Genomic DNA, 115,343 nt, shown 5'->3' with positions numbered 1-115,343 from the left:
TTGTCGCTGCGTGTGCTGTTATACCGGAAGTTTCAAAGTAAAACAGGCACCGCCCAGACGCGTTGAATCACTGACCTCGAGCTGGCCCTGGTGCCAATCGGCAATCCGCTGAGCAAGTGCCAGGCCCAGGCCAAATCCACGGTGAGTATGGTCGTCAGCATGCGCCCGGACAAAAGGCTTAAAAATATGTGCCTGCTGTGTACTAGGTACGCCCGAGCCATCATCATGCACTGCCAATGTGCAGAACCCTGGGCTGTGATTAAGTGTGACCACAATCTGGCCGTTTCCGTATTTGCTGGCGTTTTCCAGCAGGTTACTCAACAAGGTAGTCAGGTAAAATGGATCACCGATAACCTGTACGGCGTGTTCAGGTAAAGCCAGCTTGAGCGTTATATCCATGTCGTGCCAGGTGCGTGATACCTGTTTGACCAGTTGGCCAAGATCCAGCGGACGACGCTGTAGTTCTGCGATGCTTTGATCCATCCTTGCGTAGCTTAAGAGCTGATCGATCAGCGCGGACATGGTATCCAGATCGCGGTTGATCCTGGCTTCATAGTGACGCCGTTTGTCAGGGTCGGTGCTTTCCTCCAGGGTATCCATGCCGAGGCGGATCCGCGCCAGCGGTGTACGTAGTTCGTGTGACATGGCACCGCTGAGTAGTTTGACGTCCTGTACCAGGTATTCTATGCGTTCAGCCATGTGGTTAAAGTCCCGTTCCAGATCACGCAAATACATCACAGATCCAACCTGTAAGCGTTGTGACAGGTCGCCGGCACCGAAACGCTGGGCCGCCCGGCGTAGTTTGAGCAGCCGCAGTAGAAAGGGCAGCAGCCAGATCAGGATCAGCGTCATCATCGCGGTATAAAACAGCCCTGTCAGCCACCAGGCCAGATCACTGCGCGACGTGACTTGATCGCTGCGGATGACCAACAAGTCTGTTGAGTTTGGCAAACGTTGCAGAAACAGTCTTTGTTGATCGGTTTCCAGCTGGATCTGTTCATTGGCTTGTAATTTGGTTTGCAGCGCAGCCGGAAGCGGGAACGCTGATGTCGGGACAATTTGAGGTTGCAGGAGCGACTGAGCAGGCCAGTTTGATAGCAAGGCATGGGGTGAATCTGTGGCAGCAACCAACGCATGTATGTCCCGGGCCAGCTGCGCCAGTTGCGTCTGAGGCGTGTGTTGCTGCTGAGCTGGAGTGAACGTTTGATAGAGATGGTCAAACAGCCAGCTGGTGGCGATGGAAATAGCCACGACGGCCAGCAGGAGTGAGAGGGCAAAATGACGCATCACCAGGCTTCCCGAACCAACTGATAGCCCTGTCCCCAGACCGTTTTGATGCGAAACGGCGCAACCGGGTTGTCACCGAGTTTTTTGCGCAACCGCGAGATGCGCAGATCGATGGAGCGATCAAATCCATCGTATTCAAAACCACGCAGAGACTGGGTAAGGAAATCCCGGGTAACCAGCTCGCCGGCTGATTTTGCCAGCAGCCAGAGTAAATCAAACTCTTTGGACGACACATCAATGGCCTCGCCCTGTAAGGTGACGGTGCGTGCGCTTCTGTCCACTAACAGGCCTTGAATCTCGATACGCTCTGTATTGCCAGCGGGATCTTGTGCAACATTGGTTGGACTATGGCGGCGCAGTAATGCACGGATCCGCGCGAGCAATACCCGTGCTCGCACCGGTTTGGTGAGGTAGTCATCTGCGCCCATTTCCAGTCCCAGTACTTCGTCCATATCCTCATCCCGTGCGGTCAGCATCAGGATAGGCCCGGGGTACTGGGGTCTGACTTGTTTACAGACGTCCAGCCCATCCAGCCCGGGCAGCATGCCATCGAGGATCACCAGATCTGGGTTCAAACTCAGGATCTGCTGCGGGGCCTCATCGCCGCGATGGCACAGGCTGACGGTAAAGGATTTTTCCGCCAGGTAGTCACAGATCCAGTGTGCCAGTTCATGGTCATCTTCAATGAGTAACAGGTGTGTATTTGGTATTGTCGTCATCAGAACATTCGCCATCTTACGCGTGTATTTTTACTTTTGTTATAAACCCAGGCATAGGTTAACTGGGCACTGGCCAGTGTTTTTTGCTGCGTATCTTGCAGGAAGAAATGCACATTTTGATTGAATTGAAGGTTCATCGTTATTGTGCCTTTCGCAGTGGTCTGCCAACATTTTAGTGGCTGTTCACGGTTGGAATGTGTCACACAGTAGTTGCCCGGCGAGTTCGCCTGCCAGTGGATGATCAGCTCGCTGTGACAGTATTCACCTTGGTGCAAAGCGACACATTGTTGCGGACTGAGTGTCAGTGTTACGGGGGCGTTGGCAACAGCCTGGTTGTGGAAAAGTGTTATGCCGGTAAGGGCTAAGGTAGAGATAAATTTACGCATGCTCGGCCCCTTAAAACACATAGCTGACAGACAGGCCCAATCCCAGCGCATTGCGGCTGCGATTGTCACCCCGTGCGAGATTGCTCTGTATGAGGGGGCTATCGGCAATGGCACTGGGAGTGTGGTAGTAACGTAAAGAGGCATCAAAAAGCCAGTTTTCGGTGAGTGGGTAGGTGGCGCCGAGGTGCAAGCTGTGGGATAAGCCGCTACTGGCTATGTACTCAGGTAATCCTTCGATCCGGTTATTATTGTTATTCTCTGTGTTGTTGACGCCATAATAGTAGTTCAGCATATCACCCGGCAGATAATTCACCCGATAAGCACTGAACAGGTGCCAGTTTTTTATCGTCCAGTGTTTGCTTATCTGTGAACTCACATAAGCGCCCCGGTCGTCACTCAGCTCAGGGGCGACAATTAACTGAAATCGCAGCCCTGACCAGATCCCACGAAAGCGAACACCCAGATAATTGGTCTGGTTTTTTGTAAAGCGCAGCTCGGAGCCGTCTTGTTGAATGTACTTGGTATCGGCATCTGAGCGTGCAGATGAAGCCAGAAAATCCACATCCCAATGCGTGTTGCGATATAAGTTGTAGCCTACGCTGGTGTTGCCGAGAATATTATTGGGGCCGCCCGGGACTTCTACAAACAGCCCGTTATCCCATTCATAGGCGCCATTCACAAAATATCCCAGGCCCGCACTGGCATCGCCAAATGGGCTTTGTCCGGCAAAAGCACCAACACCAAGTGCGAGAAAGCCTTTGCTGTCCGGGTGTTGTTCCTTGGGGGATTCAGCTGCCAGTAGCGTTTGACTGTTCAGCCCGACAAGTAGCAGGCAGCTTGTCAGGGTACGTGTCATTACCTTGTTCATTGTTATTATTCCTGAGGTCACATTTGATACCAACAGCTTAACGAGTGGCTGAGCGCTAAGCCGTAACAGTCACCACCAAAATGTATCAAAGTGTAGCGCAGGTTATATAGAATTTAGGGACACACGTCCAGCCCTCTACATTATCATTCTGGATTTTAATGCACACAGCGTGCTGATACTTGCATCTTCAGCCTGAGTGTATCGCTGCCAGACAAACTCTATGCCTGGGCCACCTATTCAGGCATCACCTTGTTAAAATGTCGGGTCTGTAAGGTCAATCTTAACGCGAGCCCCGGCGTCATTTGGTGGGCTGTTATCTGACCTTGTTGTGCTTTGACTAACTGAGCGACCAGGGCCAGACCAATCCCTGTTCCCTGTGTTGTGCGGGTCAGCTCATCTCCACCGCGATAAAACAGCTCAAACAGTTTATCGCATTGCTGTTGCGACACGCCCGGGCCGTAATCACGGATCTCCAGGAGCAGCTTGTCGTGACTTTGCTCTGCGTGTCGAAAGGTAATATCGAGTTGTCTGCGCGCGGGATCACAGATGCCTTCGGCGGTAAAAAACTTGACGGTGTTTTCAACAATGTTTATCACCACCTGGGCAAAGGCATCCTGATCCACTAAAACGTCAACTTCCTCTGATAGCGGCGCTTCAATCACCATATTTAGATGGAAGTCCTGTTTTTCCAGGAGGGTAGAGGTTTTGGAGCGAATAATATCGGCCAGCATGGCAACCGGGGCATAGTCCGGTTTAACCTGAGGCAGGCCATGGTGATCTTCCTGATTCAGCCGTGTAAGCAACAGTATGTTGTCAATCAGGCGGCTCAGGCGCTCGCTCTCACCGTGAATAAAGCCATAATAATCCTGCTGAGCATCTGTGGAAACCACGGCACCAGTACGCAGCATTTCGGCATACATGCGGATGGCGGTGAGCGGTGTTTTGAGCTCATGACTGACCGAAGACACAAAGTTCATTCTTTGTTCTGCCAGCGCAAGCTGTCTGACACTCAGCCGGTAAAATCCGTAACAGGCGCTCAAAATGATAAGTATGAGTAACAGAGAGAATAGTGCGCTGTAAAACAGGGTCGGACTCATGGGCAAGGCATGGGTGGTAAAGTGCAGTGTATAGTTGTTAAATGGCCAGCGCAGGGCACTGCTATACAAGGGCTGTGCTCGCAGCTCTGCGGGAATGTCGGCCTCTGCCAGCCTGCGTACATTTGACTGGTCATGAGGCAGTAAGAAGTGCAGCTGCTCTGGCTGCGCGGTCATAGCGTTATACAATTTGTTGGAGCTGTTTGACCTATCTGCAACCAGCGTGAGTAGGATTGGGGTATCAAACTGACTTTGGCTCAGATATTCGCCAACAAGACTGAGTAAATAGGGGTCACGCCTGACCAGGTAACCTTGTAACTTACGCTCTGTACCGACTTTAGGCAGTCGATAGAAGATAAAGTAGCCGGGCACATCAAACCAGATCTGATACAAGCCATTTTCCTTGCTCAGCCCTGTCGCCAGCTTAGTTTGTAGCGCTGTTGATTTGGCCAGCGTCTGGTAAATGAACTTTGCCCGGTCGTAGCGTTGTTGTAGCTCGACAGAGCTTTGCTGTTGTTCTGATGTGGGATTCGAGAGGTCTTCAGCAGAAAGGGGCTCCGGCCAGATTGGGCTATTGAACTGGCCTTGCGCATTAAACTGAAAATAACCGACCAGTCCCTGAATAGGGCGGGTCGCCGTTGGTCTGGCCGGATCCAGATGTGACAAAACAGAAGGTATTTGCAGCGTTTCTTCGGTGAGTGGGTTATAGACTGGCTGATAATAATCAAATGCCTCGACAGGCAGTGAACTGGACAGTAAGCGGCGTTTAAACATCTGGCGGTCAATTTGGGTTATCAGGCTACGGGCCTGTTCCTGATACTCGCTCAACTGATTCTGTTTAAGTTGTGCAAAGCCGAAGTAGAGCAAAATACTAAGCGGTATTAACAGGCACAATAAGAAGGCACAGGCCTGCCAACGCAGCTGCTGCTTGCGTTGTGCATAGGTCATAAGGTGTTTGTCTTTAAACCACATGGTGATGCCGTTATTGGATATACAGTTGATAACCTTCACCGCGATGGGTGACCAGGTGGCGCGGAGATTTCGGGTCTTGCTCTATTTTTTTTCGCAGTTTGGCGATGTGAATATCCACAGTACGCGTATCTATGTCCCCCACGGTTTTGTAGCCCCAGACCTGGTGTAATAGCTCATCACGGCTGACAGGCTTATTCTGGCGCAGCAGATAACTCAGTAAGCTGACCTCACGACGCGTGTATTTAACGTCCTGTTGGTATGATGTGCCGGTCAGTGATTGTGGGTTGATGCTGACGTCTTTGCTCAGAACCAGCTCTCCGTCATGCTGGTTCCAGCCCGAGCGACGTACCAGTGCGTTGACACGCAATACCAGTTCCGAGGTTGAAAAGGGTTTGGCTACATAATCATCGGCCCCCAGGCTCAGACCATTGATAATGTCCTGCTCGGTGCTTTTTGCGGTGAGCATTATGATGGGCTGAGTCGGTGCGGTTTTTCTGAGTGCTTCACAGACTGCAAAGCCGTTCATTGATGGCAGCATGACGTCTAATAAAATGCAGGCATAATCGCCCTGTTGGGCACGCTTAAGGCCTTGCGCCCCGTCTATTTCACTGTCAACTTCATAGCCATGAAAAACAAACAGGTCGGTCAGGCCACGTAAGATGGCCGGCTCATCTTCTACGATCAGTAGGGTAGGTTTCATCTTGTTATTATTTCCCTGTTTTGTGCTGGCCAGTTTAGCGTAAAGCTAGCGGGCCCGCCGCGAAAGTGCACGTAAACTTTTGTAAAACCTGCGCTGTTTTCTTTTACATAGTCAGTCTGTTTGGACGCCCTCCCGCACTCTAAAGTAGAGCTCATAGCCCTGTTTGAGGAAGCATCATGGACATAGTGAGAACCAATAAAAGCCCCCTGTGGAGTCGCAAAGCCAAAGTTATGAGCGTGATGGGATTGATTGTCGTGAGCAGTCTGACCCTGTTTTTTAACCACCATACTAGCGCGTCCAATCTGGTAGATAAAGCCCCCTTGCTGATCGATACAGTGCGCCGGGGCGAGTTAAAAGTGACGGTGCGTGGCAGTGGCGTACTGGTGCCGGCGCAGATCCGTTGGATCACGACGCCGGTCGATGGTCGAGTCGAGCAAGTGTTTAAAAAAGCCGGCGCTGAAGTAAAACAGGGCGATGTGTTACTGCAGCTGAGCAATCCGGAACTGGAAGAAGCGCTGGCACAGGCACGCTGGGAGCTGCAGGCATTAGAAGCACAAACTCATGCCGAACAAGTTGCACTGGAGTCGACTTTACTGGACCAGGAAATTGCCGTTGTAGACGAAAAACTCAGTCTGGAGCGCGCTCAGCTGACTTTAGCGGCACAAGAAAAGCTGCTGGCGCAGGGGATAGTGGCGGTCTCTAAGATTGATTTTGAAGAGGTCAAGATCAATGTTGCTCAGTACCGCCAGCGTTTTGCGCTGGAACAGCAAAGGCTGCAAAAACGACGTGTAAATCTGGCGGCACAACTGCGCGCCGGTGATGCGAGACTCAATAGCCTGCGCAAACGGGTCGCGCGGATTGAGCAGCAGGTCACTGGCCTGACTGTGGTTGCGACAATGGACAGCATAGTGCAGGCCATGCCGCTGGAGCCGGGGCAGCAGATTGGGGCGGGCAGTAATCTGGCTATGTTGGCCAGAAATGATCAGTTCTTTGCCGAGTTACGCATTCCTGAAAGCCAGATCAAAGACGTGCAGCTCGGCCAGACGGTGACTCTGGATACCCGTGCCAGTCAGATCACAGGCACGGTGCAGCGTATTGATCCTGTGGTCAGTGACAGTGCGGTGTTGGTGGAGGTATCGCTCAGCGGGGAGCTGCCGAAAGAGGTACGCCCGGCGCTGAGTGTCGACGGGGTGATTGAGATCGCCACGATTGAGGACACCCTGTATGTGAAGCGGCCGGTTATGGCCAGTGGCTTTAGTCAGGCCAGCCTCTACTTGTTGGAGAACTCTGGAGAGCAGGCCTTTCGCCGACCACTGACATTTGGCCACATGTCCAGTCAGTTCATTGAAATTGAACATGGCGCCGCTGAGGGCGAGCGGGTGATCCTCTCTGATACCTCACACTGGCAACACGCCGAAGTACGTTTCAAGCAGTCATTTGCTTCTTTGCAGTAATCACACTTTTAACGGAGTACACAGTATGTCACATCAACAACACAGCAGCGACCGTCTGGTGGAGCTGAGTCAGTTAAACAAAGTATTTGTCAGTGATGATGTCGAAACCTGGGCACTGAGCAACATTAATCTTACTATCTCAAAAGGGGAATACCTGGCTATTACTGGTCCATCTGGTTGTGGTAAATCGACCTTACTCGCCCAGCTGGGCTTGCTGGATACGCCGAGCAATGGCACATACTGGTTGGCCGGACACAATACCGCCCAAATCGATAAACATGAGCGAGCTCGGATCCGTAATAAGGAAATCGGCTTTATTTTTCAGGCGTTTAATTTAATCAGTGAGCTGAGTGTGGCTGACAATGTCGCCCTGCCGCTGAGTTATCGAGCGGATCTCAGTCGCGCAGAGCAGCATGAACGGGTCACTGCGGCGCTGGAGCAGGTTGAAATGAGCCATCGAGCCAGCCATTACCCTGCTCAGCTGTCTGGGGGACAACAGCAGCGTGTCGCCATTGCCCGCGCTATTGCCGGCCAACCAGCCATTATTCTGGCTGATGAGCCCACAGGTAACCTTGACTCTAATAATGCCCGGATAGTGATGACGCTGCTTGACACGCTCAATCACAATGGCGCAACCATTTGCATGGTGACGCATGATATGTCGTCGGCTTTGCGTACCGGGCGGATCATTGAAATGAAGGATGGTACCATCGTGTCTGACAGTCCGGCTAAAGCGTCCACAGCCATTGCGGTTTGAATTGCACTTGTTGAGAGGAATGCCTTATGTCTGCCTGGATAGATATTCGATATGCAGCCCGGCTACTGCTTAAAAAGCCGTTATTCACCCTGACCACCACGGCGATTGTGACCGTGGGCCTGGCCCTGACTTTATATACCTTTACTCTGATGCAGCAGCTTGTCTTTAAGCCACTGACGCTAGGCCAGGATATGCCCCTGGTTGCGATTGCCGGTGAGTTTAAAGCCGCTCATGGGACGCGTCAGCGGGTTGATCCCTATCATCTTAATCAGGTCCAGGCCGACAGCATGTTGTTACAGAATATGAGCCTGTATGAGTCGGCTGTGCGCACTGTGGGCAGGCAGGGCAATGAAGCCATCTCCCATAAAGTGCACCTGACCTATGCGCAGTGGAATTTGTTTGAAGTCGCCGGTGTGCAGCCTCTGCTCGGTCGTAGTTTTAGCCCAGCTGATCAGCAAGATGGGGCGCAATCCGTGGTGGTACTGAGTCATGATATCTGGCAGCAGGTGTTTGACGGCGATGAAACTATCATAGGCCGGATGATCCAGGTAGAAGCAATCCCCAAGCAGGTGATCGGTGTGATGCCACCCGGGTTTGCCTTTCCAGCTCGGGCACAGGTGTGGCAAATCATGACGCAGACTCGCCTTGAGCCAGCTAACCCATCAAACCGGGGCGCTTTGCAGGCGGTTGCCCGGCTGAAGCCCGATGTGACTTTGACGCAGTTCCAGCACGAACTGGCCACGCTGTTACAGCGTCAACTACAGGCTTTACCGCAGGAATTTGCCTGGCGTGCGGATGTGGCAGGGGGATATCTCCAGGCGATCCCGTTCAAACTCAGCGTTGATGTGTTGTATCAACATTACGCGATTTTAGTGGCGATGATCCTGGTGGTGCTGCTGATCTTAATGCTGACCTGTATCAATGTGGGTAACCTGTTACTGGCCCGGGTGAATGAACAGATCCGGGATGTGGCAATTCGGGTTGCGCTCGGCGTGCCACAGCATCGCCTGGTGTTACAAATGATGTGGGAAAGTACTCTGATTTGCTGTCTGGGTGGGTTGCTGGCGTTGGGGCTGGCACACTGGGGAATTGCCCTGACCAATCTGGCCTTTGAAGAGATATTTGCCATGAGTGGCGCACGGCCTTTCTGGTGGACGCTTAGTATCTCATCCGACGAGGTCTGGATGCTGATACTCGCTGTGGTGATGATGATAGTGATCACCGGGTTGATCCCGGCGTGGCGTGCTTTGCAAGGCGATATTAATGGTATTTTACGTGATGGTACACGCGGTGCGGTGAGTAAACGAGCCGGGCGGGTCAATCAGGCACTGGTTGTCGCTGAGATTGCTTTATCTTGTGTGGTGTTGGCCATTGCAGCCATGTTATTGGGCAGCAGTCTGGCGGCACAGCAGGCTGATTATGGTGTGCAAACTGAGCAGCGTTTAACGGCATCGGTGCGCCTGGCCTGGGGCAGCTATCGCTGGAACGGTGGTGCACCTGAGGCAAGGAAAAAGCGCAATGATTTTTACTATGGGCTCAAAGCAAAGTTAGAGCAACATCCTCAGATCAACAGCGTGGCGTATTTTAGCAGTCTGCCGGGTACCGGAGGCGGGACCTCTCACTTTGAAATTCAGGGACGGGCGGAACCTGTGTTCAGTGACAATCCAATGTGGAATTTTGAGTTGGTTAGTCGGGATGCCTGGCGTACCGTGGGTATGCAGCTGCTTGAAGGGCGTGATTTTAACCTGAGCGACCTGGCTGTGGATAGTCGTGAATTGCGTGAACAAGGCTCTGTGGTGATCATTAATGCTGCCATGGCACGCGAGTTGTTTCCTGAGGGGAATGCTCTGGGCCAGCGCGTGAGAACACTCAATGGTGAAGGCTGGCACACCGAATGGCGCACCATTGTGGGGGTGGTGTCTGACAGTGTTCACGGTCCGACAACGGATGCAACCAGTGCCCGGCATACCGGCTATGGGCTGATGGACCTAAGGCCCTGGCGAATGAACCTGGTGATGCACTACCGTGGCGAGCAATCACAGGCTATTGCCGCATTGCGTCAGGCCATTATTGATTTAGATGCCGATGCAACGGTACATGATATTCAAAGTTATCAAAGCCTTATTAAGCAGCCGCTATTGCTGATGGCAGCACTCAATCAGATATTTTTGGTTGGCGGGCTGGTGGCGTTGTTTTTAGCGGCCAGTGGTATTTATGCGATGGCAGCCAATAGTATTGCTTTACGCAGTCAGGAGATTGCCACGCGCCGTGCGCTCGGCGTACCGGAAGGGCAAGTCGTGCTTTTGTTTGTCAGGCAGGCACTGTGGCAGTTGGCAGTGGGCTTAACACTGGGGATAGGCGCGGCATTGTGGCTAAGCGCGCAGCTTGCCGGGGCCATGAACATTGACCCGAACAGTTATGTTTGGGCGCTGCTCGGGATACCCGCGTTTATTGTGATGCTGGTGTTACTGGCAACCTTGCTGCCAGTTTCCCGGCAGCTCCAGGCGCCCCCCGCTGAGGCACTCAGGCAGAGTTAGAGAGGCGCACAGGTGGACATGCCTGACTGGATACGGCACAGTACAGTTTTACTTTTTTCGTAATAAAAACGTATGCTTGCTAATTACATTCAGCGTGTGCACCATGTCGCGATTATTTGCTCAGATTATGCCGTATCAAAAGCGTTTTATACTGATGTGATAGGGTGTCGGGTCATTGCAGAGAATTATCAACCCGGGCGTGAGAGCTATAAGCTGGATTTGGCACTGCCTGATGGCACCCAGATTGAGCTGTTTCACTTTGCCTCGGCACCAGCACGGCCGAGTTACCCTGAAGCACAAGGGTTGCGCCATCTTGCTTTGTCCGTCACTAACATAGAAGCTGCGCGTCATGCTCTCGTCGAGCAAGGGGTGAATTGTGAGCCCATTCGCCTTGACCCGTATACCCAACAACGCTTTTGCTTTTTTGCTGACCCGGATGGGTTACCATTGGAGTTGTATGAGGTGTCGGACGCCGCAGATACCCTTGAGTGATATGTCCTTGTTCTGATTTGTTCCTTTTATTAATCCATGTGATACCATCTTAGCCTCGTCATATCAGGAAGTAATAATATGAAAAAGCAAAGGTTATTCATTGGGTTATGTTTAGTCACATTGGCTGGTTGCCAGGTATCCCAGCCTGCGCCCTAAGAGCAAGACAAAGCGCCCGAGGAGCGGCAGGCATACAATGGGGCTGAGGGGTTGGCTCAGGCACAGCGGGATCAGGTTTATCTGATGGATAAAGAGCTCAGGGATAAGTGTAATAACGCTAAGGTCGATCTGGCGGTGGCCAAAGGCGAAAAAAACGGTCCTGAAATTGCCAGACAAACTGACATCATTAAACAAACTTGCCGACAGTAACAGACATAAAAAGGCCGCAGTTTACTGCGGCCCTTGTCGTTACCAAATCTGGATTTGATTAAGCAAACCAGATCACTGGAACGAGGTTACTCGAACCAGATTACTGGAAACTCACACTCACTTCGTTTGAGCAGATATCACTTGACTGACAGATTTTGTAAGTGAAGCCGCTGACCGCCGGATCACGACCGAAATCTCGGAACTGACCTGAGTTATTTACTGTGCGTAATAGAGCACCATCGCGGTAGACATCAACCTGCTCAGCGCTACTGCCAGACCAGGAGAGTGATACCCGATAGAAGCCCAGGCGTGACTTATTAGTACGCACGACTTCCAGCGCAATATCATCTGAGCTTACGGTGACTTCCTGCGTGGTACTGTTGCTGTTACCTTCACTGTCAGTGACTGTGAGGGTCGCTGAGTAAGTGCCTGATGCTGTGTAGATATGAGTTGGGTTTGCATCTGCGCTGCTATTGCCATCACCGAAGTCCCACTGCCAGCTGACGATGTCATTGTTGGCATCGGTGCTGCTGTCAGTAAAGGCGACGCTCAGGCCATTTTTCTCAAAGCTGAAACCTGCCACAGGTGGCTGTGCAGACACCTCACCCAGACCGGTCAGTGTCAGCGTCCAGCTGTTCAGTGTGCCGGTATCTACACCGGCGTTATCCGATACATTCAGTGTCCAGTCACCACGTGCAGCTTCACCGTTGAAGGCCGCAGAATTGAAGGTCTCAACCAGGTTATCAGCGCTACCACCGGCACGGTTGTGTAATGTCACTGAAGTACCCGCTGGAGAAGTCAGGGTCACCAGCAGATCGCCGATATAAGTGTGAGTGATATCCACCAGGGTGTTGCTGTCGAAAATGGTGATGTCGTCAGCAACCGTGATGACTGAGCTGATGCCTGTGGCGTCGTTGTCAGGAATATCAACTGCGGTTGTATTGTCATAGCTGAAGTCGCTCAGGCCTTGCGGCAATACAGACAGGTTAACAGATTTGCTGTCTGACAAATCGCCAGAGGTAGCGTTAACGGTGAAGCTGTAGTTGCCCCATTGAGTATCTGCAGTGGTAGGCACTGTTAGTGTCACTGTGTTACCCGGAGTGACAGTGCTTTGTGATAACACGGCACCAGGTAGCGGGCTATCCAGGGTCAGTGCAATGTCGCCCTGCCAGTCGGCCACTGAAGTGAAGCTGAATTCATAGCTGGCAGTTTCACCTGCGGTGATCTCCTGGGCACCTGGCGTGACGCCCATTCTGAAGCCGGGTGCCGGATCTGCATCGATCAGGGCCTGATGTGCGTTCAGACGCGTACCGGCTACTGTTTTGCCATCCAGTGCTGCATTGGCATCACCGCTTTGCATCAGCAGGTTTTTCAGAGAAATTGCATCCAGTGTCGGGTCAATCGATAGAACTAACGCGGCAACGCCGGCAACATGGGGGGTCGCCATTGACGTACCAGAGAAGCTGCTGTAGCCGCCGCCTGGTACAGTTGACAGAATAGCGCTACCAGGTGCACCCATGTCTACAGAAGCCAGGCCCCACTGTGAGAACGATGACATTGTGTCGTTGTCCGTGGTTGAAGCAATTGAGAAAACACTGTCATGCTCATAGCTTGATGGGTAGTGTGGATTGCTGTCGTTGTCAACTGCACCGTTACCAGCTGCTGCGACAAACAGGATATCGGCATTTTCACTGGCGGTAATGGCATCTGCTAATGTCTGACTGAAACCGCCACCACCCCAGCTGTTATTCAGAACGCGGACGTTATGACCTGCTTGCTTCAGTGATACCATGTAATCAATACATTCGATGGCATCTGAGGTTGACCCACTGCCCGAAGAGTTGAGGAACTTACAGCCAACGATTGAGACTTCCTGGTTTACCCCGACGACGCCGGTGGCATCGTTACCTGTAGCGCCTATGGTACCTGACACGTGTGTACCATGGCCCTGATCATCCATCGGATCGCCAGAACCTGTAATGGCATTCACACCGTAAATGTCATCAATGTAGCCATTGTTGTCGTTATCGATGCCGTCTCCCGGAATTTCTCCCGGGTTTTGCCACATGTTCGCCACCAGATCCGGGTGCGTATAGTCAACGCCTGTGTCGATAACCCCAACGATCACGTCACGTGAACCAATGCTGATATCCCAGGCTTCAGGGGCATCGATGTCGGCATCTTCAACACCGCCAGTTTGACCTGTGTTATGCAGGCCCCAAAGCTCGTCAAAGCGTGCATCATCCGGAATGCCCAGTGCTTTCACCTGATAATCAGGCTCAACGTATTCTACTGCTGGGTGCTTCGCCAGCTTAGCAATGGCTTCTTTGCTACCGATCCCATCCAGTTTGAAGTTCGCCAGGCGGCCCGCCAAAACGTGCTTGTAACGATCATCGACTTCATCGGCGTTGTTGTCTGAGATACGGGCTTTTACCAGGTTACGGGCTTGTGCTCTCAATGCGCTGGACGCATCCTGTTTGAAGACCACCATCACGCTGTTGTCATTGGTTTTTTCTGTTGCTGTGATTTGTACTGCAGCTTGTGCTGCGCCACTGAAAACTGGCAGTAATGCCATTGTTAAGGCAGAAAGTTTTAATTTCATCATTTGTCCTAGATATTTAGTTGAGTTATTGACCATGAGGCCATGGTGTGTGCTCGACTAAGTGGCATGATGTGTGATCCGCCAAGCCTTCAGGCTGGCGGTCGATAACTCGGTTTGGCAACTCAGGTCACGCTAAAACAGCCTGAATTAGGGATGCAATTTTAAAATGAGTTTACGTCGTTAAAATCCAACTTTTTTATAGGTAGGATGGGTTGTGCTTAGAATTAACCATACTTTTTTGTGATATTCTTGGCCTGTGGTTAACGATTCTGTAACTCATACTATTTTGTGAGATTACCGAGTATTAATATCGGTAAATCAATGTTTTTGCCTTTAACTTTATGAATTTTATGAAGTTATAAGATTCCAAATTATTTCTAATTTCCCTGATCGATACGAGACTCTAGAGTGACTACACGAGTCCGAAAAAATAACGTGCAAAACTGTCCAGCCAGAAGCAGGACTGCGGACTCAGGCTTTGATGGCTAAGCGAGTATGAACGTGACCCTGATTGATGACAGCGGCCCCATTGGGCTTTGGTTATAACAAGGGAAGCGGAAGATAACCCGGTTTAAACACAGTACCGCGTCTGCGTATAGGTCAGGAGTTGGCAACCTCCACTAAGGCGATACGCATATATAAAGACAATCACGCGGTGCGAGTTGAAGGAAATCATTGCGAAAACGATTAATAACTCTAAGGAGAACCAGGTGAAATTTTCAAAATCACTGACCTGCTGTGCAATTGCACTGGCTTTATCTGGTGCCAGCGTGGCACAGGCAGCTGACGCAGAAGCAAAAGCGGCTTCAACGTCTGAGTTGTCACAGTTAATCCAAATTGACAACACGGGAAACACACTTACGGTAACTCAGCGCTCTAATAGCGGCGCGGGTAATGTACTAACCAGTTCACAGCAAGGCGAGTCCAATGTCAGTGACTTGTCAGTTGCCGGAGATAGCAATACCACCACAGTTGCACAGGCGGGCACAGGTAATCTGACCAAAGCAACCGTCGTGGGCGATGGCAATACGCAGGAATATAGTCAGGATGGCGAGAGCAATGGCGCACTGACGGAGCTCAACGGTAATGACAATAACTTAAACATCACTCAGCGCGGTGTAGGCTACCTTGGTATCAACAATGAAGTGACGAATACCATTAATGGTGATGGCAACCACATTCATGTTGAGCAAAGCAGTGGTGGTCATTGGTTCTACAATACTGACATGGAGGGTAACAATAACCAGGTTGTTGCTTCTCAGCTGGGCTCCTGGGGTGAAGTGAATATTGACCGCGTACAGGGCGATCAGAATAGCATTGAGGTCGATCAAAATGGTGTCTATAACGAGCTGAATCTGACTCTGCTGCAGGGTAATGACAATGACCTGGCACTTTCTCAGGAAGGGAACTACAACAAGTTTACTATTGATGTGCTGACAGGCAACGATAACGAGCTGCGAGTTGAGCAAAGCGCGGGCAATAGTAATCGGGTTGATATGGCTGAACTGCAGGGTGAAAGCAATCGGGTTGACCTGGAGCAGGAAGGCAATGATAACCGCATGACGTCCACTCTGTTCAGCGGTGACAGCAACTATGTCACTGTGGCACAGCTGGGAGATAACAATCAGACTACGTTCGACGTAGTTGGCAATGATAACGACTTCGATGCGCAGCAGCGTGGTAACGACAACCAAGCTTATTTGGGTGCCGTGGGTGATGACAATGAGTACAGCACTTTGCAGCTGGGTGACAATAATGAACTACACATTGCGAAATTTAACAGCAATGGGAGTGAAGTCGGCGTTATCCAAAATGGTGATAATAACGAGGTTGTGCTGCAGTCATCGCATCCAGATAACACTCTGAGTAGTAACAATAACATGCTGAATGTTGCGCAAACAGGCGACAGTAACGGTGTATCCGTGACACTGGCCTCTGTGGCGGAAAGTGGGCTGAATCAGCTCGATTTGGTACAAAGTGGTGAGCTGAATGCCATCGACCTGATGCTTGAAGGCAGTGGCAATGACATCGCCATTGAACAAACCGGTGGTGCGAACTTCGTTGCTGGTGTTGGCTCAGGGGCGTTCGTGGTTAATGGCAGTGACAACAACATCCAGATTAATCAGGACGGCTTTGGCAACCTGGTTGAAGGCGGTGTGAGTGGTAATGGCCAGACTGTGAATATTACTCAGGTCGGTGACTATAACGTCGCGACTGTGACTCAGCAGTAATCAAAGTGGCCGCAAAGCCAGGTGGTTTTGTGGCCAACGTTGTCGTTATGAAACATACACTATTTATTTTCGGTATTTTGCTTTTGAGCGTGATACCACATAGTCAAGGCGCCGATGAGGAGGTCGAGCTGGGAGGACTGGTTATTGACCAGAGTATCAGCCGTTTTGGCTATCAATTTTATTTCGATTTTTCGCAGTTGTGGCGTGACGTACCCGCAACAGCAGGTGTAAATATCACCATTAAAGAAACCGTGTTGCCGCGCGCAGGTACGCGGTTACAGGTATTTATGAACAACCAGCTGGTCTATGCCACAGCGATGGGACGTCGCGGCGGGCCGTTAAAAGAGCGCGTCGAGGCAGCGTTATTTGCCATTATGGATGCCATGGCCAGCGCACAGCATCAACAACACTCTCCAGATTTAGCAACAAGCGGGTGGTAACAATGAAAACAACAATACTAGGTTGCTTGGGGGCACTATGCAGTTTGTCGCTGCATGCGACTGAATTGGTTTATAAGCCCATTAATCCGTCGTTTGGCGGCAACCCTCTCAATGCCAACATGCTATTAAATAAGGCACAGGCACAAAATAAACACCGTGCGCCAGTGATTGAAAAGTCTTACGGCGACCGATTCCAGGAGTCGCTGGAGCGAACTTACCTGAATCGCATGGTCAGGGAAATTACTTCCACGGCTTTTGGTGATGAAGTTGAAGACAGTATTTTCGATAAAGACTCAACGTTTATGAGTGGGGATTATGAAATTCAGGTGATCACCAGTACACCGGATTCCATCACAGTACAGATCACCAACACACTGACGGGTGACATTACAACACTGGAAGTGCCGAGGTTTGGTTGATGAAGTACCTGAGTATTACCTGTTTTATGCTACTGTTGAGTGCCTGTAGCAGTATCCCTGTATTGCCACCGCCTATGGCGAAAGCACAGCCGCTGGCAGCCACTGAGGTCTTCAGCGAGTTAAAAGCATTGCCAACGCCACGCGGCCCAATCCCGGTTTCTGTGTATTCATTTAGAGACCAGACCGGACAATATAAACCCCAGGAAAACGTCAGCTCATTTTCGACAGCAGTGACCCAAGGGGCCAACTCAATTCTGATGCAGGCGCTGCATGAAACGGATTGGTTCATTCCCATTGAACGTGAGGGACTGCAAAACCTGCTGACCGAGCGTAAGATCACCCGGGCGGCAATGCAGGACCAGGAAAATGCAAACAGCCTGCCACCACTGACGCATGCCAAGCTGATCTTTGAGGGGGGGATTATTAGTTATGATGCCAATATCAAAACCGGCGGTATGGGGATGGAGTACTTTGGGATTGGCGCATCTGAGCTATATCGCGAAGACACCATTAGCATTTACCTGCGCGCGGTGGATGTGCGTACGGGCCAGGTTTTGTTGTCGGTTGCGACCAGCAAAAAAGTGCTGTCAAAGGAAATGCGAGCAGGGTTCTTTCGTTATGTCAGCTATAAACGTCTGGCCGAAGCGGAAGCCGGATACAGTGAAAATGAGCCCATGCATATTTGTGTGACTCAGGCGATTGAAAAAGCCCTGACGTTGTTAGTGCATCAGGGCCTCGAAAAAGGTGTGTGGGCTGCTAAACCTGAGCAGCAGGCGGGTTAATTGGCCAGTCCACCGAAGGGGATGTGCTGCTGTGCCCAGTTGGCCAGCTCAATCCGATTGCGCGAGTTGGTCTTTTTAAACGCGCTGTAAATATGGGTTTTGACGGTATGACTACTGATATTCAGAGAATCAGCAATATCGTCGTTTTTGGCCCCATCAGCGAGTAATCTGATCACCGACTTTTCGCGTTTAGTGAGTGAGGCCAGCGTGATGTCTCTTTGCTCGTCTGATAGCCCCGGCAGTGCCTGCGGCAGGCGCTGCATCAGCGCGCTGAAGGCCAGCGAAATGGCCCCTCTGCCAAACCACAACTCGCCGCCCAGTACACGCTGAATGCCTTTGAACTGGCTTTCCGGCGAAGCGCCCTGATAGAGCACACCTTTGACATTGGCAAGCAGTGCGGTTTGTTCATCCAGGGTATCCGGGCAGGCATTAAATAATAAGACGCTGTGATGTTGTGCTAAAGCCCTGAGCTGCGCGCTGAGTAAATCGCGGCATTCGCGATGGCTGACATCGACCAGAAACAGCTGGTAGTGCGCTCTGTGCTCAGTGATTGGCAGGCGGGTATCGACCTTGATATTGTTACCGCAAGCCTCAAGCATTTTGACAAACATGAGGAAATCCTGACTTAGCGTGTTGGTCTTTTGGTCTGTCAGGACGAACAGAGCACCACGCGTTTGATTGTCTGAATACATCATTATATCGATTGTCCTTTTGTTGTTCCGTTAACCTAAATATACATATTTTTTACAAGATGTTTAGTACTTATTTTCAATTTTTGGAACTGACCGGATCTGTATGTCGTATTGGAACATTCCATTTGTCACAGTCAAAGCAACGAGTGTGTGAGCGACTCTTATCTAAAGATGAAAGAAGCCATATTGAGTGTGTATTTGGTCGGGATGGCATGATGGGCAGGTGATCAGGCGACTATCCTGACCACCTTTCGAGGCGCAGGTTTATCGGTAGAGTGCACGCCAGGCACAGGTACGATAGCCATTACGCTCAAAGTAAAAACGGTTGCAATTGTCGTCGTAATTGTAGTTGCCAACATCGACCCGATAACCACTGATATAGGCGTTATGCAAAGAAATGAAGCGCCCGTTATATAACAGGGAAAAGTGTAAATGGGGTCCGCTGGACTGACCGCCCTGACACAGTGCTGTGTTGTAGTCATTGGCATATCGACCTAGCCAGGCTCCGGCATTGATCACATCACCGGTTTGATACTGAAGCGCATCCATGTGGTAATACTGTGTGGCATAGCCACTGGGGTGCGTAATCCGGATGTTACAGCGTGAATAACGTGTCACAGTACCCCCATGCGCTGCCTGAACCCAGGGAGTATTTGACCCCCAGCCACCAGAGTCATTGTTGAAATCCAGCGATGAGTAGGGGTAGCCCGAGCCGGTATTGGAATGAGCACCGCCACTGTACCAGGCATAGCCTGACGGCCAGGGGAAATTAAGATAAAAATTATTACTGATGGTGGCGGATGCAACATCCGGCGTTGCTAAGCGAGCTGCGGGATTGAGTAACGCATCGCCAAAGTAGGATTGGTACCGTCCGGCCACCTGAGCAAGGGCTTTAGCATCATCCAGCACCGCACTCAATGCAAAGGTGGCGGGTGTGACTGTGAGCGCCTGACTGTGGACTTGGTCAGACACTGTATGCTGCACCCGATTGCGTTGCTGACCTTGCCACTGTTCGTAAGCATAGAAGTGCTGTGACAGTGTATGGGTGAGTGCTTCCAGTTGTGCTGAAAATCCGGATTGCGTCACCAACATACCGAAGGGTCTTTCAAATGCTTCAGGTGTCGGTGCGGAGAGCAGCTGACTGTGCTGTTCCATCAACGCGAGCAATAGCTTGGGGTTGATACTGGCATGACCCGCCCAGTGCAACAGGGTTTCCAGTTGGTCCTGTAAATGTGGTGCATGGGTTGCCAGCGTGCTTTCCCAGTCTGTTTGCTGGAGTGTATTGCTGAACAGGAATTGCTGCGTGTCTATGTTGAGCAGGGGCGTGAGCGCATGTTTCATCAGTGGGTTTCCGCTGATCTGAAAGGCTGTTTCGTCATGATGCTGACCTTGCGCATGCACAGATATGTGGGCCAGTCCGGCCGCTAGTACCGCGTATTGTAGTGTTTTCATGTTGTATCCTTATTAAGGTGAGTGCACAGTCAGGTATATCCTTTTGTTTAATAAATGTACAATTTGAGTTTTTGCTCTGTAATTCGCTTTTGTTTCTTATTGTTTACATTTTTATTTCATTTATAGGGAGGTGGACTGGTTGCTGACAAGTATCATTGTCGTTGTGGTAATAGAGCACCAGATGTTGACCCACTACATGAGTGGTTATTAGCTTTGTAGCAGAGTTCAGGCAGGCAAGTGTTGAGCAAGTAAAAAATAGCATCCGAGGCTTGGCGTGATAAATGGTTTTATCCGCCCAATTTAATAAACTCAGCACCCTTGTTTAATACCGTGACATAAGTCTCCTGAGGCTGTGTGGCCAACAGAAGTGTATGTCAGCTTGATCACCTTGTGCTAAAACGATCTCCATTATTCCTCTGGCTGTTTAAGTGTTATCAATAAATGTGTACCGCCCTGTGCGTTGTCGATACACGTAATTTGCCCGTTGTGCAGATTGATTATCTTTTTACACAGAGACAGACTAACCCCGCTGCCATTAAGGCTGTCGCCATTATGACTGTTGCCGTTGGGGCTGTGGTTGGAAGTAAAGGTTTGTTGACTGAGCTGCTGCGGTATGCCGATGCCATTATCCTGATAGTGTAGGATGATAGTTTCACCTTCGTGCTCAGCACTGATCCGCACGCTGGGGGTGTGATTGTCATCACAAAACTGAATGCTGTTGGCAATTAAATTTTGCCAGACCTGAATAAACAAAGTGTCATCGACTTGCAGCTCGCAATCCGGTGTGTCACACATAATTTGTGCGTGACTTGCTGCAATATTATTACTCAGCTGGTCACAGGCTTTTGCGATCAGGCTGTTGAGGGAAACCCGAGTAAGTGTTAACTGATGTTCATGCAGTCGGGATAGTGTGAGTAGTTCCGGTATCACGGTACGCATGCGCTCGGTTGTATCTAGGATCTGGCCTACTTCTAAAGCGGCCTTGTCGTTTGTTTTCAGAGTCTGTGCCAAATGCTGGGATAAACTGTCACAAAGCACAGCAATTTTACTCAGTGGTTCGTGCACATCGCGCGAAACAATAGATGCAAAATATGCCAGGTCAGCTTGAGACTCTTGTAATTCACTCTGTAAATTGGTTTGCTCCGTGATATCTACAAAAGTACCCAACATGAGCTCAGGTTCACCCTGTTCATCGCGGGTGACTATGGTGTCTAGTGAATAGCACCAAACCCAGTGACCTTGTTTGTGCATAAAGCGATAGGTGAGCGGGATTAAGTCTCCATTCTGGCTGGCGCTGACTTCTTTCATGTGTGCATCTAGCAGTGCGTGTTCTTGCGGGTGAAACAGGTTCATGAAGTGACAATTTTCCAGCTCCTGCAAGGTATAGCCAAGCAGGTGTGTGTATCTGCGATTAATTTTCACATTGGCCTGCTGCTTCAAATCATACAAGTATAAACCGCATACGGCGGAGTCTATGATGCGCTGCAAAAATTGCTGGCTTTCCTGCAGCTCGGTTTCGGCGTATTTGCGTGCTGTGATGTCAATGGCGGTGCCAACCAGCTTAGTAACTTTTCCCTCGCTGTTGAGCAGCGGGTAAAGTGTTGTCTGATACCAGAGCTCCTGGTCATGGGTAGGTAACATCTCAATATATTCCAGTGGCTTTTTGAGCTCGCAACAGGTCTGATAGTTATCCTGAATGTGATCAAGGATCTGATCATCAAACATTTTACCGCGCAGTTCTGACAGGCGCTTGAACTGAATGCCTTCAAGCTTAATGGAGGCCCGCTGACAGGCGGTCGGGTTAAACTCTAAAAAGGTAAAGTCGCCATCCGATTCGACCTGTAACAGCCAAATGGCCTGGCTGGCACCATTATAAATGGCGTTTAAAATGTTGGTTTTTTCACTGATCTGGCGTTCCAGTATTTTGCTGGACTCGATGTTGCGCAGTGCACCGGACATTAACAGAGGTTTGCCTTGCTCATCAAACTGGCTGTTGCCCACGGCAAGAAACCAGCTAAATTCGCCATGTTCGTTGCGGCCCTGGTATTCCACCTGATATTGCTCTTTGCTTTGGAAATGCTGTTCAATGGCCTGTTCCACTCGTAAACGATGCTCCGGGTGAATATGCTCATACCAATCTTCATAGCTTGGGTGTTCGATATTGGCTTTACCTATCATGGCCATCAGTCTGGGCGAGTAACTGACCTCGCCGGTAACCACATTCCATTCCCAGATACCATCGGCGGTGGCATTGACAGCCCGACGCATTTTTTTATCAGATTCTTTGAGTGCCCGCTCGGTACTTTTCAGGGTACTCAGGTTATTAAACAGCGCCAGCACCACACTTTGTTCTTCAAACTGTGCTTTAACGAGTTTCATTTCCATCGGAATAGCGGGTTTTTTTTCCACTTTGATGTGGCACAAAGTCGCCAGCTCAGCTGTGTCAGCATTACTTAACTTGTGGGCCAATGTGTCTATGGTGGTAAAGGGGTCGCTGAACTCGATTAATTCGCTCAGGGACTGCCCGTTTGGCTGATTGTCTTTGAGGCCTAAGGTCTTGAGGAAGTGGGGGTTACACTGCGTGATCCTAAATGTGTCATCGAGTACGACAATACTTGCGGGCAGGGTATTGAGAATAAAATGGGTCAACTCGTGCTCAGCCAGCTTGGAGTCCAGCCGGTACTTTTCCTGAGTGACTTTATCGAGCTTACGGGACACGCCCTGAAGTTGATTCGGGGTAGGAATGGCAACTGCACTGGGGATCAGGCGAAACATGTACACGGCGGTGGTGATAGAGACTAGCGCAGTGGCCATTTTGGCGAGGGCATGCATGCCATATGCGCCTTGCCAGACGGTATAAATGCCTATCAAATGGGTCAGTCCACACAGCAGGATAAAGCTTGAAAACAACACAAACAGCCAGTGCCCGCCAACATCCGGCCGCTTTTTGGCAAAAATCATGATTGCGATGGGGATTGAGAAGTAAGCGGTGGCAATCAGTAAATCGGAGATGACATTACCCCATAGCAAATGAGGTTGCCACAAGTAACAATGCCCGTGTGGCATGTAGGCATCATGAAAAAAAGATTCAAAGCTGTTGGTTTCCATGTGAGTCGTCCTTACTTGGAGCGTATTACGGCGATGTGGGAAAGCTCGGTTGGGGCAAAGTGGCAACCACTGGCTTGGCAAATAAATAACCTTGCATCAGGTAAACGCCTAAATCGCACAGGCACCTATAATCGTCTTCGGTTTCAACGCCTTCTACTACTAAGTCGATATTCAACCGGCGCGCCATCAGGCACACACCGTCTACAATGGCCTGCTTAACCGGGTCCTTTGCTATCCCATTGATCAGCGCAATATCGAGCTTGATGATATCGGGCTGAAAACGATGCAGTACTTCAATGCCAGCGTAACCGGCACCAAAATCGTCCAGCGCAACTTTAAAGCCATTTTTATTGTAGGTATTAGCAATGTCGATGAGTTTGTCAGGATCGGTCAGATGCTCCTGCTCCGAGACTTCGAAAATAATGCGCTCTTTGGCCAGATTGAATTGGTCGGCGGCTTCGAGCGTTTTACGTAAGCAGGTTTGGGGGTCGTAAATGGCGTTGGGTAAAAAGTTGATAGACAGTTTGGCGGTGTCGCTGAGTTTGGCCATCATCTCAATGGCGGTTGTGCGGCACAGTTGATCGAAATAATATTTACTGTCTTCCGTTACCTGGGATAGCACTTGCCCGGCTGATTGTCCCTGTGTCCCTCTGACCAAGGCTTCATAGGCGTAAACTTGTCGGCTGCGCAGGTCCACGATTGGTTGCATCGCCATGGTAATATCCATGTGATAATCGGTATGGCAACGACATGTTTTGCAGCCAGGCATAAAAGCTCCCTGTTTAAGAGTCGGATATCTAAGCAAGTCTGGCACAGCCCTTGGGTTTTGCAATCGAACTGTACTCGATTAACCACAATGTAATACGATGGACATGGCTGTTTGAGTTTACTGTCTGCGAGTAATAACAGGGGGTTGGGAAAAGAAAAAGCGCCGTCGGGCGCTTTTTCTGGGTTCAGTTCTGACCGGTAAGCTTAAGGTACTTCTCGGCCAGGGTATCGAGGCTTTCGCGATGTGCAGGGTCGGGCTTAATACAATCTATCGGGCAGACGCTCACACAGGTTGGCTGGTCATAGTGCCCAACACATTCGGTACATTTTTCCGGGTCTATCTGGTAGATTTTTTCACCCATATAAATGGCCTGGTTAGGACATTCCGGGTCACACATATCGCAGTTAATACATTTACTGTTGATCAGTAACGCCATTGTTCACGCTCCGTTTTGACCAGCTCAGGCTTTTTTAAACGGGTTACGGGTGTCTTCCTGGGCACCCAGATTACGCATCAAAATGGCATGATTGAGGTCAATGTCTTCAGGCAGTGGAATTTTAACTATGTGGCCAGAGCCCTTGGCATCGCTGATCAGCTCGCCTTTTTTGTTTTCCATGTGCTCCAGAGTAAAGCTGATATTGCCCTGGGGCGTCATGAGCTCCAGGCTGTGACCGGTACAGAATTTGTTTTTGACGTCAATTTCCACCAGGCCATTGTCGTGACGGCCCAAAATCTCACCAACAAACTGCTGTTGATCCGACACGGAGTGGCCATAGTCGTAGTTTTGGTATTCCTGGTGCGCATGGCGTTTCAGGAAGCCTTCGGTATAACCCCGGTGTGCCAGATTTTCCAGTGTACGCATCAATGAAGGATCGAAAGGTTTGCCAGCGACGGCATCGTCAATGGCACGACGATACACCTGCGCGGTTCTGGCAACATAGTAAAAAGATTTAGTACGGCCCTCTATTTTCAGACTGTGCACCCCCATCTTGGTCAGCTGGTCAACATATTGTACGGCACGTAGATCCTTGGAGTTCATGATATAAGTGCCATGCTCATCTTCAAATGCTGGCATATATTCTCCCGGACGACCTTGCTCTTCGAGCATAAACACCTGATCAGTGGGCTGTCCGTCTCCCAGGGTTGGGATTACCTGATGAGGGTCAATTTTATGCACTACATCGCCCGTTGCCGTTTCTTGTCCAGGCTTAACATCGTAACTCCAGCGACAGGCATTGGTACAGGTGCCCTGGTTTGGGTCGCGTTTATTGATGTAGCCTGACAGCAGACAGCGCCCGGAGTAAGCCATGCACAGTGCACCATGTACGAACACTTCTAATTCGGTATTCGGGCACAAAGTGCGGATTTCGGCAATTTCTTCCAGTGACAGTTCCCGTGACAGGATCACGCGCTCGATCCCTTGTTTTGCCCAGAATTGTACGGCGGCATAGTTAACAGCGTTGGCCTGAACGGACAAATGGATGGGCATGTCGGGCCATTTTTCACGTACCAGCATAATGAGTCCGGGATCTGACATGATCAGTGCATCCGGTTGCATGGCAATGACGGGCTCAATATCACGCAGGTAGGTTTTCACCTTGCCGTTATGCGGGGCAATGTTAGACACCACATACAGCTTTTTATTTTGCTGGTGGGCTTCGTTGATGCCAATTTCGAGATTGGCCAGATCGAATTCATTGTTACGCACGCGCAGGCTATAGCGTGGCTGGCCGGCATAAACGGCATCGGCACCATACGCAAAAGCGTAACGCATATTCTTTAAACTACCTGCGGGTGAAAGGAGCTCAGGTACAAACATCTCAAACCTCATACATTGAACTGATTACGGGTCAGCTGTTGGGGTAAATCAATCGCCAGTTTTGCCTGTACTTCAAAGTAGTACAAGTACTTGGACAATTGGGTTAAATCAAAAAGCGGCGCAGTATAGGGCAAGGTTTGTCAGAATGATTTGACCTGGATCAGGTTTTCCCGGATCTGCGGGATAGCTGAATCAGATGCTGTAATGGCAGGTTGCGTTTCACACAAAATCAAAGCGGGACGGAAATAGTAGGTTTTTACATCTAAAACGCGTATAATTCGCGCCCGTATAAATTCATTAATTTCATTTTGGAGCAAAAAAGATGGCTTTAGAGCGTACTTTTTCAATCGTTAAGCCTGATGCGGTAGCTAAAAACCACATCGGTGCAATCTACAACCGTTTCGAGTCTGCTGGTCTGAAGATCGTTGCAGCTAAAATGATCCACCTTTCTCAAGAGAAAGCGGAAGGTTTCTACGCTGAGCACAAAGAGCGTCCTTTCTTCGGTGCTTTGGTTGAGTTCATGACATCTGGTCCTGTAATGGTTCAGGTACTTGAAGGTGAAGATGCAATCCGTAAAAACCGCGAAATCATGGGTGCTACTAACCCAGCTGAAGCGCTAGCGGGTACGCTACGTGCTGATTACGCTGACAGCATCGACGAAAATGCGGTACACGGTTCAGACGCTCCAGAGTCTGCTGCACGTGAAATCGCTTACTTCTTCACTGAAGAAGAGCTGTGCGCACGTACTCGTTAATTCGGGCACTGTGACATGAAAGAAGGGCCTTAGCGCCCTTTTTTCGTCCCTGATGTATTTTACTAAGCCTGAATGCAACATGCAGCGGGCTTAGCAAAGTATTCAGATTTGAAAGCGTTGGTTGAATTTTGTACAATTTGGCGCTTTATTAAATTTGCACTGGCCGTCATCTGATCTGGGGTTGTTTCATGACTACGACTGAGAAAAAAATTAACTTACTTGATTTAAATCGCGAGGGGATGCGCGAATTGTTTGCATCATACGGTGAAAAACCGTTTCGCGCCGATCAGGTCATGAAATGGATTTACCACTTCGGCATCGATAACTTCGATGACATGAGCAACATTAACAAAAAGCTGCGCGCCAAATTGCAGGCAGAATGTGAGATCCGTGCACCTGAGATCTCGGTACGCCAGCAAGCCAGCGATGGCACCATTAAGTACGCGCTTGTACTGGATGGCGGACAGGAAGTGGAGACTGTGTGGATCCCGGAAAAAGACCGTGCCACTTTGTGTGTGTCGTCTCAGGTTGGCTGTGCACTAGAGTGTACCTTCTGCTCAACGGCACAGCAGGGTTTTAACCGTAACCTCAAGGTCAGTGAGATCATTGGCCAGGTGTGGCGGGTGGCCAAAGACATCGGTTTGCACGATGGCGACAGTACTAAGCGCCCGATCACCAATGTAGTGATGATGGGCATGGGTGAACCGCTGCTCAACATCAACAATGTAGTGCCTGCCATGGAACTGATGATGGATGACTGGGCATTTGGTTTGTCTAAGCGTCGTGTCACTCTGAGTACATCGGGTGTGGTACCAGCGCTGGATATTCTGAAAGAAAAAATTGATGTGGCGTTGGCGATTTCTCTGCATGCGCCAAATAACCCGCTGCGCGATGAGTTGGTGCCGATCAATAAAAAGTATCCAATTGAAGAGTTTCTGGCGGCCTGTCGTCGTTACATTGATGGTTCGAAAGCCAATAAAGACGTTACCATTGAGTACGTTATGTTGCAGGGCGTGAACGACAGCACAGATCATGCCCATGAATTAGTTCAGGTGTTAAAAGGCACTCCATCTAAAATTAACCTGATCCCATTCAACCCGTTCCCGGGCAATGAGTATGGGCGTTCTAGTAACAGCCGAATCGACCGTTTCTCTAAGGTACTTCAGGCAGCCGGCTTAACCTGTATTGTCCGCCGCACTCGTGGTGATGATATCGATGCCGCTTGTGGTCAGCTGGTTGGTGATGTGGTCGACAGAACCAAGCGTCTTGCGAAGAAAAAGCAGCTGGAAGACAACGCCATAGCTGTGAAGGTTGGCTAAAAAAAGGGTGAAACTCGAACGCATTCGGGTAATATATGGGCATAGATCAACAGCGCTCTGGTGAGCTATGCCTGCGGCCTTGCGCCAATTGTGACTTGTCAATGCGCGCTTTTAACTAAAGTGTTTAGTTCAGCTATGTTTTCATTGGTAAAAAGCTTCTCCTTTGAGGTCTCAAAGCGTGCTCAGATTGCCCGTACCGGGTTGCTGTTGATACTGGGCATGACACTCAGTGGTTGTGTGACCGAAACGCGTTATGCCAACAGCGATAAGCCGGTTGTGCAGAGTAAGGCGAGCCGTGAAGATGCTGCTAAAACGCGTATCTCACTGGCGCTACAATATCTGGCGAATGGCAATAATACCCAAGCCAAGTTTAATCTCGAACGGGCGCTGACATTGGCACCGCAATTGCCCGAAGCTCACTACTCACTGGCCTATTATTACGAGCAGGTAGGGGAGAATGCGCGCGCCGAGCAAGCCTATCAGAAAGCCCTGATACTTGCCCCCAAAGATCCAAACACGCTCAATAATTACGGTACTTTCCTGTGTCGTATCGGCAAATATGATGCAGCGACTGAGCAGCTGCTCAAAGCCATTGACATACCGAGCTATATCCGTGTTGCGCAAAGTTACGAAAACCTCGCGATGTGTGCATTGCGTCAGGATAATTTCGAGCTGGCGCTGGAGTATCTGGGTAGTGCTGAAAAACACAATGGGCAGCGTCCGTCGACTTTGCTATTGATGGCCGGCTTACACTATGCGAAAAGTGAGCTGCATCGCGCAGAGGAAATACTGAAAGTGTATGGCGATCGTGGGTTTGTCTCTGCGCGTGGGTTATTGCTGTCTCATTTACTGGAAGTGCGCAAAGGCCATTTGCAACAAGCAGAAGAAACCGCTACCTTGCTGTTACAAACTTATCCGGATTCTCCTCAGGCGGCATTGGTGCTCCAGCAACGCCTTAAAGACAGCGAGTTTGAGCGCCTGAAAGAGCAGTATCGTCAGGCTCAGTTGACAAAAATTACCCATAAGTCGCCAACGCATTTGGTGGCGGAACCCAAAATCAAGGTACGTCGTAAAGTCGAACAGGCCAGCCCTCGGCCTCAGCAACTTGCGCTTGCGTCAGTTGCCCCTGAACCGACTCAGCAACTGGCTCCGACACCAGCCCGTTCGTTGCGTAAACAGCAGTTCACTCAGAATTCACCCGCGCGGGATACAGTAACGGCTCAGAGGGTACCTGATAAGGCTGCAGACACAGTTAATTTAGTGGCATCAGATACAAGAGGGCAGGTGGTATTTTATGAGCCCGATCCGACTGATATTGCCTTTTCAGCGCCTTCTGCACGCTCCAGGGACTCGGCCGTATTAAACGATAAGCCCGCAGATAGCTGGCTTGCGCAACTTCCCGCAGAGCCTGTGACAGAGAATCTACAAGGCCGTGCTGTTGGTGGTCTGCTGAATACTGATCTGATGCTCCCTAGCATTCCTCAGCACATCATCAGATTGGGGGAGAATCTCTTTAGTGTCTCAGTGAAGTATAACCTGAAGTTAGAAAAGCTGATGGCGTGGAATAATTTACGTGAGTCGGACCAGCTGTCGATTGGTCAGGTGGTGTATTTGAACGATCCGAAGATCGTACACACCATAGGCCAGGGGCAGTCACTGTTCGACATTGCAATAGAATATAATCTCCAGATTGACGACCTGATGCGGTGGAATAAATTGACCCCGGATATTGTCTTACAACCAGGACGGCATCTCTTAATCGTGGATCCAGACAACTATACCTTATGAACGAAGCAGAATTAGACACAGAAAATAGCAGCGATTTACTGTCGCTTGGACAAACGTTGGCCAAAGCCAGACATGACAGAGGCGTTAGCTATGAAGAGATCACCACACGGCTGAAGCTCAGTGAAACTCAGATCAACAAATTAGAGCAGGATGACTATCAGAATTTGGGCCCGGAAACTTTTGTACGGGGCTACATCAAAAGTTACTGTCATTTACTGGGCCTGGATGCGCAGGAAACACTGAAGTTGTACCAGTCTCCAGTTGTACCTGAGCAAAAAGGCAAAATGAAGAGCTTCTCTCGCCGCACGGAGAAAGAAGCGCATGACAACCGTCTGATGTGGTTCAGTTATGCGGTCTTAATTCTGGTCGTGGGCAGCTCAGCGATTTGGTTCTGGCAAAACAGCAGTTCACAGAGCGAAATCACACCGGGCGATGCGCGTGACATACCTCAGGCCAATGTTGTTTCAGGTGATGGGCAAAATAACGAGCAAAGTGCAGGGCAAACCGTGGCAGATGAGCCTGACACAGTGGGCCCTGATAACCAACTCGAAATAACCATTGAGGCCGAAAAACCGACCCAGGATATGACCTCTGAACCTGCGTCAGAGTCACCCGAGATGGCTACGCAATCAGAGTCAGAAGCGAGGCCAATTGCACAAAACAATGAAGTTGCTGAGGTGCAAGCTGCGCCCGCAACCAACCCTCAGCCAGAGCTTGTTCAGAACACCATTGTGATGGTGTTTAAAGAAGACAGCTGGGTAGAGATCTTCGATGCCAGTCAGGAGCGAGTTGCCTTTGGTGTTAAGAAAGCCGGGTATACCATGACCGTCAGTGGACAGGCCCCGTTTTCCGTCGTTCTGGGCAAACACCAGGCCGTGAGCATCACGCTTGATGGCGCTGCGGTGGATATTTCCGGCCTGCCGCGTAATCGTTTAGCCAAATTTAATTTACCGTTAGCAGAGTAATCGTCATGTTTTCAGAATCACCGATCAAACGTAGAAAATCTACGCGTATTAATGTGGGAAATGTGCCCATCGGGGACGGCGCACCTATCGCCGTACAGTCGATGACCAACACCAATACCCTGGACGTGGATGCCACTGTGGCTCAGATCCGGGCGATTGCTGATGCCGGCGCGGACATCGTGCGGGTGTCTGTTCCAACCATGGAAGCCGCAGAAGCGTTTAAGAGCATCAAAGAACAGTCCGAGATACCGCTGGTAGCCGACATTCATTTTGATTATCGTATCGCCCTGAAAGTGGCTGAATATGGTGTAGATTGCTTGCGTATCAACCCAGGCAACATCGGCAATGAAGAGCGTATTCGTGCGGTAGTTGATGCTGCACGTGAAAAGAACATCCCGATCCGTATCGGAGTGAATGGGGGCTCGCTGGAGCGTGATCTGCAGGAGAAATATGGCGAACCTACGCCAGAAGCCCTGCTTGAGTCAGCGATGCGTCATGTTGAGATCTTACAGAGACTCGATTTTGATCAGTTTAAAGTCTCGGTGAAAGCGTCGGACGTTTTCTTAGCGGTTGGGGCATATCGCCTGTTAGCCAAAGAAATTGATCAACCACTGCACCTGGGGATCACCGAAGCCGGAGGGATGCGTGCCGGTTCGGTTAAATCAGCCGTTGGCTTGGGTATGCTACTGGCAGAGGGCATTGGTGATACGCTGCGGGTATCCCTGGCTGCCGATCCTGTTCAGGAAGTCAAAGTGGGCTTTGATATTCTTAAGTCGCTGCGTATTCGTTCGCGCGGGATTAACTTTATCGCCTGTCCAAGCTGCTCTCGTCAGGAGTTTGATGTGGTCAACACAATGAATCAACTGGAAGAGCGCCTGGAAGACATCACAACCCCAATTTCGGTTTCTGTGATTGGTTGTGTGGTAAATGGTCCAGGTGAAGCTTTGGTGAGCGATCTGGGTCTGGCTGGGGCAAACCGCCGTTCGGGCTTATACATCAATGGTGAGCGTCAAAAATTGCGTATCGACAACGATCACATCGTTGAACAGCTGGAAGAGCAGGTACGCAGCTATGTTGAAAAACAACAAAGTGAACCCAAAATCGACGTCAAGATAGTCGAGTAAGCGTGGCAGACCCGGTAAACTAAGCGTTTACGTTTTAGCCGAGCTGGGTATAATAGCGGGTTTATCAGATCTGGCTAAGTCATTGGGCTTGGCCAGCCGTTTCGTGTAAAAAATTAGATTACTAGGATTTTCAGTGGCAAAACAAATTCAGGCAATTCGAGGTATGAACGATTGTCTGCCGGGTGATACGCAAGTCTGGCAGAAGGTAGAATCTATCTTACGTGACACAGTGGCATCTTTTGGATACCAGGAGATCCGCTTTCCTATCGTGGAATCCACCGAGTTATTCAAGCGCTCAATTGGTGAAGTCACCGACATCGTTGAAAAAGAAATGTATACCTTCGAAGATCGTAATGGCGATCTCCTGACCTTGCGTCCTGAAGGCACCGCGGTTTGTGTGCGGGCCGGTAACCAGAATGGCTTACTGTATAACCAGGAGCAGCGTTTGTGGTACATGGGACCTATGTTTCGTCACGAGCGTCCGCAAAAGGGCCGTTACCGCCAGTTCCATCAGTTTGGGGTAGAAACCTTTGGTGTGGCAAGTGCCGATATGGACGCCGAAGTGATCCTGATGACGGCGCGCCTGTGGCAGCAGTTTGGTATCAGTGAATTTGTTCGCCTGGAACTCAACTCTCTGGGCTCAAACGAAGCGCGCGCAACCTATCGTGATGCCTTGATTGCGTTTCTTGAACAGCACGAAGCGGATCTGGATGAAGATTCAAAGCGCCGCATGCATAGCAATCCGTTACGTGTGTTGGACAGCAAAAACCCAGACGTGCAGGCCATTTTGGTTAACGCGCCAAAACTGTCTGAATATCTGGACGAAGAGTCGCGTGAACATTTTGCAAATTTATGTGAACGTTTAGACGCTGCTGGCGTCGAATACCAGGTTAATGAAAAACTGGTACGCGGCCTGGATTATTATAACCGCACCGTATTCGAATGGGTAACGGACAGCTTAGGCGCCCAAGGTACTGTGTGTGCCGGTGGGCGTTATGATGGGTTGGTAGAGCAGGTTGGTGGTAAAGCGACGCCGGCTGTAGGCTTTGCTATGGGTATGGAGCGTCTTGTACTGATGTTACAAGAGCTCGAGCGTATTGGCACATTACGCCGTAATGCCGATGTGTTCGTTGCAGCGATGGGCGAACAAGCTGGCATTCAGGCGCCGGTCATTGCGCAACAACTACGCAGTGAAATCCCGGGCTTGCGCGTATTGGTCAATGCCGGTGGCGGCAACTTCAAAAAACAACTGAAACGTGCGGATAAGAGCGATGCACAAGTTGCCCTGATTTTTGGCGAAGATGAATTGGCCGAAGGTAAGGTGACAGTTAAGTATCTCCGTGAACACAAAGAACAAGTTACCCTGACACTGGCAGAGGCAAAAAGCCTGTTGTCGGCGTTAGTGGATTAAGCGCCCTGGCGCAGTAAAGTCAGGCCAGTTATCTAAAAAGGGACTGGCTTTACGCTATTAATAAAGAGGTCAGAATGGAAATTTATTCAACAGAAGAACAACAAGCCGAAGCAATAAAACGATTTTTCCGTGAAAATGGAACATCTTTGATCATTGGCGCAGTGCTGGGCCTGGGTGGTCTGTATGGTTGGAAAGCATATAACCAGCATCAAATTGACACCGCAGAAGCAGGTTCTGAAGCCTATAACCAGTTGGTTGATAGTGGTGACGTTCTGACCAAAAGCGATGACTTTTTAGCAACGAATGGTGAGTCGAGCTATGCGGTACTGGCTGCGTTTGTGGCGGCAAAAGAAGCCGTTGAACAAGGCAAACTGGAGGTTGCACAAGAGAAGCTGAGCTTCGCTGCAGACACAGTTAAATCACCAGAATTAAAAGCGACCGCTTATCTGCGTCTGGCTCGAGTACAGGCTGCTCGTGAAGATTATAGTGCGGCGCTGGCAACGCTTGGCAACCCGATGCCAGAGAGCTTTGCTGCTCAGGTAGCCGAGGTGAAAGGTGATGTACTGCTAGCGCAAGGTAAGAAAGAGGCTGCGCGTGATGAGTATCAAAAAGCAGTGACTGCCGGTGGCAGTGATAATAACCCACTGCTACAAATCAAACTGGACGATCTGGCTAGCACAGCAGCACTGTAAGGAGTCGCCATGAAGAAGTTGACTATGGCCTCATTGGCGCTATGTATGGCGTCATTGCTGGGATGCTCCTCAAGTGATGATGAAGAGGAACTGGTGTTACCTGAAATTGTAAACCAGTTTGAAACCGACGTTGTCTGGCAGGAATCTATTGGCGATGGCGTTGAGCATTATTTCTCGCGTCTGACACCCACCTTTTATCAAAGTACGGTTTACGTAGCAGAACGAAATGGTCTGGTTGCAGCGCTAGATAGCAGCAGCGGCGATACGCTGTGGGAAGTTGATACGCGTGAAAACCCGGCTTTTTGGCCGTGGGAAGACGATGACACAGCTAAGCTTTCAGGTGGTATTTTGCAGGCCTACGGTAAGCTGTATATTGGCTCTGAGCATGGTGAAGTGATTGCTTTAGACCGTGAAACCGGTGAAGTCGTTTGGCGTAAGGCGGTGCCGGGAGAGGCGCTTTCTACCCCAGCTGCCGGAGATGGTTTGGTTTACGTTAACCTTGGCTCAGGAAAACTTCTGGCGTTACACCCGGATACTGGCGAGGAGCGCTGGCAGTTTGAACAAGAAGTGCCGGCTCTGACATTACGTGGTCTGAGTTCACCTACGTCAGCAAATGGTGGCGTGTTGGTTGGTGAAGAAAGCGGCAAGTTATCGGTGCTGATTGCTGAGAATGGTTTCATGGCCTGGAGTACGGACATTGCTCTGGCAAAAGGTGCTTCTGAGTTTGAGCGCCTGGTTGACGTGGACACTAAGCCTGTGGTCGTTGGTAGTACCGTGTATACCATCGCCTACAATGGTAAACTGGCCGCATTGGACGTGCGTAACGGCAATGTGCTTTGGGATCGTGAGTACAGCAGTTACCGTGACCTCAGTATTGAGCTGAATACCATTTATTTGGTAGATAGCGAAGGCGTACTCTATGCTCTAGATAGAGAGTCGGGCATTGAGCGTTGGAGCCAGTCAGCGTTACGTGGTTGGTATCTGACGACGCCAGCAGTGGCTGGTAATTATCTGGTGGTGGGTGATCAGGAAGGTAATCTGCATTGGCTGGATAAACAAACAGGTCAACTGGTTTCTCGTGAAGAGTTTGATAGTTCAGGTTTTTTTGTCGAGCCTATTGTAGTCGATGATACCTTGATCTTGTACACCCGCGATGGTGAAGTCAGTGCGGTAAAGATTCCGTAACCACCATATGCTGAATGAATAGAAGTAAGGCTTCGCGGTGCGAAGCCTTTTGTTGTTTTTAAAAGAGGTAGTCTATGCTTCCTGTGATCGCTCTCGTCGGGCGACCCAATGTGGGGAAATCCACTTTATTTAACCGTCTGACCCGCACGCGTGATGCGTTAGTGGCGGACTTTCCGGGCCTGACACGTGACCGTAAATATGGCCAGGCAAATTATGATGGCTATGAGTTTATCGTGGTCGATACCGGCGGTATTGATGGCAGTGAAGAAGGCATCGAAACGGAAATGGCAGAGCAGTCTTTGCTGGCTATTGAAGAGGCTGATGTGGTGCTGTTTCTGGTCGACGCCCGTGCAGGTATGACTGCTGCGGACCAGGCCATTGCACAACATTTGCGTAAGCAGCAGAAGAAAAGCTTTGTCGTGGCCAATAAAACAGACGGCATCGACGCAGACTCTAACTGTGCTGAGTTTTACCAGTTAGCGCTGGGTGAGGTGTATCACATTGCTGCTGCACACGGCCGTGGTGTTACACAGCTACTCGAAGCGACTTTGGGTCCGGTGATTGCAGAGCTGGCCTTAGAGGAAGATGAAATTGAGCAGGACGATGAGCTGCTGACTGAGCTTTACCTGGAAGGGGAAGAAGCGCCGGAAGAGGGTAAAACGGGTTTTGAAGACAAACCCATAAAACTGGCGATCATCGGCCGCCCCAATGTGGGTAAGTCAACACTAACTAATCGTATCCTCGGTGAGGAGCGTGTAATTGTGTACGATATGCCGGGCACGACGCGTGACTCAATCTATATCCCGATGACCCGCAATGAGCGTGACTATGTGCTGATAGATACCGCAGGTGTCCGTAAGCGCAAGAAAGTGAGCGATGTGGTCGAAAAGTTTTCAGTGATTAAAACGCTAAAAGCCATTGAAGATGCCAATGTCATTCTGTTAGTGATCGACGCACGAGATGGTATCTCAGATCAGGACCTCAGTCTGCTGGGCTTTGCCCTGAATGCGGGGCGTTCTTTGGTGATCGCAGTGAATAAATGGGATGGTCTGGATGACTACGTGAAAGAGCGCATTAAGTCTGAACTGGATCGTCGCCTTGGCTTTATTGATTTTGCCCGTCTGCACTTCATTTCGGCGCTGCATGGCACCGGGGTTGGCCACCTGTTTGAATCTGTTGAAGAAGCCTATGAATCGGCAACCAAGCGTGTTAGTACAGCTATGCTGAGACGTATCATGGATATGGCGCAGGCCGATCACCAGCCTCCTTTGGTACGTGGTCGCCGGGTTAAGCTGAAATATGCCCATGCCGGTGGTTATAACCCGCCGCGTATTGTGATCCATGGTAACCAGGTGCATGACTTACCTGACAGTTATAAGCGCTATCTGATGAATTACTATCGTAAGGCGCTAAATATCATGGGAACGCCGATTAAAATCGAGTTCCGTGAAGGGGATAACCCGTACTCTGGCCGCACCAACAAAATGACCCTGTCGCAGAAGCGAAAACTCAGGGCATTTACGAAAGAACAAAAGAATAAGCAGTAATTGCTTGATAAGAGGGCGCCTACGGCGCCTTTTTTATTGCTCGTCTCAACTCTGCCCGGATCCTAAATCGGTTTACGCTGAACGAAAAATATGCTTTATTTATATTTATTTAGCTTGAAATTTAGCCATGCAGTTTCTGAAAACCGTGATCTACGTCGACAGTGTTGAAGAGGTACTGGATTTTTACTATCAGGCCTTTGGGCTCAGTGCCTGTGGTCTCAGCGAGGACGGAGACTATGGAGAACTGGACACCGGACAGGTGTTACTCGCTTTTGCTACGCACCCGGTTGCACAGGCGCAATTTAAACAAAGCTACATTCGCAGCCAACCTAAGCAGCCAGCGCTGGGCTTTGAGTTAACTTTGGGGTGTGACAATGTCGCAAAGAGCTATGATAAAGCCGTGGCAGCGGGCGCAGAGCCGTTGTCACCGCCGACTTTAAAGGGGGAGCACACACAGGCGTATGTGCGCTCAATTGAAGGCACCTTAGTGGCGCTGATCAGCGTAGCATAAAGTGCTTATTCTGACAGAGCACGGGCCAGACCAACCGGCTCGATCTCTGTACACACGTTGTCATCATTCCAGTTAAGACCCAGCAGGGCGTTATCGTCGCGTAAATCTTCAATCCATTCGTCAAGCAACTCATCCAGCGCGATGGCAATGGGTTTAAAGTCTGCCCACTCGTCACGGCACTGTGCCTGAGCGTTCTCTTCATTATCCCATAGTAGCAATACGTCCGACTCTTCAAACTGATTTGAGTCAACCACAACCAGGCCGCCGTCATCTGAGCCTAGTGCCCAAACTTGCTCTTGCTCTTTCGCTGTCACGACAAAATTGACTACTTCCGATTCTAATTCGATGTCACTCATGGTGTATTTCCATAGTTATCGAGCTTATACCAATTTCACTTAATATCTGTTCAATTTAAAGGAGCAAATACGACGCTAACGGCGTTAAAAATTTCTCATTTAGAACCTTGACCTAAGGTACGAGTTCGCAAATTTTTGCCTTGTTATCGACCCTATTTTCTCGCCTCAAAATAGAACCCTTAATTAAGCAAATTGGTATTATGCTCTGGGATCTGTAAGACGTGCCTCATCTTGAGGCTGCCATTGGTCATAAAACTGCTCCAGAGCGGTGTACGGCGTTAAGTCGAACAAGTTTCTGAAGCGGATCCAATCCAGCAGGCAGTATAAACTGATCTGAAGATACTCGCAGTTTAAAAATACAGTTTCATGACAGCTTTGATCCAGTACGCGCAAGGTTTCAGCTATTCGCCCGCGCTGCAGGTTAAAAAACAGCTTGTCATCCTGAGTATCAAATTCTGAACGCTGGCAAAGCAATAGCTCTACCAGTGAATCGTTGCAGGCATTGATGATAGTGAGCAGGTTTTCCTGTGCCCAATTGAGATGAGGCAAAGAAAACTTTTGTTGCAGGTAACGGGCAATGACGTTGGAATCCAGGACCGCCTGATCATCAGCAAGCAGAAACGGCAGTTTACGTGCCGGATTGTGCTGGTGAAGGATAGCCCTGCCTTCCTCACTAAAGATGTCCAGTTTGCGATAGTCCAGGGTAATGTCGTGGCGAAGACAATAAATGCGGATGCGCCTGACATACGGAGATGTATCCGAGCCATATAAGATCATCACTCAATCCTTATGTTGTGGTTAGATGCGCAATGACTATAGCATTACTTAAAGCAATCCACATTAATACATAACCACTTGGAGAGATTATACCAATTTCACTTAATACCTGGTCTATTTGAAGGAGCAAATAGGACGCTAACAGCGTTAAAAATTTCTCATTTAGAACCTTATACCTAAGACATAGGTTCACAAATTTTTGCCTCGCCTACATGGATGTAGGTGCCTCAGCGATAGCAGGACGCGAGAGCGGTGTTATCGACCCTATTTTCTCGCCTCAAAATAGATCACTTAATTAAGCAAATTGGTATTAAATCTGCTGATAACAGTGTTAAATATTCCTCATTTAGAACAATTAAATAGCGAACTTTTTACCTCGTTATCGCCGAGATTTACTCGTCTCAAGAATGATGTGGGTTGGTATTAAAAATAGGTAGGAACGGGGCTGGATAGATCCGAGAGGTCATAGGCAAAGCTACCGACAGAGACATACTGCCAGTAGCAAACGTGGTTTAATCGACCCGGCTGGTGACTTCAAGCAGGTGATAACCAAACTGCGTCTGAACCGGTCCCTGCACCTCATTGAGTGGTGCCGAAAATACCACTTTGTCGAACTCAGGTACCATCATGCCAGGTCCGAACTCACCCAGCTCACCCCCATCCTGTCCAGACGGGCAACTGGAATATTGTTTTGCGATCTCGGCAAAGTCTTCACCTGCTGCAATACGTTGCTTAAGTTCAAGGCATTGAGCTTCGTTATCGACTAATATGTGTCTTGCGCTGGCTAGTGTCATTATCTCTCCATGGATGGGTTAATTATTGCTCATACATTATTCTAATATACTTAGATTTAAAGCGCATTATTTAAGATCAAGTTCTTTTTCGATGGCCGCTATCATAGGCTCTGACATCGGTTTGGTGCGGCTATTGAACTGCTGGATTGTTTTGCGATCAGCCGAGATTAGATATTTGTAGAAATTCCACATGGGCGCACCGCTTTGTTCGCCTAAGTGTTGAAACACCGGGTTGGCATCGTCGCCGCGCACGGCACCTGTTGCCATCATAGTAAAGGTGACGCCGTAGTTGATAAAGCAGACCTCAGCCGTATCTTTTTCGTCGTTTTCTTCCTGAAAGAAGTCGTCAGACGGAAACCCTAGTACCACCAGACCTTTGTCGGCATAAGCTTTGTGCAGTTTTTCCAGGCCATCGAACTGACCTGTAAACCCACAGTTACTGGCGGTATTGACGACTAATAATGGTTTCCCCTCAAAAGCGCATAAGTCGACGGTGTCTTTTGATCTGAGTTTTCTGAATTCATAGCCGGTAAAATCATCACAGGCCTTACTTTTGGTGAAATCTGGTGTCTCGCTGGCATACGCGCCGTTGCTGGCAAGCAGTGCCATGGATATCAATAGTGGTTTTATCATCGGGGGCTCCCTGAAACGGTTTTAAACTCAATGCCTGAGTATACGTGGCACGAACGTGGTCAGTTCACAGTGTAACCGCTGCGCGTTGCGATTCAACCTGCGTGCATTTCGGATTAGCGATTTTTGACTAAACTGAATGCTAGCGGTTACAACAAGTAACGCCGTAAATTGGTTTACCACAGCAGGATTTAGTTATGGAAAACAACAAGGTATTAATTATCGATAGCAGCAGTGTGCTGGCTATGAGACTGAAGGTATTATTTGAATTATTGGGCTGTGAGGTGGTGCATTTACATTTTCAGATGTTGCACAAGGTTCAGGATTTCTTTGCGTATCATGTTGTCGCCATTGCCCATGGACTGCCGGATAGCACCTTTGATGCCTTGTCTGCGTTAAAAGATCACGACCGTCTAATCTTGCTCGCGCCAAAGCCAGAAAACTCTGAGCATGTTGATGCATTCAGCCGCTTAAATCGAATGCTGTGTAATGCCATCGTGATCTACCCATTTTTTGGCAATAAAGAAATCACGGGTTTGCTTGAACGGGTGCTTGAAACGGGTGATCATGACCGACTTGAACTACCGAAAATCCTTCTGGTGGATCATCGAGAAGACCGTCTGAGGCGTTTGACGGCCAGCCTGCGTGGCGCGCAACTGACAGTCGTAACTGCACACTGCATTACTGAGGCAATGCAACAGGCAACCACCCATGATATTGACTTATTGATTTGTGATTTCAACCTGGCGCAGGGGAGTGGTCTGGATGTCTTCAAGAAGGTACGACAGATCCACCGTGATGCACGCTGCTTGTTGATGACCTCGCGGCAAAATCAGGTGGATATGATGGAAGCCATCCGTCAGGGCGTTGAAGATGTATTAACTAAACCCATTGATGAGGGGGCGTTGTTGCAGTCGCTGCACAAACTCTGGCAAAGCGAGTTGTTACGTCGCCATAACCAAGAGTTGGTTGAACGGTTGCAGGATACGGTCGACGCCCTCATTGAGCGAGATAGTTTATTACGGGTGATTTATAAGCACACACCCGATCCCATCATGTTGTTTAATCTCGATGGTTTTGTGATTGAGGCCAATGATGGTTGCACTTCTTTACTGCGACTACCGGGAGATCAGCTTCAACAACATTCCATTTTTGACCTGTTTGAACCTGCCTCTGTCACCGCATTAAAAGAAGCCATCAATAATGGTGGTGTATTGCGGCATTTTAATTGTGAGCTGGTGTTACCGCAAAAAGATGGGCCAAGCATTCCCTTGATGGGGACATTTATTGAGATTGACCATCACGGTGAAATTGCCTTGGCCGCGATTTTTAAGAACGTTGCCCAATTGAAACGCAAACAGCAACTACTTGAGGAGGCCAAAGAAGTACTGGAGGTAGAGGTTCAGGCGCGCACGGCACAACTCCAGGCGGCTAAAGAAGCCGCGGAAGCGGCGAATATCAGCAAATCTGAGTTTCTTGCTAATATGTCTCACGAACTCCGAACCCCCATGCACTCCATTTTGAGTTTCGCGCGCTTTGGGATTGATAAGTTGGCATGTGGTGAGGTACCGGTGAACAAGTTGGAGAAATACCTGTCACGGATCGAGACCAGTGGCGAACGCCTGTTGTTACTGCTGAACAATCTGCTCGACTTGTCTAAATTGGATGCTGGTCGTTTTCCCTTTAACCCTGCACCGCACAATCTGCTCACTTTAATACACACCGCAAAAGAAGATGTGTCGGGTCTGGCGATGGCGCGGCATATTCACATCGAGCTTCAAGTACAAGAAGATAACATTGTGCTGTGTTGTGATGCTGAGCAGCTGACCCAGGTGATGAGAAACTTGTTGGGTAACGCGCTGAAGTTCAGCCCTGAGCATAGCGAAGTGACCGTCACGGTTACGCTTAACGCGGGATATGTCCATATTTTGGTGCGGGACAAGGGCGTTGGCATACCTGAAGATGAACTGGAGCATATATTCGATAAGTTTGCCCAAAGCAGTAAAACTAACAGTGGGGCTGGCGGAACCGGATTGGGGTTGGCCATTTGCAAAGAATTTGTATTGCTGCATAAAGGTTGTATTTATGCCGAAAACAACCCGGAACAGGGCGCTTGTATTCATATTGAGCTGCCAATTTAGAGGGATCACTAGCGCCATGGGTGATCACTGTCTATAACTAAATTAAAGCTGTCATTGCGGGGACATTTCTCACGTTTGAAGGTGTGTTTGCAGATGATGGTGCTTTGGCAACGGAAAAGGAACTGAGAAATGGCATTGCAACGAATCCTGGCGGTGGATGACGAACCTTTCAACCTCGAAATTATCGAAGAAATACTTGAAGACCTCGACTTTGAATTACTGACTGTAACCAGTGGGCAGGAATGCCTGGATGTTATTGAGGATTTCGCGCCTCAGGTCGTATTGCTGGATGTCAGCATGCCGCAGATGAATGGGTATGAGGTATGCAAGAAGATCAAAGCCAATCTGGAAACGCAGAACATCATTGTGATGTTTGTGTCGGCACGAGGATCGGTTGAAGAGCGCATGGAAGGCTACGCAGTTGGTGCGGAGGATTACATCGTTAAGCCGTTTGGCCACAGTGAATTAAAAGCCAAGCTGCTTAATTTAGGGCAGATGTTGCTGGAGCGTGATATCCTGGAGCAGCAGGTCGAAGACGCAACTTCCACGGCGTTCAATGCCATGGCGACCAGCAGTGAAATGGGATTTATCGTCAGTTACATTGAACAGATCGGTGTCATTGATGACATTCAGGCGTTAGCAAAGGCTCTGATCCAGTGTCTCAGTAATTTAGGGTTAAGCTGCAATATTGAGTTTCGGGTCGATGAGCAGCGCCATCATTTTGCCACTGCGGGACTGTGTTCCCCAATTGTACTGGAGTTGTTTGAAATATTGCGTTCGAAGGGCCGTTTGCATGAGTTTACCAGCCGGATCCTGGTGAACTACAATCTGGTGAGTGTGCTGATCCTGAATATGCCCTCAGAAGACGCGGACAAACACGGCCGGCTCAGAGATCATATTTGTTTTATCGCCAGTGTGACTGAACAGCAATTGCTGGCAATTCTGACCCGTAAGCAGTTGCTGTCTCAGCAAGCGGAGCTCAATGATGCTATTTCTATGATCCACAGTAAGTTCACCGGATTGTTGGCTTTGCTCAACAATAACCGCTCTCAGAATGAATCCATCTTTCGCCGTCTACAGGAGGTGTTTGAGCAGCGGATCCCAACCATGGGGTTGGATGAGGATCAGGAAGTATTCATTTATCAGCATGTCGACGAAGCCATTCAGGGTTCAATTGCCAGGGAAGAAGCGATTATGCAGGTGCGCGAAGCGTTTACTGAAATTGAAAGCGATTTGTCATTACTCAGCTCTGCAGGAAAGCATGCTGAATAGCTGAATACGTGTTGTCACCGCAATCTTTGAGGTGTAATCGCGGTTAAAAACACTGCAGGAGGCCAATGTTGATTCACATGATTAAGCGTCCCGAGGCAGGCCTTTTTCGATGATCCGGATCAGCCGGGCGTTTTTACGCTGTTGCTCGGTGCGTTTGATGCGCTGTTGTGCCAGGGCCCAAGTTATATGCTCTTTGACAAGATCTGAGGCCGACTCCAGGCGTGCTTCAAGTACCTCGATTATCTGTTCGTCAGGTTCTGCATTGCCTAATCCAACGGCTAAGTTCCGTAGCCAGCGTTCATGGCCAATACGGCGAATGGGGCTGCCTTCAGTGTTTTTTAGAAAAGTTGCTTCGTCCCACTGAAAAAGTGTCAGCAGCTCCCGATCTTTGAGTTGCTGACGGGGATGAAAATCCTGCTCATCGGTAAGCTGGCCGTAGCGGTTCCACGGGCACACCAGCTGACAGTCGTCACAGCCGTATACCCGGTTGCCCAACAGTGGGCGGTATTGTTCGGGGATCGGGCCCTGTAATTCTATTGTCAGGTAAGAAATACATTTGCGGGCATCTACTACATAAGGTTCTACAATGGCTCCGGTCGGGCAAAGTGTGATACAGGCGTTGCACTTGCCACAGCCTTCTTCCTGAGGATTGTTATCAACTGGCAGGGGCAAATCCACAAACAGCTCACCAAGAAAAAACCACGAGCCGGCTTGTTTGTGGATCAGCAAGCTGTTTTTGCCACGCCAGCCGAGTCCGGCTTTTTCTGCCAACTGTCGCTCCAGCACTGGCGCTGAATCGACAAAGGGACGAAAGCCAAACTGACCGACGTCCTGTTCAATGCGCTGGCCGAGTTTCTTTAATCGGTTGCGGATCACTTTGTGATAGTCCCGGCCCAGTGCATAACGACTGATGTAGGCGGTTTGTTTATTGTTGAGCGCGCGGGCGAAACTGGCATCGGGTGGCAGGTAGTTCATTTTCACCGAGATCACCCTTTGAGTGCCTGGCACAAGCTCTGCAGGGCGGGCACGCTTCATACCATGTGCTGCCATGTATTCCATCTCGCCATGATAGCCATTATCAAGCCAACGCTGTAGCTGCGCTTCATGCTCGCTGAGGTCTATGTTGGTAATGCCGACTTCAGCAAAGCCAAGTTCTTTGCCCCAAAGCTTAATTTTTTGTGCAAGTTCAGTATAGTTAATATCAACAGAAGAATGAGTAGTGGTTGTCACGGAATGTCTATATCACAAGCAAAATACCTGACTAATTTACCACAAGTTGCCTATACGGCCCAAGCGGTACAAACGAATGAAGCCGAAGCCGCGCGTCTTGCGGGCACCACATTAAGTGCCTTGATGCAGCGCGCGGGGGCTGCCTTATTTGATTACGTCAGTAGCCTGGCACCGAGTGGCCCAATTTTAATTCTCACGGGCAAGGGCAATAACGGGGGCGACGGTTATGTTCTTGCGCGTTTGTGTCATCAGGCAGGTATGAGGGCTGAAGTGCTGGCCTTGTTCGATCCGCAGCAACTTCAGGGTGATGCTTACGAGGCGTACCGGGATTATCTGAGCAGTGGCGGTGTTGTGCTGGATAGCATGCAACCAGGCAGTGCGCCGGGTTTAATCGTCGATGCTGTCTTTGGCAGTGGCTTTCGTGGTCAGTTGCCCGAGAACGTTGCTGCGGTATTTCGACGCTTTGCTCAGAGCTCGGCACATCGGCTTGCCGTTGATATCCCCAGCGGTGTCAATGGCTCAACTAGCGAAGTTGCCTGTGATGCCTTTATTGCTGATGCCACGATGACTTTCATTGCGTTAAAGCAAGGGCTATTAAGTGGTTCAGCCAAGCGCCATACCGGCAGTGTGTATCTGGCACCGTTAGGGGTCGGTCAAGAGTTTGCTCAATTGGTATGTCCCTCAAGCCATTACTTTAGTGCAGAAACGTTACTGGCAAAGCGCCCTGTGCGGCCCATTGATACGTATAAAAACCGCTGTGGTCACGTTTTGTTGATTGGCGGCGGTCCGGGGATGGCTGGTGCGATACGTTTGGCTGCCGAAGCCTGTTTACGCGCTGGCGCAGGTCTGGTGAGTGTGGCAACACACCCGGACAATCAGGCCATGGTCCTGCAAGGCCGTTATGAACTTATGGTGCATGGTGTTGCAAACGCCCAAGAGTTGACGCCTTTACTGGACAAGGCCGATACGCTGGTGATTGGCCCAGGGTTAGGTCAGTCAGAATGGGCACAGGCGCTATTCGAGGCTGTACGCTCGTGTGAGCAACATGTTGTTGTCGACGCCGATGGGCTGAATTTACTGGCGAGCCAGCCTATGCAGTGGCAAAATGCGATTTTGACCCCGCATTGGGGAGAGGCGATGAGACTCAGCACTGCCGTTACAACAGACGCTAAAACCCTTAGTCGCTTCGATATGAGTAATGCGCTTGCTCAGCATTATCTGGCCTGTGTGGTACTCAAGGGGCCTGGGACTTTGGTTCAGCAGGCAAAGCGAATAAATATCAATCGCTCGGGGTGTGCAGCCATGGCCAGTGCTGGGATGGGCGATGTATTATCTGGTATAATTGCGGCTTTGTTAGCGCAGGGCCTGAGTAAATTTGATGCGGCTATGTTAGCGGTGTATATTCATGGTCTTGCGGCTGAAAAAGCGGCACATGACGGCGCGCATGGGTTGCTGGCAAGCGATTTATTTGTCCATATTAGAGGTATTATCGGATGAGTGTCGATATGACATTAGAAATTGATCTGGCTGATGAAGCCGCAACCATTGCCCTGGGAAGCCAGCTGGCCACATTGATTGATTCGGGGGCGGTATTCTATTTGCATGGTGATTTGGGCGCCGGCAAAACAACACTGACACGTGGTATTGTGCAGGGGTTGGGCCATCAGGGGAATGTAAAAAGCCCGACCTATACCTTAGTTGAACCGTATGAGTTGGGTGAGGTCAGTATTTATCACTTTGACTTGTATCGTTTGGGGGATCCTGAAGAGCTTGAGTTTATGGGGATCCGGGATTATTTTGCACCGCACGCTGTGTGCATTGTTGAGTGGCCTGAAAAAGGCGCAGGCGTGATCCCAACAGCAGATATGGACATTGATTTGGCCTATCATGGTGCAGGGCGCCGTGCGGTATTAAGGCCACATACAGAACGAGGAAAGCAGCTTGCTGAAGCTATAAGTCGATATGCGTAGTGCGATAATAAGAATTAGCTTTACCCTGTTTGCGCTGAGCGTGTTATTACTCGCCAGCGCTGCGCAGGCAAAAAACAAAATCAACGGTGTGCGTGTCTGGCCTTCACCCGAAAGCACGCGCGTTGTGTTTGATTTGTCTGAAAAACCAGAATACAGCTACTTTATGCTGAAAAACCCGCTACGACTGGTGATCGATCTGGAAAATACCAGTAAGCTCAAGCAACTGCCTACCTTGCCTAAAGAACACAAGATTGTTCAAAAACTTCGCTACAGTCAGGCAAAGAGTCGCAACAGTACCCGAGTGGTGATGGAGTTAAGCCGGGCTGCCAAACCCGTCATTTTTGCGCTTGCGCCTACCGGACCGTATAAAGATCGTCTGGTGGTGGACCTGTATGGTCAGCAAAAGAGCCTTTATGCCAGTAAATCCACGCAAAGTAAGAAGCGTGAGCTGGCGAAAGACAGAGATATCATTATAGCCATTGATGCCGGGCATGGTGGGGAAGACCCCGGTTCCATTGGGCCTGCTGGCACCTATGAAAAAAACGTTACATTGCCAATCGCCAAACGACTTGCTCGCCTGATCGATAAGGAGCCGGGCATGCAGGCGCGTCTGACCCGCACGGGTGATTATTATATTAAGCTGAACACACGTACTGCACGGGCCAGAGAGCGCCAGGCAGACTTTTTTGTGTCTATTCACGCCGATGCGTTTTCACGTCCAGAGCCGAGAGGTGCGTCGGTATGGATCCTATCGTTACGCCGCGCCAATTCTGAAGTGGGTAAATGGCTGGAAGACAAAGAAAAGCACTCTCAGTTGTTAGGGGGAGCGGCGGATGTGATTAAAGACACTGCCAACGAAAAGTACCTGGCGAAAGCACTGCTAGATATGTCGATGGATCATTCGATGAAAACCGGTTTTAAGGTGGCCGAGGAGGTCGTTGGTGAGCTGAAGAAGGTTACTAAGTTACATAAAAAACGCCCTCAGGCGGCAAATTTTGGGGTGCTGAAGTCACCGGATATACCCTCAATTTTGGTCGAAACCGGATTTATTTCCAACCCACAGGAAGAAAAGCAGCTCAAAACCAGCTATCACCAGCAACGCCTTGCAAACGCGATATTTAAGTCAATTAAGCGTTACTATCAGCAAAATCCGCCAGACAACACCTTGTTTGCAAGCCTGAAAAACAATAAGCCGCTGCGCCATAAGGTACAACGGGGAGAATCACTGAGTGTGCTGGCCGCGCGTTATGGCACAACGGTGTCAGCGCTTAAAAAGGCAAATCGCTTGACTAAGAATACCTTGTATATAGGTCAGGTACTGACCATTCCGAAGGCGTAAACTGTGAGCATTGAAATTTTACCAGCCAGGCTGGCCAACCAGATAGCTGCGGGTGAGGTGGTTGAGCGTCCCGCGTCAGTGGTCAAAGAGCTGGTTGAAAACAGCATTGATGCCGGTGCGACACGCATTCAGATAGACATAGAGCGTGGCGGCCATAAACTGATCCGGATCCGGGATAATGGTGCTGGAATCGTCAAAGATGAATTGACTTTGGCGTTGTCCCGTCACGCAACCAGTAAGCTGAAAACTCTGGACGACCTGGAGTGTATTGCTTCACTGGGGTTTCGTGGTGAAGCCCTCGCTTCAATCAGCTCGGTATCGCGGCTAACTCTGAGCTCCAAGCCAGCAGAGCAGGAAACGGCTTGGCAGGCATTTGCCGAGGGTCGTGATATGACGGTTCAGATCCAACCAACAGCACACCCCAATGGCACCACTATTGAAGTGAAGGATCTGTTCTTTAATACGCCGGCGAGGCGTAAGTTTTTGCGTACTGAAAAAACTGAATTCAGCCATATTGATGAGCTGATCAAACGCATTGCATTGAGTCGCTTTGACCTGGCTTTGACGCTCACTCATAACCAGAAAGTGATCAGACAGTTTCGTGCCCGGCCTGATCCATACAGCGTAGAGCGAGTTGCTCAGGTTGCCGGTAAAATCTTTGCACAACAAGCAAGTTTTGTTGAGTCTGGCCATGATGGCCTGAAGTTGTATGGCTGGGTCCTGCCAGTGGGCAGCAGTAATCAAACTCAGTACACTTACGTGAATGGCCGCATGATGCGAGATAAGCTCATTTTGCATGCTATTCGACAAGCGTTTGAAGAAACCGCTGGGGCCGTTGATACACCCGGGTTTGTGATTTATCTGGAGTTGGATCCCACTCAGGTTGATGTCAATGTACATCCGGCTAAGCATGAAGTGCGCTTTCATCAGGCCCGGCTGATCCACGACTTTATCGTACAGGCTGTGAAACAGGTGGTGCTCAGTGAGTCCCCGGAATTACCTTTACCGGTGGCCGAGCCTCAGCTGGCGACCAACGTTATAAATGACGCACAAGAACCCCTCAGCCCGCCGGTGTCTGAACAGTTTACTTTACAGGATACGCGTCAACACCAGGCATATCGCTCGCCGTTACAGAGTGACTATGGATCGGTGCAAGATAGCGCTCGGGCTCCTGTTTCAGGAGCTGGCTCCGCAGCGTTTACGGCCAACCCTGGTTATCGTAGTGGTGCGAAAAGCAGCAACAGTTCAGGCTCTGCTAAGTCCCGGCAAGTTAATGTAAACGAGCTATATCAGGGGATGGCTACGGTTGCTGATATGCCGCAGCTGGCACCTGTGGTAGACGAGCAGATAAAACCACAGCGCACAGAAGTAACCCGTTTTCTTGTCTTGGCTGAAGGAGCCGTGCTTTTTACTCAGGAAGGTGAGCTCAGGCTGGGGCACTGTCGAGATGGTCTGATTGAGGCCTGGCAGGCGCAAATTGAGCAAGATGGTACCTTACAGGGCAAAGCCTTGTTGTTGCCGGTGCGCGTTAACCTCAGTGCGGAGGAAATTGCGAGCGTGGTAGCGCAGGAATCCTGGCTGACATTATTGGGCTTTGCTATTCAGGCACATGAGCGTTATGTGATGATTAAAAAGCTGCCGCTAAGTTTATACAGCCTGGACGTGCCACAGTGCCTTGAAAAGGTACTGAGTGTTTGCGCAATGAAGGAGCAGACACTGGATGCCTGGTTAAACTGGCTACAAGTAACCACCCCCGCAGGATATTTTTATTCGCAACACTTTGCGGCAGTGGCAGAAAAAATCATAAAAAATGGCAGAAGCTGTGCTCAAATTGAGGCAAAAGCGGTTACAATAGATCAAAGCAAGTTATCAAGCTTGTCCCAACAAGAACAGTGAGTTCTTGTCCTGTCTGCAACCGCTGAACGGTTGCAGCACCAACAGCAGTAGAGAAACAGCGTGCAAGCAAAACCCGTTATTACCTTGATGGGGCCAACCGCCGCCGGTAAAACCGCGTTGGCCATTGAGCTCTGTCAACAATTAAACAGTGAGATTATCAGTGTGGACTCTGCACTGGTCTATAAAGGTATGGACATAGGTACTGCGAAGCCTGATGCTGCTGAGCAGGCCATGGCGCCGCATCACCTGATCGATATACTGGATCCGGCTGAGAGTTATTCTGTTGCAGATTTTCGACGTGATGCCATTGCCTGTATCGATCGTCTGCACCAGCAAGGTAAAGTGCCTGTGTTGGTTGGTGGTACTATGATGTACTTTAAAGGGCTGATCGAGGGGTTGTCACCCTTACCGGAAGCCTGTCCAAAAGTGCGCGAAACACTGGAACAAGAGGCAAACGCACAGGGCTGGCCTGCTTTACACGCGCAGCTGACGGAGATAGACCCACAAGCGGCGAGCAAAATCAGTGAAAACGACTCACAGCGGATTAATAGAGCGCTGGAAGTCTATCGTCTGACAGGCAAAACGATGACGGAATTGCAAAAAGCCAAACAAGCGCCTTTGCCTTATCAGTTTCACCAGTTTGCAATTGCTCCGAAGGATCGTAAGATACTGCACGAAAGGATAGAAAAAAGATTTAAAATAATGCTGGATCAGGGCTTTAAAAACGAAGTTTTGGCCTTATATCAGCGAGATGATTTGCATCCAGATTTGCCTTCCATTCGTTGTGTGGGGTATCGGCAGATGTGGGAGCATTTGGCTGGTGAGTGCGATTATGAAGAAATGCTCTTCAAAGGGATCGCAGCAACCAGGCAGTTAGCGAAGCGCCAATTAACCTGGTTACGTAGTTGGCCAGATGTCACCTGGCTTGAAACCGACGGGCAAGAAAACTTGCAACGTGTATTAAGTTCGCTAAGCTAATAGAGGTTGGGGCAATCTTTTTATTCAGATTACTTCAACTATCTCAACATAATAACACCTAGAACGAAGGATAAGAACATGGCAAAAGGCCAATCGTTACAAGACCCATTTTTGAATGTCTTACGTCGTGAGCGCATTCCCGTTTCCATCTTTTTAGTTAACGGTATCAAATTACAAGGCAAGATCCAGTCCTTTGATCAGTTCGTCATCTTGCTTGAAAACACTGTAAATCAAATGGTTTACAAACATGCCATTTCCACTGTGGTGCCTGCTCGTGCTGTAAATTTCCAGAACACTCAAGGTAATGACAGTGCAGATCATGGCGAAGATGGTAACTTTTAATCGTTTTTAGTCGATAGTAGGAGCGTAATGCTTGTTTGACCGTTATGAAGCCGGCGAACAGGCAGTCTTAGTACATATAGAGTTTCCGAATGAAGGAGATCGAGAAGATCTTCGCGAGCTGGAAATGCTAGTGTCTTCTGCTGGTGTTAGTTGTTTGACGGTTGTGCAAGGCAGCCGTCAGGCGCCTCACCCGAAATTATTTGTCGGGACGGGGAAAGCAGAAGAAATCGCTGAGATTGTCAGAACTCACAATGCAGATGTCATCATCTTTAATCATCAACTCAGTCCCTCTCAAGAGCGCAACTTAGAGCGTGTCTGCCGTTGTCGTGTATTAGATAGAACGACCTTAATTTTAGATATTTTTGCTCAACGTGCACGTACCCACGAAGGTAAATTGCAGGTTGAATTGGCGCAGCTACGGCATATTTCAACTCGCCTGATCCGCGGCTGGACTCACCTTGAAAGACAAAAAGGCGGGATAGGCTTGCGTGGGCCGGGTGAAACTCAGCTGGAAACTGACCGACGGTTACTCAGAGAGCGGATTAAAAGTATCCGTAAACGACTCGAAAAGGTAGCAACAGTGCGCGAGCAAGGGCGTCGTGCCCGCAGTCGTAATGAAATTCCGACGGTGTCGCTGGTTGGCTATACCAACGCGGGAAAGTCGACCTTATTTAACCATGTGACACATGCAGATGTGTATGCGGCTGATCAGCTCTTTGCGACTTTGGATCCAACACTAAGAAAGCTAGAGATAGCGGATGTTGGGCCGGTGATCTTTGCCGATACAGTTGGATTTATACGTCATTTACCTCACGACCTGGTTGCCGCATTTAAAGCTACTCTGACAGAAACACGAGAAGCAGATTTGCAGCTGCATGTCGTGGATGTGGCAGATCAGAGAAGAAAAGAAAATATAGAAGAGGTACAATCGGTCCTTAAAGAAATTGATGCCGATGAAATTCCTCAGCTGTTGGTTTATAACAAAATTGATCTGGTTGACGAGATCAACCCTAAAATAGACAGAGATGAGCAAGGTGTTCCGGTGCGCGTTTGGTTATCGGCCCACACTGGTGAAGGCAGTGAGTTGCTTGAACAGGCAATTTCAGAGTTGTTGGCGAAGAAGATTTTTGCTCATAAGCTCATTGTACCGCCGGCATTTGGCAAGTTACGTGGCGCTTTGTTCAACCTCAATGCGGTCAATGGCGAGTCTTATGATGAGGCCGGAAATTGGCTGTTGGATATTAGACTGCCGCAGGCTGACTGGGAAAGATTAAAGAAAGAGCAGGGGCAAGAAATAGAGCAATTTGTGGTTGGGGATTGAAAAAGCCGCATATCGCACGCATTTCTCTATTAGATCTCTGTGTTTTTTGTTAGATTTAGATTAATTCATTTTATAACAATGGAGTATAGCTATGGCCTGGAACGAACCGGGTAATAATGGCAATGATAACGACCCGTGGAAGAACCGCGGCGGTCGTGATCAGGGGCCACCTGACTTAGACGAGGTATTCCGCAAATTCAACAACAAGTTTGGCGGTATGTTTGGCGGTAAGCCAGGCAAAGGCGGTGGTATCGGCGGTGCCGGTACGGTATTTGTGCTGCTGATTGCTTTTGTTGTTTGGGCACTGAGCGGTATTTACACAGTGAAAGAAGCCGAACGTGGCATCGTGCTGCAATTCGGTGAATTTAACCGTATCGCCGAGCCGGGCCTGCGCTGGAAAATGACTTTCATTGAGCGTGTTATCCCCATTGATATTGAAGCGGTTCGCTCACTGTCAGCATCCGGCTTTATGCTGACCGAAGACGAAAACGTGGTAAGTGTCGAGTTTGAAGTACAGTATCGAGTGGTTGATCCGACTTTGTATCGCTTCAGCGTAACTGATGCTGATCACAGCTTGCAGCAAGCACTTGATAGTGCATTGCGTTATGTTGTCGGTCACTCTCGCATGGACCAGGTCTTAACCACAGGTCGTGAGTTAGTGCGTCAGCGCACCTGGGATGAGCTAACCAAAATCATCGAACCTTATAACCTGGGCATTATCGTTACTGATGTGAACTTTAAAGACTCACGTCCACCTGCAGAAGTTAAAGATGCGTTCGATGACGCTATCGCAGCACAGGAAGATGAAGAACGTTTCATTCGTGAAGCAGAAGCCTATGCAAGAGAAATTGAGCCTCGTGCTCGTGGTCAGGTAACGCGTATGACTCAGGAGGCTGAAGGTTACAAAGAGCGTATCACACTGGAAGCACAGGGTGAGGTTGAGCGCTTTGAAAAACTGTTGCCGGAGTATCAGGCTGCCAAGCAGGTTACGCGTGAGCGTCTGTACATCGAAACCATGGAACAAGTGCTGGGTAACAGCTCTAAAGTACTGGTTGATGTAAAAGGCGGTAATAACATGATGTATCTGCCGTTAGATAAAATTATGCAGCAAGGTAAGCCGGGCTCTCAGGTCACCTTACCGAGCCAGAATGACATCAATCAGCTACGTCAGTCACTAGGTCAGTCACGCAACAGCACAGTTAACAGCAGTGATGATCGTTTTTCACGTGACCGTTTTAACAATGGTGGGAGGTAACTGATATGAAAAACATGACTGTCGTAGGATTGATCATTGCCGCATTTTTGGCTTTCTCATCGGTGTTTGTTGTCACAGAAGGGCAGCGCGCCATTGTTTTACTGTTCAGTAAAGTACAAAAAGACAGCCAGGATAACGCTGTGGTTTATGAGCCGGGTCTGCACCTGAAGGTGCCATTCTTCAGTCAGGTACGTCGTATTGATGCACGTATTCAGACGCTCGATGGTGCGCCAGACCGGTTCGTGACCAGCGAGAAAAAAGACCTGATCGTTGATTCATTCGTAAAGTGGCGTGTGAACGATTTCTCCGCTTACTATCTGCGTGCCAGAGGTGATAAACAGTACGCTGAAACTCTGTTGAAGCAGAAAGTGAACAATGGTCTGAGAACCAACTTCGGTTCGCGTACCATTAAGGAAATCGTTTCGGGTGAGCGTAGTGAGCTGATGGAAGAAGCACTGGTACAGGCATCTGAAAGTGCCCAGGAACTGGGTATTGAAGTACTGGACGTGCGCGTGAAGCAAATTAACCTGCCGAATGAAGTTAGTAACTCTATTTTCCAGCGTATGCGTGCTGAACGTACAGCTGTTGCCAAAGAGCACCGCTCAGAAGGTCAGGAAAAGGCTGAAATCATTCGTGCTGAAGTTGACCGCCGAGTAACGGTTATGCTGGCAGATGCGGAACGTAATGCACGTGCCGTACGTGGTCAGGGTGATGCGCAGGCTGCGAAAATTTATGCTGACGCCTACAACAAAGATCCGGAGTTCTTCGGTTTTGTTCGCTCGCTGGAAGCATATAAAAATACCTTCACCAGCAAAGGTGATGTCATGGTATTGTCACCAGACAGTGAGTTCTTTGATTACATGAAGAACAAAAAAGGTGAATAAGCCCATCTTCGGTTGACATCACTAACCTGGTGTCAGTTGGTATAAAAAACCTCGCAGTAGCGGGGTTTTTTACATTTTAGTGATTTCTATTTCCCGTTGCTGGTGACATCACTCGGATCTGATGAGATAAAGAAAACCGTCTAAATTCATCAGGATCCCGGCGAGTGCGGAAAAAATAGCCGTAATGGGGTGTTTTGAACGGGCTTTTCTGATAAAATCTGCGCCTAATTTTTTCTAAGTGATTTTGCAATGGGTAAAAACGTCGTTGTATTGGGCACCCAGTGGGGTGACGAAGGTAAAGGTAAGGTTGTAGACCTGCTGACAGATAAGGCTTCTTTGGTTGTTCGCTATCAGGGCGGACATAATGCGGGCCACACACTGGTGATCAACGGTGAAAAAACCGTTCTGCACCTTATCCCGTCAGGCATTTTGCGTGATAACGTAAAATGTATTATCGGTAACGGTGTGGTATTGGCACCAGACGCGCTAATGAAAGAAGTACGCATGCTGGAAGAGCGTGGCGTACCAGTTCGTGAACGTTTGTTGATCAGTGAAGCTTGTCCGTTGATCTTGCCTTACCATGTTGCTTTGGATCAGGCGCGTGAATTGGCACGTGGTAACAAAGCAATTGGTACAACTGGACGTGGTATCGGCCCTGCTTATGAAGACAAAGTAGCGCGTCGTGGCCTGCGTGTTGGCGATTTGTTCAACCCTGAACAGTTTGCAGCTAAGCTCAAAGAAGTGCTTGAGTACCATAACTTCAGCCTGGTTAACTACTACAAAGTAGATCCAGTTGACTTCCAGAAGACCTATGATGAAGCAATGGAAATTGCTCAAATCCTGAAGTCTATGGTTGTCGACGTAACCGAGCTGTTGGATCAAACGCGTCTGAAGGGCGACAACATCCTGTTTGAAGGCGCTCAAGGCACCCTGCTTGATATCGACCATGGTACATACCCTTATGTCACCTCGTCTAATACCACAGCCGGTGGTGTTGCGACTGGTGCTGGTTTTGGTCCTTTGCACCTGGACTATGTACTGGGTATTGTAAAAGCTTATACCACGCGTGTTGGTTCAGGCCCGTTCCCGACAGAGCTTTACGACGGTCAGGACAAGCAAGATCCAGTTGGTAAACACCTTGGTGAGAAAGGCCACGAGTTTGGTGCTACCACAGGTCGTTTGCGTCGTACTGGTTGGTTTGATGCCGTTGCAATGCGTCGTGCAATCCAGATCAACAGCATTTCAGGTTTCTGTCTGACTAAACTGGATGTACTGGATGGTCTTGAGACTATCAAGATCTGTACTGGTTACCAGTTGGAAGATGGCACGGTAACGAACGTGACACCTCTGGCTGCTGAAGGCTACGAGAAAGTCATGCCAGTCTACGAAGAGATGCCTGGCTGGTCAGAAAACACCTTTGGTGCAACGACGGTTGAAGCGCTGCCAGAAGCCGCTGTTAACTACATCAAGCGTCTTGAAGAACTGACTGGTGTGCCAATCGACATCATTTCAACCGGCCCGGACCGCGTTGAAACTATGATTGTTCGCAACCCATTTGGCGAATAAGCATTGAAAATAAAAAAAGCTGCTACGGCAGCTTTTTTTATGTCTGCAACACCGCGCCATATCTTCCAAGCCTGCGCTGTGGCACATTTATTGTATAATTAATCTCAGTGTGTCATTGGTACGTATCGAATATGAACAAGCATCTAAGTATGATATCTGCGCTAATTGTAAGCACTTGCTTACTTTTTAGCCCTTGCTCTCAAAGTGAAGAGGCGATAGAGGCTGTCCCCTTATACAGTCAGGCAGAGTTACTGGAATTGATCAGCCGTAATGCGCATCTGAAGCGCGTGAAAGACGACGAATGTCAGCTGGTTCAGGATATTGAAGCCCGCGCCGAAATAATGGCGCTGCCCTCCTATCAGTTTCTGTATGGCGATATGCTGGCCTACGCGGTATGTGTAGAGCGCAATGTGGAACTTGGCTTATATTATATGCGTAAGGCTGCTGAGCAGGGGTTAGCGCCGGCGCTGGAACAACTTGGTCGCTATTATGACCTGGGTAAACTGGTGCAGATGGATAAGCGTATGGCGATCACTTATTTGCGTGAGGCTTCCGTGTTGGGTAATTTAAAAGCTCAATTACGTCTGGTCGACCTGTTTAATAAAGGCTATGGCAGCCCCCGGGATTATGAGGATGCCTATCGCTGGCTATTCCATGCGGCCGTTGCTGATAAAAAGTTGCATAAGCGCATCGAAACCGCGCTCGCATTGCTGGCGCAGAAAATGCCGGACAGCGTCGTAAAGCGTGCCCGGCTGCCTATGTAAAGCTAAAGCGCTTTAGTCGCCGAGCTTTTCTCCTATAGGCGCTTCTTTTTGCGCCGGATCTCTGAGTACCGACAGCTTGGGAGGTTGCAGTGCCAGTACGCGCTCCCCACTGCTTGGCGCATTTTTCATATCCGGCGTAAATGGGCGCACGGGCAAACCATCATCGTTTTTACCGGCTTCTCCAATGATAAACAGTGGAATGGCTTCTTTATTTACTTCCTGATATTGCGACCAGGTGAATTCCTCTGACAGCCTGGTTGCGCTAACTTTGCCACCCTTGGCCATCATGCTGCTTAGTTTGGCATAGTTACCTTCATCGCCAAACAGCAACTGACGAGATAAGAAAGTGGCACTGTCTTTATTTGCTTTGGCATGGTTGGTTGAGGATTTGAGAGAAAATACATTCTGTTCGCCCAGCAGATGCGAAAAATACTGCACACCAAGCGCATTATGATGACGGTTGGGAGACAGTGCCATGACTGATTTCAGGCTGGTCAGGGGCAGGTAACGCTCCGCGTGCTCGGATTGCGGGTTACCATAGTAACAGGGCAGTCCGTCCATCCGTGCCATTTTACAGTTTTCCCACGCTGGATCAGACAGGTAAACATCGACATTTTGTTCTGTGAGTCCTTTGGCGATGGCGCGTGATACATGGTTCGCCCCTATGAGTAATAAGGTGTTGGGCGCGGGCTGGCGAACTTTGAGCAGGCGTGCCAGGGGGGTTGCTGTCAGGCTTTGTAAGATGACGTGACGATGATCACCATAAAGATCAGCGGCACCATTTTGTTGGCGTCGGGATAACCTGATTGCATCATACTCAATGCGAATACGGAGCCGACTGCCGCTGCCACTATGCCGCGCGGCGCGATCCAGGCAAGTATCAGCCGGGAGCGCAGTGGTAGATCACTACCAAAAGTGGATACTGCGATACTCAGGGGCCGGGCCACAAACAACACAATGGCCAGAAAGATGAACACGTCGCTATCCAGTAGCATGAGGTCTTCCAGTTGCAGTCGTGCAGCGAGCAGAATGAACAGACTGGAGATCAGGATCATAGATAAATCTTCTTTGAACTCAAGTACCGAATCAATTTCCAGGTCGTCCTGATTGGCAAGCCAGATGCCAAAAATGGTTACGGCCAGCAGGCCAGATTCGTGGCTCAGATGGTTCGCCAGAGTAAAGCTGAACAGCACCAATGCCAGGATACCAAACTTATGCAGCTCATAGGGGAGCCACTCGCGCCGAATGATAGTCGTCGTGAGCCAGCCTGCGACAATGCCCACTGAGGTGCCTACACCCAGCGTTGAAAACAATGCCAGCATGGTATGACTAAATACGGCGGCCTCACCCACCTGATTGACGGCTTCAAATACCAAGACGGCAAAGAGTGCACCTATGGGGTCAATGACAATCCCTTCCCAGCGCAGGATCCGATCAATGTCTTTTTGTGGCCGCATGGCATTGAGCATGGGGGCTATCACAGTGGGGCCTGTAACCACCAGTACTGCGCCCAATACCGCTGCCACTCGCCAGTCCAGTTCTAACAGCCAAATAGCGCTGGCGGTGAGAATAGTAAATGTGGTGAGCATACCAATGGAGCATAAGTTTCTGACGACTTTCCCTATTCCTTTAAGCTCATGAAAGTGTAACGTCAACGCCCCCTCAAATAAGATAATGGCAACAGACAGGGAGACGACAGGAAACAGCAGATCGCCAAGCAGTTGATCCGGTTGTAGTTGACCAGAAATAGGGCCAAGCAACAGACCCGTAAGCAGTAAAAACAAAATAGCCGGTACCCGGCAAACCCAGGCAAGCCATTGGGCTAAAACAGAAAATAATGCAATCCCGGCAATATAAATAGCTGACATAGCTGCTCCCACAAGTTGGGGTAAATGTAATTATAGTGTTTGCTTGGTTATAGCACAGTCAAACAACAAATAAAGTGTTAGTTCTGCTCGAAATAGCAACAAGCATGATTTTTTTTACAGTGTGTCCATCCAATAAGTGACGCTGATTTTTGGTCATAATATGGTGATATTTATAGACTATCAATTACACTTATGGCGACCATAAAGCACCTATATCTACAAGGGTTGCAATGCCCCTGTCATCTGCGTTAAGGTAATAAGCGTTTATTCGAGCGGGCTACGCGCCCATCATCAATCTACTCATGTGCGCAATTATTCATTGCGATCAGGCCTTTTTTGCCACACCAAACCATGGTGAGCCTGCAAAAAACGGCTCGACCAGCAGAGCAAGGCTCTTTGGTCACAATCAATCTTTCTTAGTTTTCGCAGCCACAGTTGCTTGCCAGGTCTGAATTATTCAGTGCATGCTTGTTAGGGGTCTGGTTGTATGTCGTTTCGAAATACGTGTTGTATTCGTGTGAGCGGGTATTTCGAAGCCGTTGTTATCTTATCTTTTGTGGTCGCGTAAGCTGACTAAGGCGTGTTGTAGTATCAACCAAGGTGCTGCGCGTATGAGGATAAAAGGTAAAACGGAAAAAACATGTCAATCGAAACATCTCAACGCATCGTGATAAAAATCGGCAGTGCGTTAATTGCGCCAGAGCAGGATGGCTGTCGCTCTCGCTACCTGCTGAACATTGCTCAGTTCATTGTACAGTGCCGTGCCAAAGGCAAAGAGGTGCTACTGGTGTCATCCGGCGCCGTGGCGGCAGGGTCGCACTTGTTTAAGAACAAAGATAAAAGTTCGGTAGCGGTAAAAAAGGCCATGGCAGCGGCAGGGCAGACCGAAATGATCTCGACCTGGGAGCGTTTTTTTGACTTTCCTTCAGCTCAGTTATTGCTAACCCATGGTGATTTACGAGACCGCGATCGATACAACAGTATTCGTGAAACATTGTTCACTTTACTGGAGCAAGGGATCCTGCCTATTATCAACGAGAATGATGCGGTGACAACGGATGAGCTAAAGGTTGGTGATAACGACAACTTGTCAGCGATGGTTGCGGCAGCAGCGGACGCAGATTGCCTGATCATCTGTTCAGATGTGAATGGCTTGTATGACAAAGACCCGAATAAAAACGCGGATGCCAGGCTGTTAGATACGGTGGGTGAACTCACCCCAGAGATTTATGCAATGACGGGCGGCCCGACCAGCAGTGTTGGCACCGGAGGCATGAAAACTAAGTTACAAGCGGCGGAAAAAGCCACCTCTCATGGTATTGTGACTTATATCGTAAACGGGTTTAACGAGGATACCTTCACTGAATTGCTTAACGGTGCTAACCCAGGAACGCGTTTTCTGCCTTATGACACACCTATGCATGAAGCGCTGCACTGGATGACACACACCGCGTCAGAGCAGGGGGAGTTGATTGTTGAAGCTGGCCAGTTTGACGCACTGAGCTGTGATGACATCGTTGCCGTCAATGGTGATTTTTCAGCAGGTGAAACCGTACTGGTCAGGAGCGAAGATGGACAGAAGCTGGCAAAAGCAAACTGTAATTATAGTAGCTGTTTGCTTAATTTTATTGCCCAGCAGGATAAAGATATAGTGACCGAACAGGTTCAAAATAGTATCGGGCCTGTTATCTCACAAAATGATATTGCCGTATTTGAGGAAAGAAATTCATGAGCTTAATTACAGACATTGCACATAATGCCGCACAGGCGGCAAAAACTCTGGCGCTTTTATCCAGCACCCAAAAAGACGCGGTATTGCGTGGTATGGCAGGCGCGCTCAGAGCCAATATGGATGCAATCATTGATGCTAACCAACAGGATCTGGCGGCGGCTCGTGATAATCAGTTGCCCGCTGCGATGGTTGATCGCCTGACACTCACGCCAGAGCGTATTGAAGATATGGCACAGGGAATTGAAACCATTATCGAATTACCCGATCCGGTTGGTACAATGCGTGATCTAGGCTCACGACCCAATGGCATTGAGATCCGAAAAATGCGGGTGCCTCTGGGGGTCGTCTGTATGATTTATGAAGCCCGCCCAAATGTGACAGCAGATGCTGGTGCGTTATGCTTTAAATCGGGCAATGGGGTAATCCTGCGCGGCGGTAAAGAGGCACTGCAAAGCTCGCTTGCCATTGCTTCTGTGCTACATACCGTGCTGGAAGCCCATGATCTGCCTAAGGCTTTGATTAGCGTGATCCCCGATCCGGACCGTAGCCTGATGATGGAGCTAATGCAGCAAAAAGACTACATTGATCTGATCATTCCGCGCGGTGGTGAAGGCCTGATCCAGTTTGTGACCCAAAATAGTACCGTGCCGGTGATCCAGCATTTTAAAGGGGTATGTCATCTGTATGTCGATAAGGATGCGGATCTTGATAAGGCGCTGCAGTTGCTACTTAACGGTAAAACCCAACGCACAGGCGTATGTAACGCACTTGAAGGGCTGATTGTCCATCAGGACATTGCTGAGCAGTTTTTACCACAAGCCGCAGAGGCTTTGCAGCATCGCGGTGTTAAGATCAATGCCGATCAGGCGAGTGCCGGCTACTTCGACAATGCTACAGTGTTAGCGGATGATGAGTTTGGTGAAGAGTATCTGAGCCTGGAGATTGCCATTAAACAAGTGGCTGATTTCAGGGCGGCTGTGGCACACATTGATCGTTTTGGCAGTCATCACACCGAAGTGATCTGTACGCAGGATATGCAGACTGCGGACTTGTTTCAGCGCAGCGTTGATGCTTCGGTAGTCATGGTGAATGCTTCATCACGGTTCAGTGATGGTGGTCAGCTTGGGTTGGGCGCAGAAATTGGTATCGCAACAACCAAGTTACATGCTTACGGTCCGATGGGGCTGGAATCTTTGACGACTGAAAAATACCTGGTGAATGGCGACGGCCAGATCAGAAGTTGATTTTTTATGGGGGCAAGGATGACCCACTACATAGTTTAATGCGCTGATAACAACCAGATTAAGGATAAAGAGATATAAAAGAAAGGCGGAAAGTGGTGGAGCTAAGCAGGATCGAACTGCTGACCTCCTGCGTGCAAGGCAGGCGCTCTCCCAGCTGAGCTATAGCCCCACTTCCGGTGTCGATTTGACGGTGAGAATTTAAAACATTTCGCTACTCAGCGTCAAGTCTTGGTCATAAAAAACTTGCCAAATAACTGCGTTGCTTTGATACACTGGGCAAAAAATACAGAGAAATTTATGATACGTGCGAGTCTACTGCTTGGTGCCGTATTGCTGCTCAGTGCTTGTAGCAGTAAACCGGAGGTACCACTTCTGGAAGTCGAAAGTCAACAACTACATCAACGCGTTAATGCGAAAGGGCAGGACGAGTTTGCGTTTGTCGTCACGGTTAAAGCCACTCCACAAATGAATTTGGATACCAGTAAGCCGGTATCCCGGCGCGACTTAAAACGCTTTGCGGATCAGCAAAGGGTCGAAGACTCGTCTGAGATGAAACTCAAACTGGAAGATGAAGCCGTTGTCAGGCTTAAAAAAGCACTCAGTGATGCCCATTACTGTGAGTCCGGCTACAAGATAGAGCAGGTGTTTTGGCGCGACCGCAGCGTGCAGTTACGTGGTATTTGTCAATGAGTACGCTGACAGTCTCTCAATTGGCGGCGTTGCTTCATAAGTTGGACATCATTTATCAGGCTTATCAGCATCCCCCTTTGGCAACCTGTCAGGATGCTGACAAGTTGGCACTTGAACGCACCGGCACACGCCTGAAAAACCTCTTTTTACGTGACAATTATGGCCGACAACATATTTTGTTGATCACCACAGCAGATAAACAAATTGACCTCAAGGCTTTGTCCAAACAACAAGATTTATCCCGGCTTGGGTTTGCTTCTGATAGTCGGCTGCAGCAGTATTTAGGGATAAAACCAGGCTGTGTCTCTGCGCTGGCGGTTGCCAATGACCCAGAGCAACACGTCCAGTTATGGCTGGATGAGGCGTTGAGTGACGCAGCACTGTGGCAATGCCACCCTTTCGAAAATGACAAGACCTGGGTGCTGTCTTTAGCTGATCTAACGCGCTTCTGGCAGCATACTGGTCATCAACCTGTGTGGCTGACCGTACCAGAACGGGTCGTGACAGTGTGACCCTGGCTACGACGATTTGTGTGCCAGGCCCGCTTTATTCGGCTGTGTTCGGCTATAATTCCGCCACACCAGCAGCAAACCACCGCTACACACAAACAGCAGCGTTAGCAGGAAATAAACCAGCCCCCAGCGCTGATAAATGATGCCTGGCAGATAAGAGCCCAGCGCGCCGCCACAATAGTAAAAAGACACGTAGGCGCCATTGGTTACAGTGGCTTCGGCTTTACTGAGTTGATTGGCCAGGGGGGCTGCACTGGCATGGATCATAAACATGCAGGCGCAAAACACAGTAAACAGCACTAGAAATAGCCAAAAGTGATGCCACAGCATGCCCAAAATGGTCAGGCAGTATAAAGCAAACAGGCCACTGAGGATCTGCCACATACAGGTCGATAACTTACTCAGTAGTGGGGTCGACAAAGACAAACACGCGCCGAACAGATATCCCGTATAAACCCACCCAATCAGGCGAGGGTCGCTTACCTGATAGTCATTGCTGAGAATGAAAGGCAGGTAGTTGAGCAGCGCCGCAAAGCAAAAAAACATGCAAAATACCGCGCCATAGAGGCTCAACAGATTTGCCTGCTTTAAGGGCTTGAGATAAGCCAGTGGATGATTTGCCTGACTACTGACCGCCTGAGCACGCGCCGGTTTTATCCACCATGCCAACAACACAAGCGTCACAGCATTAAGCAGATAAAAACTTTGCCAATTGAACCATACGGCAAAGTTGGCAGCCAGTGTACGACCCAGATAGCCGCCAACTATGGTGCTGCCAATATACCAGCTCATCGTGCGTTTGAGTTGGGTGTGCTGATAGGTGCGCCCCAGGTATCCCGTCATGGCGGTCAGCGCTGCCGGGAGTAGCAACCCTTCAACAAAGCGTATTGCAAGCATCCACTGAAAGTGCCCGCTGAGCGCAAACCCGACGCAGCACAGTGCCAGCAGTAGCATCACCACTTTAATGATCTTCAGTGGATTACGTTTCGTAAATAATAATCCGTAGCAGATGGGGGCAATCGCCAGTGGCAGCATAGTTACTGACATGAGCATGCCAGATTTTGCTGGTGTTATCTGATACTGGTGTGCAAACACCGACAACAACGGTTGGGGTGCGTATAAAACGCAAAAAATGGCGATGGAGCACAACAATAAGTGCGGCAGAGACATATCGCATCCACAATGACCAAATAGCGCTCAAATTATGCCTGTCAGACAATGGAATTGCGAAGCCAATTAGAGAAAACTTGCGGTAAATCATATTTTTTAGTTCAGACTCTGCTAGATTTTTGGCTAATAAAATTTTTCTTCCGTATCGGCCAGCAGCAGTGGTCAAATTCGTCTACTGCGTTAAAATAGCGTCAGTCTAGATTTATGGAGTGGCATTATGGGATCTCTACAAGATCAACTTTTGAAAGCGGGCCTGACCACCGAGCACAAAGCGAAAATTGCGAAGAGTGAAAAGCGCAAATCTCAGAAGAAAAAGAAAAAGAAAGGTGCAACCAGCGACGTCAGTGATCTGCAAAAACACATTGAGCAAACCAAACAGGCACAACAGCAAAAAGCCGAAGAGCTGAATAAGGCTAAACAGGCTGAGCTAAAAGAGCGTGAACAGGTAGCCCGGGTTAAGCAAATTTTGGAACACCATAACCAGGAAGAGATTCGCGGCAATGTGACTTTCAACTTTACTTACGAAAGCAAAGTGAAAGAGCTGGACGTGAATGCTCAGACGCAGCAAGCCTTGGCGAAAGGCCGACTGGCGATTTGCGTACTTGAAGGCCAGTTTTACGTGCTACAGGATGAACCTGCTCGTAAGATTGCGGAAGTCGATGAAAAGTACATTGTCTTCCACGTGGAAGATGATCAGAGTGATAAGGACGAAGACGATCCTTATGCAGACTTCGAAGTGCCTGATGATCTGATTTGGTAGGTACCCTGGCTGCACCCATATGCTCACCGTCATTGGCGTATGGATAACAGTGCGGCATAGACTACACTTGAATTGATCCGTTATATTAGAAGAGAAAAGATATGAGCAAGATGAAACAATTAATGTTAGCCAGTGGTCTGGCCGTTGCTGCCCTTTCTGCCGGTACAGCCAGTGCTGCCGATGGTAAGGCTTTATACACGGCGAAGATGTGTCAGACGTGTCATGGCGCAGAAGGTAAAGCACCTATCATGCCTTTATATCCTAAACTGGCTGGCCAGAATAAAGAATATTTGCTGGCTCAGATGAAAGACATCAAATCTGGCGCGCGCAGCAATGGCATGTCAGCAGCCATGAAAGCCATGACTGCAAACGTGTCTGATGCAGAGCTGGAAGCCATTGCCGATTACCTGTCTAAACTATAGTAGGCTGGCAACATTAAAAAAAACCACCGCTTGCCGGTGGTTTTTTGATCCACATCGACGATTATGCTTTCTCCCGGATTGAATCATTGCATCCCGGAGGTGAGTGTTTTAGACTTCTATACATCCAAATTATATTGGGCTTTATAACAAAAGGAACAGCCATGTTTGAATTGCCGAAACTCAATCTTAAAGACAAAGTCAGTGAGCAAGAGTGGCGACTGCGTGTTGATTTGGCGGCGTGCTATCGTCTTGTTGAGCATTTTCGCTGGGGCGACCTGATCTATACACACATGTCTGCCCGTTTACCAGGCACAGATCACTATCTGGTGAATGCATTTGGACTGAGTTTTGATGAGGTTACCGCTTCTAACTTGGTGAAAGTCGACCTGCAAGGCAACATTCTGGACGACACGCCTTTTGAAATAAACCCGGCCGGTTTTACCATTCACAGTGCCATTCATGAAGTACGAGAAGATGCCCATTGTGTGATCCATCTGCATACCAAAGAAACCATTGCCGTTGCGAGCCTGGAAGGGGGCCTGTTGCCGCTTAGTCAGCACAGCATGTTTTCGCTGCCTTCGTTGTCTTATCACGAATATGAAGGCCTGGCCGTGAATGAGGCTGAAAAAGCGCGCTTACAGAATGATCTGGGTACTACCAACCACATGCTCTTGGTTAACCATGGGGGTTTAACGGTGGGGCCGACGGTCGGCGATGCCTTTATGCGTTTCTATGATCTGCAACGTGCCTGTGAGATCCAGGTTGCGATCCAGGCGACCGGTCGTTCGGCGATTGAAGTGCCGCAGCCCATTCAGGACAATATTTATAATCAGGCAAAAGTGGTGCACAGTGGTAGCACCGGTGGCCAATTAGCCTGGCCCGCCATGTTGAGAAAGGCATACCGCCTGGATCCTGGCTTTGCCGAATAGGAGTCAAAATGAAAGTTAATCGCGTCGAAGTGTTTGATATTCACTGTCCGGACAGACCTGCCTGGACCCCGGTTTTTGTTCGCATCCACACCGATGAAGGTATTTCAGGTGTGGGTGAAGCGGGCCTGGCCTACGACCTGGGACACAGTGCCGCTGCAGCCATGATCAAAGAAATGGCAGAAGCGTTTTTAATTGGCCATGACCCATTTCAGACCGAAATGTTGTGGGCTCGCATGTTACGTGAGAGCTTCTGGGGCTTAGGTGGTGGACCTGTAGTATATGCTGCCATGAGTGCCATTGATACTGCCTTGTGGGACATCAAAGGTAAGGCATTGAACCTACCGGTATATCAGTTGCTGGGCGGTAAAGTGAATGATGAGCTGCGTACTTACGCGTCGCAATTGCAGTTTGACTGGGACAGTGAATTCAAAGCGTTGGTACAGCCTCACGAATATGCTGAGGCAGCGCACAAAGCGCTGGCAGAAGGGTATGATGCAGTCAAAGTCGACCCTATCATGTACGACAAAGACGGCAATACATACTACGACCGCACTAAATTGATCTCGCGCGGCGAAATGAAGCTGTATCGGGCACGTATGCAGGCGATCCGCGAGGCCGTGGGCGATGAAGTGGATATCATTTTCGAATGCCACAGTTTGCCTGGTGCCACGTCTGCAATTCAAATTGCAGAAATTGCAGAAGAATTTGACTGTATGTATTACGAAGAGCCGGTCAATTATCTGAACCACTCACTGCATGCTAAAGTCGCCAACAAAACCGCGGTACCGATAGCCGGTGGTGAGCGTTTGTATAATCGCTGGGATGTTCGTCCTTATTTTGAAGATCAGAGTATTGATGTATTACAGCCGGATATTGGTTTATGTGGTGGCTTTACCGAGACCAAAAAGGTCTGTGATTACGCCGATATTTTTGATATTCGCATTCAGGCGCACGTGTGTGGCGGACCTGTTGCAACGGCTGCCTCACTGCATCTGGAAACGGCCATTCCTAACTTCCTGATCCATGAGCACCATACTTATGCGATTAAGAAGTGGAACCGTGAGTTGTGTCTTCAGGATCCTCAGCCAGAAAAAGGCGTGTTTAAGGTGTCTGAAGCGCCAGGGATCGGCATTGAGCTGAATGATGAAGTGGTGATGCGCTCAGCCCGCGTTGAAATTAAGTAACTCAGGTTTTAAGTAACTCAGGTTTAATGTCAGATATAAAAAAACCCAAACACATGTTTGGGTTTTTTTATTTTTGTATCCAGCTTACTTAAGTAGTGACTCAGTCAGGACTGGACGAATTTCTTTTACAATTGCCTGGCACAGTTTAGGGGCACCACACACAATGTTACCACTGTTGTTGTAGTTGGCACCGCCAGCGAAGTCCATCAGCATGCCACCGGCTTCTTTAATCAGTAGTTCACCTGCTGCTGTATCCCAAGGCTTAAGACCGATCTCGTAGAAACCGTCGATACGACCCGCAGCAACATAGGCCATGTCCAACGCCGCAGAACCGGCGCGACGGATATCAGTGGTTTGAATAAACAGCGCTTTAAAGGTTTCAGTGTAAGCGTCCAGGTGATGCTTTTGTTTGAACGGAAAGCCTGTTGCCAGTACAGAACCTGCTAGTTCAGTACTCTTAGTAACGCGAATACGTTTGCTGTTCAATTGTGCACCCTGACCGCGAGATGCTGTAAACAGCTCATCACGGATTGGATCGTATACAACAGCTTGTTCAACGCGGCCTTTTACTTTCAGCGCGATAGAAATAGCAAAGTGTGGAATGCCCTTGATGAAGTTAGTGGTGCCATCAAGCGGGTCAATAACCCAAAGGTAATCGGCTTGCTTGCCATCTGTGTGGCCAAGCTCTTCACCGACAATTGCATGCTCCGGGTAGGCTTTCAAAATTGTGTCGCGGATAACCAGTTCCGCTTCTTTATCTACGTTTGTTACGAAGTCGTTTGAACCTTTTTGTGAAGTCTCAACCTGAGACATGTTTTCACAAGCACGTAGAATCACCTTACCCGCGTTACGCGCAGCGCGTACCGCAATGTTTAACATTGGATGCATAGCATTACCTTTGAATTGTAAAAGAACTAAAAATTTCGAGCCGGCGTATTCTAGCGATTTTTGCTGCAAAGTAAATAACCCTTAGTCAAAAAAGATGTGCTTTTTTTAACCAAATTGAGAAAGTGATTTAAATTCAGCCAGTTTATGTGAGGTAGGTGGTGTGCCGAGGTTTTCACTTGAGCTGGCTCTTTGCTATTCAGGTGCGTCTGGTCCGGATTTTACTATCTGGCGAATTCGCGTTTGTGCTAAACTCCGCCATTATTTTTTCCTGAGGCATAAGACATGGCATTAGAAGACATTCGCATTGTATTGGTAAATACCTCCCATTCAGGCAATATCGGCTCGGTTGCACGCGCAATGAAAACCATGGGGTTATCGAAACTCTATTTGGTGGATCCTGCGTGTGAGGTAGACAGCCATGCCAGCGCGCTGGCGGCCGGTGCAACTGACGTGCTGGGCAATGCGGTTCAGGTTGAGAAGCTCGAAGACGCCATTGCTGACTGTGCCTTAACCATAGGCACCAGTGCGCGTTCTCGTACTTTATCCTGGCCTATGGTTGGCCCGCGTGAGTGTGCTCAAAAGCTGGTAGATGGTGCTGAGCAAACCCCGGTTGCATTGGTGTTTGGTCGTGAAAACAGCGGTCTTACCAACGAAGAGTTGCAATTGTGTAATTACCACGTGTGTATTCCGGCAAACCCAGAGTACAGCTCACTGAATCTGGCTATGGCGGTGCAAACACTGGCTTATGAAACCCGCATGACTTATCTGGATCGTCAGGAGCAGCCTGTTGAGCTGGACGATGTACAGTATCCCACTTCTCAGCAAATGGAACTGTTCTATGAGCATCTAGAGTCTACTCTGAACGACACCGGTTTTATCATTAAGCAGCACCCAGGCATGGTCATGACCAAGCTAAAACGCCTGTTTAACCGTGCTCGTCCCGAAGATCAGGAGCTCAACATCCTACGCGGTATCTTAAGCTCAATAAATAAATCAATAAAATGATGGGGTTAGCGTTTTGGTATGAGATATACCAAAGCGCTGCAATAATCTCATGCGTAAATACTTGACTAAAATACTCAGGTAATTACAATGTCCATAATACCTGAGGAAATTAGTCGGGTATTATGATAAGCGCAGATTGAACACACTAGGTAAGTACCTACCTACGTGTTATCCGCATAGCACAGGGCGATTGGTTGTTGGTTAATACTTGACTATCTTAGTCAGGTAATTACAATTTGCGCCTTGATAACTTTTCTGGGGGCACGCATGAAACTGACTTCAAAAGGCAGATATGCAGTGACAGCGATGCTGGACGTCGCACTACACGCAAATATTGGGCCCGTGCCTCTGGCGGATATTTCCGAACGTCAGGAAATATCTCTGTCATACCTGGAACAATTATTTGCCCGTTTGCGTAAACATGGCTTAGTGAGCTCTGTTCGCGGACCGGGTGGCGGCTATTTGCTGGGCCGCGACGCGCATACTATTTCTGTTGGCGATGTGATCGCCGCGGTCGATGAATCCGTAGATGCGACTCGATGTCATGGAGAAGGTGGCGGCTGCCAGAGCGGCATGCGCTGTCTTACTCATACATTGTGGTCAGACTTAAGTATGCGTATTGAAGAGTTTTTAAACAGTATTTCCCTCGCCGAGTTAGTCGCTAATTCCGACGTGCAGTCTGTTGCAACGCGTCAGGATAATGGGGTTAACAGTGCAATGAAGCAATTAGAGAATATTCAAGTGAGTTGCCAGCTGTAAACTGGCGTCTAGCGGAGAAAGAAATGAAATTACCGATATATTTAGATTATGCAGCGACCACTCCGGTTGATCAGCGTGTTGCAGACGAGATGATGCAGTGCCTGACTATGGATGGTAATTTTGGTAATCCAGCCTCACGTTCGCACCGTTTTGGGTGGCAGGCAGAAGAGCTGATTGACCAGGCGCGTAACGATATCGCTGATTTAATCAACGCTGATCCGCGTGAAATTGTTTTCACTTCAGGGGCCACCGAATCAAACAACCTGGCAATTAAAGGTGCGGCTAACTTCTATCAAAAGAAAGGTAAGCACGTAATTACCGTGAAAACCGAGCACAAAGCAGTGCTGGACACTTGTCGTGAATTAGAGCGTCAGGGCTTCGAAGTCACGTATATGGAAGTCGAAGAAAATGGTTTACTGGATCTGAAAAAGCTGGAAGCCGCAATTCGCGAAGACACCATTCTGATCAGCATTATGCATGTTAACAACGAGCTGGGTGTGATTCAGGATATCGCCACCATCGGTGAGATGTGCCGCGAGCGCAAAATTATGTTCCATGTTGATGCCGCGCAAAGTGCCGGTAAAGTACAGATCGACCTGCAACAGCTGAAAGTCGACTTTATGTCTTTCTCTGGCCACAAAGTGTATGGCCCTAAAGGGATTGGCGCACTGTATGTACGTCGTAAACCGCGTGCACGTTTAGAAGCGCAAATGCACGGTGGTGGTCATGAGCGTGGTATGCGCTCAGGTACACTGGCAACCCACCAAATCGTGGGCATGGGCTCGGCTTTCCGTGTTGCCAAAGAAGATTTCGAAAAAGATCATGCCCACATCAGTACGCTGCGTAAGCGTTTGCTGGACGGCGTGATGGATATGGAAGAAGTGTATTTCAATGGTGCTATTGACCAATCAGTGCCAGGTATTGTCAACCTGAGCTTCAACTTTGTTGAAGGTGAGTCATTGCTGATGGCGGTTAAAGACATTGCTGTATCATCGGGTTCTGCATGTACATCAGCGAGCCTGGAGCCGTCTTACGTGTTGCGCGCACTGGGCCGCAATGATGAACTGGCACACAGTTCAATCCGCTTCAGCATCGGCCGTTTTACCACTGAAGAAGAAATCGATTATACCGTTAAGCTCATCAAAGACTCGATTGGTCGTTTGCGTGAGATGTCACCGCTGTGGGAAATGTTCAAAGATGGCGTTGACTTAGATGCAGTTGAATGGGCACACCATTAAGCAAATCCGTGTATAGCAAGTTAATACTATAGGCAGGTAGTGAGGAAAGAATTATGGCGTACAGTAACAAAGTAATTGATCACGTGGAAAACCCACGTAACGTTGGTTCATTAGACAAGAACGATCCGAGTGTCGCAACGGGTATGGTTGGCGCGCCGGCATGTGGCGACGTGATGAAGCTACAGATCAAAGTATCAGGTGAAGGCATCATCGAAGATGCAAAGTTCAAAACCTACGGCTGTGGTAGTGCTATCGCATCATCATCGCTAGTTACTGAATGGGTGAAAGGCAAGACACTTGATGAAGCAGGTGAAATCAAGAACACCGACATCAGTGCTGAGTTAGAGTTGCCGCCAGTGAAGATCCACTGCTCAATTCTGGCAGAAGATGCAATTCAGGCTGCAATTGCAGACTACAAGAGTAAACAGGCGAAGTAAGAGATAACTATGGCAGTGACACTGACAGAGTCGGCAGCAGGCCGAGTACAGACTTTTTTGGCCAACCGAGGTAAAGGCATCGGGCTGAGAGTCGGCATTAAAACGACCGGCTGTTCAGGTCTTGCCTATGTACTTGAGTTTGTGGATGAACTGGACGAAGGCGATGAAGTTTTTGAAGAAAGGGGCGTCAAAATCATCGTCGATGCTAAGAGTCTGGTTTATATCGACGGCACTGAGCTGGACTACACGAAAGAAGGTTTGAACGAAGGGTTTAAGTTCATTAACCCGAATCAAAAGGACGAGTGTGGCTGCGGCGAAAGTTTCACCGTATAATCTCTTTTGTGACTAACAACTCTAAAGCCCTGCCTTGGTAGGGCTTTGCTGTATTGGATGCGTATGCGATATTTTGACTTATTCGATTTACCGGTCAGCTATCAGGTTGACCTGGCAGCTTTAAACCAGCGTTATTTGGATCTGCAACGCGCCGTTCACCCCGATAAGTTTGCCCATCTGGGTGAGCGAGAAAAACTGTTGGCGGTGCAAAAAACGGCTGAGATCAATGATGCCCTGGCGGTATTGAAACACCCAGTAAAGCGAGCTGAGTACATGTTGAGCGAGCGTGGTGTTGATATACGTGCTGAGCAACAAACCTTGCAAGATCCGGCGTTTTTGATGCAGCAAATGGAGCTGCGCGAGGCACTGGAAGACATAGCACACAGTACCGATCCAGAAGCAGAAATCGAATCCTTTGAAGCGCAGGCCAGACAATTGGAGCGGCAATACAGTGCTGGTCTGGGTGAGCTGTTGGTTAGTCAAGACGAAGCGGCTTTGCAGCGCGCGGCGGATCACATTCGCAAACTCAAGTTTGTTTATAAGTTGAAAGACGAGCTATCTCGGATAGAAGACAGCCTATTCGACTGATTCATGCGTTGTTGCTGCATAGTACAGCGACAACCAGCTTCACCAAAGTGAAAGAGCATTATGGCATTATTGCAAATTGCTGAGCCGGGGCAGAGCGCGGCACCTCATGAACATAAACTGGCCATCGGGATCGACCTGGGCACCACCAACTCTTTGGTTGCTACGGTTCAAAGTGGCGAGGCCAGAACCCTTAGTGACCTCAATGGCGATGCGATGTTGCCATCGGTCGTTCGTTATCATGGTGAGCAGATCAGCGTCGGCAAGACGGCACAGCAGGAAGCTGCACTGGACCCGGAAAACACCCTGATTTCAGTGAAACGCTTTTTGGGTAAAACGGCGCAAGACATAACCAGTAGTTATGGTCAGTTGCCTTACACCTTTGTTGAGCATCAGGGCAGCCTGGCGGTTCAAACTAGTGCAGGGCCAATCAGCCCGGTGCAGGCATCGGCCGAGATACTAAAATCACTTCATCAGCGCGCCGTTGAGAGTTTCGCTGGAGAAGACGTGATGGGGGCAGTGATCACTGTGCCTGCCTACTTCGATGATGCGCAGCGCCAGAGCACCAAAGATGCCGCTGAAATTGCAGGTCTGAAAGTACTGCGTTTGCTTAATGAGCCTACTGCTGCGGCAGTGGCGTATGGTCTGGACTCAGGTCAGGAAGGGATCATTGCGGTTTATGACTTGGGTGGTGGTACTTTTGATATTTCTATTCTACGTCTGAACAAAGGGGTCTTCGAAGTACTGGCAACGGGTGGTGATTCAAGCCTGGGTGGTGATGACTTTGATGCGCTTTTGGTCGCTGTTTTTCAACAGCAAACAGGGCTGACCGACCTGTCTGCTAAAGAACTGCGTTTGTTTATCAATAAAGCGAAGGCCTGCAAAGAAGCGTTGACCAGCTATGAAACGGTGAATGTGAAACTCCCTGTTCGCGAACAGGAATTCACCGTAACCATTACTCGTGATCAGTTTGCCGAATTGGCAGATGCCCTGGTTAAGAAAACTCTGCGTTCATGTCGTCGTGCCTTGAAAGATGCCGGCGTTGAAAAAGAAGAAGTATTGGAAGTGGTGATGGTTGGTGGTTCAACTCGCATGCCGGTGATCCGCGATGCCGTTGAAACCTTCTTTACTAAGCCGCCTTTAACTTCCATTGACCCAGATCGGGTAGTGGCCTTAGGTGCGGCAATCCAGGCGGATATTCTGGTGGGCAACAAGCCCGATTCAGATATGCTATTACTGGATGTTTTGCCATTGTCGCTAGGCCTTGAGACCATGGGCGGTCTGGTTGAGAAGATCATTCCGCGTAATACCACTATCCCGGTTGCCCGTGCGCAGGAGTTTACGACTTTTAAGGATGGTCAGACAGCCATGTCTTTGCATGTGTTGCAGGGTGAGCGTGAGCTGGTTGATGACTGTCGCTCTTTGGCTAAATTTAGCCTCAAAGGCATTCCCCCTATGGCAGCGGGTGCAGCGCATATTCGTGTCACATTTAAAGTGGATGCGGATGGCCTGCTGAGCGTTTCAGCCATGGAAAAATCAACAGAAGTACAGGCTGAGATCCAGGTAAAGCCGTCGTTCGGCCTGAGCGACGATCAGGTTGCACAAATGTTGAAAGATTCAATGAGTAATGCCAAAGAAGACATGCAGGCGCGTATGCTTAAAGAGCAGCAGGTTGAAGCATTGCGTGTACTCGAAGCACTGGAAGCGTCGTTGGCGACCGACAGTAACCTACTTAATGAGCAAGAGCTGAGCGCATTACGCGCTGCGATGGCTGAGCTTGATAAAGCACGACTAACTGCCACCGATCCACAAGCGATCAAAGCGGCAATCGAACAGGTGGATGAGGCAAGCGGTGAGTTTGCATCACGCCGTATGGATGTATCAATTAAACACGCACTGCAAGGTCAGTCGGTAGACGAGGTGTAATATGCCACAGATTATCTTTTTACCACACGAAGAGCTTTGTCCGGAGGGCGCAGCCATTGAAGCTGAATCTGGCAAAACGGTACTGGATGTGGCGCTGAAAAATGGCATCAGTATTCCTCATGCCTGTGAGAAATCATGTGCCTGTACGACCTGTCACGTGGTTATTCGTGAAGGGTTTGATTCGCTTGAAGAGAGTGATGAACTGGAAGATGACATGCTGGATAAGGCCTGGGGTCTGGAAGCGGAGTCCCGACTGGGCTGTCAGGCAGTGATTGCCGACGAAGATCTGGTTGTGGAAATACCCAAGTACAACCTTAATATTGTCAACGAAGAACACTAATCGTTGTTATCACAGGGCCGCATTATGCGGCCCTGTTCAGTTATGTAAGGAGTGCAGGTATGACGCATAACACCGAACAAGCGCATAGCTGGATTAATGGCAGTCCCTGGCAATCACCGCGGCAGTTAACGGTTGTTAACCCCGCAAATGAATTGCCCATTGCTACGGTTTCAATAGCAGATCAGTCAGCGGCCGAGCAAGCGCTGAATGCAGCGCAGGCCTGTTTTGACACCCTTAAGCAGCGCACGTCACAACAGCGCGCAGCGGTCCTGGAACGCTGGTATCAGCTTATTTTAGATAATGAAGCTGCGCTTGCAGAGCTGATGAGCAAAGAGCAGGGTAAACCGCTCAAAGAGGCCGTCGCAGAAGTCAGATATGCCGCAGGGTTTGTTCAGTGGTTTGCTGAGGAAGCTCGGCGCGCTTATGGTGAGGTGATCCCATCACATAGTCCTCATCACCAACTTACAACCATTAAACAACCAATCGGTGTCGTACTGGGGATCACACCCTGGAACTTTCCCCTGGCTATGATCACGCGTAAGGTGGCACCGGCTTATGCAGCGGGTTGTCCATTTATTCTAAAACCTTCTGAAGAAACCCCGTTGAGTGCCATTGCTCTGGCAAAGCTGGCGTTGGAGGCGGGATTTGAAAGCGCGGCATTTCAGGTTCTGGTGACAGACGATGCAGAGACGTTGGTTGCTCCTTTGTTGGCAAGTCCAGAGGTGCGAAAACTGACCTTCACGGGGTCGACTGCGGTAGGTAAAAAGCTGCTGGCGCTCAGTGCGGATACGGTTAAACGCACTTCAATGGAGCTTGGCGGGAATGCGCCTTTCATTGTTTTTTCCAGCGCTGACGTGCGAGAAGCCGTTGCGGGCTTGATGGTGGCTAAATTCAGAAACGGCGGGCAAACCTGCGTAGCGGCTAATCGAGTTTTCGTCCATTGCGATGTCCAAGAAGCGTTTACAGCAACCTTGGTTGATGAAGTTGCTCAGTTGGTTGTTGGTGACGGCTTAGCGCCGGACACCGATATTGGCCCATTGATCAATCGCAAGGCCAAAGACAAAGCACAGCAATTGGTTGATGATGCGCTCGCTCGAGGTGCTAAACAGATCTATCAGGGGGCACCTTGTGTTGGCCATTTTATGGCTCCAACTGTGCTACAGGGGATCACTGAGGAGATGGATATTTATCATCAGGAAATTTTTGCACCGGTTGTGAGTATCATAGCGTTCTCGGATGAGCACACCGTGGTGCGTCAGGCAAATAGCGTCAATGAAGGGCTGGCTGCTTACTTTTATTCTCAGGATGTGTCGCAAATCCATCGGGTGTCTATGGCACTTGAATATGGCATGGTTGGGGTCAATGAAGGGGCGATTTCAAACCCTGTTGCGCCATTCGGAGGCGTGAAGCAATCCGGGTTGGGAAGAGAGGGAGCCAAAGACGGCTTACAGGAGTTCCTGGAAAGTAAATATCTGTGTCAGAAATTTTAAGATTAATTGTTCCGTTATATGGAACTGTTACCATGCTGATGTGAGTATGATGCGAATAGAGCTTCAGCTTTATTCGCAAAAAAATTAAATTTATTCACTTATATCAATTTCTTATTGTCCACTCTTTTGGCTGAAATCAGCACAGTCATCAAGTACCTGTTATCTCACTTTTTACAACGGCTTTTAATTTATGTCGAAGCTATGTACACTAGCCGTTTAATTTTTGAGTGGCTGGACATTATCTATGTACCAAAGGAGAAGCCCGACTTTGGTTGTCCTGGCAGCAGGCTTGGGTACCCGGTTTGGTGGTAACAAGCAGATAGCGATACTGCCGGACTTCAACTGTACCATTATGGAGCTGAGCATTCAGGACGCATATGCAGCCGGTGTGCGTCATGTTGTGCTGGTGATTAACCATCAGGTTCGCCCTTTGATAGAGCAACAGATCTTGCCGCGGTTACCTGACGGATTACAAGTCGACTTAATTGAGCAAGCCGTCGATAACGTGCCCCCGCGTTTTGCCGGGAATGCGTTATTGCGAGAAAAACCGTGGGGAACCGGGCATGCGTTATTGTGTGCAAAGTCCGCGATACCAGGTGATGCGATTGTGATTACTGCGGATGACTATTACGGCCCAGATGCTTATAAGCAGCTTGTAGGTCATTTCGCTGAGCCGGCGCAAGAAGATATGGCTATTGTTGGCTATCCGCTTGGGCATACTTTGTCACAACAAGGTGGCGTAAATCGCGGAATATGCCAAACTCATAAAGGCAGGCTGCTCGAAGTCGTTGAATATCTGGATATTCAACATAATAATGAGGTGTTATCCGGGGTAGCACCAGATGGCAAGCGTGCTGCTTTACCAGAAACCGCGTTGGCCTCAATGACGTGTTGGGGCATTACACAGACGCTCTTAACGCAACTAGAGATTGGCTTTTCCCTGTTTCTAGAAAATTATGACAGCGATGTCAAAAGCGAGTATTATTTGCCTGATTGTATTCAAAGTTGTATTCAACAAGGTCTGCTTCAGGTCAGGGTGCATAGTGCATCTGATCGCTGGTTTGGTATCACCTACAAAGAAGAATTAAAGAGTGTCTCAGGATTATTATATGAATTACGTCACGGATGAACCTATCACCTGCCATCGTATTGAGAGCGGCAATGAGGTAACAATGAAAAATCGTGCAATTGCAGAGGTCTTATCGCAGCAATTTGGCTTGCAGGGAGAATCTGTTACGTTACGTCCGATCGGTAATGGACATATTAATACAACGATGTTGCTGAAAAATAAGCAGCGTGCTTTGGTTGTGCAAAAACTCAATACCTGTGTTTTTCCAGAGCCTGAGCAATTAGTCACCAATGCCAGAAAAATCGAGCAGCACTTAGCAAGCAAAGCCAATGACGGTGGCTATGAACTCGCCATTATTCGCCATGTACCGACCATAGAGGGAGAGTATCTCGTTCATGTTGAAGATGAAGTGTGGCGTGCATTGGAATTCATTGGTGGCAGTTATAGTGAAGACGTGGTCGACAGTGAAGCAAAAGCAAAAATTGCGGCCAATGCATTTGGTCAGTTTGCTGCGGCACTGGATGATTTCGATGCGACTCAGCTGCACCATGTGATCCCGAATTTCCACAACCTTGCTATGCGTATTGAGAAGTTTGAAGAAACACTCGAACAGGATCCTCTGGGTCGCGCAGCCTCGTGCCAGGAAGAAATTGCATTTTGTCGGGCACAATTTTCACTTGCTCAGGAAGTGGCTGAAGCTGAAGCACAATTACCGTTGAGAGCCTGCCATAATGATACCAAGATCAATAATATGTTGTTTTGCTCGGAGTCAAATGAAGCACGTGCTGTGATAGATCTGGATACGTGTATGCCTGGCTACTGGTTGTATGACTTCGGTGACATGGTCAGAACGTTCTGCTCTCCTGAGGCGGAAGATTCCACTAACCTGGCAAATGTACGTGTACGTGAAGAAATCTTTGCGGCGTTGGTGAAAGGATATAAGGGACCGCTGTCGGACAGTCTAACAGGCACCGAAAAGCACAGCTTTATACTTGGCGCGAAAGTTATGCCATTTATGATAGGTTTGCGATTTTTGACCGATTATCTCGATGGTGACAATTACTTTGCCATTAAGCATTCAGAGCATAACTTGCAACGAGCGCAAAACCAGTTTGCGCTCTATCAGGACATTGTTGCAAAAGAAGCTCAACTGAATGCCATTATTGCAGAATTGTAATCGTTTTAGATTCACAAGTTAAAGCGCCTTTTGGCGCTTTTTTTGTATCAGAGAACAAATTTGTACCGATTAAATCTCTGTTTATCGCAACGCTTTTGCAACCCAGGATACAATCCGTTAGCGTGCACAGGAAGTATCTTCGAGGACAATAATAATGACAAATTTAAATCGCCGAGATTTTCTTAAGGCGGCGGGGGTTGCCGCGGCTGCCGGAGTCGTTTCAGGCTGCGCACAAAGTAAAGTCGATCCGGTTCAGGCTACGCCTGAGCGACAGGGAAAATCAGTCATTGGATTGATTGCACCAAAGATGGACCTTGTTCGTGTTGGTTTTATTGGTGTGGGTCAACGTGGCTATGGCCATGTGAAGCGTATGAGCCATATTGAAGGCGCTGAAATCGTTGCCTTATGTGATACGCATGAAGAAGTTTTGCTGCGTTCAGCGAATTATCTGACAGAGCGGGGGGAGAAGGCCCCAGCCCTGTATCAGGGGTCAGAGTTTGCTTATCGGGAAATGCTTGCCCGGGATGATATTGACATCGTTATTATTTCGACACCTTGGCGTTGGCATGCGCCGATGGCAGTCGACACCATGGAGAGCGGCAAACACGCCTTTGTTGAAGTGCCACTGGCCCTGACGGTGGAAGAAATGTGGCAATTGGTTGATACCGCAGAACGGACTCAGAAAAACTGTATGATGATGGAAAACGTCAACTACGGTCGTGATGAGTTGATGGTATTGAACATGGTACGACAGGGCCTGTTTGGGGAACTGTTACACGGTGAAGCTGCGTATATTCATGAGCTGCGCTGGCAGATGAAAGAGCTGGAGCATAAAACCGGCTCCTGGCGCACAGAGTGGCATACTAAGCGTAATGGCAACCTCTATCCCACCCACGGCTTAGGGCCGGTATCTCAGTATATGAATATTAACCGGGGTGATCGATTTGATTTTCTGACTTCCATGAGTTCACCGGCACTGGGCCGGGCTGCCTATGCTCAGCGCGAATTTGCATCGGATCATCAGCGTAATCAATGGCGATATGTTGCCGGTGACATGAATACGACTTTGGTAAAAACGGTCAAAGGGCGTTCTATTATGATCCAGCACGATACCACAACGCCGCGCCCCTACTCCCGACATAATTTGATCCAGGGCACCAACGGGGTGTTTGCCGGGTTCCCGAATCGCATTGCGCTAGAACATGGCGGCACAGGGTCTTTTCATAACTGGGATGAAGATATGAGTACCTGGTATGCCAAATATGATCATCCTCTGTGGCTGAAAATGGGTGCAGAAGCCGAGCGCAATGGGGGTCATGGAGGCATGGACTTTTTGATGTTCTGGCGGATGATTTACTGTCTGAGAAATGGCGAACCGTTAGATCAGGATGTCTATGATGGTGCTGCCTGGTCGGTGATTTCGCCTTTGTCAGCATTGTCTGTGGCAAACCGCAGTGAGTCTGTAACCATTCCTGATTTTACCCGTGGTGCCTGGCAAAGTGCGAAGCCATTAGGCATAGTTGGCGCTTAGTTGTGTGCCGGCACAGATCATCCTATTCGGGTATGATATAATCACCGGGCTCTTACTCGAGGGCTACTTTAGACTGATATTCATACCCGGAGGTAGATTTGCGCGGCATATTCACCACACAGCTCACTCTATGTCTTGTGTTGCTGGTAACCTTCCTGATTGCTGGCTGTGGCCTGACAGATAATACCCGAGCGTCAGCGCGCGAATCGAGTGCGCTCAGACAAGTACTCAATGACTACATAGCGACCTATCAGGCACGTCAGGATTTTGCTTTATTTTTGTCCTTTTATGCCGACGATGTTCAGCTGGAAGACATGATTTATGGCTTTGCTGTCAAGGATAAACGGGCATTGGCCGAGTTTTTTAATTGGTCTGCCGGGAATGTCAAAATTCTGGATGGGAAACAGACATATACCCTCAGCGAGGTGATCTTAGACGAGCAGCAACGTCGTGCCGTTATTCGTGGCACCTATGTGCGCTTTGAGTATGAAGGTCGGGAAATGGGCCCCTGGCGATTCACGACCGTATTACATTTTAACCCGGACAATAAGATCGCCTATCAGCAGGATTGGATCAATTACAGGCCTCGCTCGTTAACGGACGGTGGCAGCACTTTAAATTATCCTGCAAACTAACTCCTTTATAATTCTGACGAGGACACTGTGATGCAACTCTCTGTCGAGATCAGCAAATATCCATTGCATGCTGACTATATCCCTTTTATCAAAGACTTTATCGAGCGCCTGAATCAGCACCCGGAGCTGAAAGTACTCACTAATACTATGTCTACTCAGGTGTTTGGTGACTATGATGTGCTGATGGATACTCTATCTGCAGAAATGAAGCGCTCGTTTGAGCAGTTTGGCAAAATCGTGTTTGTCTGTAAATTCATCAGTGGCGACCTGTCGCCCCAATCATGATGCAGTGGCTAGCTGAAACCTTGGCTGGGTTCACTGCCATGTCAGTGTGGGAGTATCTGGCCGTGATCTTATCAGCCGCTTACCTGTTGCTGGCGATAAGGGAAAACTCATGGTGCTGGCCTGCAGCGTTTGTCAGTACTTTTATCTATACCGTGATGTACTGGAATGGTGCGTTGCTGATGGAGTCCTTGCTGAACTTTTACTATATGTTCATGGCGGTAGTCGGCTGGTGGATGTGGCGCAGTGGCAGACAGGATAAGTCCCTGGAAATCGTTTCCTGGTCCTTGTCTCGACATAGCGTTATTATTTTGGGCACATTACTTGTGGCGTTGGGCATTGGTTATGTGATGGATAAGTATACTCATGCTGAGCTGGCTTATCTGGATAGCCTGACGACCTGCTTTGCTGTGGTAACCACTTATCTGGTTGCCCGTAAAGTGTTGGAAAACTGGCTGTATTGGGTAGTGATCGATGCGGCGTCTATGTATCTTTACTATCTCAAAGGCTATTACCCCACCCTGGTGCTGTTTGGTTTTTACACCATAGTGGTCTGTTGGGGGTATGTGCGTTGGTACGAAGTACATCAACAAAAAGAGGGCAAACCGCTTGCCGCGCTTTGATGCTGAGCTGAGTGCACTGATCAGGCAAGCTTTCCCCGCTCTTAGCATCAGTGCACTGCGTCCACTCAACAAAGGGTTAAGTAATAAAAATTACTATCTTGAGCAGGCGAAACAAGGTTATTTGCTTAAGCATTACTCAGGCACAATGCCTGTCCAGGCGCTGGAAGCGCAGGGACAGCTGGCTCTCCTTGGCGTGGCACAGCCTTTGGCAGGTTACCATGTTCAGACCCGGCTGGCGTTGTTTGAATTTTTACCACAACAAGATGAGCCGCTCTGCCTGAGCGATAGCTTGTTAGCAAACCTGCACACGTTACATGGTTTTGTGCGACCCCAGAGCGGGCAACTTGACCTGAGTGCGGCGCTCTGTGAGGCCGCTCTGGTGCTTGAAGGGAAGTTTGATGTGTCTGCTTTAGGTCGAAGGCGGGCGCAGTTTGAGCCTGATATCTGCTTTTGCCACAATGATTTGGTCAAAGACAATATGCTGGTAACAGCACAGGGACCCGTGTTTATCGATTTTGAATACGCGCAATACAACGACCGATATTTTGATTTGGCGGCCTTATGTGTCTCTTTTTCGCTGTCTGTACGTGAAGGTAATCAGATGCTGAAGCGCTATTTCAGTCTGGCAGAGATCCCGTTGCCAAAGTATGCAGAGGATAAGCTACATTGCTATGTGGAAATTTACCTGCTGCTCTGTCTTGCCTGGTATCAGCGACGCGGGCTGGTCTCGTATGTTGACCCCTTACTGCTCCTGTTGAAGGCGTGGTGTCGTTAGTCGCTTCGCACAGACCATTTGGCCCGAGTATCAGTCGGGCGTTTTATTAGTCTGGTCACGAAGCAATATTGGGAAGGCGGCGTCGCTTCTGTTGCGCTTAAATCCCGCCTAGTCGTTTTGCCAGTTCTTTGTATTTTTCTACGTCATCTTTGTCAAAAATGGGTTCGCCCTGCTCATCCTGTTGTTTGGCAACTAACAGGTTTTCGCGTGCCAGTCGCCTGACGCGCTCCACTTTAACATCTAAAAATTCAGCAACTTGTTCAGTGGTCATTGGAGTCATAATACGGTCCTCTCAGGATGATGTCGTGTTAATACAGGAGACCAATTTTCCGTGTATTAACAGGTCGTCATTATTGTTATTGTTCTAAGCATAGTTAAATATCGTGAATTTCGCTCTGTGTGAAGTCTTTTTTCGAGTTTTAGACCATAAATTAAGCATATAGACAACAATGACTAGTATTTGCGGCTGGATATGATTATTATTGGCACCACTAAGATGTTGCTCTCGTGGTGAAATGGATATCACGTGGCCCTCCGGAGGCCAAGTTCTAGGTTCGATCCCTAGCGAGAGCGCCATTTTACGTCACATCTATGCTTCTAAATTCCGCATTTTATATCCATTTCCGACGTTTAAACAAAACGCCTACAGCAATGGTTAATATCACCAATGCAAGTATGAAAATTGTGAATGCCCAGGGATTCTCTGTGCCTGGAATGCCTCCTATGTTGACCCCCAATAGACCGGTTAAAAAGCCCAACGGTAAAAACAGGGCAGCGACCACAGACATTATGTACATGCGCTGATTCAGCTGCTCATTAAGCTGATTGGTAATGCTTTGTTGCAGGACCTGTGCCCGTTCAATGCTGGCTTCGAGCTCTTCAATATAGCGGCTGAGGGTGTTATTTGCCTCGCCGAGTAAGCGGCGCTGCTCAAGACTCAGAAAGTTCACCTTAGTATCAATCAAATCATAGATAGCTTGACGCTGCGGTTTGATATAGCGCTTTAAGGCGATAACCTGACGCCGTAGCAAGGTAATTTGATGGTAGTCAGGCTGGCATTCCTCTTTGTCTAGTTGCTCTTCAAACTCATCCAGCTGTTCTTCGACCTGCCATAATGTGTCCTGCATACGGTGTGTCAGGCGATCAATCAGGGCGCAGATCAGGTCGCTGATTGACTGAGCCCCCTGACCGTCCAGTAATGCGCTGTGTAGCTCTTCGATAGAAATCAACACGCGCTTACGACAAGTGATCAGCACGTTTTTATTTATAAAGCAGCGCACTGAGACCATATCTTCCGGGTTTTGCCTGGGGTTAAGGTTGACGCCGCGTAAAAACAACAGCAACCCATGACTTGCACGGGTCACACGAGGTCGGGTTTCCTCTGCAAGCAAAGCTTGCCACTCCCATTCCTGCAGAAAATCCAGCTGGCTCAAGAAATGTTGAACTGCGTCGTTTGTGTAGTCAAAGTGCAGCCAAAGCGGCACCTCGTCTTTGAGTGCCTGCGTTAAATCTGATATCGGGGTTGCGCCACCCTGGCCGTCCAGCATGAGCGCATGAAGTAAGCCTTCCATTTTATTACCTGTATACACATGAATGTGTTTATCTTTGGCCAACTTACCCACTTAGGCAAATCAAATTACAGTATTTTGTGTAGTACCTGATTGACCTGACTGATCACTTCATCACTGCATTGATTGATGAAGAAGTGGCCACCATTAAAGTAATGAATGTCAATTTTGTGTTCACTCAAATCCTGCCAACCGTGCAGCTGCTCGGCACTGATTTCGATGTCATCATAGCCATGAAACACAGTGATAGGGCAGGGCAGGTTGACAGGTTGGGCCTGATAACACTCGGCAATTTGAAAATCAGCTCTCAATAAGGGGAGCAGTAACTCCATCAGCTCTTTGTGTTCCAGCAGCTCTTTGGGTGTGCCATTAAGTTTATAAAGCTCTTCAACAAACTCATCATGGGGCAAGTTGTAAATGCGCTTCTTGTCTGTGCTGGTGTGTGGGGCGCGGCTGCCCGATGCGATTAGGTGGCGTGGTAACGGCGCGTTTTGTTGAACCAGATGTTTCGTGACTTCAAAAATCACTCGGCTACCCAAACTGTGCCCCATGAGTACATAGGGCTTTTCGGTCAAAAAGGCCTGATATGCCAATAGCTCATCCACTTTTTGTTGCATGGTCACATGAGCAGACTCTCCCATGCGTGCACCACGACCCGGAAATTGCAATAGCACCAGTTCTACATCGGGGTGAAGCGCACTGTTCCATGGCATATATATGGCGGGTGAGCCGCCAGCATAAGGAAAACAAAACAGTCTGAGTTTGGCATTGGGGTTTGGTTTCGGTATTACAAAAAGCTTGCTGTTCATGTTGTTATATCTTTTATCTGAAATTAGGAACTATCCTATCAGACGACCTCCAAGCAAGTCATTTTATTCAAGAAATATTCATATCCCATTTTTGGCATCGAGTGAAGCATGGGGAATTTGACCCGATATTGAACGAAATCATGACGTAACTGACCTTCACTGATTGTTAAAAGCGCCAAGATCGGCGAAAATAGTGCATGATTAAAAATGAACCCGCCGGATGACCCTGCAAAGTGTCATGCGCACACTTTGCGTAGCATGTGTGGATCCGCGTATAACCTAAAGAATTGACTAATGGCAGATCAGACTTTCCTCAATGAAATAAACAAGCGACGTACCTTCGCTATCATCTCGCACCCGGATGCGGGTAAGACCACCATCACAGAAAAAGTACTCTTGTTCGGTAAGGCCCTACAACAGGCTGGTACAGTAAAAGGCCGTGGTTCTAACCAGCACGCAAAATCAGACTGGATGGACATGGAAAAAGAGCGTGGTATCTCAGTAACCACGTCTGTGATGCAGTTCCCGTTCAACGACAGCCTGGTTAATCTGCTGGATACCCCGGGACACGAGGACTTCTCGGAAGATACTTATCGTACGCTCACTGCCGTGGATTCCTGTCTGATGGTCATCGACGCGGCCAAAGGTGTTGAGGATCGAACCCGTAAGCTAATGGAAGTCACCCGTTTACGCGATACGCCTATCGTGACCTTCATGAACAAGCTGGACCGTGATATCCGCGATCCGATGGAGCTGCTGGACGAAGTTGAGACTGAACTGAACATCATGTGCGCGCCAGTTACCTGGCCGATTGGCTGTGGTAAAGAGTTCAAAGGGGTGTACCACATTCACCGTGATGAGACCATTTTGTATCAAACGGGTCAGGGCCATACCATTCAGGAAGTGCGCACCATTAAGGGGTTAGATAACGCCGACTTGGATGCCGCCATCGGTGAAAGCCTGGCAGAGCAGCTGCGTGAAGAGTTGGAACTGGTCATTGGTGCCTCGCACGAATTCGATAAAGAGCTATTCCTCAGTGGCGAACTGACGCCGGTGTATTTTGGTACCGCCCTTGGTAACTTTGGTGTGGATCACATGCTCGATGGCCTGACTGAGTGGGCGCCGTCACCGCTGCCGCGTCAAACAGATGAGCGCGAAGTGTGTGCAGATGATGATAAATTCACCGGATTCGTATTTAAAATTCAGGCTAACATGGACCCGAAACACCGTGACCGTATCGCCTTTATGCGTATTGTGTCAGGTAAATACACTCAGGGCATGAAGATGAATCATGTTCGCCTTGGTAAGCAAGTGAGCATCTCTGACGCCGTGACCTTTATGGCAGGTGATCGTGAACGCGCACAGGAAGCCTTTGCCGGTGACATCATCGGTTTGCATAACCACGGTACAATCCAGATTGGTGATACTTTCACTCAAGGTGAAAAACTCAAGTTCAGTGGTATTCCGAACTTTGCCCCTGAGCTGTTCCGCCGTATCCGCCTTAAAGATCCACTCAAGCAAAAACAGCTGCTCAAAGGTCTGGTACAGTTATCAGAAGAAGGTGCCGTACAGGTGTTCCGCCCGCTGATCAACAACGATCTAATCGTAGGCGCGGTCGGTGTGCTGCAGTTTGACGTGGTAGTGGCACGACTGAAGTCTGAGTACAACGTGGATGCGATCTACGAAAGCGTTAACGTTCAGACGGCGCGTTGGGTTAATTGTGAAGACGAGAAAAAACTGGCCGAATTCCGCCGTAAGTGTGAGCAGAACCTGGCACTCGATGGAGGCGATAACCTGACGTATATCGCGCCAAGCCGGGTGAATCTAAACCTGTCGATGGAACGTTATCCGGACGTTCAGTTCCATCAGACGCGCGAACACTAAGTTAACGTGGGCCATCCGGCTTGCCTGATGGTCCCAAAAGTCATGCTTCGGGTTGATTTGGCTCTGGCGCGTCCTATAAGCTAGTGTATTCGATCCGATTGTTCGCTGACTGTTTAAAGCTGCGTTTTATTCCGGCGCCCCAAGGCGCCGATGATGTTTGCTCAGTGCCCAGGCTGGCACTGACCCAAAGGAAACACAATGAACATTAAAAGTATTCTAATTGAAAAAGCTCTGTCTGCGATGGCCGCGGCGGGGATCCCTGAAGGCACCAATCCGGCGGTAACGCAAAGCACCCGTGCGCAGTTTGGTGACTATCAAATTAATGGCGCAATGGGCGCTGCGAAAGCACTAAAAACTAACCCGCGAGAGCTGGCTCAGAAGATCATTGATAATTTGGATGTCAGCGATGTGGCTGCAAAAACTGAAATTGCCGGCCCGGGCTTTATCAATATTCACCTTAAGCCGGAGTTTCTGGCTGCGAGCCTGGAAGCGGCCAATCAGGATGCCAAGCTAGGCGTGGCTGAGCATGCTCAGGCGCAAAACGTGGTCGTCGATTTCTCGTCGCCTAACCTGGCTAAAGAAATGCACGTGGGTCATCTGCGTTCTACCATCATTGGTGATGCCGTGGTACGTGCGCTTGAGTTCCGTGGTGACAAAGTCACGCGTCAGAACCACGTGGGCGACTGGGGCACGCAGTTTGGTATGCTGATCGCACACCTGGAAGATATGCTGGCGCAAGGCATTGACCTGGAAAACGTGGCACTGGCGGATTTGGAAACTTTCTACCGCGATGCTAAGAAGCGCTTCGACGATGAAGAAGGGTTCTCGGATAAAGCCCGTGATTACGTGGTTAAATTACAAGGTGGTGATGCACATTGCCAGAAACTGTGGCAGTTGTTTATCGACACGTCCGTGAAGCACTCTGAAGAAGTGTATAAAAAGCTGAATGTGACGCTCACGCGCGATGACATTATGGCTGAAAGTGCCTACAACGATCGTCTGGCCGGGATCATCGCGCTGTTAAAAGAGAAAAACATTGCGGTTGAAGATCAGGGCGCACAGGTGGTGTTCCTGGATGAGCTGGCAAACAAAGATGGTGAACCGTCGGTGTTTATCGTGCAAAAATCAGGTGGTGGGTTCTTGTATGCCACGACCGATCTGGCAGCGTGTGATTATCGCTCCAACGAGCTGGGCGCTGAGCGCATCCTGATCTTTGTGGATGCCCGCCAGAGCCTGCACTTTAACCAGGTTGAGCTGACTGCACGCAAAGCGGGCCTGCTGCGCGACGAAACCAGCTATGAGTTCTGTCCGTTTGGGACTATGATGGGCAGCGACGGTAAGCCGTTCAAGACCCGTACAGGCGGTACAGTCAAGCTGGCTGAACTGTTGGATGAAGCGGTTAGCCGTGCCAGCGAAAAACTAGCCGACCGTGCGTCTGAGCTGAGTGCAGAAGCACGCGCTGAAATCGCCCGCAAAGTGGGTATTGGCGCGGTGAAATATGCCGATCTGTCGAAGCACCGTACCAGTGATTACATCTTCAACTGGGATACTATGCTGAGCTTCGAAGGCGCAACCGCACCTTACTTACAGTATGCGTATACCCGTGTGCGCAGTATTTTCCGCAAAGCCGGAGTAGACAGCGCGGCGCTCAGTGGCAGCATCAACATTGTAGAGCCACAGGAAAAGGCGCTTGCGCTGAAACTCCTGCAGCTTGAAGAAGTATTGGATCTAATGATCGGCGAAGCTACACCACACGTACTATGTGGATATCTGTACGAGCTGGCGAGTCTGTACATGACCTTCTACGAAGCTTGTCCAATCCTTAAAGACGATGTGTCTGCTGAAGTACGTGAAAGCCGTCTGTTGTTGTGTAATCTGGTTGCCAGAACACTTCACACAGGTCTGGAACTGCTGGGCATCGAGGTGATGGAGCAGATGTAAGTCCTGCGTGAGATCATGTAATGCATGCATCACGTTATGTTAGACTGAGGCCGCACTAATGCGGCCTTTTGTGTTATGTAAGGAATGACCACCATGAAACTTGATGATATTCGTCGCGAATATACTAAAGATGGCCTCTCCCGCGAGAAGCTCGATGACAATCCCATAGTGCAGTTTGAACACTGGCTGCAACAAGCCGTGGATGCAAACCTCAGCGACCCGACCGCCATGGTGGTGGCCACGGTGGATGAGCAGGGTCAGCCGTCACAGCGGATTGTGTTGCTTAAACAGGTAGACGACAACGGTTTTGTCTTTTTCACCAACACCGGGTCGCGTAAGGCACAAGAGCTCAAAGGTAATAACAAGATTTCATTGCATTTTCCCTGGCACAATCTGGAGCGTCAGGTGATAGTGTATGGTGAAGCCGAACCGCTACCGACAGCTGCGGTGGCTAAGTACTTCCTCTCCCGTCCAAAAGAAAGCCAGCTTGCTGCCTGGGCTTCAGCCCAGTCGCGTCCGGTCTCCTCTCGTCAGGCCCTGATGCAGACCTTCAACAGCATGAAAAGCAAGTTCGCGAAAGGCGATATTCCGTTGCCGGACTTCTGGGGCGGGTACTGTGTTAAACCTCATCAGATTGAATTCTGGCAAGGGGGAGAGCATCGTTTGCATGACCGCTTTATGTATCGTAAAGATGCCAATGGGCAGTGGCAGGTTGAACGCCTTAACCCTTAGTGCCATATCCCATGCGCTTCATTGATACCCATTGCCATCTCGATTTTGAAGAATTCAGAGACAGTCTGTCACTCCATCTGACAGAGGCGCAGGCACTGGGTGTTGGGCAGTGGGTGGTGCCTGGGGTAACGTTGAAGCAGTGCCGCACTTTGCCTGCTTTCGCCCAGCTGCACCCGGGCGTGCACATCGCTTTTGGCCTTCATCCTTACTTTATGGCACAGCACAGCGCCATGGATATGCCTGACTTAGCGGCGCTTGCCCATTTGCATCGTTCGCAGCTGGTGGCGATTGGTGAGTGTGGTATTGATGCCATGGTCGATGATGTTACTGCGCAGCAGCACTTGTTTCGTGAGCACATAGTGCTGGCCAATGACCTCCGTCTGCCGCTGATTGTCCATCATCGCAAAAGTCATCACCTGCTGGCCAAGGCTTTTAAACAGTGCCCCCCTCAAAACGGAGGTGTTATTCATGCCTTCTCTGGCTCATTGCAAGATGCGCAGAGTTATCTGAAGCTCGGGTTTAAACTCGGTGTGGGTGGCACCATCAGTTATCCGCGAGCGGCGAAAACCCGTACAACCCTGGCACAAGTTCCATTGCAAGCATTGGTGTTGGAGACAGATGCACCATCGATGCCGTTAGCGGGTTATCAGGGACAGCCCAATGTGCCAAAACGGGTGGTCGAGGTGTTTGAACAACTCTGTACTATTCGGGATGAATCGCCCGAAAAGATAGCGGAAACTCTATACAATTCGTCGCAATCATTGTTTAGCTGCTGAGCAATGCTCAGTTAAATTGCGCTCTTGTGTTGAGAGCTGTTGGCAGGGGGGAAAGAATGTAGTGACGTCCATTCTTTCCCTATACCACTTTACATCATTAGGTATGCGATATTGTTAAGTGGCAGTGTGCGCAGACTACACTGCGCTTTCGGTTGTTGTCAGTTCTTCACCGAGTGCTGCCAGGGTTTCGAATTCCATCACCCAGTCCAGCTCAACACTTATGTCTAACTGCTCTTCCAGATATTCACAAAACTCAACCACGTCAATGGAGTCTAAGCCCAGTAATGCGATATCGTTTTCAAGATCCTGCTCAGAGAAGTCACTTTTGACGTTCTCTTTACCCCAACTGATGATCAGTGTACGGATTTGTTGTAATGTCATAGTATGTCCTTTAGTTAAGTCAATGACTTGATATATGGTTGTTTCTATTAATATTCAGTCCAGCTCGCAACGAGGTCCAATTGCTGCTCAATAAACTGAGATTTACAGCTTTGGCGGCGTATTTTGCCACTGGAAGTCATTGGAACGGATGAGGGAGATACCAGCGCAATTGCATGGACCGGGATCGCAAATTCTTTGTAGACGGCAATCCGAATTGCTTCAAACACTTCGCTATAGTCGCTTTCTCTGGCATGCAAACGGTTGAGCTCATGGACTAAGACCAGTCGCTCTTTGTCATCTTTATAGAGAGATGTAGCGGCACAGCGACCAGGCTTTAACGCAGCATGGGCAAGTTCACTGCACGCTTCTATATCCTGAGGGTAGATATTTCGCCCATTGAAGATCAGCAGATCTTTTGAGCGGCCTGTGATGTAGATATTGCCCTGGTATAAAAAGCCAAGATCACCGGTGTTGAGGAAGTCTCGCTCATCAGAGGAGTTTGCGAGGCGATTTTTGAACGCTCTGGTCGAGGCGCTTTGATTTGCCCAATATCCCGGTGCATTACACGGACTGGTAAGCCAGATTTCTCCTATGTGCAATTCATCATGTTTTGTCTGGGTATCCGGACAAACAATGGCGATGGAGTTTTCGATGAGTGGTGTGCCGCTGGCGACCAATACGATACTCTCTTCATTTTGCGTTTGAAGTGGCACAATCCGTCCCTGTTCATAGCTACTTCTGTCTGCATGCAACAGAACTGGCTCCGAAGCTTCTATCGCACCACTGATGATCAATGTTGACTCTGCGGTGCCATAGCATGGGTACAGTGCATCGGCTTTGAACCCACAGCGTTTAAACCTCTCTGCAAATTGCTTGAGCGTGCTGGCTCTGACAGGTTCGGCACCATTGAATGCGACCTCCCAACTCGATAAGTCGAGTGTTTCCAGCTCGCTATCAGTGATCTTATCGACGCACAGTTGATAAGCAAAGTTGGGGGCACCAGATACCCGAACTCGATAATCTGAGATGGCTTTAAGCCACCGATAAGGTTTTTGTAAAAATGCATTGGGAGCCATAAAAATAAACGGCTGAGCAATATAAATGGCCTGCATGAAGTTACCGATCAGGCCCATATCATGGAAGAGTGGCAACCAGGACAGGTACACCGAGTTACCATAATTACGGAACCCTTTTTTGAGCAGGAGTTGATTCTCTATCAGATTATCGTGGGTCAACGCCACCCCTTTTGGCGCACCAGTTGAGCCGGACGTATATTGTAAAAAGGCGATGTCGCTACCTTGTGTGACCACCGGAATGAAGTCAGAGCGCTCAGGGTGGGAGGCGAGTGTCTCATAAGACACATATTTACCGAGCGTGCTCTCAAAGTGCGTCGCTTCATGCTTGTGAAGCCTGGGGAGTAGCTTTTCGATGGACACAATGAGCTTGCAGTCTGCATTTTCAACAATGCTTTGCATACGCGTCCACTCACTTTTACGTCGACCGGGGATTGGTAAGGGGATCGAAATCACCCCAGCGTACATACAGCCCAAAAATGCCACCGCGAACTCGTAGGAAGACTGAAAAAGCAGTATGACTCTGTCATCTCTTGCTACCTGTGCACGTAAGCCGCACGCGAATTGCTGGGCCTGATCATGCAACATACGATATGTCATCGGAGTTTGGCGTTGCTCCCCGTCTTGTAAAAAGACCAGTGCCGTATCATCTGCATTTTTGCTAGCTCTTTTAGTTAAAATATCTACGAACGTAGGCAACGCATCGGGTTGATAGGAGGTTGCTGGCATAGTCGTTGAATCAATCATACAGTGTACTCAATATCCGGGTTTGAAGTTAAACATTGGCGTAGTTTGTTGTGGCGCTCTATGAGCAGCTGTTTGGCATTGTCTGTGGGGAAGGACAGTACCTTCATTCTAAGCTCTGCACTTGCACAGAGTTGCTCGTTATTGAATAAACGGACATCGCACAGAGAAAAGCCGCGCTCGCATTTTGTGAGTATCGCTTCACAGCGCAATTTGTCCCCAGGCTGAACAATGCCTATGAACTTACCTTTATTTATCTTTGCCAGAATGGCCATGGCTTCAAAGTTGTTGTTGACCATAGTGAGGTGGCCTGCGGCTTGCGCCATTACCTCGGTCAACAGTACGCCGGGAAAAATAGGGGCGTCTGGAAAGTGTTCTTCAAATAAAGGCGCAGTGCTTGGCACCGCGCTGTACGCAGTTAAGCTGCTGCGATCATCCGAAACAGAGGTTATCTCATCCAGCATCAAGAGTTTTTCTATGTTCATTGACGTTTCCTTGTTAGTGTTCGGGATTTATGCGGCCGCGGCAGCTGCAAATCCGTTTGTTTGCTCTTTTTTCGCTTTGTAATATAAAGTCAGCTGTACTGAACTCCAGAAAAACTCAATCAGGATGAATAAGTACAGAATACGGCTGGTATCGAAGGCAAATACATAGAGGCACATTAAGCTGCCGTAATACAGTCTGAGGTAGCCATCGCACATGCCAAAAATGGGCTCTCGTTTGACGATCCTCAACGTCGACCACATGATGGCGAAGCCACCAAATAAATTAGCAAATAGCAAATGAAAGCCTGAAAACTGAGGGTAATCTCCTGTGGCACCAAACAGAGTGTGTGCTTCCTGTAAGGGGCCGGCAAGATACCAGGCCGTGAGTATTGGTAAGGCAAACATACCAGCTGCGAAGTAATCGTAAATGGCGCTGTATAGCTGGGCCTTGGAAAGTTTCTGAGTTGCGTTCATGAATAAGTTTCCTTCGAATTAAAATGTGTGAATGGCACGACGCGTGTTGAGCTTGACGGTAATGCCAGTGCTTTTGATAAAATGTGCAGCAAAGCATGCGATGAAGTGTGAAACATAAAAAAATGTCCCCCTTTCAGTCGGTGGTTGATACACGATTGTCGGGTGAGTCGATGCCACATAGCCATGTCGTGCGGCATTGCCAATTGGTCTTCGGTGCCTGCAATGGTGGTTATCGGTATGTTGATCTCCGGATGTGCACCATGTTGTACGAAGTGCTGGCATTGATGTAAATCAGGTCTGAGTACACTCAAGTGCCCCTGCAGTTCCTGTTCAGATACATCAGCCATCCATTTGGGATCGGATCTGCGCAAGATGTTCATCAATTCGCCGTCCGACATTTCCTGCCAGCGAAAAGTGTGTCGTGTTGGTGGACAGCATGCCAAAGCAAAAAAGTGCTGTGGCAAGGCCATGCCGTTTTCAGCCAAGTGGCCAATAACCGCATAGGCCAGCAACGCGCCCATGCTGTAACCGACAAATGCAAAAGGCATGTTTTGCTGTTCGATGAGCTGGGAGAGCGGTGCCAGATACGCATCGAAGCTATCCGCAATTTGCTCTGTTGCCCGTTTGCCTCGGCCAGGTAACTGCACACATACCAATTCTATATGTTCAGGTAACCTGTTTCGCCAATGGTAAAAAGCGCTCACATCACCGCCGGCAAAAGGAAAGGCATATAATCTCAGCGTCGCCGCCGGATTTTGGCCCAACCCGACGAACCATTGGTCAGCCGGTGAGGGCCTCGGCTGGGCTGGCAAGCGGGTTGGCTGTTCGAACAGCAATTGGTTCATAAATAGGCTTCCCGCTTCTGAGTCTCAGGAGCAATACAGGTTTTACCTTCTTCTGAGCGCATCCATTCACGCGTTAACTCCATGCCTGCTTCAAAGCTGACCCAGCTTTCGAACCCCAGTTCTGATTTAGCTTTATGAATTGGAAAGCCTTGATTTCTGCTGAGCAAGTGCACGGCATGGCGCGTTAGCAGCGGGCGAGACTTGATATTGAGCAACGCATAGACTTTCTCCATCAGGTAGCCAAAGCCAAAGGCAAGGCTCGCGGGGACTTTCATACACTTCCAGTGTTGAGGTTTAAAGCATTGCCCCATCCCCTCTACAAAGTCTTTCCAAGAATGCTCACCTTCATCCCGGATATTGTATGCCTGTCCTGCTGCGGCTGGTATATCAGCCGCACGTAGCATTGCCTCGGTAAGGTTACGCACATACACTAAGCCTGCATGAGAATGTCCCCCATCTAGCAAGACCATTTCCTTATTTAGCATCAGGCGGCTTATTTCTACTACCCATTCCATGGATCTGGGACCGTATACGGATGCGGGACGAAACACCGTCACCGGCACATCACGCTCTTGAACTGCGCGCCAGATCACTTCTTCACCTTCGGCTTTGCTGCGGTTATAAGGCAGGCCAATATTTTGCGGACCATAATCTTCCGACACTGGCGACTTAGGGTAACCGTATACATCAGATGTACTGATGTGGATCAGGCGTTCGGCGTCAGAATGTTCCAGCGCAGCCAGAACGTTTTCTACACCACGGATATTGGCAGCAAAAAATGCGTCATCAGCAGCCCAGTCAGAGGAGAGACCGGCACAGTTATAAATCACTTTGACGTTTTGCGCCGCTGCGATCAGGGTTTCCCGATCTTCCAGTGTGCCATAGACAATATCAACCGGCAGGCCTTCAAGCACTTTACATTTTGGCGATTGGCGCACCAGAACGCGCACTTTTTTGTTCGCCTCTAGCAAAGTATGCACCATGTGATTGCCGATAAAACCTGTTGCCCCGGTAACCAGGGCGTCATATGTTGTATTTGAATCCATTATTGCCTCATACACTTTCTGTTTCGGGTAATTGTTCTGTTTTAAGTTGGGTCATTTCACTCAGCAGGGATTGCAGCGCAAATTCCAGTTCTTCACGGGTATGCTCAACGTTCATAAAGAAACGCAGTCGACAACGATGCTTTTCTACTGCGGGGTAGCCGATTGGCATAACATTGATGTGTTTCTCGCGCAGCCTGGCAGACAAGAGCATGGCAACTTCCCACTCCCCGACAATGATTGGGATAATGGGAGAATGCGTTGTTGGGCCGCAGTCAAACCCAAGCTCCTGTGCCCTGGCGAGGAACCAGGCTGCGTTGCTCTTAAGTTTTTCCAGACGCTCAGGCTCGCGTCTTAGCACCCGGATTGCTTCCAGGGCCGCGGCAGCATTCGCTGGGGTGATACCTGTGCTAAAAATAAGCAATGGCGTGGTATATTTCAGAAATTGAATGAAGTTTTTGGACGCCGCAATGTAGCCGCCGCAACTGCCGAGTCCTTTACTTAAAGTCCCCATCCAGATGTCGACGTCACTTCGCACTACATCGTAGTATTCACCAGCGCCGGCGCCGGTTTTGCCGAGTACGCCAATGGAGTGAGCCTCGTCTATCATCAGCATACAGTTGTGTTGCTTCTTAATACGGATAAACTCTGGCAGATTACCAATATCACCGTCCTGACTGTAGACTCCCTCAATGACTATCAAGACGCGGCGATAATACTTGCGGATTTTGCTGAGGATCTTGTCTAGTTCGGCCCAGTCATCATGGCCAAATGAACGACGTTGCGCACCAGATAGCATCGCGCCGCGTACCGCACAGTCATGGATCCACTGGTCATGGATCACCAAGTCCTGTTTGTCCATAATGTGTCCAATCACAGCCACACTGGTGCTGTGACCACTGGCAAATACCACAGAGGCCTCACAGCCCAGGTAATCGGCAATTTCGGATTCCAATTCATGATGCAGTGGGGTTTCGCCAAATAACAGAGGCGTTGCGGAAGGAGATGTACCGTAGTGTGCAACGGCCGCCTGAGTAGCTGCGATGACTTCCGGGTGGTTAGATAAACCAGAATAGTTAAATGAGGCAAAGTTCAGCACGTCCACATCATTCAGGGTTGCCCGGCCAGAGTTAAGTCCCTGATGGATCCGTCCATAGGGGTTTTCGCCAATTGCATTGATCATGTTGAGACGTGCGATGTGAGTCTGATACTCCTCCGATTGTTCAAAGTCAGTTTCCGGGACAACGGTATGTGACTCCTCGGTCGCTTCTGCTTGGGCTGGCGCTTGAGCCTGCCAACTCATCGCGGCATTCGGTAGTGACGCTGTTACCTGAGTTGGATGAGGATTTAGCTGCGCATCAACAATTGCCACTAGCTCAGCCACACTCGGGTCCTGTTCTAGTTGTTCCGCTTTGAACTGACTTAGTTCGGGCCACGTTTGTTTCAGTTGTTTAGTGAGCTGTTTCACCATTAATGAATCGAGCCCCAGCTGGCTATGCAATTTATCGTTATCATGAATGTCGCTTGGTGCACAGCCCGCGATAGAGGCAAGCAACGACACCAATGTTGCATGGCTAGACTCACGACTAACTTGCGCAGCAGGAGCCGGCTGCGTTATCGCAGTATTCTGAGAAGAGGCTGCTTGTGCTTGTACCTGCGTGGCAGTCATGGCATGCGCCGTAGATTGAGGCTGACCTGCAAGGCTTTGTAGCACGGCAGACTGAGATTGGAATAAAGATAAAGCAGCCTGCATAAGCGAGCTTTCCTGGCCGGCTGGTGGGGTAGCTGGCCTTGTTTGGGCTACAGGCTCAGCTGTTTCTGGCTGATTCCAATACGAATCTCTGTCAAATTGGTACGATGGCATATTTATACGTTTTCCTGTTGAGTGTGAATGTGGGGTCGTTGTTACCGGGTATCCGAGTTGCCACAGTTTTCCCAATGAAACCAGCTGCGCTGAATACGCATCCTGACGTTTTACAATGGACGGGAAGCCGTGAATGGATTGACTATTAATTTGTGCTGTTTTTAAGGCGAAATTAAGCAAAGTCCGTCCTGGGCCCAACTCAATAAAAAGTTTGCCCTGGTGCGCTAAGGCCCTTTCCACAGCACGTTTGAACTGAACCGGTTCCCTCATTTGTCTGGCCAAATACGCGCCATCGGGTCGCTGAGTGAGTATCTCAGAGGTGACCGATGAGATAACCGGAATGGCGGGTTTGGCAAACTCGAACTGCTCTGCAAACTGCTGCAATTGCGCCGCAGCATCAGCCATCATCGGGGTATGAAACGCACCGGAGACTGGTAACCATGAGCCTTCTACTGTCATGGGCAGTGATTGCTTCAGGCTCTCCAGCTGGGCACGTGGTCCCGCAAAGACCCGGTTACCTGGGGCGTTATCAGCGGCTAGCCAGAGGTGTTCATTGAGTGTGTGAGTCAGCTTTGTCAGAGCACTTTCTTCACCTAAGCAGGCGAGCATGGCGCCCTCAGTGGGCGCTTGTGCCATCAGGTGGCCACGTTTGATTGCTAGCTGCATGGCATCAGACAGGGATAAACTTTGTGCGCTATACATGGCTGCTATTTCACCCAGGCTGTGACCCAGAACCAAATCCGGAGCGACACCTTGTGCTTTCCAGAGGCTGTCTAAACTGGCTTGAAGCGCGAATATTAAAGGCTGCTGAATGGCAGTGTTGCGCAGCAAGGTTGGATCTGTGTCCTCGTGCAATAGCTCGACCAGTGACAACTCGCATTGCGCATGCTGGGCGAACAGTCTGTTGCATTGTGCAAAGGTTTTTTTAAACACCGGCTGGTTGAGTAGGGTTTTCCCCATCGCAGTAAACTGACTGCCTTGCCCAGAAAAGCAAAAGACAACTTTGTTACTGTCCGATGTTACGGGCTGAGTGACACTGTGAACTGACTGCTCCAGATCGCTCAACGCCTGAGACAAAGCTTGCATTGAGTCGACCACAGTGCTGAAACGATGCTCAAAAGTGTCTCTGGCGCCTGACAGTGTGTGGCAGATATCAGGCAGCGTAATATCCGGGTTTTGGTCGATGAAGTGCCTGATTGCATTCGCCTGAGCGGACACAGAAGCTGGCGTACGTGCAGATAGCTGAAGTAACTGCGGAGTTTCGGGAGCTGTACACTCTCGATGATCATCCGGCGCTTGAGTCACTAGCAGATGTGCGATGGTGCCGCCAAAGCCAAAAGAACTGACCGCTGCGGTTCTGGGGTTGTTATGCGCTTCTGACCAGGCTTGTGTGTGGCTTGGGATCGTCAGTTCAGCATGCTCCCAGTCGATCCGCTCAGTGGGGGTTGCACAATGTAACTGGCCGGGGACTTTGCCGTGCTGGACACACATAACCGCTTTGATCAAGCCGGCGATGCCCGCAGCAGATTCCAGGTGTCCTATGTTGGCTTTCACTGAGCTAAGCCATCTGGTTGGCGTCTGACGAGAATTGTATATGTTAGCCAGTACTTTAGCCTCAATGGGGTCGCCAAGAGGTGTGCCTGTACCGTGCGCTTCAATCAACCCAACCTGACTCGCACAGAGTCCACTGTTTGTGAGTGCTTGCTCGATGACCTGGTGCTGTGCTTGCGGGTTCGGGGCCGTCAGACCATTGCTTTTACCATCATGTCCTACCGCTGAGCCTGCAATCTGTGCCAGAATTGGATCTCCATCACGTAAGGCATCAGTCAGGCGCTTCAGGACAACTATGCCACACCCCTCACCCCTGACATAGCCATCGGCATGTTGGTCAAATGTGGCACACCGGCCACGCGGTGATAGCATTTGAGCTTCGGTGAAAGCAACGGTGAGATCGGGTTTAAGCATCAAATTAACGCCACCCGCAAGTGCCATGGTTGATTCGCCGCGGCGCAGGCTTTCACAGGCCTGATGCACTGCGACGAGGGAACCGGAACAGGCAGTATCGATTGTCAGCGACGGGCCGGTTAAGTTAAGACAATAGGAAATTCTATTTGCGGCAACGGCTTGAGAGCCGCCGGTACAGCTGTGAATATCCAGCTCTGCGAGATTCTGGCTTTGCAGTTGCCAGTATTCCTGAGGCCCACTGGAGACAAATACGCCCGTTTTGCTGCCTGCAATTGACTTAGGAGCAATGCCTGCATGCTCGAGTGCCTGCCAGCTGTTTTCGAGCAATAAGCGGTGCTGGGGATCCATTTTACTGGCTTCACGGTGTGAAATGCCAAAAATTTGGGGTTCGAATCCATCGACCTGGTCGAGGAAACCACCAAGCAAGGGAACACTATAGCCACTTTTGGTTTTCACCATACTCATGTCTGGCCAGCGATCAGGCGACACCTGAGTAATGGCATCGCGCTGAGAGCATAATAATTGCCAAAACTCGCTGAGATCATTGGCCTGTGGAAAGCGACAAGCCATGCCAATGATTGCAATGGCTCCGTTATCTGACTGTGAATGGGAAGTTTGCGTAGCCGCTGCAACTGGAGTCGGGCCAGATAATTGTTGGCTAAGTAGTTCAATAGCCTGCTCGACAGTGGGTGCCTCCCAGACAAATGTGTCTGACAGTGTCAGCCCGAATGTTTCCCCGAGTGCTTTTGCCAGTTTAACACTGTTGCCTGAGTCCAGACCCAGCTCACTAAAGCTAAGGTTTAGGTTAATATGACTAGCAGGCAAGCCTGTGAGCTGAGCTAGCTGGTGTATTAGCTGAGTACGGATCTGCGTTTTTGTAATGCTCTGATGAGGTGAGGATGAGCTCGTGTCGGCTGTTTCCAGCAGGGCAAGCCAATGAGACAAAGTTGGATTTTGCAACAAAGCACAGAGGTGGCTCTGCGTGGCAAAGCGTGTGCTTATCATGTTATCCAGCTGGCAAACCACGTCAAACTGCAGCGCCAGGTCGGCGAATGTGGGGCTCGCCGTCACCTCTACTGGCTCTGCTTTTAGGGCATCCAACTGGCTCAGCAGCAAGTCTTTGGGTTGTTTGTCAGGGCTGTCCTGAGCGACCTTGGTTTCAAGGTCGTGCGCGACAACACTGGCGAATAAGCAAGGCATTGCAAAAGTTAAGAACGACTCTTTGGCCTGAAAGCGTTGTAATTTTCCACTTGATGTTTGTGGTATCGCGCCACTTTTTACTGCTAATACGGCATAAGGTGTCAGGGCCAGAGGCGGCTCAGCAAGGCGTTGGCGGGTTCGCGCAACCAGGTCTACCAGTGCATCCTCATTGGTGGTGTTTGCTTCGAGCAAAACCACCAGCTCTTCTTGCCCTGCCATAGTAATACTGAACGCGATGGCTTTGCCGATGGCACCTTCGTAGCTCTGCTGTGCGATGTTTTCAATGTCATTGGGAAAATAGTTTTTGCCCCGCAGCACAATCAGGTCTTTCTTTCGGCCGGTAATGTGTAGCTCACCGTGTTCGTCAATGAATCCCAAATCGCCGGTGCGCAGATAGGGTTTGTCAGCTTCATTGCGAATATGAGCATGAAATGTGGCTTGTGATATGTCGGGTTTTTGCCAGTACCCTTTGGCAACGCCTGGCGCATTCACCCAGATTTCACCTACGTGTTGCCCAGAAACACGCTCACAACTGTCTGGGTTAACTATGGCGATCTCGGTATCCAGTGCTGCTTTGCCACAGGCTACAGATTCAATGGCATTTAAAGGGTGCTGTGCAGTGCGCACCTGTCCGGCTTGCAGCGCTTGGCTGTCGAGGTTGAGTTTTCTCGCGCTGTGTTTTGGCTTACCGCCGGACACGATCAATGTAGCCTCTGCGAGGCCATAACAAGGCTGAAAAGTGGCCTCGGAAAAGCCTGCCGGGGCAAAACGTTTCTGAAATGCCTGGATAGTGGCGAAGCGAACGGGCTCGGCACCGGACAGTGCATGTTGCCAGCAACTCAAATCCAAAGCGTTAACTTGTTCATCAGTAAGCTTATTGACGCAATGCTGATAACCAAAGTTAGGCGCCACAGAGACGCGCGCGCGATGGGTTGAAATGAGCTCTAACCATAACTGTGGGTAACGTAAAAACGTGTTAGGTGCCATAAAGTAGCCCCAGCCACCACCGTATACAACTTGTATGATGTTACCGATCAGGCCCATATCGTGATAAGGCGGTAGCCAGGAGACAAAGGTATTGTCTCCATCTAGTGCCTGAAAAATGGCCTGTGAGTTGTGAATAAGGTTAGCATGGCTGACCTCCACCCCTTTGGGGGTGGAAGTGGAGCCTGATGTATATTGCAAAAAGGCTGTGGCATGGGGAGCAGGTGCCACTGGCTGCCAGTCGGTTTGTGCTTGTTTGGGCTGTGCTGGTTCGCGTACACTCAACCAGCTTAGGGTAGCAAAAACCTCTGATTTTGAAGTGATTTTTGATCGCTTGCTCAACAGCTTGTCTGAAGCCAGCGCATATTTGGGCTGGCAGTCACAAATGATCGCTTCGATCCTGGGCAAGGTCTGTTCCAACCTGGCAATAACTGGCGGGAATGCGGGCACTGCAATAGCCCCCGCCAATACACAGCCCCAAAAGGAGATTATATAATCCAGGCCGGGTTCGCTGAGCAAGATGACTCGCTCATTGCATGCCCCCTGACGCTGTAATTTTACTGCCAGCTGTTGCGCTGCCGTAAAGAGCTCGCCATAGGTGAGCGATTGAACCGGTTTGCCTGGCCCGCTCACAAAATGGTAAGCAGGCTGAGACGCAAACTTATCGCTGCGCCATTGTAGTAATTCAACCAAGTGGGCAGGCGCCTCCTGGCCTGCCAGTTTAGAAAAGCACGGGTGATTTAGCATTCTTAATTCCTATCCATGGACTGATCTAGTGCGTTAGCAATGCCATCTGAATCTCGATCCAGTACTGAGCGACGTGCTTCATCCTGATTCGGTTTCGGCGGGTAACACACAAAGGTTGCAGGTACCCGGTTGGCAAGTAATTGGCTAACGGTGAGAGCAGTCCCCACATCTGTTTCCACAATTGACTCAAGTGGCGCTTCGGCAGCTGCAACCGTCATCACATACCCTCCAAAGCCATTATTACCCGCTAGATCACAATGGCCTTCGGCTGCCGCTGCGGTCATAGCTTTGAAGTCTGCCAGCAACGTTTCTGAGGGGGCGCTGGTTAGCGTTAGCTGGCGCCCAACCATGGGTTTGAGGTTGGTATCAAATGCCATCATAAATGCTTCGCCAGCTTCGCGTTCGAGCAACCCGCTTGGATAGCACACACCGTCTTTCTCGCCATATTCAAGGGTAGAGCCGAGCTGAAAACACAGTGGCATCATCTCTGCACTGGGGGGATTCGGACAAACTAAAGATGCAGTCACTGCTTCTACGATGGGGGCTCCGAGCGCACTGGTAACCGGTTTTTGTTGCTGCAAGGCATGCAATGCGCCACGAGCAATGGTTTGCCAACGTTGATCTGAATGGATAGCAGGACTGCTCAGTACTGTCTCGACGACTTGTTTGGCAGCTGTTTTGTCACCTGAGGATGCAGCCAGAGCCAATGGTAGTAAGGTCGACTTATCTGCGCCTAACTTGGCAAAGAAGTCATTGGCCTGATGGGCGACCTGAGTTAAACACTGTTGTGGGTTGAGTGGCACAAAGGCATCAAATGCATCTGGGTTACCGCGCACATCATCGCCACCCAGTGTCCCGGCTGGACGACGTAAAAAGTCCAGAAGCCCTGCAAAGCGATGCAGTGTGTCGGCGGACCCATCATGAGAATACCCGTAACCACGGATCGAGGCACCTTCGTGCTGCGGGTTTCTATCGAAGAACCCGCCTTTGTATATGCCAAAGACACTCTGGCCCACGAACATATCAAACTCATAGGGCTGACCGAATTTACCCGTCCGCTTATACAAGTTTCTCAGATGTGGCACTTTGAATACCTGAGGGATATTAGAGAATGAGTATTCGCCGCTGGTCCCAAACAGTCCCGGTTTTTCGACACCAAACTCGGCATTGGCATGGGGGTCCAATACGTGACAACCCTGACATGTTGTCAAGCTGTCGGCAATGCGCAGTGCACAACTGTTTTTTGTTTGTCTGACCGCACAGGTACCCAGGATATTTTGTTCCTGACCTGCTGGTAATCTGGCATCAATGACCGGGCGACGACTGATGTTTGCATCTCCCCACAGGGTCTCCAGTGCGCTAACCACCTGAGTTGGATCGGTGAATTGCGCTTGTTGTTCGGTAGGCATATCTGTGAAGCTGAGTTGATCAAGTAAGTCAGCTAACACTGTGGTGTCGTGCTGAGCATCCAGTGTCTGAACAAAATCGATAAACCCTAACAGGCCAACTCGCTCTTCGGGATAAGTGTGACCTGCAAGCCAATTCTGGATTTGATCCAATTGAGTCAGGTTATAAACCTGTGCCTGATAATTGTTAGCAGCCTGGTTGCCCGCAAATGCGAGACTGGATAACGGCTGAGTCTGAAGTTGTCCCACAATCTGGGCTTCCATTTTTAACAAGCTCAGACGTTGTTGTAACTGGGCAACTGCATTGCGGTCATTGAGTGCATTGTCGGCGACTTCAACATCCAACCAAGCCTCAGCCAATTCTCCTACGTAGGAAAAACGATCCATGACGTAACGAACCGGGTTACCGTAGCATTCACACTGGTCTGTTTGTGGGTCTATATCAACCAACTGACCATTGGTGCCAATACACTGTCGGTTCGCAAACTGTTCATCCGTCATGCTGACACAGCCGAAAAACGCAGCACGGCCAGCCTGTTGTAATTCAGTGAGAGAGTTGTCTAGATTACGGATTGGGTTAGGTGGATAGCTGATCTTTAACAGGTAATCGGCCAGATATTCAAACTTATTGGTTTCAAGTGGTTGCTCAGAACCCAGCAACCCTACAACGGCTTCGTCAAATTCAATGATCGAGCTGCGTTCGTCAAATGCACCCGTATCTGGCTGTTCACCATAGGTGAACTGAACGCGGCGAACCCGGTCCCCACGCCAATGCGTTGCACCGTGGTTGGCGATGCCTCTCAGAGGTTGGGTGATCATGGGGCCTTTAATCGCTCTAAAATCTGGGTTAACAGCGGCGCGTTTAGGATCGGTTTGCCATGGATCAACCGCCAGATCAGAGACAAAGCCTATCTGAGGTGGAGAGACAAATGGGCCATAGTTGTTAATTGTGCTGGCATCCGGATTACTCAAATCCCAGGCCAGGCTATCGCTGTCACCAAAAATATGGCAGCTGGCACATGCCTGTGCACCATTGGTCGACATTTCAGTTGCATTGTAGAGGGTTGATCTGCCCTTTTGTACCAGGAAAGGTTCTGGGTTGTGCAAAGCGTGACGAGCAATTATTTTTGGCTTTTTACGCCTGATATCGACTTCAATCAGTTCATTGCTGAAGCGCGCCATAACGTAGAGACGTTGCCGTTTATGATCAATGGTAAGTCCAACTGGTCCGGCCATGATAGCGCTGTCATAATTTTGCCTTTTATTTGTCAAATTCAACGATTTGATATGCCGGTTAAAAGTACCGTCCCGGTCGAGATCTTGGGTATCTACATAGGCTAGCTTGTCAGAACCCAGCGCGGCTATGAATAGCGTTTGATTATCTGCTAAGCGACCTCTCTGGTCTTTTTTATGAGTAATATCAATTGCAACGGGAAAGGCCAGTGAGCGCTTCCAGCTATTGCCATGCACCTCTTTCTGTAAGTGGTCGTTGAGATCCTTCACCATGACTGAGTCTTGATCCAGAATACTCAATTGGCTAATTGCAAGACGGCCACGCACTGTTGAGTTTGCGAAGTGGCCAAACCCTTCAAATCGCGTCATGTTATTTGCGTCTTGGTTAACCACGTAGACAGCCCCTGATTTGGGGTGAGTCGCCATGTCGTATAAAATATGGCCGACTCCCGAGAAGGCATGCTCTTCGGTGAGCTGTCCTTGTTCATTGAAAGTGAGAGCAAAGACATCCTCGTCTGGCAAAGTGAACTTCATTAAATCGTTCCAAGCCATAACCGGAGTTTGTTCCTGACTGTATGCCGGATCCTGATCCAGCCAGCAGCCGTTAATGCTGGTATCGAAGTACTCGCCGCACACCTTTGGATCGTCAAAGTACTTCACCATTTGACTGATCACGGGCTGGATTTGTCCTGAAGAGTCTGTGCATGAACATTCCGGCGTCACGCGACCAGTGTCCTGAGGCAAAAACGCGATCAGATTGTGGTTTTGATCGGTCTGGGCGCAAAGCTGCAACTCATGTCGACGTTGCATCGCAGGTCTGGGATCTGGCATACAGCGTCCAATCCCTTTAACGGCAGGCGTACCGCCATACATTTTGATGTCAGGCTTAGTAACAACCAGCAAGCCATTGGCATCCTCAGTAACGTCCCCATGTTCCATCAGATGGTGCAGGTGTTCGATGGCGGCGCCTCGAGTTGTTTCTGCGGCAACCACCGATGTTCGGTTACCTGTGTGATAGCCTGCTACGTACACTTGATGGTGCACTCCCTGGGCATCTGCGGGTGCCAAAGTGATCGCGCGTGGAGCGGTTGTTGTTAAATTAATGACCTGTTCTGCTTCACGCGTTTGGGGGTGGTAAATAACCACATCTGCAAGACCGGCGGGACGGTCAAGCTGTGCATTTTGTGTCGGTGTTCTGACTAAATCAAAGCCATCTCTGGCACCTGGATCCGGGTGGTTTTGTCCGCGGTGGGCCATGGTAACGAGTAGCCGTTTACCGGCTGGTGTGTTGGCGAGTATAATATCCTTTGGCTCGTCGCCCGTTGCGATGGTGTCAACAACCCGGCCAGAACAATCGGAGAGTGCGACATCAACGATGTTGATACTGTCGGACAGTTGATTGACGACCCACAGGGAGGCGCTGTGTCTGGTTTCTGATACCAAAGCGAGTGACACGGGACGCATACCCACTTTGATGGAGCCACATTGCGTTAGTTTGCCGTCCTTAGGTTGAAAAATTTCGAGATGGTCGTCTGGAATGTTTAAGGCAAAAACAAGCCCGCTTTTTTGCGATACCGAGATTGGATTGACGGGATCGGCTTCTAGCAAGGTATAGTCGTTTGATGCTGATGTTGCCGCCGATACAAAGGAGGAGGCGAGTGTCGCTATACCAAGCAGAGTCTTTTTCAATGTCATTTTCATATTTTTGACCCAGTTTAATACACCGGTGAGGTGCAGAATTTGAACGTACAAGGTTGCAGCTGTGCGTAAGGTCAAGTCGACTTTACTGGCGCAACTGGTCACGTTTTTTTTGTCTATTTACTTGCAGTTTGAGAGTTAAATTTGGGTGATCGAAGTGCTCCGTTTTCTCGTACCTTTATTGGTATCATGTTCCTAAATTGAGACGGATAGTAATATGATAGCTTTCTTTTTTTCAAATGTATTTTTTCTTAAAGTTAAACTATTTAACATTTTGGTTTACAAAAACGGTATATTGGGTGATTTTATGCTCAATTTGTTTGTGCGAGATTTAAGCAACTAATCGGGTGTTATGGGCGTGAAATTTTGCTTTTTTACGAAATTACTTTAAAAGACAAAGAGCATTTGATTCTGAATAATTTCTAATCACGAAATAATTAAATTTGACTTTTTCGTTTTTTGGGATGCTGATCAGATGAGTATTTTGGTGTTTATGTAATGGCATTATTTGGCAGACCCTCACTTGCACACTGCTGAGGACATTTAAGCGCACCGGCGTTATCTGGTTTAAGGAAGGAGAGAACAATGCGCCGTGTCAGGAGTATAGAAAGTAGATGAAATAAGGCGGTAGTGGTTAGCGCACGCTGGCAATCTACCTGGCATATTTAAACATACGTACCTCTAAGTTTTTCGCGAGATTTATTTTTGATCCTCAGTGTTATTGCGGATCTGACGTTTCACTTCCCAGCGTTTCAGTGCGCGTCCTACCTGCCAGGTAAAAATACAGGCAATGCCCAGCATCAGCAGTACCACGCGACCCAGTTCATGAAAATGTCTATGGCTTTGTGCCATCGCAGCTTCTGTTAAGTATTCGACACTGACAAAGCCTATGGGTTGCTGCTCTGCGTCATAAATGGGTTCAACAATGGGCTGTTTTGACTGAGCCAGTCCGGGTAGGTGGCGAGGTAAATCGGTTATCTGAGGCGGCGCACTCTGGCCATCATTACCAATAATAAACTGGCCCTGATGGTTATAGAGTCTGACAGACAGCACATAGTCGTCACTGGCGAGGTGGTTGCTCAGGGCTCTGAGCTGGGGCGTATCCATGCGGCTCATTGGCAGAGCGGCATTCAGAGCCAATTGCTTAGTCAGGCTGCGGCCAGCGTGGTCGGCATTGCTGTGTAACAGCTGATGGGAGCGAAAACTGGTGTTAAATGCCAGCCAGGTAATGGTTAAAAAGCACATCGCAGCGATGAGCAGACGCAGTAGTCGCCGATTGCGTGAAGAAGAAAGGGTTTCAAGGGCTTGTGTATTTTTCATAGATCTTGTTTGCCTGCTGACATGCCACGATTAAGATGTTAAAAAGGGCGCATACCGTTACCAAGCAAGTATTCACACATCGGCTCAATGAGCCGGATATGACCCCAATCAGGAGTATCCATGTCAAAGTCACTCGCGTCAATCCAGTTGCGTGCCACGGCTGAGCCTGCTCAGCAGTGCCTCACTGTAGCAAATTGGTACCACATTGAAAACGATGATCAACTGAGACCTGGCAGCAGCCCGCTGTCCGAAGATGGCCAGTACCTATGTTTTTTTGGCGCTGAGCTCAATGAGGCGGATGTCCTGGAGGTTCTGCGCTTGTGTCAGCAGGCGGATATTGAGGTCACCAGACTGGCACTGTATCAGCCAACAGCAACGATGACGCCTGGCCTGGTTGTTTACACGCATTCGGCACGCGATGTGCGTGCACCCATTCGCGCTTTAGCGGCTCAGCGTGGCCTGCAAGGTGCGGCTATCAGCCAGCCGCCCAGTTTGCTTAAGCCCGGGTTACTGGTAATGGATATGGACTCCACGGCAATCACCATCGAGTGTATTGATGAAATTGCCAGACTGGCCGGGGTGTATGATGAGGTTGCTGCGGTGACCGCACAGGCCATGGCTGGGCAACTGGCGTTTAACGACAGTTTGTATCAGCGTGTTGCTAAGCTGTCCGGCGTCGAGTTGCCGCTTATTCAGCAGCTCAAAGACAACCTGCCGCTGATGGAGGGCGTTGCCCAGCTGTGTGCGGTGCTCAAAGCACATCACTGGCATCTGGCGATTGCCTCTGGTGGTTTTACCTGGTTTGCCGAGGCGCTAAAAGCGCCGTTGCAGCTGGATGCGGTCTTTGCTAACACATTGGAAATTGCCGACGATAAGCTGACTGGTAAAGTATTGGGCGAGGTCGTTGATGGCAGTAAAAAAGCCGAGGTGCTTAAATCTCTGGCTGAACAGTTTGGTATTGCACCTAAACAAACCGTGGCCATGGGCGACGGCGCCAATGATTTAATCATGATGGCTGCTGCCGGGCTAGGCGTCGCAGTTCATGGCAAACCTAAGGTGGTCGAGCAGGCCGATGCCGCGATAACCCAAGGGTCGTTGACTCAGCTGCTTTATCTGCTGAGTGTCCCGGTCTAGTTATGAATTACTAAATGCAAAGCGGGCATAAAGCCCGCTTTGTTATTCACTTAACTCTCCTGCCAGATCTCCCGATAGTGTCTGTCTTCCAGCCACTGGGTAAAGTAAGTATCAAACAAACGCTCCCAGTCACCCAGCGTGATGTCATAGCGCTCTGTCAGTGCGATGAAGTTGTCCTTATCGTAGGGGTCCATCGGCATAAAATACGCTTCAAACAGATATTCGTCGTAACCGGGGCGTGATGACAATAAGCCCTGCATAATGACCTGATCTTTGCCTTCCCGCTGGGCCGCGTAGGCTTCACAGGCACGAATGAACTCCGCTTTATCCGTGTGGGTAAAGCGCAGGCCCCGCTCAGCGGCAAAGTCATAGAAGGTTGCGATGCTCAGTGGCGCAGGGTTTGCCACGTGATAGACCTGGTTGCGTTTTTGCGGGTCACTCATGCCTGCAACGATACATGTGGCCGCGCGGTCAACCGGAATGATATCCAGCATGTACGGGCTTTCAGTTGGGCGTACCTCTATGCTGAGCATCATTTTCAGGATGCGGTGGAAGACATCATCCGTGTTGCCAATGCCACTTGTTGATGAGCCTGAGATTTCCGAAAAGCGGTAAACCGTGTAGGGCACACCTATGAGTGATGCCTGACGAATGTTTTCTTCCTGCACCCATTTTGACTGTCCGTACCCGCTGCACAGTAAGGCCGCTTCGTCTGTTGGAATAAAGGATTCTCGCGGGTTGACTGAAAAGTGCGAGTCTTTTATCTGGGTGCTGGCCGTGGTGCTGGAGACAAAGTGGATCATCTTCAGCGTGTCCGTGCAGCACAGTTTGAGCAGGGCATTGGTACCAGCCACCGACTTTTTAAAGGCAAAGTAGGGCTGGATATGGTTCACATATGACGCCGTATGCACCACATGCTGGATGTCCCGGCACAGTCGTGTCCAGTGCTCGTCGGATACGCCTAAGCGGGATTGCTCCATATCACCCGGGACAGGCACAATACGATCCAGGTCCAGAGTCAGCGCATACTGTTTGGCATTATCGGCAATCCGGCTGCGTGCCTGCTCAACGGAGCTGGCACGCACCAGGCAGTATATCTTTGCTTCGGTGGTGGCCAACAGCTCTGCCAGCAGGTGACCGCCTAAAAAGCCGGTTGCACCAGTGAGCAGCACATGACGGGCATCACCCTCATAGGCATGCGTGATTTCATCGGGCAGTGTCGGCAGATCAATGCCCGCATCGACGATAAACTCAGGCAATGACGCATCGTCATCAGATTGAGTCTGGCCATGGGCCTTGTCGATTTCGTCGATCAGCGCCTGGATGGTATTCATGTTCTTAAAGGCGTCGGCCTGAATATCAATATTGAGCCGGGTTTTGAGCTGCTGGAAGGTTTTCAGCAATGAGATGGAGTCGAAGCCATAATCATACAGATCGCAATTCAGATCCAGCTCGTCGGGAGCGATCCCCAGTACCTGGCCAACAATGCTCACCACGGTAGCGGCGATATCCCCAGACGCGTCAGGTACCTCACCTGTTCCGTGCTCAAGGCGGGGTTGCGTCAGGCGTTTACGCTGTAACAGTGCCGCAGTGTTGTGCATGATACGCTCCGGCTCTGTGGTGCAGATGGTAGCCAGGGTACTGCGCCCGGCGCTAAGTAATTTAGGCAGCTGCGCAAAGGCATCCGACATCTGGATTAACTGGTAGCCTTTTTTCTCGGCAAAGCTGTTCTCGATGCTTTTTAGCGGGTCATCTGAATGCCAGTAGCCCCAGTTAATTGCCAGGGTCTGACCATGGCGCTGCTGCACCTCAACCATTTGGTTCCGGGCTCGGGCAAAGGCGTTCTGAAAGCCATTGGCGTATGAATACGACAGATGATTCAGGCTGCCAAACACGGCCATGGAAGAGAACAGCACAAAAAAGTCCAGCTCGTAGCTGCTCAACAGGGCATCCAGCTGCTGAGTGCCTTGCACTTTGACCTGCATCGAGCGGGCGAAGTCGGCCCAGTCGTTTTCTTCTTCCGTGTAGGTGGTGCCCAGGTGGAACACGCCGTTGAGCTGTAATGCCTTGTCGCTCAGTAAGGCACTGAGTTGTTCCAGTTGTTGGCCGTCGGCAATATCACACGCCAGGTAATACAATGTGCCATTGCCCACGTCTCTGAGTTGGGTTAGTTGTGGCTGCACTGCTTGCTCATCGCGTCTGCCCAGTAAAATGAGGGTCGCATCACAGTCTTCCAGCAAACGCTGGCTCAGCGCCATGCCCAGTTCGCCCAGCGCACCGGCGAGCAGATAGGTGCCACCGCGACGTATTTCATACTCAGATTGTGCTGTGTCGTTTGCGTCTGGCAGTTGCGCCAGTTGTAGCGCAAATCGCGCACCATCGCGGTATTGCACCTGATTCGGTTGGTGCTCAGCGGTGCTCAGTAGTGTGCAGGCAAACTCTTGTAGCAACATGTCGCTCAGGCAATCAGTCTCACCAAGCTGCTCTAGCAAAGTCCAGCTATGTTGTGGATTGCGCAGGTTGTAGCAACGCAGCAGGGCACTCAGGTCGTCCCGGGTTTCTGTTTGCTGGTCGGTCTGGGTGCCATAAAACAGCTGCATTGCGTGATTGTCATAACGGGCGGTCAGTTGCATCAGCTCGAACAGAGGCTTTATTTGTTGCTCAGGTTCAGACAACGAGCCTGAGCCTAGGACAAAAATGGTATCCGGTAGATTTTCCGGATCCAGCGCTGAGTTGTCTAGCTGATCAAAGCACAGCGAAGTTATCTTACTGCCTGTTGCTTGCAGCTGTGCACGGAGTGTTGCCTGTTGCGCCTGAGTGTCTGATACCAGCAAAATATGTCTGTGTGCCAGCTGTGCATTCAGCGATGCCTGCCAGTCCTCAGGCAGATTGAGTGCCGCTGGTTGAAATTGGTTGTCGAGCAGCAGCCAGGGATTTGTTTGTTCAGTCTCAACCGCTTTTTTGCTGATAAAAGACGTCCCAGGCAGGTGCAGTTTTGGCACGGGAGTTGGGTAAAGCGGTTGCCAGCTCGCGACTTTGCCGGATTGCCACAGACGCACTATGGCTGCATATTCTTTGGTTTGATGCAAAGTCAGCAACTGCTCTGCTGTTAGCTGCTCGCTGATGTTATGGCTAACTTTTTGGGCTTGTTCAGGCATGGCCTCACCCAGGGCTGTGCACAGCTCGCTCAGTGAGGACACCACCCAGCCGAGTCTGTACGCCTGAGCGGTGCGGCCCAGTGCTAAGGTCGCGGCCAGCTGTGCCAGTACCTCAGGCGTGTCAGGTAAAGTCGCGATGTGGTTGGCAAGCTCCGCAACTTTTTGTCCCAGCGCCGCTTTGTTGGTGGCTGAGAGCACCACCATCGCCGGGGTGTCTGGCTGAGCTGAGTGTGGCGCTGTGATGTTCGGCTGATACTCTTCGAGTACCACATGGGCATTCACGCCACTGATCCCAAAGGCACTGACGGCTGCCCGGCGGGGTGTATCGCCGTGCTCCCAGGGCTGCGCCTGAGTTTGTACCGTGAGCGGCGTCCCCTCGAGCGCCAGATAGGGGTTAAGTGCCTGCACATGGAGCGACGGCACCAGAATCTGATGCTTAAGTTGCAAAACAACCTTGATGAGACCTGCGATACCGGCGGCAATTTCGGTATGGCCTATGTTACTTTTCACTGAGCCCAGCGCACACTGCGTCGGCCACTGATGCGCATTAAAGGCTGCTTTGAGCGCATCGAGTTCAACCGGATCGCCGAGTGTGGTGCCGGTGCCATGGCATTCGATGTAGCTGAGTGTAGCCGGGTCGATGTTGGCGTTGCGCCAGGCTTTGTCCAGCAGCTGAGTTTGTGCCCGGGCGTTTGGCACGGTAAAGCCCTGTGATTTTCCGCCATGATTAACTGCCGACCCCAGCAAAGTGGCGTAAATGGCGTCCTGATCGCGCTCGGCTGCCGAGCGTTTTTTCAGCATGATCATGCCAACGCCCTCACCCCGAACGATACCATCTGCATCGGCTGCAAAGGTTTTGCATCGCCCGTCCGGCGACAGTGCACCTATCTCCTGCATGGCCACAGAGGCGGTGGGTGTGTCTATGATATTGACGCCGCCAACAATGGCTTGCTCACACTCACCCATGCGAATGGCTGCCATGGCCTTGTGTACGGCAACCAGCGATGATGAACAGGTGGTATCTACCCCTTCGCTCGGACCATGCAAGTCGAGGAAGTAGCTCATGCGGTTTGGCGCGAATGCGGGGGAGGTGATCAGCCCTTCGTGATACCCGGACTGACAGCCAATAAATAACCCGGTGCTGGTGCCTGCCAGTGATTTGGGATCGTATCCGGCATTCTCAATACACTGCCAGACATGCATCATAAGCAGGCTTTCTTGTAACTGAATGCGCTCGCACTCTGCCGGGGCAATATTGAAGAATAAAGGGTCGAATTCGGTGTCGCGTCGCAGGCGGCCCAGCCAGTTAATTTCGCCGGGCCAGCTGAGCTCGCTGTTTTGCGGCTGTGGCCAGTCGTGGCGGGTCACACAGTCTTTGCCTGTGCTCAGATTGTGCCAGAATTCGTCGAGGTCACTCGCTTCGGGGAAGGCGGCACTGATCCCAACAATGGCGATTGCTTCATCGTTTGACGCATTTACAGGAGCTCGTTCTGCTTCTGTATCCGTTGAGCTTGTTTGCGACTCGTTATTCGTGGCGATCAGCGTATCGCCATATTCGGCGATAATATGGGCTCTGAGGCTGTTCAGGGTCGAGTGCATAAACAGCACACTGGGTGACAGCTCAAGCTGATAGCGACTATTAAGCTGATTGATAAAGGTAATGAAGGCGATGGAATCCGCGCCAAATTCGCCCAGATCGGTATCTCCGTCCAGTGTATCCGGTTGCGCGCCGAGTAAAGCCGCCACCATAGTGCTCAGCTGCTCTGTCAGCGCAGCGTCCAGTGCTGCTTCACTGGTAAACTGGGCTGCTGGTGTTGCGATGGCGGAAGCGTTTTGCTGCTCAATGGCTGGCTCTGATGGGATGTATTGCACCAACGTCTGAGGCTGTTGTAGTGCCCGGTAAAATGCATCGATGCCACTGTTAGTGGGCATCGCAGTATCTGTGTGGGTAAACTGCGCATTGCGCTGCATACCGCCGTCTTGCCAGAAAGGCCAGTCAATACTGGCGCTCAGGCCGTGACGCTCACCACGGGCAACCCGGATATGACGTTGCTGCATATAGCTGTCGAGAAACGCATTGGCCGTGGCATAGTCACACTGAGAGGCTGCGCCGTGTACACCACTGAGCCCGGCAAAGCAGGCAAAGAAGTTTAGCGGCAGATCCGCTGTGGCTTCATCCAGCGCCACCACGCCCGTGACTTTAGGAGCCAGCACTTGCTCAAAGGAGGTCGGAGTTTTGTTGCACAGCAGGGTATCCTGCACGATGCCGGCCGCATGGATCACACCATGGAGTGTGCCAAATTCGCGTACTATGTCCCGTACCAGCAGCAGGGCATTCATCTTCTGTGCAACATCCAGTTGTCGATAAACCAGTTTAATCTGATCTTGTCTGAGGTTGCGCAGTTGTGCCTGTACCTGAGCGTCGTCAGCGGCTCGGCGACCTGTGATTATCACGGTGGTGGCAAACGGCAAAGTGGCAAGTTCGGCGATAAAGTGACGGCCAATGCCCCCGAGCCCCCCGGTGATCAGATACACGCCATCAGGTTGCCATGGACTGATCGGACTGGCATCGCACAGTGGCTGGTAGTCCAGTACTGTGCGGGTGCTACCCTCATAGGCGATGATAGAGTCAGGCGCATTGCGGTTATCGCTCAGCAGGGTTTGCAACGCATCAATGGTTAATGTTGGATCAACCAGCAGCAGTTGTGTGCGCAGCATCGGGTGTTCAATGCTGGCGGTTTTTAGTAAGCCATGCAGGCAGCTGTTGAGGTTAGCCAACGGCTCGGTTTGGGTGTTGCCTATCACTAGCTGTAGCAGGGTCGGTTGCCTGGTTTTCGCAAGTGGCTGCACTATGTTGAGCAGCTGGGTCGCATAATCATTGAGCTGCTGCTCTGGTGCGTAATGACTTGAGCTAAGTGATTGAGTGATCGCGCCTGCGACCTCAAAGTCAGGCAGGTCACACAGCACCACACAGTGTGACGCCGTGCTGCCTGGCGCTGCGGTACTACTGTCTGTGTTCACCGGCTGAGTACGCCACTTTGGCACACTCAGTGTGCACGCGACCGGGTCTTCTGTTTGAGTCTGACTCAGGCCGAGCGTATAAGGCTTCAGATCAAAAGGATAAGTCGGCAGACTCAGCTTGCTTACCTGCTCTCCCTGATACAGAAAGTCCCAGTTTTGAAAGCCAGTGTCTAGCCAGTGACTCAGAATAGCCTGATAGTTACCCTGTGCCAGCCAGCTGGCCGGTGTACCAACGGGAACTGGGTCCAAAGGTACTTGTTCACTCCTTGCCAGGTAGTTCGTCAACTGAGTTTTTAGCTCGTTCAGAGAAGACGTCACAAAACCTGCGCGATGCGCCATGACCTGACGACCGGTTTGCAGGGTGTAGGCCAGGCTTACTCTCAATGCGTCGTCGCACAGGGTACCCTCAAGCCAGCTCAGCAACTCACTAACCTGACGTTTCAGCACGTCGGGGGTTGCAGCTGATAGCACGACGATGGAAGGCAAGTTGCTCAACG

The 115,343-nt window shown here is 49.7% G+C and carries 94 protein-coding genes, 2 tRNA genes and 1 pseudogene (1 of these 97 only partly in view); 62 read left to right on the top strand and 35 right to left on the bottom strand.

The annotated features are described in order from the left end of the window. Positions 1-18 precede the first annotated feature (18 nt). From IY568_RS11310 to IY568_RS11285, 6 genes are all read right to left on the bottom strand, one after another. Positions 19-1,287, bottom strand: coding sequence for a sensor histidine kinase (locus tag IY568_RS11310; protein ID WP_194867580.1), 1,269 nt, complete (start codon positions 1,285-1,287; stop codon positions 19-21). Then, positions 1,287-2,006 carry a winged helix-turn-helix domain-containing protein gene (locus IY568_RS11305; protein ID WP_194867579.1) on the bottom strand — a complete coding sequence of 240 codons (720 nt, stop codon included), beginning with the start codon at positions 2,004-2,006 and terminating at the stop codon, positions 1,287-1,289. The genes IY568_RS11310 and IY568_RS11305 overlap by 1 nt, the downstream gene beginning before the upstream one ends. Beyond that, positions 2,006-2,392, bottom strand: a complete 387-nt coding sequence (locus tag IY568_RS11300) for a DUF3019 domain-containing protein (protein ID WP_194867578.1) — start codon at positions 2,390-2,392, stop codon at positions 2,006-2,008. Before IY568_RS11300 ends, IY568_RS11305 begins: the two co-directional genes overlap by 1 nt. A 10-nt stretch (positions 2,393-2,402) precedes the next feature. Continuing rightward, positions 2,403-3,260, bottom strand: coding sequence for a MipA/OmpV family protein (locus IY568_RS11295; protein WP_194867577.1), 858 nt, complete (start codon positions 3,258-3,260; stop codon positions 2,403-2,405). A 233-nt stretch (positions 3,261-3,493) separates the two neighbouring features. Then, complete coding sequence (locus IY568_RS11290) at positions 3,494-5,326, bottom strand: sensor histidine kinase (protein ID WP_194867576.1); 1,833 nt, start codon at positions 5,324-5,326, stop codon at positions 3,494-3,496. Positions 5,327-5,336: 10 nt separating this feature from the next. After that, positions 5,337-6,026 (bottom strand): response regulator transcription factor, encoded by a 690-nt coding sequence (locus IY568_RS11285; protein ID WP_125560828.1) that lies wholly within the window; start codon positions 6,024-6,026, stop codon positions 5,337-5,339. 176 nt (positions 6,027-6,202) lie between these two features. On the opposite strand from IY568_RS11285, the gene IY568_RS11280 reads away from it, so the two are divergent. The 5 genes from IY568_RS11280 (at position 6,203) to IY568_RS24750 (ending at position 11,632) form a co-directional block, all read left to right on the top strand. Continuing rightward, on the top strand, positions 6,203-7,480 hold the full coding sequence (locus IY568_RS11280) for an HlyD family secretion protein (protein WP_194867575.1): 1,278 nt from the start codon (positions 6,203-6,205) through the stop codon (positions 7,478-7,480). 25 nt (positions 7,481-7,505) lie between these two features. Further along, positions 7,506-8,237, top strand: coding sequence for an ABC transporter ATP-binding protein (locus IY568_RS11275; RefSeq protein ID WP_194867574.1), 732 nt, complete (start codon positions 7,506-7,508; stop codon positions 8,235-8,237). A gap of 26 nt (positions 8,238-8,263) precedes the next feature. Beyond that, complete coding sequence (locus IY568_RS11270) at positions 8,264-10,774, top strand: ABC transporter permease (RefSeq protein ID WP_194867573.1); 2,511 nt, start codon at positions 8,264-8,266, stop codon at positions 10,772-10,774. Between the two features lie 72 nt (positions 10,775-10,846). After that, complete coding sequence (locus IY568_RS11265; RefSeq protein ID WP_125560820.1) at positions 10,847-11,266, top strand: VOC family protein; 420 nt, start codon at positions 10,847-10,849, stop codon at positions 11,264-11,266. Between the two features lie 207 nt (positions 11,267-11,473). After that, positions 11,474-11,632, top strand: a complete 159-nt coding sequence (locus IY568_RS24750) for a hypothetical protein (RefSeq protein ID WP_228553282.1) — start codon at positions 11,474-11,476, stop codon at positions 11,630-11,632. Positions 11,633-11,732: 100 nt separating this feature from the next. On the opposite strand, the gene IY568_RS11255 is transcribed toward IY568_RS24750, so the two are convergent. After that, complete coding sequence (locus IY568_RS11255) at positions 11,733-14,234, bottom strand: S8 family serine peptidase (protein ID WP_194867572.1); 2,502 nt, start codon at positions 14,232-14,234, stop codon at positions 11,733-11,735. A 710-nt stretch (positions 14,235-14,944) separates the two neighbouring features. On the opposite strand from IY568_RS11255, the gene IY568_RS11250 reads away from it, so the two are divergent. Genes IY568_RS11250 through IY568_RS11235 form a run of 4 tightly spaced genes read left to right on the top strand, consistent with a single transcriptional unit; the run spans position 14,945 to position 18,106 of the window. Continuing rightward, positions 14,945-16,465, top strand: a complete 1,521-nt coding sequence (locus IY568_RS11250) for a curlin (protein ID WP_125560814.1) — start codon at positions 14,945-14,947, stop codon at positions 16,463-16,465. A gap of 47 nt (positions 16,466-16,512) precedes the next feature. Then, entirely contained in the window at positions 16,513-16,905 is a 393-nt protein-coding gene (locus tag IY568_RS11245; RefSeq protein ID WP_228553281.1) for a curli production assembly/transport protein CsgE, read from the top strand. A 2-nt stretch (positions 16,906-16,907) separates the two neighbouring features. Then, the gene (locus tag IY568_RS11240; protein ID WP_010383926.1) at positions 16,908-17,324 is read left to right on the top strand and encodes a curli assembly protein CsgF; all 417 of its coding nucleotides are present in this window, start codon (positions 16,908-16,910) and stop codon (positions 17,322-17,324) included. Further along, positions 17,324-18,106 (top strand): CsgG/HfaB family protein, encoded by a 783-nt coding sequence (locus IY568_RS11235; RefSeq protein ID WP_010383927.1) that lies wholly within the window; start codon positions 17,324-17,326, stop codon positions 18,104-18,106. Before IY568_RS11240 ends, IY568_RS11235 begins: the two co-directional genes overlap by 1 nt. Here IY568_RS11235 and IY568_RS11230 read toward each other — a convergent pair. The 6 genes from IY568_RS11230 to yegQ all read right to left on the bottom strand — a co-directional run bounded on the left by IY568_RS11230 (position 18,103) and on the right by yegQ (position 25,946). Then, complete coding sequence (locus IY568_RS11230; protein ID WP_125560810.1) at positions 18,103-18,801, bottom strand: helix-turn-helix transcriptional regulator; 699 nt, start codon at positions 18,799-18,801, stop codon at positions 18,103-18,105. The genes IY568_RS11235 and IY568_RS11230 overlap by 4 nt on opposite strands. Positions 18,802-19,062: 261 nt before the next feature. Next, a complete protein-coding gene (locus IY568_RS11225) occupies positions 19,063-20,250 on the bottom strand; it encodes a M23 family metallopeptidase (protein ID WP_194867571.1) in 1,188 nt (395 codons plus the stop codon). 408 nt (positions 20,251-20,658) lie between these two features. Next, on the bottom strand, positions 20,659-23,358 hold the full coding sequence (locus IY568_RS11220; RefSeq protein WP_194867570.1) for a PAS domain-containing protein: 2,700 nt from the start codon (positions 23,356-23,358) through the stop codon (positions 20,659-20,661). Positions 23,359-23,383: 25 nt separating this feature from the next. Then, complete coding sequence (locus tag IY568_RS11215; RefSeq protein WP_125560804.1) at positions 23,384-24,127, bottom strand: EAL domain-containing protein; 744 nt, start codon at positions 24,125-24,127, stop codon at positions 23,384-23,386. Between the two features lie 184 nt (positions 24,128-24,311). Continuing rightward, positions 24,312-24,563, bottom strand: coding sequence for a YfhL family 4Fe-4S dicluster ferredoxin (locus IY568_RS11210; RefSeq protein WP_125560802.1), 252 nt, complete (start codon positions 24,561-24,563; stop codon positions 24,312-24,314). Positions 24,564-24,587: 24 nt separating this feature from the next. Further along, positions 24,588-25,946, bottom strand: a complete 1,359-nt coding sequence (yegQ, locus tag IY568_RS11205) for a tRNA 5-hydroxyuridine modification protein YegQ (RefSeq protein ID WP_194867569.1) — start codon at positions 25,944-25,946, stop codon at positions 24,588-24,590. Between the two features lie 322 nt (positions 25,947-26,268). Between yegQ and ndk the strand changes: the two genes are divergently transcribed. The 10 genes from ndk (at position 26,269) to IY568_RS11155 (ending at position 37,242) form a co-directional block, all read left to right on the top strand. After that, positions 26,269-26,700: a nucleoside-diphosphate kinase gene (ndk, locus tag IY568_RS11200; protein ID WP_010383936.1), complete on the top strand. Its 432-nt coding sequence runs from the start codon at positions 26,269-26,271 to the stop codon at positions 26,698-26,700. Positions 26,701-26,888: 188 nt separating this feature from the next. Beyond that, the gene (locus tag IY568_RS11195) at positions 26,889-28,019 is read left to right on the top strand and encodes a bifunctional tRNA (adenosine(37)-C2)-methyltransferase TrmG/ribosomal RNA large subunit methyltransferase RlmN (RefSeq protein ID WP_010383939.1); all 1,131 of its coding nucleotides are present in this window, start codon (positions 26,889-26,891) and stop codon (positions 28,017-28,019) included. Between the two features lie 135 nt (positions 28,020-28,154). Next, a complete protein-coding gene (pilW, locus tag IY568_RS11190; RefSeq protein ID WP_194867568.1) occupies positions 28,155-29,807 on the top strand; it encodes a type IV pilus biogenesis/stability protein PilW in 1,653 nt (550 codons plus the stop codon). Beyond that, positions 29,804-30,772: a RodZ domain-containing protein gene (locus IY568_RS11185; RefSeq protein WP_138538718.1), complete on the top strand. Its 969-nt coding sequence runs from the start codon at positions 29,804-29,806 to the stop codon at positions 30,770-30,772. Before pilW ends, IY568_RS11185 begins: the two co-directional genes overlap by 4 nt. A 5-nt stretch (positions 30,773-30,777) precedes the next feature. Then, on the top strand, positions 30,778-31,896 hold the full coding sequence (ispG, locus tag IY568_RS11180) for a flavodoxin-dependent (E)-4-hydroxy-3-methylbut-2-enyl-diphosphate synthase (RefSeq protein WP_125560794.1): 1,119 nt from the start codon (positions 30,778-30,780) through the stop codon (positions 31,894-31,896). Between the two features lie 133 nt (positions 31,897-32,029). Next, positions 32,030-33,307 carry a histidine--tRNA ligase gene (gene hisS, locus IY568_RS11175; RefSeq protein ID WP_125560792.1) on the top strand — a complete coding sequence of 426 codons (1,278 nt, stop codon included), beginning with the start codon at positions 32,030-32,032 and terminating at the stop codon, positions 33,305-33,307. Between the two features lie 74 nt (positions 33,308-33,381). After that, complete coding sequence (locus IY568_RS11170) at positions 33,382-33,999, top strand: YfgM family protein (RefSeq protein WP_194867567.1); 618 nt, start codon at positions 33,382-33,384, stop codon at positions 33,997-33,999. 9 nt (positions 34,000-34,008) lie between these two features. Then, a complete protein-coding gene (gene bamB / locus IY568_RS11165; RefSeq protein ID WP_125560788.1) occupies positions 34,009-35,184 on the top strand; it encodes an outer membrane protein assembly factor BamB in 1,176 nt (391 codons plus the stop codon). Between the two features lie 74 nt (positions 35,185-35,258). Then, complete coding sequence (gene der, locus IY568_RS11160; protein ID WP_125560786.1) at positions 35,259-36,731, top strand: ribosome biogenesis GTPase Der; 1,473 nt, start codon at positions 35,259-35,261, stop codon at positions 36,729-36,731. A 127-nt stretch (positions 36,732-36,858) separates the two neighbouring features. Then, a complete protein-coding gene (locus IY568_RS11155; protein WP_194867566.1) occupies positions 36,859-37,242 on the top strand; it encodes a VOC family protein in 384 nt (127 codons plus the stop codon). A gap of 5 nt (positions 37,243-37,247) precedes the next feature. On the opposite strand, the gene IY568_RS11150 is transcribed toward IY568_RS11155, so the two are convergent. The 4 genes from IY568_RS11150 to IY568_RS11135 form a co-directional block, all read right to left on the bottom strand. Further along, entirely contained in the window at positions 37,248-37,598 is a 351-nt protein-coding gene (locus tag IY568_RS11150) for a DUF2750 domain-containing protein (RefSeq protein ID WP_010383956.1), read from the bottom strand. 198 nt (positions 37,599-37,796) lie between these two features. Further along, positions 37,797-38,375 (bottom strand): glutathione S-transferase family protein, encoded by a 579-nt coding sequence (locus IY568_RS11145; protein ID WP_125560781.1) that lies wholly within the window; start codon positions 38,373-38,375, stop codon positions 37,797-37,799. 512 nt (positions 38,376-38,887) lie between these two features. Beyond that, positions 38,888-39,169 carry a peptidylprolyl isomerase gene (locus tag IY568_RS11140; RefSeq protein WP_125560779.1) on the bottom strand — a complete coding sequence of 94 codons (282 nt, stop codon included), beginning with the start codon at positions 39,167-39,169 and terminating at the stop codon, positions 38,888-38,890. A gap of 66 nt (positions 39,170-39,235) precedes the next feature. After that, complete coding sequence (locus IY568_RS11135) at positions 39,236-39,802, bottom strand: glutathione peroxidase (protein ID WP_010383962.1); 567 nt, start codon at positions 39,800-39,802, stop codon at positions 39,236-39,238. Between the two features lie 194 nt (positions 39,803-39,996). Here IY568_RS11135 and IY568_RS11130 point away from each other — a divergent pair, with 194 nt between their 5' ends. After that, positions 39,997-41,940 carry an ATP-binding protein gene (locus IY568_RS11130; RefSeq protein ID WP_138538722.1) on the top strand — a complete coding sequence of 648 codons (1,944 nt, stop codon included), beginning with the start codon at positions 39,997-39,999 and terminating at the stop codon, positions 41,938-41,940. 129 nt (positions 41,941-42,069) lie between these two features. Beyond that, complete coding sequence (locus IY568_RS11125) at positions 42,070-43,212, top strand: response regulator (RefSeq protein WP_125560775.1); 1,143 nt, start codon at positions 42,070-42,072, stop codon at positions 43,210-43,212. Positions 43,213-43,293: 81 nt separating this feature from the next. On the opposite strand, the gene queG is transcribed toward IY568_RS11125, so the two are convergent. Next, positions 43,294-44,442, bottom strand: a complete 1,149-nt coding sequence (gene queG / locus IY568_RS11120; RefSeq protein WP_194867565.1) for a tRNA epoxyqueuosine(34) reductase QueG — start codon at positions 44,440-44,442, stop codon at positions 43,294-43,296. Positions 44,443-44,445: 3 nt separating this feature from the next. On the opposite strand from queG, the gene IY568_RS11115 reads away from it, so the two are divergent. The 11 genes from IY568_RS11115 to IY568_RS11065 all read left to right on the top strand — a co-directional run bounded on the left by IY568_RS11115 (position 44,446) and on the right by IY568_RS11065 (position 56,757). Beyond that, positions 44,446-45,939 (top strand): NAD(P)H-hydrate dehydratase, encoded by a 1,494-nt coding sequence (locus IY568_RS11115; protein ID WP_194867564.1) that lies wholly within the window; start codon positions 44,446-44,448, stop codon positions 45,937-45,939. Positions 45,940-45,947: 8 nt separating this feature from the next. After that, positions 45,948-46,412 (top strand): tRNA (adenosine(37)-N6)-threonylcarbamoyltransferase complex ATPase subunit type 1 TsaE, encoded by a 465-nt coding sequence (gene tsaE, locus IY568_RS11110; RefSeq protein WP_194867563.1) that lies wholly within the window; start codon positions 45,948-45,950, stop codon positions 46,410-46,412. Next, entirely contained in the window at positions 46,405-47,751 is a 1,347-nt protein-coding gene (locus IY568_RS11105; protein ID WP_125560767.1) for an N-acetylmuramoyl-L-alanine amidase, read from the top strand. Before tsaE ends, IY568_RS11105 begins: the two co-directional genes overlap by 8 nt. 3 nt (positions 47,752-47,754) lie before the next feature. After that, complete coding sequence (gene mutL, locus IY568_RS11100; RefSeq protein WP_194867562.1) at positions 47,755-49,647, top strand: DNA mismatch repair endonuclease MutL; 1,893 nt, start codon at positions 47,755-47,757, stop codon at positions 49,645-49,647. 60 nt (positions 49,648-49,707) lie between these two features. Beyond that, positions 49,708-50,625, top strand: a complete 918-nt coding sequence (gene miaA, locus IY568_RS11095) for a tRNA (adenosine(37)-N6)-dimethylallyltransferase MiaA (RefSeq protein WP_125560763.1) — start codon at positions 49,708-49,710, stop codon at positions 50,623-50,625. A 78-nt stretch (positions 50,626-50,703) separates the two neighbouring features. Then, positions 50,704-50,967 (top strand): RNA chaperone Hfq, encoded by a 264-nt coding sequence (gene hfq, locus IY568_RS11090; RefSeq protein WP_125560761.1) that lies wholly within the window; start codon positions 50,704-50,706, stop codon positions 50,965-50,967. Positions 50,968-50,998: 31 nt separating this feature from the next. Further along, complete coding sequence (gene hflX / locus IY568_RS11085) at positions 50,999-52,288, top strand: ribosome rescue GTPase HflX (RefSeq protein WP_125560759.1); 1,290 nt, start codon at positions 50,999-51,001, stop codon at positions 52,286-52,288. 91 nt (positions 52,289-52,379) lie between these two features. Next, positions 52,380-53,543 (top strand): FtsH protease activity modulator HflK, encoded by a 1,164-nt coding sequence (gene hflK, locus IY568_RS11080; RefSeq protein ID WP_010383980.1) that lies wholly within the window; start codon positions 52,380-52,382, stop codon positions 53,541-53,543. Positions 53,544-53,548: 5 nt separating this feature from the next. Beyond that, positions 53,549-54,427 carry a protease modulator HflC gene (gene hflC, locus IY568_RS11075; protein ID WP_010383983.1) on the top strand — a complete coding sequence of 293 codons (879 nt, stop codon included), beginning with the start codon at positions 53,549-53,551 and terminating at the stop codon, positions 54,425-54,427. 249 nt (positions 54,428-54,676) lie between these two features. Further along, positions 54,677-55,993, top strand: a complete 1,317-nt coding sequence (locus IY568_RS11070) for an adenylosuccinate synthase (RefSeq protein WP_194867561.1) — start codon at positions 54,677-54,679, stop codon at positions 55,991-55,993. A 149-nt stretch (positions 55,994-56,142) separates the two neighbouring features. Beyond that, entirely contained in the window at positions 56,143-56,757 is a 615-nt protein-coding gene (locus IY568_RS11065) for a tetratricopeptide repeat protein (protein WP_194867560.1), read from the top strand. A gap of 12 nt (positions 56,758-56,769) precedes the next feature. On the opposite strand, the pseudogene IY568_RS11060 reads toward IY568_RS11065, so the two are convergent. After that, positions 56,770-58,625: pseudogene (locus IY568_RS11060) on the bottom strand (cation:proton antiporter). A 640-nt stretch (positions 58,626-59,265) separates the two neighbouring features. Between IY568_RS11060 and proB the strand changes: the two are divergent. Beyond that, positions 59,266-60,357, top strand: a complete 1,092-nt coding sequence (gene proB / locus IY568_RS11055) for a glutamate 5-kinase (protein ID WP_125560751.1) — start codon at positions 59,266-59,268, stop codon at positions 60,355-60,357. Continuing rightward, the gene (locus tag IY568_RS11050) at positions 60,354-61,601 is read left to right on the top strand and encodes a glutamate-5-semialdehyde dehydrogenase (RefSeq protein ID WP_194867559.1); all 1,248 of its coding nucleotides are present in this window, start codon (positions 60,354-60,356) and stop codon (positions 61,599-61,601) included. The genes proB and IY568_RS11050 overlap by 4 nt, the downstream gene beginning before the upstream one ends. Positions 61,602-61,694: 93 nt before the next feature. On the opposite strand, the gene IY568_RS11045 is transcribed toward IY568_RS11050, so the two are convergent. Beyond that, positions 61,695-61,770, bottom strand: a tRNA-Ala gene (locus tag IY568_RS11045). Positions 61,771-61,898: 128 nt separating this feature from the next. On the opposite strand from IY568_RS11045, the gene IY568_RS11040 reads away from it, so the two are divergent. Next, positions 61,899-62,291, top strand: coding sequence for a hypothetical protein (locus IY568_RS11040; protein WP_125560747.1), 393 nt, complete (start codon positions 61,899-61,901; stop codon positions 62,289-62,291). Next, positions 62,288-62,803, top strand: coding sequence for a prolyl-tRNA synthetase associated domain-containing protein (locus IY568_RS11035; protein WP_194867558.1), 516 nt, complete (start codon positions 62,288-62,290; stop codon positions 62,801-62,803). Before IY568_RS11040 ends, IY568_RS11035 begins: the two co-directional genes overlap by 4 nt. A gap of 6 nt (positions 62,804-62,809) precedes the next feature. Here IY568_RS11035 and IY568_RS11030 read toward each other — a convergent pair whose 3' ends face one another. Beyond that, positions 62,810-63,973, bottom strand: a complete 1,164-nt coding sequence (locus IY568_RS11030; protein WP_194867557.1) for an MFS transporter — start codon at positions 63,971-63,973, stop codon at positions 62,810-62,812. Between the two features lie 217 nt (positions 63,974-64,190). Here IY568_RS11030 and IY568_RS11025 point away from each other — a divergent pair, with 217 nt between their 5' ends. The 4 genes from IY568_RS11025 (at position 64,191) to IY568_RS11010 (ending at position 67,268) form a co-directional block, all read left to right on the top strand. After that, complete coding sequence (locus tag IY568_RS11025; protein WP_125560743.1) at positions 64,191-64,733, top strand: DUF2058 domain-containing protein; 543 nt, start codon at positions 64,191-64,193, stop codon at positions 64,731-64,733. A 101-nt stretch (positions 64,734-64,834) separates the two neighbouring features. Further along, positions 64,835-65,155, top strand: a complete 321-nt coding sequence (locus tag IY568_RS11020; RefSeq protein ID WP_010384005.1) for a c-type cytochrome — start codon at positions 64,835-64,837, stop codon at positions 65,153-65,155. 161 nt (positions 65,156-65,316) lie between these two features. Then, positions 65,317-66,084 carry a class II aldolase/adducin family protein gene (locus IY568_RS11015; protein WP_125560739.1) on the top strand — a complete coding sequence of 256 codons (768 nt, stop codon included), beginning with the start codon at positions 65,317-65,319 and terminating at the stop codon, positions 66,082-66,084. An 8-nt stretch (positions 66,085-66,092) separates the two neighbouring features. Then, positions 66,093-67,268 (top strand): mandelate racemase/muconate lactonizing enzyme family protein, encoded by a 1,176-nt coding sequence (locus IY568_RS11010; RefSeq protein ID WP_010384009.1) that lies wholly within the window; start codon positions 66,093-66,095, stop codon positions 67,266-67,268. Between the two features lie 84 nt (positions 67,269-67,352). On the opposite strand, the gene suhB is transcribed toward IY568_RS11010, so the two are convergent. Further along, a complete protein-coding gene (gene suhB / locus IY568_RS11005; RefSeq protein WP_125560737.1) occupies positions 67,353-68,156 on the bottom strand; it encodes an inositol-1-monophosphatase in 804 nt (267 codons plus the stop codon). Positions 68,157-68,438: 282 nt separating this feature from the next. Between suhB and trmJ the strand changes: the two genes are divergently transcribed. The 16 genes from trmJ (at position 68,439) to IY568_RS10925 (ending at position 82,361) form a co-directional block, all read left to right on the top strand. Then, positions 68,439-69,161 carry a tRNA (cytosine(32)/uridine(32)-2'-O)-methyltransferase TrmJ gene (gene trmJ / locus IY568_RS11000; RefSeq protein WP_058796290.1) on the top strand — a complete coding sequence of 241 codons (723 nt, stop codon included), beginning with the start codon at positions 68,439-68,441 and terminating at the stop codon, positions 69,159-69,161. 267 nt (positions 69,162-69,428) lie between these two features. Continuing rightward, positions 69,429-69,920: a Fe-S cluster assembly transcriptional regulator IscR gene (gene iscR / locus IY568_RS10995; protein ID WP_010384014.1), complete on the top strand. Its 492-nt coding sequence runs from the start codon at positions 69,429-69,431 to the stop codon at positions 69,918-69,920. Positions 69,921-69,943: 23 nt separating this feature from the next. Then, the gene (locus IY568_RS10990) at positions 69,944-71,158 is read left to right on the top strand and encodes an IscS subfamily cysteine desulfurase (RefSeq protein WP_010384016.1); all 1,215 of its coding nucleotides are present in this window, start codon (positions 69,944-69,946) and stop codon (positions 71,156-71,158) included. Between the two features lie 53 nt (positions 71,159-71,211). Continuing rightward, complete coding sequence (iscU, locus tag IY568_RS10985; RefSeq protein ID WP_010384017.1) at positions 71,212-71,595, top strand: Fe-S cluster assembly scaffold IscU; 384 nt, start codon at positions 71,212-71,214, stop codon at positions 71,593-71,595. 9 nt (positions 71,596-71,604) lie between these two features. Then, a complete protein-coding gene (iscA, locus tag IY568_RS10980) occupies positions 71,605-71,928 on the top strand; it encodes an iron-sulfur cluster assembly protein IscA (protein ID WP_010384020.1) in 324 nt (107 codons plus the stop codon). Positions 71,929-71,991: 63 nt separating this feature from the next. Continuing rightward, a complete protein-coding gene (gene hscB, locus IY568_RS10975) occupies positions 71,992-72,516 on the top strand; it encodes a co-chaperone HscB (protein WP_138538734.1) in 525 nt (174 codons plus the stop codon). A 60-nt stretch (positions 72,517-72,576) separates the two neighbouring features. Continuing rightward, complete coding sequence (gene hscA, locus IY568_RS10970) at positions 72,577-74,439, top strand: Fe-S protein assembly chaperone HscA (protein WP_125560733.1); 1,863 nt, start codon at positions 72,577-72,579, stop codon at positions 74,437-74,439. A gap of 1 nt (position 74,440) precedes the next feature. After that, entirely contained in the window at positions 74,441-74,779 is a 339-nt protein-coding gene (gene fdx, locus IY568_RS10965; protein WP_010384025.1) for an ISC system 2Fe-2S type ferredoxin, read from the top strand. A gap of 59 nt (positions 74,780-74,838) precedes the next feature. After that, positions 74,839-76,269: an NAD-dependent succinate-semialdehyde dehydrogenase gene (locus IY568_RS10960; RefSeq protein WP_194867556.1), complete on the top strand. Its 1,431-nt coding sequence runs from the start codon at positions 74,839-74,841 to the stop codon at positions 76,267-76,269. 244 nt (positions 76,270-76,513) lie between these two features. Continuing rightward, positions 76,514-77,398 carry an NTP transferase domain-containing protein gene (locus tag IY568_RS10955; protein WP_138538737.1) on the top strand — a complete coding sequence of 295 codons (885 nt, stop codon included), beginning with the start codon at positions 76,514-76,516 and terminating at the stop codon, positions 77,396-77,398. Positions 77,399-77,441: 43 nt separating this feature from the next. Continuing rightward, positions 77,442-78,515, top strand: coding sequence for a phosphotransferase enzyme family protein (locus IY568_RS10950; RefSeq protein WP_125560912.1), 1,074 nt, complete (start codon positions 77,442-77,444; stop codon positions 78,513-78,515). A 154-nt stretch (positions 78,516-78,669) separates the two neighbouring features. Continuing rightward, positions 78,670-80,046 (top strand): Gfo/Idh/MocA family protein, encoded by a 1,377-nt coding sequence (locus IY568_RS10945; protein WP_125560728.1) that lies wholly within the window; start codon positions 78,670-78,672, stop codon positions 80,044-80,046. A 98-nt stretch (positions 80,047-80,144) separates the two neighbouring features. Beyond that, positions 80,145-80,681, top strand: a complete 537-nt coding sequence (locus IY568_RS10940; protein ID WP_228553280.1) for a nuclear transport factor 2 family protein — start codon at positions 80,145-80,147, stop codon at positions 80,679-80,681. Positions 80,682-80,711: 30 nt separating this feature from the next. Beyond that, on the top strand, positions 80,712-80,966 hold the full coding sequence (locus IY568_RS10935) for a hypothetical protein (protein WP_125560726.1): 255 nt from the start codon (positions 80,712-80,714) through the stop codon (positions 80,964-80,966). Continuing rightward, on the top strand, positions 80,966-81,586 hold the full coding sequence (gene pnuC / locus IY568_RS10930; RefSeq protein ID WP_138538769.1) for a nicotinamide riboside transporter PnuC: 621 nt from the start codon (positions 80,966-80,968) through the stop codon (positions 81,584-81,586). Before IY568_RS10935 ends, pnuC begins: the two co-directional genes overlap by 1 nt. Further along, on the top strand, positions 81,573-82,361 hold the full coding sequence (locus IY568_RS10925) for a phosphotransferase (RefSeq protein ID WP_194867555.1): 789 nt from the start codon (positions 81,573-81,575) through the stop codon (positions 82,359-82,361). Before pnuC ends, IY568_RS10925 begins: the two co-directional genes overlap by 14 nt. Before the next feature lie 97 nt (positions 82,362-82,458). On the opposite strand, the gene IY568_RS10920 is transcribed toward IY568_RS10925, so the two are convergent. Next, the gene (locus IY568_RS10920) at positions 82,459-82,641 is read right to left on the bottom strand and encodes a helix-turn-helix domain-containing protein (RefSeq protein WP_010384046.1); all 183 of its coding nucleotides are present in this window, start codon (positions 82,639-82,641) and stop codon (positions 82,459-82,461) included. A 221-nt stretch (positions 82,642-82,862) separates the two neighbouring features. Here IY568_RS10920 and IY568_RS10915 point away from each other — a divergent pair. Continuing rightward, positions 82,863-82,937: transfer RNA gene (locus tag IY568_RS10915), tRNA-Arg, on the top strand. A 35-nt stretch (positions 82,938-82,972) separates the two neighbouring features. Here the strand turns inward: IY568_RS10915 and IY568_RS10910 are convergent. Further along, positions 82,973-83,932: a zinc transporter ZntB gene (locus tag IY568_RS10910; protein ID WP_125560722.1), complete on the bottom strand. Its 960-nt coding sequence runs from the start codon at positions 83,930-83,932 to the stop codon at positions 82,973-82,975. 65 nt (positions 83,933-83,997) lie between these two features. Further along, positions 83,998-84,738 carry a thioesterase II family protein gene (locus tag IY568_RS10905; protein WP_138538741.1) on the bottom strand — a complete coding sequence of 247 codons (741 nt, stop codon included), beginning with the start codon at positions 84,736-84,738 and terminating at the stop codon, positions 83,998-84,000. Between the two features lie 294 nt (positions 84,739-85,032). Here IY568_RS10905 and prfC point away from each other — a divergent pair, with 294 nt between their 5' ends. From prfC to IY568_RS10885, 4 genes are all read left to right on the top strand, one after another. Beyond that, complete coding sequence (gene prfC / locus IY568_RS10900) at positions 85,033-86,622, top strand: peptide chain release factor 3 (protein ID WP_058796282.1); 1,590 nt, start codon at positions 85,033-85,035, stop codon at positions 86,620-86,622. A gap of 198 nt (positions 86,623-86,820) precedes the next feature. Beyond that, positions 86,821-88,563 carry an arginine--tRNA ligase gene (gene argS / locus IY568_RS10895; protein ID WP_125560718.1) on the top strand — a complete coding sequence of 581 codons (1,743 nt, stop codon included), beginning with the start codon at positions 86,821-86,823 and terminating at the stop codon, positions 88,561-88,563. A 93-nt stretch (positions 88,564-88,656) separates the two neighbouring features. After that, positions 88,657-89,295 carry a pyridoxamine 5'-phosphate oxidase gene (pdxH, locus tag IY568_RS10890; RefSeq protein WP_125560716.1) on the top strand — a complete coding sequence of 213 codons (639 nt, stop codon included), beginning with the start codon at positions 88,657-88,659 and terminating at the stop codon, positions 89,293-89,295. Positions 89,296-89,306: 11 nt separating this feature from the next. Next, entirely contained in the window at positions 89,307-90,071 is a 765-nt protein-coding gene (locus IY568_RS10885) for a TatD family hydrolase (protein WP_194867554.1), read from the top strand. A 135-nt stretch (positions 90,072-90,206) separates the two neighbouring features. On the opposite strand, the gene IY568_RS10880 is transcribed toward IY568_RS10885, so the two are convergent. From IY568_RS10880 to IY568_RS10840, 9 genes are all read right to left on the bottom strand, one after another. Next, positions 90,207-90,452, bottom strand: coding sequence for an acyl carrier protein (locus IY568_RS10880; RefSeq protein ID WP_125560712.1), 246 nt, complete (start codon positions 90,450-90,452; stop codon positions 90,207-90,209). 47 nt (positions 90,453-90,499) lie between these two features. Beyond that, on the bottom strand, positions 90,500-92,272 hold the full coding sequence (locus IY568_RS10875) for a fatty acyl-AMP ligase (protein WP_194867553.1): 1,773 nt from the start codon (positions 92,270-92,272) through the stop codon (positions 90,500-90,502). Continuing rightward, a complete protein-coding gene (locus IY568_RS10870; RefSeq protein WP_194867552.1) occupies positions 92,269-92,754 on the bottom strand; it encodes a 3-hydroxyacyl-ACP dehydratase FabZ family protein in 486 nt (161 codons plus the stop codon). The genes IY568_RS10875 and IY568_RS10870 overlap by 4 nt, the downstream gene beginning before the upstream one ends. A 27-nt stretch (positions 92,755-92,781) precedes the next feature. Then, the gene (locus IY568_RS10865) at positions 92,782-93,228 is read right to left on the bottom strand and encodes a hypothetical protein (RefSeq protein ID WP_125560705.1); all 447 of its coding nucleotides are present in this window, start codon (positions 93,226-93,228) and stop codon (positions 92,782-92,784) included. Beyond that, positions 93,225-94,073 carry a thioesterase II family protein gene (locus tag IY568_RS10860; protein WP_194867551.1) on the bottom strand — a complete coding sequence of 283 codons (849 nt, stop codon included), beginning with the start codon at positions 94,071-94,073 and terminating at the stop codon, positions 93,225-93,227. The genes IY568_RS10865 and IY568_RS10860 overlap by 4 nt, the downstream gene beginning before the upstream one ends. Beyond that, entirely contained in the window at positions 94,070-95,119 is a 1,050-nt protein-coding gene (locus tag IY568_RS10855; protein ID WP_125560701.1) for an NAD-dependent epimerase/dehydratase family protein, read from the bottom strand. Before IY568_RS10855 ends, IY568_RS10860 begins: the two co-directional genes overlap by 4 nt. A gap of 7 nt (positions 95,120-95,126) precedes the next feature. Further along, positions 95,127-101,876: a type I polyketide synthase gene (locus IY568_RS10850; protein ID WP_194867550.1), complete on the bottom strand. Its 6,750-nt coding sequence runs from the start codon at positions 101,874-101,876 to the stop codon at positions 95,127-95,129. A gap of 2 nt (positions 101,877-101,878) precedes the next feature. After that, positions 101,879-106,216 carry a YncE family protein gene (locus tag IY568_RS10845; protein ID WP_194867549.1) on the bottom strand — a complete coding sequence of 1,446 codons (4,338 nt, stop codon included), beginning with the start codon at positions 106,214-106,216 and terminating at the stop codon, positions 101,879-101,881. Positions 106,217-106,912: 696 nt separating this feature from the next. Further along, the gene (locus tag IY568_RS10840) at positions 106,913-107,533 is read right to left on the bottom strand and encodes an AhpA/YtjB family protein (protein ID WP_125560694.1); all 621 of its coding nucleotides are present in this window, start codon (positions 107,531-107,533) and stop codon (positions 106,913-106,915) included. Between the two features lie 120 nt (positions 107,534-107,653). On the opposite strand from IY568_RS10840, the gene serB reads away from it, so the two are divergent. After that, a complete protein-coding gene (serB, locus tag IY568_RS10835) occupies positions 107,654-108,667 on the top strand; it encodes a phosphoserine phosphatase SerB (protein WP_194867548.1) in 1,014 nt (337 codons plus the stop codon). Between the two features lie 50 nt (positions 108,668-108,717). Here the strand turns inward: serB and IY568_RS10830 are convergent, their stop codons facing one another. Beyond that, positions 108,718-115,343, bottom strand: the 3' portion of a protein-coding gene (locus IY568_RS10830) for a thioester reductase domain-containing protein (RefSeq protein ID WP_194867547.1). 1,798 nt of this gene lie beyond the right edge of the window; the window shows 6,626 of its 8,424 coding nt (coding positions 1,799-8,424); its start codon lies off the right edge, out of view — the gene reads right to left on this strand; its stop codon occupies positions 108,718-108,720.

The organism is Pseudoalteromonas sp. PPB1, assembly GCF_015356275.1.
Lineage (GTDB): Bacteria > Pseudomonadota > Gammaproteobacteria > Enterobacterales > Alteromonadaceae > Pseudoalteromonas > Pseudoalteromonas rubra_D.
The sequence above is the reverse complement of the archived record's forward strand: the minus strand, read 5'-3'. Positions and strand labels throughout refer to the sequence as shown.

Coding starts and splice junctions, on each gene's coding strand:
- IY568_RS11105 (WP_125560767.1), top strand. CDS start 46,405: ATGCGTAGTGCGATAATAAGAATTAGCTTTACCCTGTTTGCGCTGAGC.
- IY568_RS11070 (WP_194867561.1), top strand. CDS start 54,677: ATGGGTAAAAACGTCGTTGTATTGGGCACCCAGTGGGGTGACGAAGGT.
- IY568_RS10910 (WP_125560722.1), bottom strand. CDS start 83,932: ATGGAAGGCTTACTTCATGCGCTCATGCTGGACGGCCAGGGTGGCGCA.
- pdxH (WP_125560716.1), top strand. CDS start 88,657: ATGAAACTTGATGATATTCGTCGCGAATATACTAAAGATGGCCTCTCC.
- IY568_RS11125 (WP_125560775.1), top strand. CDS start 42,070: ATGGCATTGCAACGAATCCTGGCGGTGGATGACGAACCTTTCAACCTC.
- IY568_RS11305 (WP_194867579.1), bottom strand. CDS start 2,006: ATGACGACAATACCAAATACACACCTGTTACTCATTGAAGATGACCAT.
- IY568_RS11280 (WP_194867575.1), top strand. CDS start 6,203: ATGGACATAGTGAGAACCAATAAAAGCCCCCTGTGGAGTCGCAAAGCC.
- IY568_RS11310 (WP_194867580.1), bottom strand. CDS start 1,287: ATGCGTCATTTTGCCCTCTCACTCCTGCTGGCCGTCGTGGCTATTTCC.
- IY568_RS11300 (WP_194867578.1), bottom strand. CDS start 2,392: ATGCGTAAATTTATCTCTACCTTAGCCCTTACCGGCATAACACTTTTC.
- IY568_RS11230 (WP_125560810.1), bottom strand. CDS start 18,801: ATGATGTATTCAGACAATCAAACGCGTGGTGCTCTGTTCGTCCTGACA.
- yegQ (WP_194867569.1), bottom strand. CDS start 25,946: ATGTTTGTACCTGAGCTCCTTTCACCCGCAGGTAGTTTAAAGAATATG.
- IY568_RS11270 (WP_194867573.1), top strand. CDS start 8,264: ATGTCTGCCTGGATAGATATTCGATATGCAGCCCGGCTACTGCTTAAA.
- IY568_RS11215 (WP_125560804.1), bottom strand. CDS start 24,127: ATGCCTGGCTGCAAAACATGTCGTTGCCATACCGATTATCACATGGAT.
- IY568_RS10855 (WP_125560701.1), bottom strand. CDS start 95,119: ATGGATTCAAATACAACATATGACGCCCTGGTTACCGGGGCAACAGGT.
- IY568_RS11290 (WP_194867576.1), bottom strand. CDS start 5,326: ATGTGGTTTAAAGACAAACACCTTATGACCTATGCACAACGCAAGCAG.
- IY568_RS11285 (WP_125560828.1), bottom strand. CDS start 6,026: ATGAAACCTACCCTACTGATCGTAGAAGATGAGCCGGCCATCTTACGT.
- iscU (WP_010384017.1), top strand. CDS start 71,212: ATGGCGTACAGTAACAAAGTAATTGATCACGTGGAAAACCCACGTAAC.
- IY568_RS10875 (WP_194867553.1), bottom strand. CDS start 92,272: ATGATTGATTCAACGACTATGCCAGCAACCTCCTATCAACCCGATGCG.
- trmJ (WP_058796290.1), top strand. CDS start 68,439: ATGGCATTAGAAGACATTCGCATTGTATTGGTAAATACCTCCCATTCA.
- hscB (WP_138538734.1), top strand. CDS start 71,992: ATGCGATATTTTGACTTATTCGATTTACCGGTCAGCTATCAGGTTGAC.
- IY568_RS11025 (WP_125560743.1), top strand. CDS start 64,191: ATGGGATCTCTACAAGATCAACTTTTGAAAGCGGGCCTGACCACCGAG.
- IY568_RS10870 (WP_194867552.1), bottom strand. CDS start 92,754: ATGAACATAGAAAAACTCTTGATGCTGGATGAGATAACCTCTGTTTCG.
- IY568_RS11275 (WP_194867574.1), top strand. CDS start 7,506: ATGTCACATCAACAACACAGCAGCGACCGTCTGGTGGAGCTGAGTCAG.
- IY568_RS11145 (WP_125560781.1), bottom strand. CDS start 38,375: ATGATCTTATATGGCTCGGATACATCTCCGTATGTCAGGCGCATCCGC.
- tsaE (WP_194867563.1), top strand. CDS start 45,948: ATGACATTAGAAATTGATCTGGCTGATGAAGCCGCAACCATTGCCCTG.
- suhB (WP_125560737.1), bottom strand. CDS start 68,156: ATGCATCCAATGTTAAACATTGCGGTACGCGCTGCGCGTAACGCGGGT.
- pnuC (WP_138538769.1), top strand. CDS start 80,966: ATGCAGTGGCTAGCTGAAACCTTGGCTGGGTTCACTGCCATGTCAGTG.
- IY568_RS11225 (WP_194867571.1), bottom strand. CDS start 20,250: ATGAAAACACTACAATACGCGGTACTAGCGGCCGGACTGGCCCACATA.
- IY568_RS10905 (WP_138538741.1), bottom strand. CDS start 84,738: ATGAACAGCAAGCTTTTTGTAATACCGAAACCAAACCCCAATGCCAAA.
- IY568_RS11210 (WP_125560802.1), bottom strand. CDS start 24,563: ATGGCGTTACTGATCAACAGTAAATGTATTAACTGCGATATGTGTGAC.
- ndk (WP_010383936.1), top strand. CDS start 26,269: ATGGCTTTAGAGCGTACTTTTTCAATCGTTAAGCCTGATGCGGTAGCT.
- IY568_RS10885 (WP_194867554.1), top strand. CDS start 89,307: ATGCGCTTCATTGATACCCATTGCCATCTCGATTTTGAAGAATTCAGA.
- prfC (WP_058796282.1), top strand. CDS start 85,033: ATGGCAGATCAGACTTTCCTCAATGAAATAAACAAGCGACGTACCTTC.
- serB (WP_194867548.1), top strand. CDS start 107,654: ATGTCAAAGTCACTCGCGTCAATCCAGTTGCGTGCCACGGCTGAGCCT.
- IY568_RS11265 (WP_125560820.1), top strand. CDS start 10,847: ATGCTTGCTAATTACATTCAGCGTGTGCACCATGTCGCGATTATTTGC.
- IY568_RS10850 (WP_194867550.1), bottom strand. CDS start 101,876: ATGCTAAATCACCCGTGCTTTTCTAAACTGGCAGGCCAGGAGGCGCCT.
- iscA (WP_010384020.1), top strand. CDS start 71,605: ATGGCAGTGACACTGACAGAGTCGGCAGCAGGCCGAGTACAGACTTTT.
- pilW (WP_194867568.1), top strand. CDS start 28,155: ATGTTTTCATTGGTAAAAAGCTTCTCCTTTGAGGTCTCAAAGCGTGCT.
- IY568_RS11135 (WP_010383962.1), bottom strand. CDS start 39,802: ATGATAAAACCACTATTGATATCCATGGCACTGCTTGCCAGCAACGGC.
- IY568_RS10865 (WP_125560705.1), bottom strand. CDS start 93,228: ATGAACGCAACTCAGAAACTTTCCAAGGCCCAGCTATACAGCGCCATT.
- IY568_RS10955 (WP_138538737.1), top strand. CDS start 76,514: ATGTACCAAAGGAGAAGCCCGACTTTGGTTGTCCTGGCAGCAGGCTTG.
- IY568_RS11020 (WP_010384005.1), top strand. CDS start 64,835: ATGAGCAAGATGAAACAATTAATGTTAGCCAGTGGTCTGGCCGTTGCT.
- IY568_RS11255 (WP_194867572.1), bottom strand. CDS start 14,234: ATGAAATTAAAACTTTCTGCCTTAACAATGGCATTACTGCCAGTTTTC.
- hscA (WP_125560733.1), top strand. CDS start 72,577: ATGGCATTATTGCAAATTGCTGAGCCGGGGCAGAGCGCGGCACCTCAT.
- der (WP_125560786.1), top strand. CDS start 35,259: ATGCTTCCTGTGATCGCTCTCGTCGGGCGACCCAATGTGGGGAAATCC.
- IY568_RS11240 (WP_010383926.1), top strand. CDS start 16,908: ATGAAAACAACAATACTAGGTTGCTTGGGGGCACTATGCAGTTTGTCG.
- IY568_RS10845 (WP_194867549.1), bottom strand. CDS start 106,216: ATGAAAATGACATTGAAAAAGACTCTGCTTGGTATAGCGACACTCGCC.
- proB (WP_125560751.1), top strand. CDS start 59,266: ATGTCAATCGAAACATCTCAACGCATCGTGATAAAAATCGGCAGTGCG.
- IY568_RS11015 (WP_125560739.1), top strand. CDS start 65,317: ATGTTTGAATTGCCGAAACTCAATCTTAAAGACAAAGTCAGTGAGCAA.
- IY568_RS11030 (WP_194867557.1), bottom strand. CDS start 63,973: ATGTCTCTGCCGCACTTATTGTTGTGCTCCATCGCCATTTTTTGCGTT.
- IY568_RS11170 (WP_194867567.1), top strand. CDS start 33,382: ATGGAAATTTATTCAACAGAAGAACAACAAGCCGAAGCAATAAAACGA.
- IY568_RS10950 (WP_125560912.1), top strand. CDS start 77,442: ATGAAAAATCGTGCAATTGCAGAGGTCTTATCGCAGCAATTTGGCTTG.
- IY568_RS11220 (WP_194867570.1), bottom strand. CDS start 23,358: ATGGAAACCAACAGCTTTGAATCTTTTTTTCATGATGCCTACATGCCA.
- IY568_RS11185 (WP_138538718.1), top strand. CDS start 29,804: ATGAACGAAGCAGAATTAGACACAGAAAATAGCAGCGATTTACTGTCG.
- IY568_RS11035 (WP_194867558.1), top strand. CDS start 62,288: ATGAGTACGCTGACAGTCTCTCAATTGGCGGCGTTGCTTCATAAGTTG.
- IY568_RS10935 (WP_125560726.1), top strand. CDS start 80,712: ATGCAACTCTCTGTCGAGATCAGCAAATATCCATTGCATGCTGACTAT.
- IY568_RS10860 (WP_194867551.1), bottom strand. CDS start 94,073: ATGAACCAATTGCTGTTCGAACAGCCAACCCGCTTGCCAGCCCAGCCG.
- IY568_RS11295 (WP_194867577.1), bottom strand. CDS start 3,260: ATGAACAAGGTAATGACACGTACCCTGACAAGCTGCCTGCTACTTGTC.
- IY568_RS10990 (WP_010384016.1), top strand. CDS start 69,944: ATGAAATTACCGATATATTTAGATTATGCAGCGACCACTCCGGTTGAT.
- IY568_RS11130 (WP_138538722.1), top strand. CDS start 39,997: ATGGAAAACAACAAGGTATTAATTATCGATAGCAGCAGTGTGCTGGCT.
- IY568_RS11050 (WP_194867559.1), top strand. CDS start 60,354: ATGAGCTTAATTACAGACATTGCACATAATGCCGCACAGGCGGCAAAA.
- fdx (WP_010384025.1), top strand. CDS start 74,441: ATGCCACAGATTATCTTTTTACCACACGAAGAGCTTTGTCCGGAGGGC.
- IY568_RS11115 (WP_194867564.1), top strand. CDS start 44,446: ATGTCTATATCACAAGCAAAATACCTGACTAATTTACCACAAGTTGCC.
- argS (WP_125560718.1), top strand. CDS start 86,821: ATGAACATTAAAAGTATTCTAATTGAAAAAGCTCTGTCTGCGATGGCC.
- iscR (WP_010384014.1), top strand. CDS start 69,429: ATGAAACTGACTTCAAAAGGCAGATATGCAGTGACAGCGATGCTGGAC.
- IY568_RS11195 (WP_010383939.1), top strand. CDS start 26,889: ATGACTACGACTGAGAAAAAAATTAACTTACTTGATTTAAATCGCGAG.
- IY568_RS11155 (WP_194867566.1), top strand. CDS start 36,859: ATGCAGTTTCTGAAAACCGTGATCTACGTCGACAGTGTTGAAGAGGTA.
- bamB (WP_125560788.1), top strand. CDS start 34,009: ATGAAGAAGTTGACTATGGCCTCATTGGCGCTATGTATGGCGTCATTG.
- IY568_RS11140 (WP_125560779.1), bottom strand. CDS start 39,169: ATGACACTAGCCAGCGCAAGACACATATTAGTCGATAACGAAGCTCAA.
- IY568_RS11235 (WP_010383927.1), top strand. CDS start 17,324: ATGAAGTACCTGAGTATTACCTGTTTTATGCTACTGTTGAGTGCCTGT.
- IY568_RS11040 (WP_125560747.1), top strand. CDS start 61,899: ATGATACGTGCGAGTCTACTGCTTGGTGCCGTATTGCTGCTCAGTGCT.
- IY568_RS10945 (WP_125560728.1), top strand. CDS start 78,670: ATGACAAATTTAAATCGCCGAGATTTTCTTAAGGCGGCGGGGGTTGCC.
- ispG (WP_125560794.1), top strand. CDS start 30,778: ATGTTTTCAGAATCACCGATCAAACGTAGAAAATCTACGCGTATTAAT.
- IY568_RS11065 (WP_194867560.1), top strand. CDS start 56,143: ATGATATCTGCGCTAATTGTAAGCACTTGCTTACTTTTTAGCCCTTGC.
- hfq (WP_125560761.1), top strand. CDS start 50,704: ATGGCAAAAGGCCAATCGTTACAAGACCCATTTTTGAATGTCTTACGT.
- IY568_RS11010 (WP_010384009.1), top strand. CDS start 66,093: ATGAAAGTTAATCGCGTCGAAGTGTTTGATATTCACTGTCCGGACAGA.
- IY568_RS10840 (WP_125560694.1), bottom strand. CDS start 107,533: ATGAAAAATACACAAGCCCTTGAAACCCTTTCTTCTTCACGCAATCGG.
- IY568_RS10880 (WP_125560712.1), bottom strand. CDS start 90,452: ATGACATTACAACAAATCCGTACACTGATCATCAGTTGGGGTAAAGAG.
- hflC (WP_010383983.1), top strand. CDS start 53,549: ATGAAAAACATGACTGTCGTAGGATTGATCATTGCCGCATTTTTGGCT.
- IY568_RS11245 (WP_228553281.1), top strand. CDS start 16,513: ATGAAACATACACTATTTATTTTCGGTATTTTGCTTTTGAGCGTGATA.
- IY568_RS11150 (WP_010383956.1), bottom strand. CDS start 37,598: ATGAGTGACATCGAATTAGAATCGGAAGTAGTCAATTTTGTCGTGACA.
- hflK (WP_010383980.1), top strand. CDS start 52,380: ATGGCCTGGAACGAACCGGGTAATAATGGCAATGATAACGACCCGTGG.
- IY568_RS10920 (WP_010384046.1), bottom strand. CDS start 82,641: ATGACTCCAATGACCACTGAACAAGTTGCTGAATTTTTAGATGTTAAA.
- IY568_RS10960 (WP_194867556.1), top strand. CDS start 74,839: ATGACGCATAACACCGAACAAGCGCATAGCTGGATTAATGGCAGTCCC.